This window comes from Ancylobacter sp. TW_SC_1 (assembly GCF_056836805.1).
In genome coordinates, this window is sequence record NZ_CM166365.1 from 2,428,344 (window position 1) to 2,539,542 (window position 111,199).

General features: G+C 67.8%; 105 protein-coding genes and 2 tRNA genes (2 of these 107 only partly in view). 55 read left to right on the forward strand and 52 right to left on the reverse strand.

What is annotated here, in order from left to right; genetic code table 11:
* The 3 genes from cckA to AC1PZ7_RS11190 form a co-directional block, all read left to right on the forward strand.
* Nucleotides 1–1,185, forward strand: the 3' end of a protein-coding gene (gene cckA, locus AC1PZ7_RS11180; RefSeq protein WP_482355309.1) for a cell cycle histidine kinase CckA. 1,329 nt of this gene lie to the left of the window's left edge; only the last 1,185 of its 2,514 coding nucleotides appear in the window; the start codon falls outside the window, past its left edge; it ends in the stop codon at nucleotides 1,183–1,185.
* Nucleotides 1,186–1,232: 47 nt separating this feature from the next.
* A complete protein-coding gene (gene pgi, locus AC1PZ7_RS11185; RefSeq protein WP_482355310.1) occupies nucleotides 1,233–2,876 on the forward strand; it encodes a glucose-6-phosphate isomerase in 1,644 nt (547 codons plus the stop codon).
* A gap of 120 nt (nucleotides 2,877–2,996) precedes the next feature.
* On the forward strand, nucleotides 2,997–4,625 hold the full coding sequence (locus AC1PZ7_RS11190) for an alpha-D-glucose phosphate-specific phosphoglucomutase (RefSeq protein ID WP_482359620.1): 1,629 nt from the start codon (nucleotides 2,997–2,999) through the stop codon (nucleotides 4,623–4,625).
* A 54-nt stretch (nucleotides 4,626–4,679) separates the two neighbouring features.
* Here AC1PZ7_RS11190 and AC1PZ7_RS11195 read toward each other — a convergent pair whose 3' ends face one another.
* From AC1PZ7_RS11195 to AC1PZ7_RS11225, 7 genes are all read right to left on the reverse strand, one after another.
* Nucleotides 4,680–5,165 (reverse strand): MarR family winged helix-turn-helix transcriptional regulator, encoded by a 486-nt coding sequence (locus tag AC1PZ7_RS11195; RefSeq protein ID WP_482355311.1) that lies wholly within the window; start codon nucleotides 5,163–5,165, stop codon nucleotides 4,680–4,682.
* Between the two features lie 332 nt (nucleotides 5,166–5,497).
* Nucleotides 5,498–5,986: a DNA starvation/stationary phase protection protein Dps gene (gene dps / locus AC1PZ7_RS11200; RefSeq protein ID WP_482355312.1), complete on the reverse strand. Its 489-nt coding sequence runs from the start codon at nucleotides 5,984–5,986 to the stop codon at nucleotides 5,498–5,500.
* Between the two features lie 104 nt (nucleotides 5,987–6,090).
* Nucleotides 6,091–7,047: an agmatinase gene (gene speB, locus AC1PZ7_RS11205; RefSeq protein ID WP_482355313.1), complete on the reverse strand. Its 957-nt coding sequence runs from the start codon at nucleotides 7,045–7,047 to the stop codon at nucleotides 6,091–6,093.
* Nucleotides 7,047–8,006 (reverse strand): agmatinase, encoded by a 960-nt coding sequence (gene speB / locus AC1PZ7_RS11210; RefSeq protein ID WP_482355314.1) that lies wholly within the window; start codon nucleotides 8,004–8,006, stop codon nucleotides 7,047–7,049. Before speB (AC1PZ7_RS11210) ends, speB (AC1PZ7_RS11205) begins: the two co-directional genes overlap by 1 nt.
* A 203-nt stretch (nucleotides 8,007–8,209) precedes the next feature.
* Nucleotides 8,210–8,986, reverse strand: coding sequence for a creatininase (locus AC1PZ7_RS11215; protein WP_482355315.1), 777 nt, complete (start codon nucleotides 8,984–8,986; stop codon nucleotides 8,210–8,212).
* 32 nt (nucleotides 8,987–9,018) lie between these two features.
* Nucleotides 9,019–9,759, reverse strand: a complete 741-nt coding sequence (locus tag AC1PZ7_RS11220; RefSeq protein ID WP_482355316.1) for an SDR family NAD(P)-dependent oxidoreductase — start codon at nucleotides 9,757–9,759, stop codon at nucleotides 9,019–9,021.
* On the reverse strand, nucleotides 9,753–10,571 hold the full coding sequence (locus AC1PZ7_RS11225) for an SDR family NAD(P)-dependent oxidoreductase (protein WP_482355317.1): 819 nt from the start codon (nucleotides 10,569–10,571) through the stop codon (nucleotides 9,753–9,755). Before AC1PZ7_RS11225 ends, AC1PZ7_RS11220 begins: the two co-directional genes overlap by 7 nt.
* A gap of 241 nt (nucleotides 10,572–10,812) precedes the next feature.
* On the opposite strand from AC1PZ7_RS11225, the gene AC1PZ7_RS11230 reads away from it, so the two are divergent.
* Nucleotides 10,813–11,751: a LysR family transcriptional regulator gene (locus tag AC1PZ7_RS11230; RefSeq protein WP_482355318.1), complete on the forward strand. Its 939-nt coding sequence runs from the start codon at nucleotides 10,813–10,815 to the stop codon at nucleotides 11,749–11,751.
* Here AC1PZ7_RS11230 and AC1PZ7_RS11235 read toward each other — a convergent pair.
* Nucleotides 11,736–13,859, reverse strand: coding sequence for an exopolysaccharide transport family protein (locus AC1PZ7_RS11235; protein ID WP_482355319.1), 2,124 nt, complete (start codon nucleotides 13,857–13,859; stop codon nucleotides 11,736–11,738). The genes AC1PZ7_RS11230 and AC1PZ7_RS11235 overlap by 16 nt on opposite strands.
* Before the next feature lie 136 nt (nucleotides 13,860–13,995).
* On the reverse strand, nucleotides 13,996–15,291 hold the full coding sequence (locus AC1PZ7_RS11240) for a lipopolysaccharide biosynthesis protein (protein WP_482355320.1): 1,296 nt from the start codon (nucleotides 15,289–15,291) through the stop codon (nucleotides 13,996–13,998).
* A 102-nt stretch (nucleotides 15,292–15,393) separates the two neighbouring features.
* Between AC1PZ7_RS11240 and AC1PZ7_RS11245 the strand changes: the two genes are divergently transcribed.
* The 5 genes from AC1PZ7_RS11245 (at nucleotide 15,394) to AC1PZ7_RS11265 (ending at nucleotide 19,945) form a co-directional block, all read left to right on the forward strand.
* Nucleotides 15,394–15,846 carry a hypothetical protein gene (locus AC1PZ7_RS11245; RefSeq protein WP_482355321.1) on the forward strand — a complete coding sequence of 151 codons (453 nt, stop codon included), beginning with the start codon at nucleotides 15,394–15,396 and terminating at the stop codon, nucleotides 15,844–15,846.
* A 194-nt stretch (nucleotides 15,847–16,040) separates the two neighbouring features.
* On the forward strand, nucleotides 16,041–16,883 hold the full coding sequence (locus AC1PZ7_RS11250; RefSeq protein WP_482355322.1) for a polysaccharide biosynthesis/export family protein: 843 nt from the start codon (nucleotides 16,041–16,043) through the stop codon (nucleotides 16,881–16,883).
* Between the two features lie 23 nt (nucleotides 16,884–16,906).
* Nucleotides 16,907–17,743 (forward strand): WecB/TagA/CpsF family glycosyltransferase, encoded by an 837-nt coding sequence (locus tag AC1PZ7_RS11255; protein ID WP_482355323.1) that lies wholly within the window; start codon nucleotides 16,907–16,909, stop codon nucleotides 17,741–17,743.
* The gene (locus AC1PZ7_RS11260) at nucleotides 17,740–19,095 is read left to right on the forward strand and encodes a hypothetical protein (RefSeq protein ID WP_482355324.1); all 1,356 of its coding nucleotides are present in this window, start codon (nucleotides 17,740–17,742) and stop codon (nucleotides 19,093–19,095) included. The genes AC1PZ7_RS11255 and AC1PZ7_RS11260 overlap by 4 nt, the downstream gene beginning before the upstream one ends.
* Before the next feature lies 1 nt (nucleotide 19,096).
* A complete protein-coding gene (locus AC1PZ7_RS11265) occupies nucleotides 19,097–19,945 on the forward strand; it encodes an FkbM family methyltransferase (protein WP_482355325.1) in 849 nt (282 codons plus the stop codon).
* 6 nt (nucleotides 19,946–19,951) lie between these two features.
* Here AC1PZ7_RS11265 and AC1PZ7_RS11270 read toward each other — a convergent pair whose 3' ends face one another.
* The 6 genes from AC1PZ7_RS11270 to AC1PZ7_RS11295 form a co-directional block, all read right to left on the reverse strand.
* Nucleotides 19,952–20,881, reverse strand: a complete 930-nt coding sequence (locus tag AC1PZ7_RS11270; protein WP_482355326.1) for a glycoside hydrolase family 18 protein — start codon at nucleotides 20,879–20,881, stop codon at nucleotides 19,952–19,954.
* A 47-nt stretch (nucleotides 20,882–20,928) separates the two neighbouring features.
* Nucleotides 20,929–22,344, reverse strand: a complete 1,416-nt coding sequence (locus tag AC1PZ7_RS11275) for an exopolysaccharide biosynthesis polyprenyl glycosylphosphotransferase (RefSeq protein WP_482355327.1) — start codon at nucleotides 22,342–22,344, stop codon at nucleotides 20,929–20,931.
* Nucleotides 22,345–22,683: 339 nt separating this feature from the next.
* On the reverse strand, nucleotides 22,684–23,760 hold the full coding sequence (locus tag AC1PZ7_RS11280) for a serine/threonine protein kinase (RefSeq protein WP_482355328.1): 1,077 nt from the start codon (nucleotides 23,758–23,760) through the stop codon (nucleotides 22,684–22,686).
* On the reverse strand, nucleotides 23,757–25,190 hold the full coding sequence (gene trmFO / locus AC1PZ7_RS11285; protein ID WP_482355329.1) for a methylenetetrahydrofolate--tRNA-(uracil(54)-C(5))-methyltransferase (FADH(2)-oxidizing) TrmFO: 1,434 nt from the start codon (nucleotides 25,188–25,190) through the stop codon (nucleotides 23,757–23,759). Before trmFO ends, AC1PZ7_RS11280 begins: the two co-directional genes overlap by 4 nt.
* Nucleotides 25,191–25,315: 125 nt before the next feature.
* Entirely contained in the window at nucleotides 25,316–25,477 is a 162-nt protein-coding gene (locus AC1PZ7_RS11290; RefSeq protein ID WP_213371981.1) for a DUF1127 domain-containing protein, read from the reverse strand.
* Nucleotides 25,478–25,678: 201 nt separating this feature from the next.
* The gene (locus AC1PZ7_RS11295; protein WP_482355330.1) at nucleotides 25,679–26,971 is read right to left on the reverse strand and encodes an O-acetylhomoserine aminocarboxypropyltransferase; all 1,293 of its coding nucleotides are present in this window, start codon (nucleotides 26,969–26,971) and stop codon (nucleotides 25,679–25,681) included.
* Nucleotides 26,972–27,191: 220 nt separating this feature from the next.
* Between AC1PZ7_RS11295 and AC1PZ7_RS11300 the strand changes: the two genes are divergently transcribed.
* Nucleotides 27,192–27,776 carry a tyrosine-protein phosphatase gene (locus AC1PZ7_RS11300; protein WP_482355331.1) on the forward strand — a complete coding sequence of 195 codons (585 nt, stop codon included), beginning with the start codon at nucleotides 27,192–27,194 and terminating at the stop codon, nucleotides 27,774–27,776.
* A gap of 11 nt (nucleotides 27,777–27,787) precedes the next feature.
* Here the strand turns inward: AC1PZ7_RS11300 and AC1PZ7_RS11305 are convergent, their stop codons facing one another.
* Nucleotides 27,788–28,228: a CoA-binding protein gene (locus AC1PZ7_RS11305; RefSeq protein WP_482355332.1), complete on the reverse strand. Its 441-nt coding sequence runs from the start codon at nucleotides 28,226–28,228 to the stop codon at nucleotides 27,788–27,790.
* Between the two features lie 272 nt (nucleotides 28,229–28,500).
* Here AC1PZ7_RS11305 and rplM point away from each other — a divergent pair, with 272 nt between their 5' ends.
* The 4 genes from rplM to AC1PZ7_RS11325 all read left to right on the forward strand — a co-directional run bounded on the left by rplM (nucleotide 28,501) and on the right by AC1PZ7_RS11325 (nucleotide 32,093).
* Complete coding sequence (gene rplM / locus AC1PZ7_RS11310; protein WP_482355333.1) at nucleotides 28,501–28,962, forward strand: 50S ribosomal protein L13; 462 nt, start codon at nucleotides 28,501–28,503, stop codon at nucleotides 28,960–28,962.
* 2 nt (nucleotides 28,963–28,964) lie between these two features.
* The gene (rpsI, locus tag AC1PZ7_RS11315; RefSeq protein ID WP_482355334.1) at nucleotides 28,965–29,441 is read left to right on the forward strand and encodes a 30S ribosomal protein S9; all 477 of its coding nucleotides are present in this window, start codon (nucleotides 28,965–28,967) and stop codon (nucleotides 29,439–29,441) included.
* Between the two features lie 150 nt (nucleotides 29,442–29,591).
* Complete coding sequence (locus AC1PZ7_RS11320) at nucleotides 29,592–30,812, forward strand: GGDEF domain-containing protein (RefSeq protein ID WP_482355335.1); 1,221 nt, start codon at nucleotides 29,592–29,594, stop codon at nucleotides 30,810–30,812.
* A gap of 84 nt (nucleotides 30,813–30,896) precedes the next feature.
* A complete protein-coding gene (locus tag AC1PZ7_RS11325) occupies nucleotides 30,897–32,093 on the forward strand; it encodes a GGDEF domain-containing protein (RefSeq protein WP_482355336.1) in 1,197 nt (398 codons plus the stop codon).
* Nucleotides 32,094–32,163: 70 nt separating this feature from the next.
* On the opposite strand, the gene glnA is transcribed toward AC1PZ7_RS11325, so the two are convergent.
* A complete protein-coding gene (gene glnA, locus AC1PZ7_RS11330) occupies nucleotides 32,164–33,573 on the reverse strand; it encodes a type I glutamate--ammonia ligase (RefSeq protein WP_482355337.1) in 1,410 nt (469 codons plus the stop codon).
* A gap of 133 nt (nucleotides 33,574–33,706) precedes the next feature.
* Nucleotides 33,707–34,045 carry a P-II family nitrogen regulator gene (locus tag AC1PZ7_RS11335; protein ID WP_213372002.1) on the reverse strand — a complete coding sequence of 113 codons (339 nt, stop codon included), beginning with the start codon at nucleotides 34,043–34,045 and terminating at the stop codon, nucleotides 33,707–33,709.
* Nucleotides 34,046–34,410: 365 nt separating this feature from the next.
* Here AC1PZ7_RS11335 and AC1PZ7_RS11340 point away from each other — a divergent pair, with 365 nt between their 5' ends.
* The 8 genes from AC1PZ7_RS11340 to AC1PZ7_RS11375 all read left to right on the forward strand — a co-directional run bounded on the left by AC1PZ7_RS11340 (nucleotide 34,411) and on the right by AC1PZ7_RS11375 (nucleotide 43,824).
* Complete coding sequence (locus AC1PZ7_RS11340) at nucleotides 34,411–35,901, forward strand: NAD(P)H-hydrate dehydratase (RefSeq protein WP_482359621.1); 1,491 nt, start codon at nucleotides 34,411–34,413, stop codon at nucleotides 35,899–35,901.
* A gap of 198 nt (nucleotides 35,902–36,099) precedes the next feature.
* Nucleotides 36,100–36,184: transfer RNA gene (locus tag AC1PZ7_RS11345), tRNA-Leu, on the forward strand.
* A gap of 133 nt (nucleotides 36,185–36,317) precedes the next feature.
* On the forward strand, nucleotides 36,318–37,673 hold the full coding sequence (tig, locus tag AC1PZ7_RS11350; RefSeq protein WP_482355338.1) for a trigger factor: 1,356 nt from the start codon (nucleotides 36,318–36,320) through the stop codon (nucleotides 37,671–37,673).
* A gap of 153 nt (nucleotides 37,674–37,826) precedes the next feature.
* Complete coding sequence (locus tag AC1PZ7_RS11355; protein ID WP_482355339.1) at nucleotides 37,827–38,459, forward strand: ATP-dependent Clp protease proteolytic subunit; 633 nt, start codon at nucleotides 37,827–37,829, stop codon at nucleotides 38,457–38,459.
* Nucleotides 38,460–38,835: 376 nt separating this feature from the next.
* Nucleotides 38,836–40,107, forward strand: coding sequence for an ATP-dependent Clp protease ATP-binding subunit ClpX (gene clpX, locus AC1PZ7_RS11360; protein ID WP_482355340.1), 1,272 nt, complete (start codon nucleotides 38,836–38,838; stop codon nucleotides 40,105–40,107).
* Nucleotides 40,108–40,359: 252 nt separating this feature from the next.
* Entirely contained in the window at nucleotides 40,360–42,801 is a 2,442-nt protein-coding gene (gene lon / locus AC1PZ7_RS11365) for an endopeptidase La (RefSeq protein WP_482355341.1), read from the forward strand.
* A gap of 334 nt (nucleotides 42,802–43,135) precedes the next feature.
* Nucleotides 43,136–43,414, forward strand: coding sequence for an HU family DNA-binding protein (locus AC1PZ7_RS11370; RefSeq protein WP_018386927.1), 279 nt, complete (start codon nucleotides 43,136–43,138; stop codon nucleotides 43,412–43,414).
* 334 nt (nucleotides 43,415–43,748) lie between these two features.
* A tRNA-Val gene (locus tag AC1PZ7_RS11375) sits at nucleotides 43,749–43,824 on the forward strand.
* 39 nt (nucleotides 43,825–43,863) lie between these two features.
* Here the strand turns inward: AC1PZ7_RS11375 and AC1PZ7_RS11380 are convergent.
* On the reverse strand, nucleotides 43,864–45,237 hold the full coding sequence (locus tag AC1PZ7_RS11380) for a GGDEF domain-containing protein (protein ID WP_482355342.1): 1,374 nt from the start codon (nucleotides 45,235–45,237) through the stop codon (nucleotides 43,864–43,866).
* 366 nt (nucleotides 45,238–45,603) lie between these two features.
* Between AC1PZ7_RS11380 and AC1PZ7_RS11385 the strand changes: the two genes are divergently transcribed.
* Together AC1PZ7_RS11385 and AC1PZ7_RS11390 are read left to right on the forward strand one after the other, a co-directional pair.
* Nucleotides 45,604–46,275 carry an HAD-IA family hydrolase gene (locus AC1PZ7_RS11385; protein ID WP_482355343.1) on the forward strand — a complete coding sequence of 224 codons (672 nt, stop codon included), beginning with the start codon at nucleotides 45,604–45,606 and terminating at the stop codon, nucleotides 46,273–46,275.
* A complete protein-coding gene (locus AC1PZ7_RS11390) occupies nucleotides 46,272–47,036 on the forward strand; it encodes an ATP12 family chaperone protein (RefSeq protein ID WP_482355344.1) in 765 nt (254 codons plus the stop codon). Before AC1PZ7_RS11385 ends, AC1PZ7_RS11390 begins: the two co-directional genes overlap by 4 nt.
* A 9-nt stretch (nucleotides 47,037–47,045) precedes the next feature.
* On the opposite strand, the gene AC1PZ7_RS11395 is transcribed toward AC1PZ7_RS11390, so the two are convergent.
* Nucleotides 47,046–48,233, reverse strand: a complete 1,188-nt coding sequence (locus tag AC1PZ7_RS11395; RefSeq protein WP_482355345.1) for an acetate/propionate family kinase — start codon at nucleotides 48,231–48,233, stop codon at nucleotides 47,046–47,048.
* A 3-nt stretch (nucleotides 48,234–48,236) separates the two neighbouring features.
* A complete protein-coding gene (locus tag AC1PZ7_RS11400) occupies nucleotides 48,237–49,193 on the reverse strand; it encodes a phosphate acetyltransferase (protein ID WP_482355346.1) in 957 nt (318 codons plus the stop codon).
* A gap of 506 nt (nucleotides 49,194–49,699) precedes the next feature.
* On the opposite strand from AC1PZ7_RS11400, the gene AC1PZ7_RS11405 reads away from it, so the two are divergent.
* The 6 genes from AC1PZ7_RS11405 to AC1PZ7_RS11430 all read left to right on the forward strand — a co-directional run bounded on the left by AC1PZ7_RS11405 (nucleotide 49,700) and on the right by AC1PZ7_RS11430 (nucleotide 56,722).
* Nucleotides 49,700–49,990: a hypothetical protein gene (locus AC1PZ7_RS11405; RefSeq protein WP_482355347.1), complete on the forward strand. Its 291-nt coding sequence runs from the start codon at nucleotides 49,700–49,702 to the stop codon at nucleotides 49,988–49,990.
* The gene (locus AC1PZ7_RS11410) at nucleotides 49,983–50,657 is read left to right on the forward strand and encodes a metal ABC transporter substrate-binding protein (protein WP_482355348.1); all 675 of its coding nucleotides are present in this window, start codon (nucleotides 49,983–49,985) and stop codon (nucleotides 50,655–50,657) included. The genes AC1PZ7_RS11405 and AC1PZ7_RS11410 overlap by 8 nt, the downstream gene beginning before the upstream one ends.
* Entirely contained in the window at nucleotides 50,644–51,468 is an 825-nt protein-coding gene (locus AC1PZ7_RS11415; RefSeq protein WP_482355349.1) for a metal ABC transporter permease, read from the forward strand. Before AC1PZ7_RS11410 ends, AC1PZ7_RS11415 begins: the two co-directional genes overlap by 14 nt.
* A 22-nt stretch (nucleotides 51,469–51,490) precedes the next feature.
* Nucleotides 51,491–54,598, forward strand: a complete 3,108-nt coding sequence (locus AC1PZ7_RS11420; RefSeq protein ID WP_482355350.1) for an efflux RND transporter permease subunit — start codon at nucleotides 51,491–51,493, stop codon at nucleotides 54,596–54,598.
* Nucleotides 54,599–54,662: 64 nt separating this feature from the next.
* Nucleotides 54,663–55,292 (forward strand): ParA family partition ATPase, encoded by a 630-nt coding sequence (gene parA, locus AC1PZ7_RS11425; protein WP_482355351.1) that lies wholly within the window; start codon nucleotides 54,663–54,665, stop codon nucleotides 55,290–55,292.
* A 2-nt stretch (nucleotides 55,293–55,294) separates the two neighbouring features.
* Nucleotides 55,295–56,722, forward strand: a complete 1,428-nt coding sequence (locus AC1PZ7_RS11430; RefSeq protein ID WP_482355352.1) for a COG4223 family protein — start codon at nucleotides 55,295–55,297, stop codon at nucleotides 56,720–56,722.
* A 10-nt stretch (nucleotides 56,723–56,732) separates the two neighbouring features.
* On the opposite strand, the gene AC1PZ7_RS11435 is transcribed toward AC1PZ7_RS11430, so the two are convergent.
* A complete protein-coding gene (locus AC1PZ7_RS11435; protein ID WP_482355353.1) occupies nucleotides 56,733–56,927 on the reverse strand; it encodes a hypothetical protein in 195 nt (64 codons plus the stop codon).
* 186 nt (nucleotides 56,928–57,113) lie between these two features.
* Here AC1PZ7_RS11435 and AC1PZ7_RS11440 point away from each other — a divergent pair, with 186 nt between their 5' ends.
* Complete coding sequence (locus AC1PZ7_RS11440; RefSeq protein ID WP_482355354.1) at nucleotides 57,114–57,473, forward strand: hypothetical protein; 360 nt, start codon at nucleotides 57,114–57,116, stop codon at nucleotides 57,471–57,473.
* 11 nt (nucleotides 57,474–57,484) lie between these two features.
* Entirely contained in the window at nucleotides 57,485–58,093 is a 609-nt protein-coding gene (locus AC1PZ7_RS11445; protein ID WP_482355355.1) for a hypothetical protein, read from the forward strand.
* Between the two features lie 5 nt (nucleotides 58,094–58,098).
* Here AC1PZ7_RS11445 and AC1PZ7_RS11450 read toward each other — a convergent pair whose 3' ends face one another.
* The gene (locus AC1PZ7_RS11450) at nucleotides 58,099–58,533 is read right to left on the reverse strand and encodes a DUF6524 family protein (RefSeq protein ID WP_482355356.1); all 435 of its coding nucleotides are present in this window, start codon (nucleotides 58,531–58,533) and stop codon (nucleotides 58,099–58,101) included.
* Between the two features lie 95 nt (nucleotides 58,534–58,628).
* On the opposite strand from AC1PZ7_RS11450, the gene AC1PZ7_RS11455 reads away from it, so the two are divergent.
* From AC1PZ7_RS11455 to AC1PZ7_RS11470, 4 genes are all read left to right on the forward strand, one after another.
* On the forward strand, nucleotides 58,629–59,816 hold the full coding sequence (locus AC1PZ7_RS11455) for a hypothetical protein (RefSeq protein WP_482355357.1): 1,188 nt from the start codon (nucleotides 58,629–58,631) through the stop codon (nucleotides 59,814–59,816).
* A gap of 8 nt (nucleotides 59,817–59,824) precedes the next feature.
* Entirely contained in the window at nucleotides 59,825–61,333 is a 1,509-nt protein-coding gene (locus tag AC1PZ7_RS11460; protein WP_482355358.1) for an ABC transporter ATP-binding protein, read from the forward strand.
* Between the two features lie 132 nt (nucleotides 61,334–61,465).
* Complete coding sequence (locus AC1PZ7_RS11465; RefSeq protein WP_482355359.1) at nucleotides 61,466–61,903, forward strand: hypothetical protein; 438 nt, start codon at nucleotides 61,466–61,468, stop codon at nucleotides 61,901–61,903.
* An 85-nt stretch (nucleotides 61,904–61,988) separates the two neighbouring features.
* Complete coding sequence (locus AC1PZ7_RS11470) at nucleotides 61,989–62,390, forward strand: hypothetical protein (RefSeq protein WP_482355360.1); 402 nt, start codon at nucleotides 61,989–61,991, stop codon at nucleotides 62,388–62,390.
* Nucleotides 62,391–62,459: 69 nt separating this feature from the next.
* On the opposite strand, the gene AC1PZ7_RS11475 is transcribed toward AC1PZ7_RS11470, so the two are convergent.
* A complete protein-coding gene (locus tag AC1PZ7_RS11475; protein ID WP_482355361.1) occupies nucleotides 62,460–63,032 on the reverse strand; it encodes a hypothetical protein in 573 nt (190 codons plus the stop codon).
* Nucleotides 63,033–63,302: 270 nt separating this feature from the next.
* Between AC1PZ7_RS11475 and AC1PZ7_RS11480 the strand changes: the two genes are divergently transcribed.
* The 4 genes from AC1PZ7_RS11480 to AC1PZ7_RS11495 all read left to right on the forward strand — a co-directional run bounded on the left by AC1PZ7_RS11480 (nucleotide 63,303) and on the right by AC1PZ7_RS11495 (nucleotide 67,207).
* The gene (locus AC1PZ7_RS11480; RefSeq protein ID WP_482355362.1) at nucleotides 63,303–64,817 is read left to right on the forward strand and encodes an efflux RND transporter periplasmic adaptor subunit; all 1,515 of its coding nucleotides are present in this window, start codon (nucleotides 63,303–63,305) and stop codon (nucleotides 64,815–64,817) included.
* A gap of 59 nt (nucleotides 64,818–64,876) precedes the next feature.
* Nucleotides 64,877–65,170: a hypothetical protein gene (locus AC1PZ7_RS11485; RefSeq protein ID WP_482355363.1), complete on the forward strand. Its 294-nt coding sequence runs from the start codon at nucleotides 64,877–64,879 to the stop codon at nucleotides 65,168–65,170.
* A gap of 67 nt (nucleotides 65,171–65,237) precedes the next feature.
* Entirely contained in the window at nucleotides 65,238–66,047 is an 810-nt protein-coding gene (locus AC1PZ7_RS11490) for an MlaA family lipoprotein (protein WP_482355364.1), read from the forward strand.
* A gap of 137 nt (nucleotides 66,048–66,184) precedes the next feature.
* Nucleotides 66,185–67,207, forward strand: a complete 1,023-nt coding sequence (locus AC1PZ7_RS11495; protein ID WP_482355365.1) for a cation diffusion facilitator family transporter — start codon at nucleotides 66,185–66,187, stop codon at nucleotides 67,205–67,207.
* 20 nt (nucleotides 67,208–67,227) lie between these two features.
* Here AC1PZ7_RS11495 and AC1PZ7_RS11500 read toward each other — a convergent pair whose 3' ends face one another.
* Entirely contained in the window at nucleotides 67,228–67,659 is a 432-nt protein-coding gene (locus AC1PZ7_RS11500; protein WP_482355366.1) for a DUF6524 family protein, read from the reverse strand.
* Between the two features lies 1 nt (nucleotide 67,660).
* Nucleotides 67,661–68,083, reverse strand: a complete 423-nt coding sequence (locus AC1PZ7_RS11505) for a DUF6524 family protein (protein ID WP_482355367.1) — start codon at nucleotides 68,081–68,083, stop codon at nucleotides 67,661–67,663.
* A 172-nt stretch (nucleotides 68,084–68,255) separates the two neighbouring features.
* On the opposite strand from AC1PZ7_RS11505, the gene AC1PZ7_RS11510 reads away from it, so the two are divergent.
* From AC1PZ7_RS11510 to AC1PZ7_RS11545, 8 genes are all read left to right on the forward strand, one after another.
* Nucleotides 68,256–69,116, forward strand: a complete 861-nt coding sequence (locus tag AC1PZ7_RS11510; protein ID WP_482355368.1) for a hypothetical protein — start codon at nucleotides 68,256–68,258, stop codon at nucleotides 69,114–69,116.
* Nucleotides 69,113–71,221, forward strand: coding sequence for an MFS transporter (locus AC1PZ7_RS11515; RefSeq protein WP_482355369.1), 2,109 nt, complete (start codon nucleotides 69,113–69,115; stop codon nucleotides 71,219–71,221). The genes AC1PZ7_RS11510 and AC1PZ7_RS11515 overlap by 4 nt, the downstream gene beginning before the upstream one ends.
* The gene (locus tag AC1PZ7_RS11520) at nucleotides 71,218–72,318 is read left to right on the forward strand and encodes an ABC transporter substrate-binding protein (protein WP_482355370.1); all 1,101 of its coding nucleotides are present in this window, start codon (nucleotides 71,218–71,220) and stop codon (nucleotides 72,316–72,318) included. Before AC1PZ7_RS11515 ends, AC1PZ7_RS11520 begins: the two co-directional genes overlap by 4 nt.
* A complete protein-coding gene (locus AC1PZ7_RS11525) occupies nucleotides 72,315–73,163 on the forward strand; it encodes a formyltransferase family protein (protein ID WP_482355371.1) in 849 nt (282 codons plus the stop codon). Before AC1PZ7_RS11520 ends, AC1PZ7_RS11525 begins: the two co-directional genes overlap by 4 nt.
* A gap of 55 nt (nucleotides 73,164–73,218) precedes the next feature.
* Nucleotides 73,219–74,331 carry a tetratricopeptide repeat protein gene (locus AC1PZ7_RS11530; RefSeq protein ID WP_482355372.1) on the forward strand — a complete coding sequence of 371 codons (1,113 nt, stop codon included), beginning with the start codon at nucleotides 73,219–73,221 and terminating at the stop codon, nucleotides 74,329–74,331.
* Nucleotides 74,332–74,430: 99 nt separating this feature from the next.
* On the forward strand, nucleotides 74,431–74,682 hold the full coding sequence (locus tag AC1PZ7_RS11535) for a hypothetical protein (protein WP_482355373.1): 252 nt from the start codon (nucleotides 74,431–74,433) through the stop codon (nucleotides 74,680–74,682).
* Nucleotides 74,683–74,775: 93 nt separating this feature from the next.
* Nucleotides 74,776–75,387 carry a hypothetical protein gene (locus AC1PZ7_RS11540; RefSeq protein WP_482355374.1) on the forward strand — a complete coding sequence of 204 codons (612 nt, stop codon included), beginning with the start codon at nucleotides 74,776–74,778 and terminating at the stop codon, nucleotides 75,385–75,387.
* 35 nt (nucleotides 75,388–75,422) lie between these two features.
* Nucleotides 75,423–75,842, forward strand: a complete 420-nt coding sequence (locus AC1PZ7_RS11545) for a hypothetical protein (RefSeq protein ID WP_482355375.1) — start codon at nucleotides 75,423–75,425, stop codon at nucleotides 75,840–75,842.
* 13 nt (nucleotides 75,843–75,855) lie between these two features.
* Here AC1PZ7_RS11545 and AC1PZ7_RS11550 read toward each other — a convergent pair whose 3' ends face one another.
* The 20 genes from AC1PZ7_RS11550 to AC1PZ7_RS11645 all read right to left on the reverse strand — a co-directional run bounded on the left by AC1PZ7_RS11550 (nucleotide 75,856) and on the right by AC1PZ7_RS11645 (nucleotide 95,897).
* The gene (locus AC1PZ7_RS11550) at nucleotides 75,856–76,233 is read right to left on the reverse strand and encodes a RidA family protein (protein WP_482359622.1); all 378 of its coding nucleotides are present in this window, start codon (nucleotides 76,231–76,233) and stop codon (nucleotides 75,856–75,858) included.
* A gap of 132 nt (nucleotides 76,234–76,365) precedes the next feature.
* Entirely contained in the window at nucleotides 76,366–77,043 is a 678-nt protein-coding gene (gene mdcG, locus AC1PZ7_RS11555) for a malonate decarboxylase holo-[acyl-carrier-protein] synthase (RefSeq protein ID WP_482355376.1), read from the reverse strand.
* Entirely contained in the window at nucleotides 77,033–77,764 is a 732-nt protein-coding gene (gene mdcE / locus AC1PZ7_RS11560) for a biotin-independent malonate decarboxylase subunit gamma (RefSeq protein WP_482355377.1), read from the reverse strand. The genes mdcG and mdcE overlap by 11 nt, the downstream gene beginning before the upstream one ends.
* Nucleotides 77,751–78,683, reverse strand: a complete 933-nt coding sequence (locus AC1PZ7_RS11565; protein ID WP_482355378.1) for a biotin-independent malonate decarboxylase subunit beta — start codon at nucleotides 78,681–78,683, stop codon at nucleotides 77,751–77,753. The genes mdcE and AC1PZ7_RS11565 overlap by 14 nt, the downstream gene beginning before the upstream one ends.
* Nucleotides 78,680–78,994: a malonate decarboxylase acyl carrier protein gene (mdcC, locus tag AC1PZ7_RS11570; RefSeq protein WP_482355379.1), complete on the reverse strand. Its 315-nt coding sequence runs from the start codon at nucleotides 78,992–78,994 to the stop codon at nucleotides 78,680–78,682. The genes AC1PZ7_RS11565 and mdcC overlap by 4 nt, the downstream gene beginning before the upstream one ends.
* Before the next feature lie 10 nt (nucleotides 78,995–79,004).
* Nucleotides 79,005–80,672, reverse strand: coding sequence for a malonate decarboxylase subunit alpha (gene mdcA / locus AC1PZ7_RS11575; protein ID WP_482355380.1), 1,668 nt, complete (start codon nucleotides 80,670–80,672; stop codon nucleotides 79,005–79,007).
* A 178-nt stretch (nucleotides 80,673–80,850) separates the two neighbouring features.
* Complete coding sequence (locus AC1PZ7_RS11580) at nucleotides 80,851–81,864, reverse strand: ABC transporter substrate-binding protein (protein WP_482355381.1); 1,014 nt, start codon at nucleotides 81,862–81,864, stop codon at nucleotides 80,851–80,853.
* A gap of 27 nt (nucleotides 81,865–81,891) precedes the next feature.
* On the reverse strand, nucleotides 81,892–82,686 hold the full coding sequence (locus AC1PZ7_RS11585) for an ABC transporter permease (RefSeq protein WP_482355382.1): 795 nt from the start codon (nucleotides 82,684–82,686) through the stop codon (nucleotides 81,892–81,894).
* Entirely contained in the window at nucleotides 82,683–83,522 is an 840-nt protein-coding gene (locus tag AC1PZ7_RS11590; protein WP_482359623.1) for an ABC transporter ATP-binding protein, read from the reverse strand. The genes AC1PZ7_RS11585 and AC1PZ7_RS11590 overlap by 4 nt, the downstream gene beginning before the upstream one ends.
* Before the next feature lie 42 nt (nucleotides 83,523–83,564).
* On the reverse strand, nucleotides 83,565–84,512 hold the full coding sequence (locus AC1PZ7_RS11595; protein WP_482355383.1) for a hydroxymethylglutaryl-CoA lyase: 948 nt from the start codon (nucleotides 84,510–84,512) through the stop codon (nucleotides 83,565–83,567).
* Nucleotides 84,509–85,741 carry a CaiB/BaiF CoA transferase family protein gene (locus tag AC1PZ7_RS11600; protein WP_482355384.1) on the reverse strand — a complete coding sequence of 411 codons (1,233 nt, stop codon included), beginning with the start codon at nucleotides 85,739–85,741 and terminating at the stop codon, nucleotides 84,509–84,511. The genes AC1PZ7_RS11595 and AC1PZ7_RS11600 overlap by 4 nt, the downstream gene beginning before the upstream one ends.
* Nucleotides 85,742–86,126: 385 nt before the next feature.
* The gene (locus tag AC1PZ7_RS11605; RefSeq protein WP_482355385.1) at nucleotides 86,127–87,848 is read right to left on the reverse strand and encodes a nitrilase-related carbon-nitrogen hydrolase; all 1,722 of its coding nucleotides are present in this window, start codon (nucleotides 87,846–87,848) and stop codon (nucleotides 86,127–86,129) included.
* 211 nt (nucleotides 87,849–88,059) lie between these two features.
* Complete coding sequence (locus AC1PZ7_RS11610) at nucleotides 88,060–89,049, reverse strand: acetamidase/formamidase family protein (RefSeq protein ID WP_482355386.1); 990 nt, start codon at nucleotides 89,047–89,049, stop codon at nucleotides 88,060–88,062.
* 24 nt (nucleotides 89,050–89,073) lie between these two features.
* The gene (locus AC1PZ7_RS11615) at nucleotides 89,074–89,787 is read right to left on the reverse strand and encodes an ABC transporter ATP-binding protein (RefSeq protein WP_482355387.1); all 714 of its coding nucleotides are present in this window, start codon (nucleotides 89,785–89,787) and stop codon (nucleotides 89,074–89,076) included.
* Entirely contained in the window at nucleotides 89,780–90,523 is a 744-nt protein-coding gene (locus AC1PZ7_RS11620) for an ABC transporter ATP-binding protein (protein ID WP_482355388.1), read from the reverse strand. The genes AC1PZ7_RS11615 and AC1PZ7_RS11620 overlap by 8 nt, the downstream gene beginning before the upstream one ends.
* Nucleotides 90,523–91,587 carry a branched-chain amino acid ABC transporter permease gene (locus AC1PZ7_RS11625; RefSeq protein WP_482355389.1) on the reverse strand — a complete coding sequence of 355 codons (1,065 nt, stop codon included), beginning with the start codon at nucleotides 91,585–91,587 and terminating at the stop codon, nucleotides 90,523–90,525. The genes AC1PZ7_RS11620 and AC1PZ7_RS11625 overlap by 1 nt, the downstream gene beginning before the upstream one ends.
* Nucleotides 91,588–91,609: 22 nt before the next feature.
* Nucleotides 91,610–92,482 (reverse strand): ABC transporter permease subunit, encoded by an 873-nt coding sequence (locus tag AC1PZ7_RS11630; protein WP_482355390.1) that lies wholly within the window; start codon nucleotides 92,480–92,482, stop codon nucleotides 91,610–91,612.
* Nucleotides 92,483–92,861: 379 nt separating this feature from the next.
* A complete protein-coding gene (locus AC1PZ7_RS11635; protein ID WP_482355391.1) occupies nucleotides 92,862–94,100 on the reverse strand; it encodes an urea ABC transporter substrate-binding protein in 1,239 nt (412 codons plus the stop codon).
* Nucleotides 94,101–94,119: 19 nt separating this feature from the next.
* The gene (locus AC1PZ7_RS11640) at nucleotides 94,120–94,776 is read right to left on the reverse strand and encodes an ANTAR domain-containing response regulator (RefSeq protein ID WP_482355392.1); all 657 of its coding nucleotides are present in this window, start codon (nucleotides 94,774–94,776) and stop codon (nucleotides 94,120–94,122) included.
* Nucleotides 94,776–95,897, reverse strand: coding sequence for a transporter substrate-binding domain-containing protein (locus AC1PZ7_RS11645; RefSeq protein WP_482359624.1), 1,122 nt, complete (start codon nucleotides 95,895–95,897; stop codon nucleotides 94,776–94,778). The genes AC1PZ7_RS11640 and AC1PZ7_RS11645 overlap by 1 nt, the downstream gene beginning before the upstream one ends.
* Nucleotides 95,898–96,451: 554 nt before the next feature.
* Here AC1PZ7_RS11645 and recA point away from each other — a divergent pair.
* The 3 genes from recA (at nucleotide 96,452) to AC1PZ7_RS11660 (ending at nucleotide 101,731) form a co-directional block, all read left to right on the forward strand.
* Nucleotides 96,452–97,537, forward strand: a complete 1,086-nt coding sequence (gene recA, locus AC1PZ7_RS11650) for a recombinase RecA (protein WP_482355393.1) — start codon at nucleotides 96,452–96,454, stop codon at nucleotides 97,535–97,537.
* 249 nt (nucleotides 97,538–97,786) lie between these two features.
* Nucleotides 97,787–100,438, forward strand: coding sequence for an alanine--tRNA ligase (alaS, locus tag AC1PZ7_RS11655; protein ID WP_482355394.1), 2,652 nt, complete (start codon nucleotides 97,787–97,789; stop codon nucleotides 100,436–100,438).
* A gap of 36 nt (nucleotides 100,439–100,474) precedes the next feature.
* On the forward strand, nucleotides 100,475–101,731 hold the full coding sequence (locus AC1PZ7_RS11660) for a cyclic nucleotide-gated ion channel (RefSeq protein WP_482355395.1): 1,257 nt from the start codon (nucleotides 100,475–100,477) through the stop codon (nucleotides 101,729–101,731).
* Nucleotides 101,732–101,779: 48 nt separating this feature from the next.
* Here the strand turns inward: AC1PZ7_RS11660 and AC1PZ7_RS11665 are convergent, their stop codons facing one another.
* The gene (locus tag AC1PZ7_RS11665; RefSeq protein WP_482355396.1) at nucleotides 101,780–102,991 is read right to left on the reverse strand and encodes an NADP-dependent isocitrate dehydrogenase; all 1,212 of its coding nucleotides are present in this window, start codon (nucleotides 102,989–102,991) and stop codon (nucleotides 101,780–101,782) included.
* Nucleotides 102,992–103,279: 288 nt separating this feature from the next.
* On the opposite strand from AC1PZ7_RS11665, the gene AC1PZ7_RS11670 reads away from it, so the two are divergent.
* The 4 genes from AC1PZ7_RS11670 to rpsD all read left to right on the forward strand — a co-directional run bounded on the left by AC1PZ7_RS11670 (nucleotide 103,280) and on the right by rpsD (nucleotide 107,283).
* Entirely contained in the window at nucleotides 103,280–104,137 is an 858-nt protein-coding gene (locus AC1PZ7_RS11670) for an RNA methyltransferase (RefSeq protein WP_482355397.1), read from the forward strand.
* Between the two features lie 147 nt (nucleotides 104,138–104,284).
* Nucleotides 104,285–105,133, forward strand: coding sequence for a glutamate racemase (murI, locus tag AC1PZ7_RS11675; protein ID WP_482359625.1), 849 nt, complete (start codon nucleotides 104,285–104,287; stop codon nucleotides 105,131–105,133).
* Between the two features lie 73 nt (nucleotides 105,134–105,206).
* The gene (locus tag AC1PZ7_RS11680) at nucleotides 105,207–106,475 is read left to right on the forward strand and encodes a lytic murein transglycosylase (protein WP_482355398.1); all 1,269 of its coding nucleotides are present in this window, start codon (nucleotides 105,207–105,209) and stop codon (nucleotides 106,473–106,475) included.
* Nucleotides 106,476–106,665: 190 nt separating this feature from the next.
* A complete protein-coding gene (gene rpsD, locus AC1PZ7_RS11685; protein WP_482355399.1) occupies nucleotides 106,666–107,283 on the forward strand; it encodes a 30S ribosomal protein S4 in 618 nt (205 codons plus the stop codon).
* 145 nt (nucleotides 107,284–107,428) lie between these two features.
* Here rpsD and grxD read toward each other — a convergent pair whose 3' ends face one another.
* The 5 genes from grxD to purS form a co-directional block, all read right to left on the reverse strand.
* Entirely contained in the window at nucleotides 107,429–107,767 is a 339-nt protein-coding gene (gene grxD, locus AC1PZ7_RS11690) for a Grx4 family monothiol glutaredoxin (protein WP_482355400.1), read from the reverse strand.
* A 63-nt stretch (nucleotides 107,768–107,830) separates the two neighbouring features.
* Entirely contained in the window at nucleotides 107,831–108,064 is a 234-nt protein-coding gene (locus AC1PZ7_RS11695) for a BolA family protein (RefSeq protein ID WP_482355401.1), read from the reverse strand.
* Nucleotides 108,065–108,077: 13 nt separating this feature from the next.
* On the reverse strand, nucleotides 108,078–110,291 hold the full coding sequence (purL, locus tag AC1PZ7_RS11700; protein WP_482355402.1) for a phosphoribosylformylglycinamidine synthase subunit PurL: 2,214 nt from the start codon (nucleotides 110,289–110,291) through the stop codon (nucleotides 108,078–108,080).
* Nucleotides 110,292–110,342: 51 nt separating this feature from the next.
* Complete coding sequence (gene purQ, locus AC1PZ7_RS11705) at nucleotides 110,343–111,041, reverse strand: phosphoribosylformylglycinamidine synthase subunit PurQ (RefSeq protein ID WP_482355403.1); 699 nt, start codon at nucleotides 111,039–111,041, stop codon at nucleotides 110,343–110,345.
* Between the two features lie 4 nt (nucleotides 111,042–111,045).
* Nucleotides 111,046–111,199, reverse strand: the 3' portion of a protein-coding gene (purS, locus tag AC1PZ7_RS11710; protein ID WP_482355404.1) for a phosphoribosylformylglycinamidine synthase subunit PurS. It continues 89 nt past the right edge of the window; 154 of the gene's 243 nt are visible here — the last part of the coding sequence; its start codon lies beyond the right edge, outside the window; the stop codon is at nucleotides 111,046–111,048.

The window sequence follows — 111,199 nt, forward strand, 5'->3', positions numbered from 1 at the left end:
GAGCAGCGGGCGCTGGAGGCGCAGTTCGCCCAGTCGCAGAAGATGCAGGCGGTCGGCCAGCTCGCCGGCGGCGTGGCGCACGACTTCAACAACGTGCTGACCGCCATCATCGGCTATTCCGACCTTCTGCTGGCCAATGCGCGCCCCACCGACCCGTCCTTCCAGGACGTGATGCAGATCAAGCAGAACGCCAACCGCGCGGCCGGCCTCGTGCGCCAGCTTCTCGCCTTCTCGCGCCGGCAGACGCTGCGCCCGCAGGTGCTCCGGCTCGGCGACGTGATGAGCGACCTCACCATGCTGCTGCGCCGCCTGCTCGGCGAGACCATCAAGCTGGAAGTGAAGGAAGAGCGCGACCTCTGGCCGGTCAAGGCGGACCTCAACCAGTTCGAGCAGGTGATCGTCAATCTCGCGGTCAACGCCCGCGACGCCATGCCCGAGGGCGGCACGCTCACCATCCGCACCGCCAATGTCAACGCCGCGCAGGCCGCGCATTACGCCGAGGCGGGGCTGCCGCCGGCCGACCATGTGCTGGTCGAGGTGGCGGACACCGGCACCGGCATTCCGCCGGCGATCCTCGACAAGATCTTCGAGCCCTTCTTCTCCACCAAGGAGGTCGGCAAGGGCACCGGCCTCGGCCTTTCCACGGTCTACGGCATCGTCAAGCAGACCGGCGGCACGCTGCAGGTGGAGAGCGAGATCGGCAGCGGCTCGGTCTTCCGGGTGTTCCTGCCGCGCCATGTGCCCGACGCGGTCGAGCTGGCGCCCAAGGCGCCCGAGCCGGAGGCCGCGCCCAAGGCAACCGACCTCACCGGGCGCGGGACGCTGCTGCTGGTCGAGGACGAGGAGGCGGTGCGCGCCTTCGCCGCCCGCGCCCTCGTCTCGCGCGGCTACCAGGTGCTGGAGGCCGGCTCGGGCGTCGAGGCGCTGGAGGTGATGGCCGAGCACCCCGGCGAGGTCGATCTCATCCTGTCGGACGTGGTGATGCCGGAAATGGACGGGCCGACGCTGCTCAGGGAGTTGCGCGCCACCCATCCCGACATCAAGGTGATATTCATGTCGGGCTATGCCGAGGAAGCCTTCGCCAAGAACCTGCCGGCGGGTGCGGATTTCGGCTTCCTGCCGAAGCCCTTCACCCTCAAGCAGCTGATCGAGGCGGTGAAGAAGAGCATGGGCCGAAGCGAGTAGGGCCGCAGTGAGTAACGTCCCGCGAGGGGACACGTCTGGAGGAACCGATGAACGCAGCGACCGAGGACGTCTTCAAGGCTCTGGCCGCCGACCGCGCGTCGCGCGCCGATGAGAAGGTGGCGAGCCTGTTCGCGGCCGATCCCGACCGTTTCGGCACCTTCTCCGCCTCCTTCGAGGACATGTTGCTCGACATCTCCAAATGCGCGCTGACCCCGCGCACGCTGGGCCTGCTGGTCGACCTCGCCCGGGCGGCGGGCGTCGAGGCCAAGCGCACGGCGATGTTCGAGGGCGTGCACATCAACCTCACCGAGGACCGCGCCGTGCTGCACACGGCGCTGCGCGATCCCGGCGACACGCCGCTCACGGTCGACGGGCAGGACGTGCGCGCCGACGTCGCCTCGGTGCTCGCCGCCATGGCGGCCTTCGCCGAGGGCATCCGCTCGGGCGCGCTGAAGGGCTGGACCGGCAAGCCGATCACCGATGTGGTGAATATCGGCATCGGCGGCTCCGATCTCGGCCCGGTGATGGCGACCATCGCGCTCTCGCCCTATCACGACGGCCCGCGCGCGCATTACGTCTCCAATGTCGACGGCGCGCATCTCTACGACACGGTGAAGGATCTCGACCCGGCGTCCACCCTGTTCATCGTCGCCTCAAAGACCTTCACCACCCAGGAGACGATGTCGAACGCCGCCAGTGCCCGGCACTGGATCGTCGAGGCGCTGGGCGAGTCGGCGGTGGCCAACCATTTCGCCGCCGTCTCCACCGCGCTCGACAAGGTGGCGGCCTTCGGTATCGCGCCGGACCGGGTGTTCGGCTTCTGGGACTGGGTCGGCGGACGCTATTCGGTATGGTCGGCCATCGGCCTGCCGGTGATGATCGCGGTGGGCGAGGCGCATTTCCGCCGCTTCCTCGCCGGCGGCCATGCCATGGACGCGCATTTCCGCACGGCGCCGCTGGAGAAGAACCTGCCCGTGCTGCTCGGCCTCGTCGGCATCTGGCACCGCGACGTGTGCGGCTACGCCACCCGCGCGGTCATCCCCTACGACCAGCATCTGGCGCGCCTGCCGGCCTATCTCCAGCAGCTCGACATGGAGAGCAACGGCAAGCATGTCACGCTCGACGGCGAGCTCGTGGCGCACGATACCGGCCCCGTGGTCTGGGGCGAGCCGGGCACCAACGGGCAGCATGCCTTCTTCCAGCTCATCCATCAGGGCACCAGCCCGATCCCGGTCGAGTTCCTGATCGCCGCCAGGGGGCATGCGGAAGAGAAGGAGCCGGGTCTGAAGCGCCAGCACGCCATGCTGATCGCCAACTGCCTCGCCCAGTCCGAGGCGCTGATGCGCGGGCGTACGCTGGAGGAGGCGAAGGCGCAGCTTCTCGCTGCCGGCCGCGACGAGGCCAGCGCGGCGAAGATCGCGCCGCATCGGGTCTTCACCGGCAGCCGGCCCTCCGTGACCCTCGCCTATGAGACGCTCGATCCCTACACGCTCGGGCGCATCATCGCGCTCTACGAGCACCGCGTGTTCGTCGAGGGGGCGATCTGGAACATCAACAGCTTCGACCAGTGGGGCGTCGAGCTCGGCAAGGAGCTTGCCAGCACGCTGCTGCCGGCGGTGGAAAGCGGTGTCGCGCCCGACACCGTCTCGGCCTCGGCCGCCGGTCTCCTGCATCATCTGGTGGGGAAATAGTCCGACGGCGTCATCCCGGCCGAAGCGCCGCTTCGAGCCGGGATCGCTCGCCATCCTGCACGCGATCCCGGATCGGCCCGCGGCCGTCCGGAAAGACGATCCATGAAGTTCGGGGGAAACATGATCCGCGTCGTCGCCACCACGCCCTTTGATGGCCAGAAGCCGGGTACCTCCGGGCTGCGCAAGAAGGTCTCGGTCTTCCAGCAGCCGCATTACATCGAGAATTTCGTCCAGGCGCTGTTCGACAGCCTGTCCGATTTCGAGGGCGAGACGCTGGTGATCGGCGGCGACGGGCGCTTCTACAATCGCGAGGCGATCCAGATCGTCATCAAGATGGCCGCCGCCGCCGGTTTCGGCCGGCTGATGGTCGGCAAGGGCGGCATCCTCTCGACCCCCGCTGCCTCCTGCGTGATCCGCAAGCATGGGGCGTTCGGCGGCATCATCCTCTCAGCGAGCCACAATCCCGGCGGCGAGCACGGCGATTTCGGCATCAAGTACAATATCGGCAATGGCGGGCCGGCGCCCGAGCCGGTCACCGAGGCGATCTTCGAGCGGTCGAAGACGATCAGCGAGTACCGCATCTGCGACGCGCCCGACGTCGATCTCGACGTGCTCGGCATCACCCGGGTCGAGGACATGGTGGTCGACGTGGTCGATCCGGTCGAGGACTATGCCGAGCTGATGGGCGCGCTGTTCGATTTCGACGCGATCCGCGACCTGTTCAGCTCCGGCTTCACCATGCGCTTCGACGCGATGAGCGCGGTGACGGGGCCCTATGCGACCGCGATCCTGGAAGAGACGCTCGGCGCGCGGCCCGGCACGGTGAAGCATGGCGAGCCGCTGCCCGATTTCGGCGGGCACCATCCCGACCCGAACCTCGTGCACGCCAAGGAACTCTACGACCTCCTGATGTCGGAGGAGGCGCCCGACCTCGGCGCGGCCTCGGACGGCGACGGCGACCGCAACATGATCATCGGCCGCGGGCGCTTCGTGACGCCCTCGGACTCGCTCGCCATCATCGCCGCCAACGCGCATTTGACGCCGGGCTACAAGGACGGCATCACGGGCATCGCCCGCTCCATGCCGACCAGTGGCGCGGCCGACCGGGTCGCGGCCAAGCTCGGCGTGACCTGCTACGAGACGCCGACCGGCTGGAAGTTCTTCGGCAACCTGCTCGATGCCGGCCTCGCCACGGTGTGCGGCGAGGAGAGCTTCGGCACCGGCTCCAACCATGTGCGCGAGAAGGACGGCCTGTGGGCGGTGCTGATGTGGCTGAACATCCTCGCCGTGCGCCGCCAGAGCGTGGCGGAGATCGTCGCCGAGCACTGGGAGACCTTCGGGCGCAACTACTACACCCGCCACGATTACGAGGAAGTCGACAGCGCCGCCGCCGACGCGCTGGTGGCCGGGCTGCGCGGCCAGCTCGACACGCTGCCGGGCACCGTCATCAACGGCCTCACCGTGGTGAAGGCGGACGACTTCGCCTACCACGACCCGGTCGACGGGTCGGTGACGACGAAGCAGGGCATCCGGGTGTTCTTCATCGACGGCTCGCGCATCATCTACCGGCTGTCGGGCACCGGCACGGCCGGGGCGACGCTGCGCGTCTATCTCGAACGCTTCGAGCCGGACCCGGCGCGCCACGACCTCGACACGCAGGACGCGCTGGCCGACCTGATCGAGATCGCCCGCACCCTGCCGGACATCGAGGGTTGCACCGGCCGCAGCGCGCCGACCGTCATCACCTGAAAAGGAAAGGGCGGTCCCGGGACCGCCCTTTCGTCATTCAGGGGAGCCCGCGCCTCAGCGCAGCGATCCGGTCCAGAGCATTTCCAGCCGGCGCAGCACGCCATAGGCGATGCCGAGTTCATAGGCCTCGTTCTCGTCGCGCCCGCTCTGGTGGTTGTCGTGCATGGAGCGGACGGCGTCGCACAGGCTCTGCGCCTTGGCGGTCAGCCGCAGGCGCGCGGAGCGGCGGTCGCGCTGCGAGGCGGAGCGGTGCACATAGTCCGCGTCGACGAGCTGCTTGAGATTATAGGAGGCGTTGGAGCCGAGATAATGCCCGCGCTCGAGCAGGTCGCGCACGGAAAGCTCGTCATTTCCGATGGTGAAGAGCAGCATCACCTGGGACGGGCTGATGTCGTCGGTGCCGAGCCGGGTCAGCTCGACGCGCAGCAGGTCGAGAAAGCGGCGATGCGCCCGCTCGATCAGACGGGCGATTTCGAGGTGCGTGACCGGAATCTCGGCGCCCGCGGAGTCGACGAAGGTAGACTGTGTCGAAAAGACCATGCGATCCGGGCTCGTTCCTTCCGAGGTGCCGCCCCCCCGGGCTGCCTTGCCTACCATCCAATTCGTCCCTGCAATTCAAGCCCGAAGCCGATGTGCAGGTGCAGCAGCGGCGGGCCGATTCTGTGGCGATGCAGTATGCCATAGGCCATCAGGTTTCCCCGTGGCACGCCGCGAGATTACAATAAAACCCACAGACTACTTACAAATTCCTGACGAACGAACCGGCGGTCACAAAATGACTGCCCCGGCGGCAGCCGTTTCAGGCCAACGCCGGGGCGATACGCGACAGGAGCGGGGGCGATGCCTTCGCTGCGGCTGCTCAGGTGCGGTCTTCAGTGCGATTCCTGCAGATGCGCCTCGAGGAACCACAGCGCCTTGTCGAGTGAGCGCGAGGCGGCGGTGAAGATGTCGGCAGTGGTGGCGTCGCCGGCGTCGCCGGATTCGTCGATCGCCTTGCGGACATTGTTGGCGACGGCGCCGAAACGCACGACGAGCGCCTTCAGATGGTCGTGCACGGCGTAGATGTCGGTCGGGTAGGGCGTGAGGGGCGTCGCGTCGGCGACGACCTGCGTCGTGCCGAGAGCCGTGCCGCCGAGCTGGACGACGCGCTCGGCCATGGTGTCGGTGTGGTCGTCGAGCTCGGTGCGGAAACCGTCGAGCATCTCGTGCACCGCGATGAACTGCGGTCCCTTCAGGTTCCAGTGCGCCTGCTTGGTCGCCAGCGCCAGATCGATCCCGGCCGCGAGGTTGGCGTTGAGCAGTTCGATGGCGACCTTCTTCGCGTTGGAAGGAAGGTCGTTGACGGTCTTGTGGTCGCGCATGGCGGGTCCTCTGCTTGTTTCCGGCCCCAACATTATGCACCCGGTCGGGCCGCGCGATGCGGATTCGCACCGACGCTCCACAAATTGGCCGTTACGAACGGCGTTCAAGCCCCGCGGCGGTGCAGGATGCGGCCGATGAAGTTGAGCAGCACCTGCGCGGCGAGGATCGCGGTGACGCCGCCGGGATCGTATTCGCGGGCGACTTCGACGAGGTCGACGCCGACCACCTTGCCGCGCTTCGTCAACCCGTCGAGCAGCTCCAGCACCTCGTAATAGGCGAAGCCGCCATGGCTCGGCGTGCCGGTGCCGGGCGCGATCGAGGGATCGAAGCCGTCAATGTCGAGGGTGACGTAGTAGCGTTTGCCGGCGGGAATGCGCGCCAGCACCGCCTCGACGCCGAGCTTGCGGATCTGCCGGACCGACAGGATGTCCGACCCCATGGCGCGCGCGGCTTCATAGCCCTCGCGGGCGGTGGAGGAGACGTTGCGGATGCCGAGCTGGGTCAGGCCGGTGACATAGGGCTTTTCCGCCGCGCGGCGCAGCGGGTTGCCGTGCCCGCGCCGCACGCCGTGGCGCTCGTCGACGAAGTCGAGATGGGCGTCGAACTGGACGATATGGATCGGCTCCTGATCGGAGAACGCCTCGATGCAGGGGATGTTGATCGAATGGTCGCCGCCCAGCACCACCGGCAGCGCCCCGGCCGCCAGAATCTTGCGCACGGCATATTCGATATTGGCGTGGCTGCCCTCGGTGTCGGTGTGGATCATGTCGGCGTCGCCGATATCGACGATGCGGGTGGTTTCCGCCGCCAGATAGGTGACGTCGTCCTCGTGGTCATAGGCCCCCGCATGGCCGAAGGCGAACAGCGTCGAGGCCTCGCGGATGGCGCGCGGGCCGGAGCGGGCGCCCGAGCGCCATTGCGTGCCGAGATCGAACGGCGCGCCGAGGATGGCGACGTCGGCGTCGATCCTGTCCCAGTCGAGCTGCAGCGGGTATTTGCCGAAGGTGCAGATGCCGACGAAAGGCAGGTCGAGCCGGCCGCCCTCATAGCCATGGGCCATCAGCGGGCTTCCTTCTTCTTCTCGACGACGCCCGCCAGCACGCAGAGCAGCTCGAACATGATGGTGGCGCCGGTGAGTGCGGTGAGGCCGGAGGGGTCGAAGGGCGGGGCGACCTCGACGAGGTCGGCGCCGATGATGTCGAGCCCGTCGAGCAGGCGCACCATCTGTTGCGCCTCGCGGGTGGAGAAGCCGCCGATTTCCGGCGTGCCGGTGCCCGGCGCCTGCGAGGGGTCGATGCCGTCAATGTCGAAGGTGACGTAGGTCGGCGCCTCGCCGACGATGGCGCGGATCTCCGCCATCACGTCCGCGACGCCGCGCTCCATGAACTCCTCGATGAAGATGATGCGCACGCCGACGTCGCGGGCGTAGTCGTAGTTCCCGGCGTCCGAGATCGCGCCGCGCAGCCCCACCTGCACGAAGCGCTTCGGGTCGACCAGCCCTTCCTCGATGGCGCGGCGGAACGGCGTGCCATGGGTGTATTTCGCGCCGTTGAAGAAGGTGTCGTAGGTGTCCGAATGGGCGTCGAACTGGATCAGCCCGACCGGGCCGTCCTTGGCCAGTCCACGCAGGATCGGCAGGCTGATGAGATGGTCGCCGCCGGCGGTCAGCGGCAGCGCGCCGGCCGCGCGCACGCCCGCGTAATGGGCGGTGATGAGATCGAGCGAGCGCATCAGGTCGAACGGATCGGTGATCACGTCGCCGCAATCGGCGACGCGGGCGCGGTCATAGGGCGACAGGCCGGTGACGTGATGCACGCGGCGCATCAGGCTCGACTGGTTGCGCAGCTCGCGCGGGCCGTGGCGGGTGCCGGCGCGGTTGGTGGTGCCGAGGTCGAAGGGCAGGCCGAGGATGGCGATGTCCACCTGCGAAGGTTCGGCCACCGGCAGCCGCATGAAGGTGGGAAGCCCGGCATAGCGGGGGATGGTGCCGGAATCGAGCGGCTCGAAGGTGTCTGTCATGGTCTGACCTTGGTGGGCCTTGCGCCCGTCATGAGAACGAAGTTTGTATCCCGGCCCAGCGAAGCCGCAGGCGGAGCGCCGAGCCGGGATCCAGCGCAAGACGCCGCCGAAGGCGCTTCAAGAATAGATTCCGCGGCTGAGCGGATTTTCTCCTGGGTCCCGGATCGGCGCCGCGCTTCGCGCCGCTTGTCCGGGAAACCGGCTCACATCGCGAATTCCTTGCGGATGGCGGCGGAGATGTGGGTGACGTAGTCGGCCATCAGCACTTCGCCCTTTTCCACCGTCGAGCCGGTGGCGACCGCCAGCACGCCGGAGGGCGGCAGGCCGAAATCGTCCGGCACCGGGAAGCGGTCATAGGTCGGAAAATGCGCCGGCCCGTCGGTGGGCGCCTTGTCCATCTCGACGAGGTCGGGCCGCAGCACCAGCATCAGCGAGGTTTCCAGCAGGCTCGCATGTTCGAGGTCGATGCCGGGGAAGCCGTCCGGGAACACCGCGTCGAGCGTCGCGCGCTGGGCGAAGTCCCAGTATTCGAGACGCATGACGGTGAAATCGGTGATGCCGTCGCGGGCGATCTCGCGCCGGGCGAGGTCGAGCCCCTCGACCGAGGGCCAGCAATTCTCGTAATGGCCGTTCACCACCACCAGGCGGCGCACGCCCTGCCGGGCGAGGTTGCGGATGACGTCGCGCAGCACCAGCGCGAAAGTGTGCGCATCGACGCTGAGCGTGCCGGGAAACTGCTCGCCGCCGCCCGAGCGCGGCATCGACTTGCAGCCATAGGCCACCGTCGGCGCGACGATCCCGCCGACCTCGCGGGCGATGCGCTCGCACACGCCGGTGGGCAGCACCACGTCGACATTGAGCGGCAGATGCGGGCCGTGCTGTTCGGTCGAGCCGAGCGGCAGCAGCACCGGCGTGCCGGCGGCGATCTTCGCCGAGAATTCCGGCCAGCTGAGTTCGTCGAGACGTACGCTGTCGACCATTCTGTCCCCCTGAGTGCTGATCGCTGATCGGTTCAGTGCATCGCCGCGCCGCCATCGACGCTGATGCACTGGCCGGTGATGAATCCCGTGGCGCGGCTGGCCAGGAACAGCACGGCCTGCGCCACTTCCTCCGGGCGGCCGACGCGGCCGAACGGGTTGCCGGTCTCCAGCCGCTTCAGCTCGTCGCTGAGGTTGTCGAAATCGAGCAGCGGCGTGTCGACCGGGCCGGGCGCGACGGCGTTGACCAGCACATGCGGGGCGAGTTCGCGCGCCCAGGAGCGGGTGAGGGTGAGGATGGCGCCCTTGGTGCCGGCATAGCCGGAGAAGCCGGCGCGGCCGAGATAGGCCAGCTCCGAGGCGATGTTGATGATGCGCCCGCGCACCGCACCCTCGCCGCTGAAATGGCGCAGCGCCTCGCGCGCCATCAGGATGGGCCCGCGCATGTTCACCGCGGCCATGCGCTCGAAGGTGGCGATGTCGAAGCTCGCCAGCGGCGTCTCCACGCAGATGCCGGCGCAGTTCACGACGACGTCGAGGCCGCGCAGCTCGGCCGTCGCCGCCTCCATGCCGGCGACGACGGAAGCCTCGTCGGCGACATTGACGAGAATGGTCGGCCAGCGCGTCTCGTCCGGCGGCGGGTGGAGGTCGAAGCCGACGACCCTGGCACCCGCCGCGCTGAGCGCGTCGGCGCTGGCCCGGCCGATGCCGCTCGCCGCGCCGGTGACGACGACGCGCAGATCGGCGTGCGGGGCGTCCTTGTGCGGCGCTACCATGGGAACTCTCCGCGATCGACGCCCACGCTCTGGCCGGTGATGTTGGCGGCGAGGTCGGAGGCCAGGAACAGATAGGTGCCGGCGATGTCGTCCGGGTCCATGAAGCCGGGCAGGATCTGCGCCGCGACGATCTCCTCCAGCAGCACCTCGGGCGCGATGCCGGTGCGCGCCGCCATGGCGTGCAGCGAGCGCAGCGAGGCCTCGGTGCGCACCCAGCCGGGGCAGACGGCGTTGACGGTGATGCCGCGCGGCCCGAGCTCCTTGGCCCAGGTCTTGGTGAGGCCGATCACCGCGTGCTTGGAGGCGACATAGGCGCCGAACAGCGCCTCCGCGCTGCGCGACCAGATCGAGGCGGTGTTGATGATGCGCCCGCCATGGCCGTTCGCGCCGAGCCGGGGCAGCAGCGCGCGTGTGACGAGGAAGGTGCCGACGACGTTGATCTCCACCACCCGGCGGAACGTCGCCTCGTTGGCCGCGTCGGCGTCGTCCAGCGGGGTGACGAGTTCGAGCCCGGCATTGTTCACCAGCACGTCGAGACGGGGGATGGCATCGGCGACAGCGCCCACCGCCTCGGCCGAGGTGATGTCGGCGCGGTGGCCGCGCGCGCCCAGCCGCTCGGCGGCCTCGAATATCGCCTCGTCCTCGGCCAGCATGTGCAGCTCCGCCCCGGCCGCCGCGAAGGCGCGGGCGATGCCGAGGCCGATGCCGCGGCTCGACCCGGTGACCAGCACGGCGCGGCCGGAAATGCCGTCGAGCGTCATGGGCGGCGTCGAACAATAGGGGAGCAGGCGCGCGGCACGGGGCGTCTCCATCAGGATGCACCATCGTCCCCCATATTCACTTCGGGAAGAATAGGATTTAGTGGAACATTGTATCGACAAATGCCGATGTGAATCGGAGCGGGCGGCGTGCCGCGCCGGGCCTGCACCCACAAACGTCATCCCGGACGGTCCGTAAGGACCGATCCGGGATCGTCTGCGGGAGGTGGGGCCGACGTCACGCGATCCCGGCTCCCGCTTCGCTCGGCCGGGATGACGACGACAGGGAGCGTGCATGCGCCGTCTCGACAATATCGACCTCCGGCTGCTCCGCGTCTTCGTGGTGCTGGCGGAGGAGGGCGGCTTCCACGATGCGCAGATCGCGCTCAACCTGTCGCAGTCGACGCTCTCCACCCATCTGGCGGCGCTGGAGCGCAAGCTCGGCGGCCAGCTCTGCGAGCGTGGCCGGGCCGGCTTCCGGCTGACGCCCTTCGGGGAATCGACGCTCGCCGCCGCCAAGCGGCTGTTCGAGGACATCGACGCCTTCCACGGCCGCATCGGCCGCGACCAGCAGCGTCTCGTCGGGCGGCTCAGGGTCGGCATCGTCGACGGCGTCGTCACCAATCCGCAGCTCGGCCTGCAGAGCGTGCTGTCGCGCTACATGGCCTATGCCTCCGAGGTGTTCGTCGATCTGGAACTGGGCACGCCGCTGGTGCTGGAGCGCGCGCTGATGGACGGCGCGCGCGACATCGTGGTCGGGCCGTTCTCGCAGAAGGTGCCGGGCATCACCTACCTCCCGCTCAACCGCGAGGCGCAGGCGCTCTATTGCGGGCCGGAGCACCCGCTGTTCGCGGTCCCTGCCGCCGCCATCACCCATGCAAGCATCGAGGAGGCGCTGTTCTCCGTGCGGCGCTATCGCCATCTGGAGGACCTCTACCGGGTCAACCATCCGCGCGCGAGCGGTGCCATCGTGCAGATGGAGGCGCAGGTGATGATGATCCTGTCGGGGCGGTTCATCGGCTACCTGCCGCGCCATATCGGCGAGGACTGGGTCGGGCGCGGGCAGATGCGGGTGCTGCGGCCCGAGAGCTACGGCTTCGAGACCACCCATTTCGCCGCCACCCGCCGGCGCGCCGGCGAGCAGCCGCTGGTCGACGCCTTCATCCGCGAATTGAAGGCGCAGGCGCGCCCCGTGCCGGAGGCGGCCGGCGCCGGCGCTCAGGCCAGCCGGTAGATCCAGTCCGGCAGGATGTAGCGCCGGCCGACGAAGACGAAGCCGAGCGGCACGCCGCCATTCTCGATGACGCTGGTGCGCAGCGCCACGGCGGGCGCCTTGCGGGTCTTCTCGGCCCGCACCACCAGCACGTTGCCGTCGACCAGTTCCTCGAAGCGGTGTCCGATGGCGGCCGAATCCTGCGCGGTGGCGCACACCACCACCGCCTCGAAGGTGGTGCCGAGTTCTTCCATCAGGCGTCGCGCCTCGGCGGAGGGGCGGCGTATGTCGAGCAGCGGCGAGCGGGCGCGGTCGCGCAGCACCCACAGCAGCGGTGTCTCGCTCGGCGCCACGTAGAGCCCGCCATTCTCGCGCGCCGTGAGGTCGCCGGTGGCGTCGGTGGGCGGGGCGGTGAGGTCGACCAGCAGGGTGCGCAGGCCGCGCTGCTGGGTGATCTCGGCGGCGATGCCGCGCGCCAGCGGCGCCAGCGCCTCGTCCGGCTCGGCAGCGAGGAACTGCACGGTGCGCAGCGGCCGCCCGTCCACCTCGGTGTCGAGCAGGAAGGCGGCGAGGCCGCTGATCTCGCGCTCCGTTGCCGCGGGGTCGTCGGCATGCTCCTTGTTGGCGTATTCGCCGAGCATCGGCAGTTCCAGCGCCCGCTCGGTCTCGTGCGGCATGATGAAGTTGGAGCGCAGCGCCGAGGCGACGGCGCCGGCGGCGACGCCGAACAGCAGGCCGCCGAGGATGCCGGCGCCGAGATAGGGCAGGCGCATGTTGCGGCTGACGACGGCGTCGCCGGCATTCTGCACGATGCGCACGCTGGATTCGCGCTCGGCCGAGGCGGCCTCCTCGATCTGCGCGGCGGTGGCCCGGCGCAGATATTCGCGATAGCTGTCGTTCTGCGTGTCGCGCTGGCGGTGCAGCTCGATGAGCTCGGTCTCGGCCGAGCGCAGTTCGGTCAGGCGCTTTTCGGCGGTCTGCTGCTGCTCTCCCAGCTCCTTTTCCTGCTGGCCGAGGGCGTCCGCCTCGATGCGCAGCGCCAGGATCATGTTGTTGAGATAGCCGATGGACGGGTTCCGCACGTCGCGGCTGGTCAGGTAGGCGCGCTGGTCGCGGGTGGCGATCTGCTGGCGGATGGTATCGATCTTGCGGTTGATCTCGCGCATCATCGAGCCGTTCGGCGCATATTGCATCGAGATGCGGTCGCGCTCGACCAGCAGCCGGCTCAGCACGTTGTTGTCTTCGTCGTTGCCGGAGGAATCGCTCCGCTGGTCGAAGTCGAGAACGGTCGCCGGCAACCCCTTGAGCTGGGCCTCCGCCTCCGTGATCTGGCTGGCGACGGCGACGCGCCGCTCGGCGACCTGACGGCGGCGCTGCACGACGGCGTCGACCTGGTTGGCGGCGAGCACGGCGTCCTGGCTGAAATCGATGATGCCGGCGCGGGTCTTCAGCGCCTCGATGGCCAGATCGGTCTCGCCCAGCTCGCGCTTGAAGCGCTGCACCTCGACCGCGAGGAACTTGGCGGTGGGGTTCTGCATGATGGCGCGGCGGCGCGCCAGATAGACCTCGACCAGCTTGTCCGTGGTCTCGACGGCGAGCGTCCGGCTGCCATGGGTGAAGGATATCTCGATGACGTTGGAGCCGTCGCGCACCGAGACCCGGAGGTCGCTGCGGAAGCGCGCGATCGCCCGGTCCATCACGCTGGCGCTGCCGAGAAGGTTGCGCAGATAGCCGAGGGGCGAGGGCGGATAGAGCCGGTCGAGCCCGATATCCTCGATCACGGTGCGGATGACATCCGCGCTCTCGATGATCTGGACCTCGGATTCGACCTGCTTGAGCCCTTCGATGGACAGCACGGCCGGGCCGCTGTCGGTCACGCTCTGCTGGTTGGTGACCTCGCGGCTGACGATCACCATCACCAGGCTGGAGGCGGTGTACTCGGTCTTGGTCATCGTCGCGGCGGCGACGCCGAGGGCGAGCGGAACCAGCGCCACCAGCACGACGATGCGGATGTGGAAGAAGGCGGCGATCAGGAAGTCGCGGATGGTGAAGGTGGCGGGCCAAGCCGGGGCTGGCGTGCCGGGTGCCGGCCCGTCAATCTCGGCGGCGTGCGCGCCCGTCATAGACATTACGTGTTCCTGTTGACCGCCGCCGGCGGTGAGAACGCCGCGGCGAAGCCCTCTGGCTCGCCTGGCGGACAAGCCGAATTTGCCCTGTTAGCCCTAATGAGCGGTAAATGCGGCGTTCGATAGCGCCGTCGCGGCGTCAGAAAGCGCGCGGCAGCAGCCGGCGCACGACATAGGCGGTGCCGATGGCGCCCTGCGCGATGACCAGCGCGCTCAGCATCGCCGCGCCGTTCATGCCGAAGAGCGGGACGAGGATCGCGCCGGCCACGGCGCAGACGGCGAGTTGCGCCGCGTTCAGCCAGCGCAGCACGCCGCCATAGCCGGTCATCGCCAGCATGATGTCCTGGCAGGGCAGTAGGCAGTTCACCAGCTGGCCGACGCTCATGATCACCAGCGCCGTCGCCGCGATCTCGAAACCGGGGCCGACGAGGGCGAGCAGCGGCTCGGGAAACAGCATCATCAGCGCGATGGGCGGCAGGCCGCACAGCGCCACCAGGAGCCGGGCGCGGCGGTTCTGCGCGCGCAGCGCCTCCCACTCGCCGCGCCGGTGCAGCGAGGCGAAGCGCGGGGCGGCGATCGAGCCGATCGAGATGATCACCACCCAGATCAGCATGGACAGCCGGCTCGCCACGCTGAAGGCGCCGACATCCGCCGCCGTGGCGAAGGCGGCGAGCAGCAGCAGCGGCACCGAATTGAGCGAGACCTGCACCACCTCCACCACGCCGAGCGGCAGCGCGGTGCGCCACAGGGCGGGCAGGGCCACGCTCTTGTCCGGCGCGGCGCCGGGCGTGGGAGGCGCGGGCCGCGTGTGCCAGATCAGCACGATGCCGAGCAGCGCCGAGGCGAGGTTCGAGGCGGTGAGCGCGTAGAGCATGCCGTCGAGCGAGTGCACGCCGGCCAGCATGGCGAGCAGCGCGAAGGCCGGCCAGGCGGCATTCTGCACCCATTGGCCGGCCACGCTGCGGTCATGGCCGAGCAGCACATGCGCCGCGTAGTAGCACACCGCCTGCGGCAGGATCGCCGATGCCGCGATCAGCAGCGGCCGCGTCAGGTCGGGGTCGTCGAAGACGTGCAGCGCCGAGGGGCCGGCGAGCAGGAGGGTGGCGAGCGTGGCGAGGATGCCGCCCAGGGCGGTGGCGCCGAAGCCGATGAACATCGCCGCCCGCGCCTGCGAGCGGCGGCCTATGGCGAGGTCGCCGGCCATGTGGCGGACCACCGCCTTCTCGAAGCCGGCCCGTGCGATGGTCGCCGCGAGGCCGACCCAGGTCATGCACAGGAAGTAGAGTCCCGCCTCATGCGCGCCGAGGATGCGGGCGGCCAGCATGTAGAGGCCGAGCTTGGCCACCAGTTCGACGCCGCGGGCCAGCAGCCCGCCGGCATAGGGGCCATAGGTGGCGACGAGCCGGCGCAGATCGGGCAGGGCCATCCGTGTCATGCCGGGCGGCCCGATGGCCGCGCCGCGCGCGACAGGCGCGGCCCGCCATGGCATATGCGGCACCGGCGGCGCCGTGGGAGTCGCGCAGGGGACATTACCGGCATGAACCATGGACGCAGCGAGCCCGCAAGGGGCTGTCGGGCCGGCACCGCGCCGGGTTCCGGCCGGGCCCGTCGCCGCGCTGCGGCGGCTCTCGCCCTCGCGGCGCTGCTCGCTGCCGGCCCCGCCTGCGGGCAGGCGGGAATCAGCGATCTGCCGGCTTCCCAGGTCGATCCCGAGATCGATCCCGCGCCGTTCGACGGCCGGCTCGCCATCCGCGACTATCTCAAGGCCGTGCTGCCGACGCGCTGGTGGGCGAACGAGCCGGAATTCTCGCTCGGCGCCTTCGCGGTGATGATCCATGTGCCGGACGACTGGCAGGGCAACCCGACCTCGGCGGTGATGCGGTTCTGCCCGCCGACCTACAGCGTGCTGTGGACCAAGCTGGAGCGGATCGAGCTGGTGCCGTTCTACCGCAAGGCGCGGCGCGCCGGAGTGACCTGCCGGAAGGGGTGAGCCGCGCGGGAAAAGTGCCGGGATATCAATCCATTAACCATTAAACCTCCATTAACCGCGTTCGTTTAGGTTTCGCTGGCCACGTTGATCCGCCCAGCCATGCCGAGCTGCCGCCATGCCCTGCCGAAACCGGTTCGGAGGGGCGGCGCGTCCCGGTCCGGTGCCGGCGCGGGCCACGATCAGGAGCCGAAGTGATGCGCGTACGCCTGCGCGGTGATGTTGTCGCCGCTTCCACAACGCCGCCAACAGCGCGCGGCGTGTGGGGCGGGCGCGTCGCGGGCGCGCTGCTGGGCGCGCTCCTCCTTGCCGGCTGCCAGACCAACCGCGACCAGACGGGTTCGATCGGCAGGCCGGAATCGCCGAACGACACCTTCACCACCGGCCAGGAACTGCGCTTCACCGAGGTGAACCCGACCGGCTTCCGGCCCTGGTCGAGCCAGATGCCGGCCTACCGGCTGGGGGCCGGCGACAAGCTGAAGATCAAGTACTTCCTGACCCGCGAGATGGACGAGGAACTCGTCGTCGCGCCCGATGGCACCATCGCGCCGCGCGCGGTGGGCCAGCTCAAGGTCGAGGGACTGACGCTGGCCGGCGCGCAGGAGGTGGTGCGCCGTGCCTCCAAGGTCGAGCTGGCGGACCAGAAGGTGGTCATCTCGCTCGACGAGGCGGTCTCCGCCAAGGTCTACATCGGCGGCATGGTCGAGAAGCCCGGCCCGTACAATCTGGCCGACATGCGCAACGGCACGCTGCAGAGCATCCTGATGGCCGGCGGCTTCACCGACGAGGCCCGCACCGGCCAGGTGGCGATCATCCGGCGCGGGCCGGACAACCTGCCGATGCTGCGGCTGATCAATGTGAAGGAGATCATCCAGACCGGCTTCACGCTCGACGACGTGCAGCTCGCGTCCGGCGACATCATCTACGTGCCGCGCAGCTCGGTCTCCGAACTCAATGTCTGGATCGACCAGTTCATCAACAAGGTGGTGCCCTTCCAGCGCACCTTCAACTATACGCTGGGCACCCAGGGGGTCATCTAGCCCCGGGCGCGTGCGAGGAACCGATGGTGGACGCAGCGAGCCAGACGGCAGCCTCTCCGGCTCCCGCGCCGGTGGGCGATATCGCGCAGGCGATGTTCCTCGGCGTTCCGGTCGCGCGGCTCGACGCCGCCGAGGCGGCGCAGCGGATCGCCGCCCGCCCGGCCGAGGCGCCCTTCGCCTATGTGGTCACGCCCAATGCGGCGCATTTCACCCTGCTGGAGGTGAGCCGGGACGCGCGCTTCCGCGACGTCTACGACCATGCCTGGATGCGGCTGCTCGACGGGCAGGTGCCGCGCCTGCTGGCCAAGCATGTGTTCGGCCTCGACATTCCGCTGGCGGCCGGCAGCGACCTGACGGTGATGATGCTGAAGCGTCACATCCGTCCCGACGATGCGGTCACGGTGATCGGCGGCAGCGACGAGGTGCCAAGGCGTCTCGCCAGCCTCTACGGCCTCGGCCGCGTCGCGCATTTCAACCCGTCCATGGGCTTCATCAACCGGCCCGACGAGGTCGCGGCCTGCGTCGATTTCGTGCTGGCCCATCGCGCGCGCTACGTCTTCTTTTGCGTCGGCACGCCGCAGGGCGAGTATCTCGCGCGGGAAGTGCACCGGCGCGGAGGGGCGACCGGTGTCGGCCTGTGCGTCGGCGGTTCGCTGAACTTCGCCACCGGGCTGACGAAGCGGGCGCCCGAATTCTACCGCAAGGCCGGGCTGGAATGGGCGCACCGGCTGGCGCTCAATCCCGTGGGCCATGCGCGGCGCGTCTTCGTCGATTCCCTGCCGGTGCTGTGGGTCGCGCTCAAGGCGTGGCTCAAGCCGGCGGCCTATGGCATGGACGGCGGCAGGAAGGACAAGGCATGAGCCGTGTCGGCCGGCAGGGGGGAGACAAGCGCGCCGCCGTGGTGACGCTGCCGCGCGCCTTCGCTCCCGCCGGCGCGCCGCCCTCCAGCGAGCGGTTTTCCGGGCCGGTCACGACCGCCCTACTGCTCGGCACGCTGCCGCTGTTCGGGCAGAGCTTCTACTACCTGCACGAACTGACCGCGCCCTACCTGCTGTCGAAGGCCTGGCCGCTCATCACCCTGCCGCTGAGCCTCTACGCGATATTGCAGCTGCAGCTGCCGGCCAAGCGCGTCTACCTCATCTTCTTCGCCTACACGCTCGGCTTCACGCCGTTCATTTCCATGCTGCAGCTCGGCAACGGGCTGGTCGACGCGCTGACCACCACGGTGAAGATCTGGCCGCTGGCCTATTATTTCGCGCTGTCGGCGCTGCTGGTCTGGCTGTCGCCGAGCTATGGCCGCACCAGGGCGATGCTGATCGTGCTGGGCGGGGGCACCTTCGTGCTCATGCTGCTGCTCTGGCTCGTCGTGCCGTTGAGCTCCTATGTGAACAATCCCGAGCTCGGCAAGCTGTTCATGGTGGAGAACGAGCGCGGCTACCGCATCTACATGCCGATGTTCTTCGGCGCGCTGTTCCTGTTCTACCTCACGCGGCTGTTCATGCAGCGGCCGAACGTGCTGCTGCCGGTGGCGATCGTGATCGGCTTCGTGCTGCTGTTCACCATCTACAAGCAGCGCGCGGCGATCGGCGGCATGATGCTGGTCTGCGCCTATGGCGTGGTGATCTCGCTGGCGCCGCGGCTGCGGCTGCTGGTGGCCGGCCTGTTCCTGGCGACGGCGCCGATCGCCATCGCCTATTACGTGCTGCGCGACGTCGAGGGGCTGGCGCAGTCGCTGGGCGGCTCGCTCACCGTGCGCCAGACCTCGCTGGCGCTGGCCGCGAATTTCCTCGGCGAGGATCCGTGGCGCTGGCTGTTCGGCGTCGGCGCCACCACCCGCTTCGGCAGCGTCACGCTGGCCGACATCTTCGGCAACAGCAATTTCTACGTCGCCGATCTCGGCTGGTTCGGCACCGTGTTCGAATACGGGCTGCTCGGCGCGCTGCTGCTCGCCGGGCTGTATGTCTGGGGCTACTTCACGCTGCTGCGCGCCACGCGGGGGGTGGAGGACCCGATGGTGCTCGCGCTGTCGGACTACATCCTCTACATGCTCGCCACCTCGGCGGTGTATTCGCTCGTCTTCACGCCGGGCGAGCTGGGCGTGGTGATGGCGCTGGCCGTCTATCTCAGCCGCGAGCGCCACCGAACGCCCTCGACACCGGCACCCGCGCACCGCATAAGCTTCACCGTCAACCACCATCATGTCAGGATTTGAAATGCTGCGTCGCGTCGCCAAGCTGATGCACGAACCGGCCTTTCGCCGTGCGCCGTTGACGGTGATCGGGCGAGGCATCGCGTGGACGCTGAACGTCGCGCTCGGCCGCAGTCCGGCATTCGAGCTGGTGCCCGGCGCCCGGCTGCGCGTGCCGCCGGACATGCGCTTCACCTCGGTGACGGCCTATCTGCTGCGCGACGCGGTGGAGCCGGAGCTGGACTACCTGCAGAAATTCGTCGGCAAGGGCGACGTCTTCATCGATGTCGGCGCCAATATCGGCCTGTTCACGCTGAAGGCGGCGCCGCGGGCGGCCCGCGTCGTCGCGGTGGAGCCCGGCAAGGAGGCCGGCGCCCAGCTCGACGCCAATATCGCGCTCAACGGCTTCGCCAATGTCGCGCGGGTGCACAAGGCGCTGTCGGACAAGCCCGGCCGGGCGGCGCTGTTCCACAATCCGCTCGGCAACGACCCGCAGGCCTTCTCGCTCATCAGCGACGGCTCGGCGTCCGAGACCGAGACGGTGGAGCTGACCACGCTCGACCTTCTGGTGCGCGAGCTCGGCCTGCCGCGCGTCGACTGCATCAAGATCGACGTCGAGGGCGCCGAGGGCATGGTCATCGCCGGCGCCGGCGAAACCCTGGCGGCCTATCATCCCACGGTGATCTTCGAGATGAACTGCCCGACGCTGGTCAAGGCGGGCGGCGACACGGCGGTGGCGTGGAACGCGCTGGCCGGGCTCGGCTACCAGTTCCACGCGCTCAGCGACGACGGCGTGCTGGAGCCGCTCGCCAGCCGGCCGGCGGCCTTCATGAACGTCGTCGCGCGCCATCCGGCCGGTCCGGCGCTGCGCTGACGCGCCTCACGGCATCGGCGCGTCGCAGCCGGGCTTTTCCAGCACGAGGCAGATCAGCGCCGAGAGGGTACGGTAGTCGGGATTGTCCGGCCCCGGAGGGCCGGGCGGTACCTCGCGCAGGGCGTAGAGCATCGCCCCGCCCTGGCGGTCGCGCAGAATCTCCGTCAGCATCGCCCCGGTATAGTCCACGGTGAAGCGCGGCCCGCCATTGCTGGCCGGCATCACCGAGACGCCGAGGGCGAGCGGCCCCTTCCACACCGCGCGATAGGCGCGGAACGCCTGCGCCGGGTGGAAGGCGGGGCCGGCGTCGTAGCTCATGATCGACACCAGATCGAGATCTTCTGCAGCTTGAGATTGCAGCAGCGCCAGCAGCGCGCCGCGCCAGGGGCTGGCCGGCGGCGCATCGGCGAAGGCGCCCTCGCCATAGGCCCCCACGCTCCACCCGGCGACGCTGAGCACGGAGGGGCGCGGCAATGCCGCCCGCAACCGCCGGACGATGTCGATGGAGAGGGCATCATCGGCGCAGCGCATGCGGCCGGAAACCCTTGTGCATTCAGGGTTTGTCGGCTCGAAATCGATGTCGACGCCGTCGGCGCCGAGGTCGCGCACCAGCCGCGCCAGCGCCGCCTCGTCGAGCCTGTCCCAGCCATGATAGGTGGCCCCGCCGACCGACAGCAGCACGCGTATTTCCGGCTGGCGCTGCTTGAGGAGAGCGATGGCTTCCTTCAGCACCGCACCGCCATAGGGATATTGCAGCCCGGTCCCCTCAAGCTGCAACCCGCCGGGATAGGCAAGATCGGGCTTCACGAAGCTCAGCGCGACATGGGTGAGGTAGCCCGGCAGCCGGGCGAGGGTGGTTTCCGAGGCCCGCGTCGCCGCCACCTCGTACCAGCTCGCGTGATAGGCGAGGAACGGGCGCGGCGGCCCAGCCTGCACCCGGCCGCCGGCGAGCAGCAGGAATGCCAGGGCGAGAACGCTGCAGCTCAGAAGACCGAGGTGTCGGCGAGACCCTTGGTCATGGTGAGCAGGATGATCCTGATGTCGAACCATATCGACCAGTTCTCGATGTAATAGAGGTCGAGCTCGACGCCGCGCGCCGCCTTCTCCATGGTGTAGATGCCGCCGCGCATGCCGTTGATCTGCGCCCAGCCGGTGATGCCGGGCTTCATGCGCGAACGTGCAACATAGTCCTGGACCGCCTCGTAGCGCAGCTCCTCATTGATGAGCATGTTCGGCACATGCGGGCGCGGCCCGACCACCGACATCTCGCCGCGCATCACGTTGAGCAGCTGGGGAATCTCGTCGATCGACAGGCTGCGCAAAATCGCGCCGATGCGGGTGACGCGAGGGTCGGCGCGCACCGCGCCGATGGTGCCGTCATCGGCCGGATCGAAACGCATGGTGCGCAGCTTGTAGACCATGAACTCGCGCCGGTTCAGGCCGATGCGGGCCTGGCGGAACAGCACCGGGCCGGGCGAATCCAGCTTGATCGCCACCGCCGCGATCAGCAGCACGGGCGCCAGGACGATGAGGCCGACGGTCGCGACGGTGTAGTCCTCAAGCGCCTTGAGGACGCCGAGGGACCCCTTGAGCGGGCGCTGCTGCACCTGGAGGGTCGGCAGGTCGGCGATGCGGGTGATGCGCGCCGCGGTGGTGTTGAGGATGTCCGGCTCCATCTCCACCATGACGTCGGTCGCGACGCGATGGAGCTGGCGGGCGATGGCGCCGATGCGGCGGATGTCGTCCCATTGCTTGGTGATGACCACGAGATCGAACACGCCGGCCTTGGCGAGTTCCAGCAGGTCGTCGATGTTGCCGAGGACCGGGGGGACGCCGTCGCCGGCATGCTCCGCATTGGTCGGTTCGCGCCCGCCGTCGCGGAACACGCCGACGAAGGACAGCAGGCCGCCGGACCGGGCCTGTTCCTGATAGCGACGCACCAGCGCATAGGCCCGGTCGAGATCGCCGATGACGACCGTGCTGCGGACGAGGAGCTTCCTGCGCTCCACCCGGTCCATGCCCAGCCGCACCAGCACGAGACGGCCGACCAGCAGCGCCAGCAGCGTCAGCGCGGCCCACGGGCCGAACGTCTCCGGATCGCCCGGCTGCGGCGGAACGAGGGCGTAATAGACGACGAAGACGGCGAAGAAGGCCGGGGTCAGGCCGATGAAGACATGGACGATCTGGCGCCGCCGGCGGGTGTAGTGCTCGACGCGGTAGGCCTGCCCGAGCATCAGCACGCCGCAGTAGATCATGGCGCCGATGGTGCCGAGCACGGCCATCTGGCTGAGCGCCAATATGTGCCAGACGGAATAGTAGATCAGCGCCGCCAGGACGATCATGGCGAGATCGCCTAGGATGACGAGGCGGTTGATGAGGCCGTGCGTCCAGCCGGTCATCGCGCGACGCCTCGCGGCGGCCTACGCAGCGGAACGCGCGAGGGCGCGCGGAGCGCTCCCGGGCGCGGGACAGGTCGCAGGTCGGTGTGGGACAGGAAACGCATCAGCACCATGACGAGGAAACGCCGGCCAGGGGGTGCCGCGCGGTCTCAAACTACCGCGTCGACACTTACCATTTGGTCTAGGGTATTGGTTTATCGAATGTTTAGCCGATGCCGGCTCAGTGATCCGACCGCGACATCCGGATCCCGAATGTCGCGACCCGGTCGGCTCACAACGCACTGATCGGGTGGACCAGATTTTCGACACGGATGGGTACCATCCGTGTCGGTCGATCCACTAGATGCCGCCGCGTACCCGGTCGCTCAGGTTGCGCCGGTCGCGGACGATCGCGGCAAGCGCTTCCTCCTCCCGCGGCCCGCGCGGCAGCAGGGAGAGCTGGTCGATCTGGTTGAGCGCGACGAGGCGCAGCAGATCGTCGCGCACGCCGCCGGTCACCTCGCGCGGCAGCGCGGCGACGATCTGGATATGCTCGGGCGGCAGGATGTCCGGCAGGCGGGCGGCCAGCAGCGCGCGCAGCGCCGGCTCGTCGGCCTCGCCCGTCGCCTCGACGAAGGCGTAGAGGCCGAAGCTGTGGCCGGCGGTGGGAAAGTCGCAGATGTGGACCGCGCGCACGCCCGGCGCCTCGGCAAGCGCGGCGGCGATGCGCGGTCCCTGCTCCATGGCGCGCGGGCCGCGCCCTTCCGTGTCGTGGTAGTTGAGCAGGCGGCGGGTGACGAAATTGTAGACCTGCTTGCCGGTGCGCATCCAGATGCGGGTGAACAGGCTCTTGCGGGCGAGGATCTTCTTCTCGCGCGCGGTCAGCGCCTCCGGGCAGTAGCTGCGCTTCTGCTTGAGGAGATGGCGGATGTCCTCATAGGCGGCCAGCCGGAACGTCTTGCTGCGCCGCGTGAAGCACATGGCGAGCTGGAAATCCATCAGCACCGCCCGGCCGTCGGCGGCGTAGAGCCAGTTCTGCGGCTTGGCGAGGTCGTTATGGGCGATGCCGCGCCGGTGCACCTCGCGCAGGCCCTTGCGGGCGGAGGCGAAGAAGGCGAGATCGCCGCGCGGCTTGGCGATCTGCAGCGGGATGCCATCGACGAAGCCGCGCACCAGATAGCCTTCCTCCAGCGCATAGACCGGCACGGTGTGGCCGCTGCCTTCCGCCCGGACGAGAGCGCGCGCCTCGCGCTTGGCAAAATGGCGGGCGATCGGCTTCACCCACCATTTCACCTCGGCATAGTTGCGCCGCACGGCGGGGAAGGCGTTGCCGGCGGCGTCGCGCCAGATGCCGCGCTCGATGGTCGAGAAGGTGTCGCGCTTGAGCACGGTGTCGAGCTCGAAGACGCCACCGCGGGAAGGGATGTCGAGGCTCACGCGGCCGCCTCGCTCGGCTCGTCGGCATGGGTCTTCGCCCACGCGTCCAACTCGGCGAGGGCGCGGGCGGCGAGGACCTGCTTCTTGGCGACGGTCTTCTGGGTGCCGCGCAGCCGGTTGCCGTCCGCGTCGCGGGTGGGGGCAGCATCGAGCGGCGGGAACAGGCCGAAATTGACGTTCATCGGCTGGAACGAGCGCGGACCGGCCTCCACCGTCTCGATATGGCCGCCGGTGATGTGGTTCAGCAGCGCGCCGTGCGCGGTGGTGGCGGGCGGCCCGGCCGGCATCTCGCCACGGCGCTCGGCGGCGGCGAACAGGCCGGCGATCAGCCCCATGGCGGCGCTCTCCACATAGCCCTCGCAGCCGGTGATCTGGCCGGCGAAGCGCAGACGCGGCTCGGCCTTGAGCCGCAGCGTCGGGTCCAGCAGCTTGGGCGAGTTGAGATAGGTGTTGCGGTGCAGGCCGCCGAGACGGGCGAACTCGGCCTTCTCCAGCCCGGGGATCATGCGGAACAGGCGCACCTGCTCGGAATGGCGCGTCTTCGTCTGGAAGCCGACCATGTTGTAGAGCGTGCCGAGCGCATTGTCCTGGCGGAGCTGGACCACGGCATAGGGCTTCACGGTCGGGTTGTGGGCGTTGGTCAGGCCCATCGGCTTCATCGGGCCGTGGCGCAGCGTCTCCGGTCCGCGCGTCGCCATGACCTCGATGGGCAGGCAGCCGTCGAAATAGGGCGTGTTCGCCTCGAACTCCCGGAACGGCACAGTGTCGCTCGCGGCCAGCGCGGCGACGAAGGCGTCGTACTGTTCCTTGTCCATCGGGCAGTTGACGTAGTCGGCCCCGGTGCCGCCCGGTCCCACCTTGTCGTAGCGCGACTGGAACCAGCACACGTCCATGTCGATGGAGTCGAAATGAACGATCGGCGCGATGGCGTCGAAGAAGGCCAGCGCGCTCACGTCGGTGCGGGCGCGGATGGCCTCGGCGAGCGCCGGCGAGGTGAGGGGGCCGGTGGCGATGATGACGCTGTCCCAGTCCTCCGGCGGCAGTCCGGCGATCTCGCCGCGCTCGATGGTGATCTCGGGACGAGCGGCGATGGCGGCGGTGACGGCTTCGGCGAAGCCCTCGCGATCGACCGCCAGCGCGCCGCCGGCGGGGATCTGGTGGCTGTCGGCGCAGGCCATGATCAGCGAGCCGAGCCGGCGCATCTCCGCGTGCAGCACGCCGACCGCATTGTTCTGGGCGTCGTCCGAGCGGAAGGAGTTGGAACAGACGAGTTCGGCGAGACTGTCCGTCTTGTGCGCTTCCGTGCCCCGCGTCGGGCGCATCTCATGCAGGACCACCGGCACGCCGCGCCGCGCGAGTTGCCAGGCGGCTTCGCAGCCGGCGAGGCCGCCGCCGATGACGTGAACCGGGCGCGTGTCAGTGATGCTCATGACCTGTCGTTGCGTTGCCGTCGTGCCAGATGCGCGCCTTAGCACGGATCGGGGGTAAAAAAGAAACGGCCCCGGAAAAATCCGGGGCCGTTTCTTCAATCGCCAATAGGATGCGATCCGCCCGCTCAGGCGGCGGCAGCAGCCCGGCGCGCGACGCTCGTGATCTCGCCACGCGAGACGTTGATGTCGGCGAGGGTGCGGTCGTCGAGCTGGGAGAGCTCAACGAGAGTACGACGATACGCCTGCCAGCGGCGGATCTGCTTGGCAACGAGGCCCCAAAGCAGCATGTCAGTCTCCATCGGTTAGGATCCGGATCGCGGCCGCCGGGCACCCCGGGTAGCTGCACGTCCGTTAATCATTCCGATGCCTAGATATGCGACATCCTGCTCATTTGGTAGGAAATATACCGCATCCCAGCTTTGCGCGCCGCGCATGACGCGCTCACAATTCATTCACGATCCGCAAGGCTGGCGGAAATGTGGGCAGAATCAGGCGCCTTTGAGCGCCTGATCGAGGTCGGCGATGATGTCCGCCGCGTCCTCTATGCCGACCGACAGGCGCACCACGTCCGGGCCGGCGCCGGCGAGCGTCTTCTGCTCGTCGGCGAGCTGGCGGTGGGTGGTGGAGGCGGGGTGGATGATGAGCGAGCGGGTGTCGCCGATATTGGCGAGGTGTGAGAACAGCTTCACCCCGGAGACCAGTGCCACGCCGGCCTCGTAGCCGCCCTTGAGGCCGAAGGTGAACACCGCGCCGGCGCCCTTGGGCGTGTACTGCTTGGCGAGATTGTAATAGCGGTCGCCCGGCAGGCCGGGATAGCTGACCCACGACACCTTGGGATGCTCGGCGAGGAATTGCGCCACGGCGAGCGCGTTGTCGCAATGGCGCTGGATGCGCAGCGGCAGCGTCTCGATGCCGGTCAGGATCAGGAAGGCGTTGAAGGGCGAAAGCGCCGGGCCGAGATCGCGCAGGCCGAGCACGCGGGCGGCGATGGCGAAGGCGAAATTGCCGAAGGCCTCGCCGATGACGGTGCCCTCATATTCCGGGCGCGGCTGCGACAGGAAGGGGTAGCGCCCCTCGCGCAGCCAGTCGAACGAGCCGCCGTCGACGATGACGCCGCCGATCGAGTTGCCGTGGCCGCCGAGGAACTTGGTCGCCGAATGCACGATGATGTCGGCGCCATGCTCGAAGGGGCGGATGAGATAGGGGGTCGCCAGCGTGTTGTCGACGATGAGCGGCACGCCGGCGCGCTTGGCGATCCTGGCGATGGCGGCGATGTCGGTGATGACGCCGCCCGGATTGGCGATCGATTCGACGAAGATCGCCTTGGTGCGCGGCGACACGGCGCGCTCGAAGGAGGCAATGTCGTCGGAATCCGCCCAGACGACGTTCCAGCCGAAGCTCTTGAAGGCATGGTTGAACTGGTTGATCGAACCGCCATAGAGCCTGCGCGCGGCGATGAACTCGTCACCCGGCGACAGCAGGGTCTGGAAGGTGAGCAACTGCGCGGCATGGCCCGAGGCCACGGCGAGGGCGGCGGTGCCGCCTTCCAGCGCCGCGACACGCTCCTCCAGCACGGCGTTGGTCGGGTTGCCGATGCGGGTATAGATGTTGCCGAACGCCTTGAGCCCGAACAGCGCCGCCGCGTGGTCGACATCGTCGAACACGAAGGCGGTGGTCTGGTAGATCGGCGTGGCGCGCGCCTTGGTGGTGGGGTCCGGCTGGGCACCGGCATGGACGGCGAGGGTGGCGAAGCCGGGCGTGGGCTGCGGGGCGTCGGTCATGGCGTTCTCCTGTCGGCGCGCATGTGCGTCATTCTTGAGCGTGTTCGGCATGGGCGCCGTTGCCCCGCAGTTTCGCGGCTTCGCTAAAAAACGCAACAGGATTGGCAAAAGAAATAAACAGCAGATTTGTTTTGTTATTCCAGTGCTTCCCGATGTCAGCGGCCTGTCAGCTTCGCCGTCCTAACCTGCCGTCCGTCGACAGGACGGGGACGGATCGGGCATGCGGGACAAGGGGCGGCGACGGGGCAGCTGGAGGCGCTGGGTCCTGGGGCTCGGCGGCGGCGTTCTGCTGACGGTCGGCCTCTATGCCGGCTGGGCCTATGCGACCGGCAATGTGCACACCGTCGTCGCCGGCGAACTCTACCGCTCGGCCACGCTTTCTCCCTCCCGGCTGAGAGACGTGATCGAGAGCCGGGGCATCCGCACCATCGTCAATCTGCGCGGGCGGGCCGAGCGCAGCGACTGGTATCGCGAGGAGGCCCGCATCGCCAGCGGGGCAGGCGTCCGGCTGATCGACCTGCGTTGGTCGGCACGCCGCGAGCTGACCGATGAAGAGGTGGCGACCTTCTTCGAGGTGCTGGCGGATGCGCCGCGCCCGATCCTGATCCATTGCCTCTCGGGTGCCGACCGTACCGGCCTCGCCGCCGCGCTCTATCTCGCGCAGATCAAGAAGGCGAGCGAGATGAGTGCCGAAATGCAGCTTTCGCCGCTGTTCGGCCATATCGGGCTGCCCTTCGCGCCGTTCTACGCGATGGACACCACGTTCGAGCGGCTGGAACCGAGCCTGGGTTATCCCGACAGCTGACCGCGATCCGCTCAGCTCACCCGTGGCAGGCGCAGCCGCGGAATCTCGATGGCGGGGCAGCGGTTCATGATGACCGCGATGCCGGCGGCCTCGGCGCGAGCCGCCGCTGCATCATCACGCACGCCGAGCTGGCCCCAGATCAGCCCGGGTCGGGGCGAGAGAGCGAGGATCTCCCCGACCACGGAATCGAGATGTTCGGGCGCACGGAACACGTCGACCATGTCGACGGGCTCCGGCACGTCCGCGAGGCTCGCATAGGTCGGCAGGCCGGCGATGTCGCGCCCGGCCTGGCCGGGATTGATGGCGAACACCCGGTAGCCGTGCAAGGCGAGGAAGCGGGCGACGCCATGGCTGGGCCGCTCGGGCTTCGGGCTGGCGCCGACCACGGCGATGGTGCGGACCTTGCCGAGCCAGTCGGCGATGAAGGCGTCGTCATAATGGTCGTGGTTCATCTCGGCTCCCTGCGCTGGCGCGCGCCGCGTGGCGGCGCCTTGTCATATGGTGTCCGGCAGGGCGCAGCGAAGACCGGCGCTGCGGCCGGTTTGGCTTGCGGGATGCCGATTTCAAGGGGTTAGAATGGGGTATTAAAATACCGATTTTCTAAATCATTGATTTGTCGATGGAATTTGGCCTATTGCAACATTGACGTTGCGCGGGGTCTCGGCTAGAAGCCCCGTCACGAGAGACGTGCGGGTACTCCGCACCCTTGCATATGGAAATCCTCATGAAGACCTTCTCGGCAAAACCCGCCGACATCGTAAAGAAGTGGGTCGTGATCGACGCTTCCGGCCTCGTGGTCGGTCGTCTTGCGACCATCATCGCTACCCGCCTCAAGGGCAAGCACAAGCCGATCTACACCCCGCACGTCGATTGCGGCGACAACGTCGTCGTCATCAATGCCGAGAAGGTCGTGCTGACCGGTCGCAAGCGCGACGACAAGGTCTACTACCACCACACCGGCTTCCCGGGCGGCATCAAGGAGCGGACGGCCAAGTTCGTCCTCGAGGGCCGGTTCCCCGAGCGCGTGGTAGAGAAGGCCGTCGAGCGCATGCTGGCGCGTGGCCCGCTCGGCCGCAAGCTGATGGGCAATCTGCGCGTCTACAAGGGTGCCAGCCACCCGCACGAGGCTCAGCAGCCGGAAGCGCTCGACGTCGCCGCGCTCAACCGCAAGAATGTGGGGATCTGATCATGGCTGAGCTCATCCAGTCGCTCGACGGGCTCGAGGCCCTGAAGACCCAGGCCGCCGACGCGCCCAAGCACGTCCAGAAGCTCGACAAGTTCGGCCGCGCCTATGCCACCGGCAAGCGCAAGAACGCGGTTGCCCGCGTGTGGGTGCGTCCCGGCACCGGCAAGATCCTGGTCAACGAGCGCGATATCGAGACCTACTTCGCCCGTCCGGTGCTGCGCCTCATCATCCAGCAGCCCTTCACCACGGCGGCCCGTACCGGCCAGTATGACGTGGTGTGCACGGTCTCCGGCGGCGGTCTCTCCGGCCAGGCCGGCGCGCTGCGCCATGGCATCTCCCGCGCGCTCACCTATTACGAGCCCGAGCTGCGCGGCCCGCTGAAGAAGGGCGGCTTCCTGACCCGCGACTCGCGCGTGGTCGAGCGCAAGAAGTACGGCAAGGCCAAGGCCCGCCGCAGCTTCCAGTTCTCGAAGCGCTGATCGTTTTTCGACGTCGACGTTGCGAAGGGCGGGCCTCGGGCCCGCCCTTTTCGTTTGTGTGCCCCTTTTTACTTGGGGACGGGCGCAGTTTGGCCGATAGTCGCTGCGACGATTTTTTCGGCAGCAGACAACGGTTCGCTCGAACTTCTCATGTTGCTTGATCCCTGGACACTGTGGCTGGTGGTTCTGTTCGTCGGCTTCCTGCTGGCCGGGTCGATGTTCTTCGCCTGGGTGCTGACGCCCGATGAAAAGGCGCTCGGCTACTGGGGAGCATTTGCCGGCCTGCTGGTGGGGGGCGTTTCCGGCGGCATGGCACGCGGCCATATTCCAGACGTCGTCTCCATCGAGCTGGCCAATGGCGCGGTGCTGGTCGCCTATGGCGCGTTGTGGGTTGGCCTGCGCTGCTTCGACCGGCGCCGCGCGCGCGTCGTCTATCTGCTCGCCGCACCCGCATTGTGGGTGCTGCTGTGCCAGTTGCCGCTGTTCCGCGACTCGGTCGGCAACCGGGTGGTGCTGGTCTCGCTGCTCATCAGCGTGCTGGTCGCGCTGGCGCTGTACCAGGCATGGCGGGGCTGGGTCGTGCCCTCGCGCCCGCGCCTTGCCGTGTTCGTGCTGCTGCTTCTGGTGCTGGTGCTGAATCTGGCGCGCATCCCGCTGGCGCCGACCCAGGTGTCCGGCAATCAGCTGGTCACCTTTACCGACCCGAGCACCGCCGTCACGGGCATCGTGGCGCTCGGCGTCGCCATGTTCATGAACTTCGCGTTCGTCCTTCTGGTACGCGAGCGCACCGAGCAGCTGCACCGCAGTGCCGCGCGTTCGGACGAGCTGACGGGGCTGCTCAACCGGCGCGGCTTTGTCGAGCTTGCGATGCGGCATTGCCGGGACGCGGGACCGATCGCTCTGATGATCCTCGATCTCGATCACTTCAAGCAGGTGAACGACCATTTCGGTCACGCCGCCGGTGACCGCGTGCTGCAGATCTTCGCCGAGGTGCTGCGGGTTAATCTGCGGCAGGCCGATATCGTCGCGCGCATCGGCGGCGAGGAGTTCGCCGTGCTGCTGCCCGGAGCGGCCGAGCCGACGGCGCGGCAGGCGGCGGAGCGCGTCCGGGAGGCCTTCCGCACGGTGATCGGACAGGTGAGATTCGACGACCGGCCGATGACGTGCTCGTCCAGTATCGGCATGGTCTGCGGCTCCTTCGCCGATGCCGATGGCGGAACGCCGCGCGCCCGGCTCGACGCGCTGATGACGCAGGCGGATGCGGCGCTGTACGCGGCGAAGGCCATGGGCCGCAACCGCTTGGAGGTCACGGCACTCCCCGCGGCCGCGGAGCAGCGTGCCGTGGCCTCGGGCGGGCGGCGTGAGGGATAGCGCGCAACGTGCATCTTTTCCTTTGCCTCGCCGTCGGTAATAGTGAACTCCCTTGGCGCATCGTTGCAGCACCCTTGCCCCCGCATGAGCCTTGATCCGTTGACCCTGTGGTCGGTCGTCCTGCTGGTCGGGCTGATGCTGTCGGCTGCCATGATTCTGGTCTGGCTGATGACGCCGGAAGAGCCGGCCTTGGTGTATTGGGCGAGCTTCCCCGCGCTTCTCGCGACTGGCATCGCCGGTGCCATGGCGCGCGGACTGGTGCCAGATTTCGTGTCGGTGGAACTCGCCAACACGGTGATTCTGCTGGGCTATGGGCTGGTCTGGACGGGCCTGCGCGTCTTCGACCGGCGCCGCGCGCAGCTCGGCTATGTGGTGATTGTTCCGCTGGTGTGGATCCTGCTCTGCCAGTTCCCGATGTTCCGGGATTCCATCTTCAACCGGATCATCCTGCTCTCGCTCACCGCCTGCGGGCTCATGATCCTGTGCCTCTCCGAGCTCTGGCGCGGCTGGGCGGAGCCCTCGCGCATGCGCGGCGTCGTGATCGGGCTGATGACGGCGTCAATGGGAATGTCCCTGCTGCGCATTCCGTTCGCCGGCGGGCTCGCCGACGGCAACAGGCTGGCACTGTTCACCAACCCGCATTTCGTCTGGATCGGCCTCGTGGCGATGCTGATCATGATCCTGGTGGCCTTCGCGCTGGTGCTGATGGTGCGCGAGCGGGTCGAGATGGCCTATCGCAGCGCTGCCGAGCGCGATGTTCTGACAGGGATCCTCAATCGCCGCGGCTTCATGAAGCAGGCCACGCCGGTCTGCCAGAAGGGCGGGACGGTGGGGCTGATGATCTTCGATCTCGACCGCTTCAAGCTGATCAACGACCGGTTCGGCCATGCCGCCGGCGATCGCGTGCTCGTGGTGTTCGCCGAGGCGCTGCGCCTCGATCTCGCGCCGGGCGACGTGGCCGGCCGGATCGGCGGCGAGGAGTTCGTGGCGCTGCTGCCGGGCGTTCGGCCCAATGTGGCGCGGCAGGCGGCCGAGCGCATACAGCGCAGCTTCCGCGACGGGCTCGAGCGGCTGGAACTGGGGGGCGGCTCGGCGGAGTGCTCCGTGAGCATCGGGCTGGCGATCGGCGACCTCGCCGCCTCGCGCACGCCGGAGGAAGCCGAAGCGGAGCTGGTGCGCGTGATGGCGAAGGCGGACGGGGTGCTCTACGAGGCGAAGTTCAAGGGGCGCAACCGCATCGAGACGGTCTGGTTCGGCGCCGGTGCTGCCCCGGCGGCCTGAAGGGCAGGGAGCGGCAACGAAAAAGGGGCGCCGGTGAGGCGCCCCTTTCCGTCTGTCGCTGACGGGTCGGTCAGATCGAGTAGTACATCTCGAACTCGACCGGGTGCGGGGTCATTTCGAAACGCATCACCTCGGCCATCTTCAGTTCGATATAGGCGTTGATGAAGTCGTCCTCGAACACGCCGCCCTTCTTGAGGAACTCGCGATCCTTGTCGAGCGACGCCAGCGCCTCGCGCAGCGAGCCGCAGACGGTCGGGATCTTCTTGAGCTCCTTGGGCGGGAGATCGTAAAGGTCCTTGTCCATCGCCGGGCCGGGATCGATCTTGTTCAGGATGCCGTCGAGGCCGGCCATGAGCAGCGCGGCGAAGGCGAGATAGGGGTTCGCGCCGGGGTCCGGGAAGCGGGTCTCGACGCGCTTCGCCTTGGGCGAGGTGGTGTAGGGGATGCGGCAAGACGCCGAGCGGTTGCGCGCCGAATAGGCGAGCAGGACCGGCGCCTCATAGCCCGGGACCAGACGCTTATAGGAGTTGGTCAGCGGGTTGGTGAAGGCGTTCAGCGCCTTGGCGTGCTTGATGATGCCGCCGATGTACCACAGGCATTCCTGGCTGAGGTCGGCATACTTGTTGCCGGCGAACAGCGGCTTGCCGCCCTTCCAGATCGACTGGTGCACATGCATGCCCGAACCATTGTCGCCGAAGACCGGCTTGGGCATGAAGGTGGCGGTCTTGCCGTAGACGTTGGCGACCTGGTGGATGCAGTACTTGTAGACCTGCAGGTGGTCGGCCATCGTCACCAGCGTGTCGAACTTCAGGCCGAGCTCGTGCTGGGCCGAAGCGACCTCGTGGTGATGCTTCTCGACCTTGGCGCCCATGCGGGCCATGGCCGCGAGCATTTCGCCGCGCAGATCCTGACAGCTGTCGACCGGGGGAACCGGGAAATAACCGCCCTTGGTGCGCACGCGGTGGCCGAGGTTGCCGCCTTCATATTCGGTATCGCCATTGGTCGGCAGTTCGACCGAATCGAGCTTGAAGCCGGTGTTGTAGGGCTCTGCCGAGAAGCGCACGTCGTCGAAGATGAAGAACTCGGCCTCGGGGCCGATATAGACCGTGTCGCCGATGCCGGTGGACTTCAGATAGGCCTCGGCCTTCTTGGCCATGCCGCGCGGGTCGCGGCCATAGGGCTCGCCCGTGGTCGGCTCCAGCACGTCGCACACCACGACGAGCGTGGTCTCGGCGAAGAACGGGTCGATGCAGACGGAATCGAGGTCGGGCTGCAGGTGCATGTCGGATTCGTTGATGGCCTTCCATCCCGCGATGGAAGAACCGTCGAACGCCTGCCCTTCGGCGAAGAAGTCCTCGTCGACCATCGAAATGTCGAAGGTCACATGCTGCCACTTGCCGCGGGGATCGGTGAAGCGCAGGTCGACGTATTTGACGTCGTTGTCCTTTATTAGCTTCAGTACATCCTTGGCCGTCGTCATATTGTTCGTACCTCTTCTGATACTGCCGTCTTTTGCAGGGCAGATGAATCCCAAGCGGGTGGTCAACGACGATACGCGCCGCACCCGTCAGGGTGCGGCGCGCTCGGTATGCGCGACCATACTACGCTGGCTATCAGATGGCGTCGACGCCCGACTCGCCGGTACGAATGCGGATGGCCTCTTCGATGTTGGACACGAAGATCTTGCCGTCGCCGATCCGGCCCGTCTGGGCGGCGCGGCGGATGGCGTCGATCGCCGTTTCCACCGTTTCGTCGGCGACCACGATCTCGATCTTCACCTTGGGCAGGAAATCGACGACGTATTCCGCGCCGCGATACAGTTCCGTGTGACCCTTCTGCCGGCCGAAGCCCTTGGCTTCCGTGACGGTGATGCCCTGCAGGCCGACTTCCTGCAGCGCCTCCTTCACCTCGTCCAGCTTGAAGGGCTTAATGATGGCCTCAATCTTCTTCATCTGATCTCGTCTCCCTGACTCGACGATCCGCGACGCCCGGCCGAGTCGGGTCGCGAAGAAGCAGAACCCATGCCAAGCACTTCACCGTCTCCAAAACGCGTGGATATCACAACATCGCACGGGCGAAAGAGCGAGGCCAAACGTCATTATCCCGGACAATGAACAAGAATTAATCTCTGTGATGATTATTTGATCAGGTATTATGAGAGGGTGTGCCGGATGGCTGCATCAAAAATAGGCAGATGCCGCCGAATTCTGCGTCGACCTCGTGATTCTCGCGCTCTCGCGCCGATTCCGCCTAAGCTGGCCGGAGATCGTTCTTGCCCCGCTGCGACCGCGGCGAGGGCCTGTGCAGGGTGCATCGCATGGAGCTTCTGACCCCCGACGAGATGGGCCGCGCCGACGCGTTCACGATCGCCGCCGGTGTCCCCGGCACAGTGCTCATGGAACGGGCGGGATGCGCGGTCGCGCGGGTGGCGGCCGAGGCGGCGCCGGTCGGCTCGCGTGTCCTCGTGCTGTGCGGGCCGGGTAATAATGGCGGCGACGGCTTCGTCGCCGCGCGGCTGCTGGCCGGCGCCGGCTACCGGGTGCGGCTGGCGCTGCTCGGCGCGCGCGAGCGGCTGCGGGGTGATGCCGCGATCATGGCCGGGCGCTGGCGGGGGCCGGTGGAGGCCGCTGCAGGGGCGGAGCTGGAGCGGGTCGACCTGATCGTCGACGCGCTGTTCGGCGCCGGCCTTGCGCGCGACCTCGACGGCGAGGCCCGCGCGCTGGTCGAACGCGTCAATGCCAGCGGTCTGCCGGTGGTGGCGGTGGACCTGCCGTCCGGCATCGACGGGGCGACCGGCGCGGTCCGTGGCGCCGCCATCCGGGCGCGCTGGAGCGTCACTTTCTTCCGGCCGAAGCCGGGGCATCTGCTGCTGCCCGGCCGGCTGCATGGCGGGCGGCTGAGCGTCGCCGCGATCGGCATCCTTCCAGAGGCGCTGGGCGCCATAGCGCCGCGGGCCTTCGAGAACCTGCCGGATCTCTGGAGTGGTCACTTTCCCGTGCCCCGGCCGGAAGGCCACAAATATACGCGCGGCCATCTCGTCGCCGTTTCCGGCCCGGTGCAGGCCACGGGTGCCACCCGGCTCGCGGCGCGCGCGGCGCTCAGGGCCGGGGCGGGGCTGGTGACGGTCGCCTGCCCGGCGCTGGCGCTGCCGATCCACGCCGCGAATCTCTCGGCCGTCATGGTCCGGCCGGTGGAGGACGCGGCCGGTCTGGCGCGTCTGCTGGCCGACCGGCGCTTGTCGACGCTCGTGCTCGGTCCCGGCCTTGGGGTTGGGCAGGGCGCCCGCGACCGGCTGGTCGCCTGCCACGACCGGCGGCTGGTGCTCGACGCCGACCTGCTCACCTCCTTCAAGGGCGACGTCGACATGCTGGCCGGTCTCATCAAGGCGTCGCCGGCCGTCGTTGCGACGCCGCATGACGGCGAGTTCGCGCGGCTGTTCGAGGGCTGCCCACAGGTGCTGGAGGCGCCCTCCAAGCTGGAGCGGGCGCGCGCGGGCGCCGCCCGGCTGGGCGCGACGCTGCTGCTCAAGGGGCCGGATACCGTGGTCGCTAGCCCCGATGGGCGCGCGGCGGTCGCGGCGAACGCGCCGCCCTGGCTGGCGACGGCGGGGGCGGGAGACGTGCTGTCGGGAATCACCGGCGGGCTGCTCGCCCAGGGCATGCCACCCTTCGAGGCCGCCGCCGCCGCCGTCTGGCTGCACGGCGAGGCGGCGCGGGAGGCCGGGCCGGGACTTGTCGCCGACGATCTCGTCGACGCTCTGCGCCCGGTCTATCGGCGGCTCTACACCGCTCTCGGTGCCCCCGTCTAACCGCCCCGGACGCGCCGGGCGACACGCATGGAGGTGTCGGGCGGAGCCGGGAAGGGCGCGTGCGCGGGCGTATTTAAGGGCTGGCGCAGCGGCATGACCGTGCTATAAGCCCGCACCCGGCTGGCGGCACCTTCTCGGGTGTGCGTCCGTGTGCCATCGCGACGTCGAGAATGTGACATCGCAGGCGGCAGGCGCGTCGCGGGCGTGGCGGAACTGGTAGACGCGCTGGATTTAGGTTCCAGTGGCGAGAGTCGTGGGGGTTCGAGTCCCTCCGCCCGCACCAGGCCTTCCCTTGTCCGGTGCCGCCTTCCGACCCATTTGCACCGAGCGAGGCTCACGGCGCTCACGCGTCGTGCTCGCACACAGATAATTCGAGAGCTCGCGCAAGCGGCAAACAAGACGAAGGCCGATTGAAAATGCAGGTCACCGAACTCCTCGCCGAAGGTCTCAAGCGCGAATATCGCGTGGTGCTGCCGGCCGCCGAACTGGACGCCAAGGCCAATGCCCGCCTGAGCGAGCTCAAGGACAAGGTCCGTCTCAACGGCTTCCGCCCCGGCAAGGTGCCCGTCGCGCACCTCAAGCGCATGTACGGCAAGTCGGTGCTGGCCGAGGTGATCGACCAGGCGGTGAACGAGGCGAACAGCAAGATCGTCGAGGATAACGGCTTCAAGCTGGCCATGCAGCCGAAGGTCGATCTGCCGCAGGACGAAGCGGCGGTGAACGAGGTCATCGAGGGCAAGGCCGACCTGTCCTACACCGTGAACCTCGAAGTGCTGCCGGCGATCGAACTCGGCGACTTCAAGAGCATCAGCCTCGACAAGCCGGTCCTCGCCGTCGCCGAGGCCGAGGTCGAGGAGACCGTCAAGCGGATCGCCGACGCCAACCGCCCCTACGCCGCCAAGCCGGAAGGCACCGCCGAGAACGGCGACCGCGTCACCATCTCCTTCGTCGGCTCGATCGACGGCGAGAAGTTCGAGGGCGGTTCGGGCGAGGACATTCCGCTCGTGCTCGGCTCCAACAGCTTCATCCCCGGCTTCGAGGACCAGCTCGTCGGCATCAAGGAAGACGAGACCCGCACGGTCACCGTCACCTTCCCCGAGGCCTATCAGGCCGCGCATCTGGCCGGCAAGGAAGCCTCGTTCGAGGTGACGGCGAAGATGATCGAGGCGCCGACCGAGATGGAAGTCGGCGACGAGTTCGCCAAGACGCTTGGCATGGACAGCCTCGAGGCGCTGAAGGAGCAGGTGAAGGGCCGCATCGCCCAGGAGCACAACGCGCAGAGCCGCAACAAGGCCAAGCGCCGCCTGCTCGACGCACTCGACAAGATGCACCAGTTCGATGTGCCCCCGACCCTCGCCCAGCAGGAATTCGACGGCATCTGGGGTTCCGTGACCTCCGAGATGGAGACGCAGAAGCGCAGCTTCGCCGACGAGGGCACCACCGAGGAGGAGGCCCGCGCCGACTACCAGAAGATCGCCGCGCGCCGCGTGCGCCTCGGCCTGGTCCTTGCGGAAATCGGTGAGAAGAACAACATCCAGGTGACCGACGACGAAGTCACCCGCGCCGTCGTCGAGCGTGCCCGCCAGTTCCCCGGGCAGGAACAGCAGGTCTGGGAATTCTACCGCAAGAACGCCCAGGCGCTCGCGAGCCTTCGCGCGCCGATCTTCGAGGAGAAGGTCGTCGACTTCCTGCTCGAACTCGCCAAGGTGAACGAAGTCCCCGTCTCGCGCGAGGAACTCTACGCCGAGGACGAGGAAGACAAGGCCGCCTGAGGCCAACGGTCGTCGCGGGGCCGCGCGTAAGCGCGGCTCCGCTGTCCGCGGCTTAATGGCCTTGCGGGCTGGTAGGGACGCGCTTTCCCTTTATTGTGGGGTTGGATGGATTCGCGGGCGGCGCAGGTGGGCCGGACCGCTGAGGACAAGAATATGCGTGACCCGATTGATACTTACATGAATTACCTGGTCCCGATGGTGGTCGAACAGACCAACCGGGGCGAGCGGTCCTACGACATTTATTCGCGGCTCCTGAAGGAGCGCATCATTTTCCTGACCGGGCCGGTCGAGGACGGCATGGCGACCCTCATGGTCGCGCAGCTCCTGTTCCTCGAAGCGGAGAACCCGAAGAAGGAAATCTCGATGTACATCAACTCCCCGGGCGGAGTGGTGACGTCGGGCCTCGCCATCTACGACACCATGCAGTTCATCAAGCCGGCGGTGTCGACGCTGTGCATCGGCCAGGCGGCCTCGATGGGCTCGCTGCTGCTGACGGCCGGCGAGAAGGGCATGCGCTTCGCCCTGCCGAACGCGCGAATCATGGTGCACCAGCCCTCGGGCGGCTATCAGGGCCAGGTGACGGACATCCTCATTCACGCCAAGGAGGTCGAGAGCCTCAAGCGGCGGCTGAACGAGATTTACGTCAAGCACACCGGCCAGCCGCTGCAGGCGGTGGAAGACGCGCTGGAGCGCGACAACTTCCTGACCGCCGATACGGCCAAGTCCTTTGGACTTATCGACAATGTGATCGACAAGCGCCCCGATGAGGCTCCGGCCAAGGCCTGACGGGCCTTGCAGCCGTGTTTCCGAAGCCACGCCGGCTTCCTATATTGAGGCGCAGGTCCGCGGTGAAATGAAGCGCGGACTTGCATGCATCGCGGTATCGCGCTTGCATGACATCAGGATGAAGTGTCGCCTGGAGGTGTGACGGGGCATGAGGGGGCAGGGCCCCATCCGCGCTAAGTCGGGGATGGTTCGATTGCCTTCTTGATCGTGTCGCTTCTAGCGTGTTGGCTAGATCGAACGGTTGGACCCTTAAGTCGCTTCCTTTTGACGGCCTTTTTGAGCCGTCGCGTTTCTCCCCCCTTGGAGGCCCGCGGCGGCCTGCGGGACTGGGGCGGTTCCGGGCGATGCCTGGACCGCCGAGCGGACGGAGAGACGCATGAGCAAGGTTGGCGGCGGCGACAGCAAGAATACTCTTTATTGCTCGTTCTGCGGCAAGAGCCAGCACGAGGTCCGCAAGCTGATTGCGGGACCTACCGTGTTCATCTGCGATGAATGCGTCGAGCTGTGCATGGACATCATCCGCGAGGAGAATAAATCCTCGCTGGTGAAGTCGCGCGACGGCATTCCGACCCCGAAGGAGATCTGCAAGGTCCTGGACGATTATGTGATCGGCCAGTTCCATGCCAAGCGCGTCCTCTCGGTGGCGGTGCACAATCACTACAAGCGCCTGAACCACGCGACGAAGCATGCCGGCGATGTCGAGCTGGCCAAGTCCAACATCATGCTGATCGGGCCGACGGGCTCGGGCAAGACGCTGCTCGCGCAGACGCTCGCCCGCATCCTCGACGTGCCCTTCACCATGGCGGACGCGACCACGCTGACCGAAGCGGGCTATGTCGGCGAGGATGTGGAGAACATCATCCTCAAGCTGCTGCAGTCGGCCGACTACAATGTCGAGCGGGCGCAGCGCGGCATCGTCTACATCGACGAGATCGACAAGATCAGCCGCAAATCCGACAACCCCTCCATCACGCGCGACGTGTCGGGCGAGGGCGTGCAGCAGGCGCTGCTGAAGATCATGGAAGGCACGGTCGCCTCCGTGCCGCCGCAGGGCGGGCGCAAGCATCCCCAGCAGGAGTTCCTGCAGGTGGACACGACCAACATCCTGTTCATCTGCGGCGGCGCCTTCGCCGGCCTCGACAAGATCATCTCCTCGCGCGGCAAGGGCACCTCGATCGGCTTCGGCGCCGTCGTCTCGGCGCCCGAGGACCGCAAGCCGGGCGAGGTGTTCCGCGAGGTCGAGCCGGAAGATCTGCTGAAGTACGGGCTGATCCCGGAGTTCATCGGCCGTCTGCCGGTCATCGCCACCCTCGGCGATCTCGACGAGGCCGCGCTGAAGCAGATCCTCTCCGAGCCGAAGAACGCGCTGGTGAAGCAGTATCAGCGCCTGTTCGAGATGGAGAATGTCGAGCTGACCATCCATGAGGAGGCGCTGGGCGCCATCGCCCGCAAGGCCATCGAGCGCAAGACGGGCGCGCGCGGCCTGCGCTCGATCATGGAAGGCATCCTGCTCGATACGATGTTCGATCTGCCCGGCCTCGAAGGGGTCGAGGAGGTCGTCATCAGCAAGGAGGTCGTCGAGCAGAATGCGCGCCCGCTCTACATCTACGCGGACCGCGCGGCTGGCGATGCGGGCGCGAGTGCCTGAGGAACCGGCGGTGGGCAGGGCCGGGCCTGTGTGCCCGGCCAGTGGGGCGGCAGGCTCCCTTGACGGGGGCGTGCGGCGTCGCCATCTCAGCCTCAACCACCGGTCCTCGACCGCATCGACGTGCCTAGCGCGCCTCACGCGGCCTCCGCACAGAGATCAACGTTCGCGTTCCGGCCGCATTGCGGCACGGTTCCGCTCCGCGACGCATGTCGCCGGGGAACGGCGCCTGCCGTCAACAGAAAGGAAAGAGCCATGACGAGCCCCAAGCCTCGCACCGCGCTCACCCCGGGGGTCGCGCAGACCTTCCCGGTTCTTCCGTTGCGCGACATCGTCGTCTTCCCGCACATGATCGTGCCCCTGTTCGTCGGCCGTGAGAAATCCATCCGCGCCCTCGAAGAGGTGATGCGGAACGACACCTACATCCTGCTGGCGACCCAGGAGAACGCGTCCGACGACGATCCGGCGACCAGCTCGATCTACAAGATCGGCACGCTCGCCTCGGTGCTGCAGCTCCTCAAGCTGCCGGACGGCACGGTGAAGGTGCTGGTCGAGGGCATCTCGCGCGCCAAGGTCAGCCACTACACCGACCGCGCCGACCTCTATGAGGCCGAGGCGTCGGCGCTGGAGGAGGAACTGGGCTCGAAGGTCGAGGCCGAGGCCCTCGGCCGTTCGGTGCTGGCCGAGTTCGACAGCTATGTGAAGCTGAACAAGAAGGTCTCGCCGGAAGTCGTCGGCGTCGTGACCCAGATCGAGGACCACTCGAAGCTGGCCGACACGGTAGCTTCGCATCTCGCGGTCAAGATCCCCGAGAAGCAGGCGGTGCTGGAAATCCTCAAGGTCACCACGCGCCTTGAGAAGGTCCTCTCGCTGATGGAAAGCGAAATCTCGGTCCTTCAGGTCGAGAAGCGCATCCGCACGCGCGTCAAGCGCCAGATGGAGAAGACCCAGCGCGAGTACTATCTCAACGAGCAGATGAAGGCGATCCAGAAGGAGCTGGGCGACGGCGAGGACGGCCGCGACGAGCTGGCCGAGCTGGAAGAGCGCATCAAGACCGTCAAGCTGAGCAAGGAAGCCCGCGAGAAGGCGACGCACGAGCTGAAGAAGCTCCGCCAGATGTCGCCGATGTCGGCCGAGGCGACCGTGGTCCGCAACTATCTCGACTGGCTGCTGTCGATCCCGTGGAGCAACCGGAGCAAGGTCAAGAAGGACCTTCCCTACGCCCAGAACGTGCTCGACACGGATCATTTCGGTCTCGACAAGGTCAAGGACCGCATCGTCGAATATCTCGCGGTGCAGAGCCGGCAGAACAAGCTGACGGGTCCGATCCTGTGCCTCGTCGGGCCGCCGGGTGTCGGCAAGACCTCGCTCGCCAAGTCGATCGCCAAGGCGACCGGGCGCGAATATGTGCGCGTCGCCCTCGGCGGCGTGCGCGACGAGGCCGAGATCCGCGGCCATCGCCGCACCTATATCGGCTCGATGCCCGGCAAGGTCATCCAGTCGATGCGCAAGGCGAAGAAGTCCAACCCGCTCTTCCTGCTCGACGAGATCGACAAGATGGGCGCGGACTTCCGTGGCGACCCGTCCTCGGCGCTGCTCGAGGTTCTCGATCCCGAGCAGAACCACACCTTCAACGATCACTATCTGGAGGTCGATTACGACCTCTCGAGCGTGATGTTCGTGACGACGGCGAACACGCTGAACATCCCGCCGGCCCTTCTGGACCGCATGGAGGTGATCCGCATCGCCGGCTACACGGAGGACGAGAAGGTCGAGATCGCGCGCAAGCATCTGATCCCGGCCACGCTGGCCAAGCACGGCCTGCAGCCGAAGGAATGGTCGATCGACAATGAGGCGCTGCTCACCCTGGTCCGCCGCTATACGCGGGAAGCGGGCGTGCGCAACCTCGAGCGTGAGATTTCCAACCTCGCCCGTAAGGCGGTGAAGGACCTCATGCTGACCAAGAAGAAGTCGATCAAGGTGACGGTCAAGCAGCTCGAGGAGTATCTCGGGGCGCCGCGGTTCCGCTACGGCGAAGCCGAGAGCGAGGACCAGGTCGGCGTCGTCACCGGCCTCGCCTGGACCGAGGTCGGCGGCGAGATCCTGACGATCGAAGGCGTCATGATGCCCGGCAAGGGCAAAATGACGGTCACCGGCAATCTGCGTGACGTGATGAAGGAATCGATCTCGGCGGCGGCCTCCTATGTCCGCTCGCGCGCGCTCGATTTCGGCATCGAGCCGCCGCTGTTCGACCGCCGCGACATCCACGTCCACGTTCCCGAGGGGGCGACCCCGAAGGACGGTCCGTCGGCCGGCGTGGCCATGGCGACGGTGCTCACCTCGGTGCTGACCGGCATTCCGATCCGCCGCGACGTCGCCATGACCGGCGAGATCACGCTGCGCGGCCGGGTGCTGCCGATCGGCGGCCTCAAGGAGAAGCTGCTGGCGGCCCTGCGGGCCGGCATCAAGAAGGTGCTGATCCCCGACGAGAACGCCAAGGATCTCGCCGAGATCCCGGACAATGTGAAGAACGCGCTGGAGATCGTGCCGGTCTCGCGGATGGACGAGGTGCTGCACCACGCCCTGACGCGCCAGCCGGAGCCCATCGTCTGGGAGGAGAAGATCCCCGCGGCCACCGGGGTCGAACCGGTGATCGCCCGCGACGAGGTCGAGGTCGGCGGGCTCGCCGCGCACTGAGCCGCCCGCTTTCGCGAGCCTTGAACGAAATGGAGCGGCGGTGTCCTTCGGGGCGCCGCCGCTTTCTTTTTCCCTTGTGCCGGCCCCACCGGAAGGCGTCGTCGCGAACGGGCCGTCGGGTGGAACGAAGGGTCGTATCCGCCCAAATTGCAGGCGGCATTATTTCTGTCATTATTGCGGTTAACAGATACCTCTGAACGCATCGAAGTCGTGTATTTGTACGGGTTTCTCGATGGGGGCGCTTGCAATCGCCGCAATTTGGAGAAAGGGTGCCCGCCCGTCGTCGGTGCATGCGATCGACGATTCTTGTGCAATCAAGGGAAGGACCGGTCAGATGACCACGAAGAACGAACTCGTCGCCGCCGTGGCCGAACAGGCCAAGCTGACGAAGGCCGCTGCCGCGGCTGCGGTCGACGCGACCTTCGACGCTATTGCCGCCTCTCTGAAGGCTGGCGAGGAAGTGAAGCTCATCGGCTTCGGCAGCTTCTCCGTCGTGACGCGCGCCGCGCGCGAAGGCCGCAATCCGCGCACTGGCAATCCGGTCAAGATTGAAGCCTCGAAGGCTCCGAAGTTCACGCCCGGCAAGGGCCTGAAGGAAACCGTCAACGGTTGATCCTTCCGCGCTGGATGGGGCGCGCCCCCCGGATCAGAAGGTCCGGGGCGTGGCGTGGCACCAGCGGCGCATCTCCGCCGGCGAGTGCCGGAGGATGGCTGCCCGGCTCGCAAGGCCGGGCTGCCACCGGCTCCGCAACATGTCGTGCGGGGAGTTCGCTGCATCGCCGGAGCTTCCCCCATGCGGGGACTTGCCGCGTCGCCCGGCGAATGCTTAAAGGCCGCCAGCCGGATCTGACCGGGGCGGGCCGCGACAGGCGAGAGCGCGCCGGTCACATCAGTCTGGCCATACATCGGATGGGTTCGCCTCGCTGCGAGGAGCGGCGGATTTGGGCGGGCGGTTAGCTCAGTTGGTAGAGCATCTCGTTTACACCGAGAGGGTCGGCGGTTCGAGCCCGTCACCGCCCACCACCCGATGATGCCCGCCAGGTTCAGCGCTTGGCGGCGCCGTCAGTCTTGCGCCACCACGATCCGATCCCGGCCCTGCTTCTTGGCCTGATAGAGTGCGCGGTCGGCGGCGTCGATCAGGTACTGGTAGTCGGGATGGCCGTCATAGCTCGCCAGTCCGATCGAGGCGGTGACGGCCAGCGGCCGGGTGTCCGGCAGCTCGATCCTGTGCGCCGCGAGCTGGCGCCGGATGCGCTCGGCGACTACCAGCGCCTCGTCCCCGGGCGTCTCGCACAACAGGACAAGGAACTCCTCACCACCGTAGCGGAACACGAAGTCGCTGGCGCGCACCGCGCTCATCAGCAATTCGGCCACGTTGCCGAGCACGATGTCGCCGATGGAATGGCCGAATTCGTCGTTCACCTGCTTGAAGTGGTCGACGTCGATCATCATCAGCGTGAGCGGCGACTGCGAGGCCTTGGCGATGTTGATCTCGCGCCCGAGCACCGACGGCAGGAACCGCCGGTTGAGCGTGCGGGTGAGGCTGTCGCGCCCGCCCTCGCTTCCCGCCGCGGCCTGGAACAGCTCGTTCAGCAGGAACTTGATCTCGTCGATCCTCTGCTGGAACCCGGCGATGGCTTGCGACATCTGGGCCGGCCCCTGCGCCTGCGCGAGGCGGATGCGCGGCAGGATCGTCCCGTCCATCGTGCCGACCAGCAATTCAAGGCTCGCAAGCGCCGGCGCGCCCTGGAAGACGACGCCTGCGCGGTGCCGCAGCCACAGCCCGAAGGTGGAGCCCGACAGCGTGTCGAGCGGCGCGTCGGCACTGCCGAAGAGCCCGAAGAGCACGGACTGGCTCCATTCCATCAGCGCGGCGCGCTGGCTCTCGCGTTCGAGGCTGACGTCCTGGCCGAGCCAGAACTGGCGGAACGCCTCGTCGATCTGCGCGCGCTTCGCCATGCCGGCGACATAGGCCTGGCTCATGCGACGCATCGCGTAGTCGATCATCTCGTCGAACAGGATGATCGCCGAAGCGACCTCATGGACGTCGAGCCCACGTTCGGGGATCTTCGCGGCGACACCGCATTTCAGCAGGCTCGCGCCCTCCAGGACGAGATAGATGGGTATCTTGAGGCGGGCATGGATCTCGCCGATGCGGGTCTGGCGCGCGTCGAAGGCGGCCACGTCTTCCGCGAAGCTGAAACGGCTCAGGTCGTCCAACCAGTCGCGTAGCGAGTGGCTCAGGCGCTCATGCACCACCGAATGGCTGAGAAAGCTGGAAGCCTCGGGATGCTTCAGCAGGGTACTGTAGAAATGACCGACGAGTGTGTCGATATTCTCCAGCACGACGGTGCGTATCGTATCGCGCGCACGCTCCCTCATGTCGCTTGGTAGCGCCGTCCAATAGGGGAGGTTCGAGGCGTCCGGGGTGGTCAATTGTCTTCTCGCGCGTTTCCATAGGCTCTCGGGCCGGTCGCTGATGGCCATGCACGGCCGCCCGAGGTCGTCTGCCGGCTATCGGCCCAACTGGCGGGTCCGCCGCAACTTCCGCTCCCGCCCCGCGATCGGTCGCGGCCGGTCGCCTCGGGCGACGCCCTTTTAGCCGAAATGCCCGACGAAAGGGTAACTCTCTACGCTCCGTGGATAACGGGGCTGCCATGCGGGGCAGCCATGCGCGGCGGCCCTCGGGAGATATCCCTGTTGGCCGCGGGCGTTCGGGCGGCTAGAAGACGCGCGGCGGAGGCGCAGGCGTTTCGCGCCGCCGGATTCACCCGCCACCTCGCCTTGCCGGATGCTGATGCCGTGAAACTTGTCCTGTTCGATTGCGACGGAACGCTGGTGGACAGCCAGCATGTGATCGTCGCCGCCATGAGCCGGGCGTTCGACCGCGCCGGCATCGCCCTGCCGCCGCGCCAGGCGGTGCTCGGCATTGTCGGCCTGTCTCTGGTCGAGGCGATGCGGACACTCGGCGACGACGACCCTCTTTTCCCGGCGGAGCGGCTGGCCGATCTCTACCGCGAGGCGTTCCGCGAGCTGCGCATGGAGCCGGGCTTCGTGGAGCCGATGTTCCCCGGCATGCGCGGCCTTCTGGACGGTCTTGCCGCCCGCGAGGACGTTCTGCTTGGCATCGCCACCGGCAAGTCGCAGCGCGGGGTGGCCGCGGTCCTCGGCCATCACGGTCTCGAGGGCCGCTTCGTCACCATCCAGACGGCCGACGACGCACCGTCCAAGCCGCACCCGGCGATGGTGCTGCAGGCCATGGAGGCGACCGGCGTCGAGCCGATCGACACGGTGCTGATCGGCGACACCAGCTTCGACATGGTGATGGCGCGCGCCGCCGGCGCCCGCGCCATCGGCGTCACCTGGGGCTATCACCACAGCGATGTGCTCCGGCAGTCCGGCGCGGAGCGTCTGGTATCGGATGCCGACGATCTGCTTAGGGCGATCGACGAGGTGTGGGAGCGGGTGCCATGAGCGAGGCGGAAAAGGATGCGCCGCTGCAGCCGGGCCTCCCTCCGGGGGGCGGTGAACGCAAGCTGCCCAAGCGCTTCTACAAGGCCGCCGAGGCCAATGTCGCCGAGGAGGGCCTGTTCCGCATCGAGCTCGACGGGCGTCCGGTGCGAACACCCGGCCGCAACCTCGTCGCCGTGCCCAGCCGGCTCCTCGCCGAGGCGCTGGCCGAGGAGTGGCGCGGGCAGGGCACGTTGATCGACCCGACGAGCATGCCGATGACCCGGCTGGTAAATTCCGCGCTCGACGGCGTCGCCGCCGCGATGGACGACGTGGGCGGGGAGATCGTGCGTTACGCCGGCAGCGATTTGCTCTGCTACCGCGCTGACGCGCCCGACAGGCTTGTCGCCCTGCAGGGTGAATTGTGGGACCCGCTGCTCGACTGGGCGCGCGCGACCTTCGGAACCGTGTTCATGCTGAGCGAGGGCGTGCGCTATGTCGACCAGCCGCCGCGCACGCTGGAGAGCATCGCGGCGGCGCTTCCGTCCGATCCGCTGCGGCTTGCCGCGCTCAACCTGATGACGACGCTGAGCGGCTCTGCGGTGATCGCGCTTGCGGTCGCGCGGGGCCGCCTCACGGCGGAGGAGGGCTGGCGCGCCGCCCATGCCGACGAAGAGGTGCAGGAGCAGCTCTGGGGCACCGACGCCGAGGCGCTGGCGCGGCGGGCGACGCGGTTCCGCGACTTCGCCGCCGCTGCCCGGTTCTTCACCCTGCTGAGCGACTGACCGGCGGCCTCACGCCGCCGGCCGCAGCAGGTGCAGCGTTGCCAGCGCGATCATCCGCTCCTCGTCGGTCGGTATGATGAGGACATGCGGACTGGTCTCGTCGGCATCGATCCAGGTCTCGCCGGCGGCGTTCGCCGCCTCGTCGAGCGCGACGCCGAGCAGGCCGAGCCGCGCGCAGACGCGGGCGCGCACCTCGGGCGCGTGCTCGCCGATGCCGGCGGTGAAGACCAGCGCGTCCAGCCCGCCCAGCGACACGGCGAGCTGCGCCACCGCCTGCGCGACATGCAGCGTGAAATAGTCCACCGCCATCACGGCGGCGGGCTCCCGGCTGGCGAGAAGCTCGCGCATGTCGTTGCTGATGCCGGAAAGGCCGCGCAGGCCGCTGTCGTGATAGAGCATGTGGCCGACCTCCGCCGCGCTCATGCCCTTCTGCTCGATGAGGTGCAGCACCACGCCGGGGTCGAGCGCGCCGCAGCGCGTGCCCATCGGCAGGCCGTCCAGCGCGGTGAAGCCCATGGTGCTTTCCATGCTGCGCCCGTCGAGGAGGCCGCAGGCCGAGGCGCCCGAACCCAGATGCGCGATGACCACCCGCCCGCGCGCCAGTTCCGGCGCCAGCTCGCGCAGCGCGCCCGAGACATACTCGTAGGACAGGCCGTGGAAGCCGTAGCGGCGGACGCCGTCCTCGTAGAGGTCGTTCGGCAGGGCGAAGCGGTCGGCGATTTCCGGGTGGCCGCGGTGGAAGGCGGTGTCGAAGCAGGCCACCTGCGGCAGGTCCGGCCGGCGCTCGCGGATGACGCGGATCGGATCGAGATTGGTGAGTTGGTGCAGCGGAGCGAGCGGGATGAAGCTCTCCAGCGTGCGCAGCACCTCATCGTTCACGAGTTCCGGGTGCGAATAATGCGGGCCGCCATGCACGACGCGGTGGCCGACGCCGATCAACCCGAATTCCGCGAGATGGGGCATCACCCATTCGCTGATCGCGTGCTGGGCCTGAGAGGCTTGGGCGATCGCCTCCGGTGCAAAGTTCTGGTCGACGAGGACCCTGCCGGTGTCGTCCTTCGCGTGAAGGCGCGGCCGGGTGGCGATGCCGTCGAGGGCGCCGCCGAGCACCAGCGCCACGTCGCGGCCGACAACGCGGTAGAGCTTGAACTTGATGCTGGACGAACCGGCGTTGACGACGAAGATGGCTTCGTTCACCGCTCAGCCCCCAAGGCCAGGCTGGCGCATCCGCGCCTGCGCGTAGAGCACCGCCACCGCGCAGGAGGCGAGACGGGTCTTGAGCGTGTCGGCCCGGCTGGTGAGGATCACCGGCACGCGGGCGCCGAGCACGATGCCGGCCGCGTCGGCGCCGGCCATGAAGGTGAGATTCTTGGCTAGCATGTTGCCGGCTTCGAGATCGGGCGCGACGAGAATCTGCGCCCGGCCGGCGACCGGCGAGACGATGCCCTTGATGCGCGCGGCTTCCGGCGAGATGGCGTTGTCGAGCGCCAGCGGTCCGTCGAGATCGCCGCCGGTGATCTGGCCGCGATCAGCCATCTTGCACAAAGCGGCAGCTTCGATGGTGCTGGGAATCGAGGTGGTGACGGTCTCCACCGCCGAGAGGATGGCGACGCGCGGCCGCCCGAGCCCGAGCCCGATATGCAGGTCGATGGCGTTCTGCACGATGTCGCGCTTGGCGTCGAGGTCGGGAAAGATGTTGACCGCGGCGTCGGTAATGAACAGCGGTTCGGCATAGCTCGGCACGTCCATGACGAAGACGTGGCTGACACGCCGCCCGGTGCGCAGGCCGGTGTCGCGGGCGGTGACGGCGCCGAGCAGTTCGTCGCTGTGCAGGCTGCCCTTCATCAGCAGGGCGGCGCGCCCCTCGCGCACCAGTTCGACGGCCTTGGCGGCGGAGGCGACGCTGTGCGGCGTGTCGATGATCTCGATGCCGGTCAGGTCCAGCCCTTCGGCGTCGGCCACCGCGCGGATGCGGGCAATGGGGCCGACGAGGATCGGGATGATGAACCCGGCCTTCGCCGCATCGAGCGCCCCCTCCAGCGCGGAGGCATCGCAGGGATGCGCCACGGCGGTCGCGAGCGGCTCGACCTCGCCGGCGCGCGCCATGAGGTGCTCGTAATTGCCGTGGCCGCGCACGGGCCCGGTGGCGGTGTCCATGTCCTCGTCTCCGCGTTCTCGTCTTCTCGCCGCCATCGACGGCGCCGCAGTCTCGCAGGCGCTGTTGGCGACAGCACGACACAGATCGCCGTCCGGCGCCAGCGTCCTTGACTTCGCGCAAGGAGGCGGAAACCGGCATCGGGGCGAGCTTTGTGGAGGGGGCGGAGGAAACAAGACCGTCTGAGCGGCCCGCTGCGTCGGCAAGATGTTACCAGAAAATCCAGGTGCTGAAATATCGGCGGCGAGGCGACGGGTCTCGTCCGATTCCGCAGGTGCGAAACGTCTCTGGAGGCACGCAGTCCACAGGGGCGTCTTTCTTTGATCTAAACGCGGGTTACCTCATTAAACTGTTTTGCCGTTGGGGCATTCCAACTAATGTCATAGGGACTCGCGGCCTCGGTTGACGACTGAGGTGCCAGGGTCTTTTGCGGATAGGCAGCCGAACACTGGAGGCGTCGCGGAGGCGCGGCGTCGCGGCAGATGGCGGGATGTGACGGGGGACGAGCATGAGAACATTCGGTACGGCGCTGGCGGGCGCCGCGCTTTTACTATCGGTTGCCGCAACGTCGGCAAAGGCGGAGTCGCTTGAGGTCTTCGCCTGCGTGCCGGAATGGGCGTCGCTGGTGAAGGCGATCGGCGGCGACAGGCTCGCCAACGTCACGCTCGCCACCTCGGCGCTCGACAACCCCGAGAGCATGAAGCCGACCCCCGGCCTCATCGCCTCGCTCGGCAAGGCGCGACCTCATCGTCTGCACCGGCGCCGGGCTCGAGGACACCTGGCTTCCGGCCATGCTTGAGCGCGCCGGCTACACCAAGGTCGCCAAGGGCAAGCCCGGCTACTTCATGGCCAGCGACTACGTGAAGCTGATCGAGGACGAAGCGGACGAGCACGACCACGGCCATGGCGAGAAGAAGGGCGGCGACGGCCACATGCACGAGGCCGGAAACCCGCATATTCAGGGCGACCCGAACAATGTCCGCCTCGTCGCCGGCCAGCTTGCCAAGCGCCTGATCGCGCTCGATCCGGAGGGCAAGGATGGCTACACCGAGCGCGCCAAGGCCTTCATCAACCAGCTCACCGCCCTGACCAAGGAACTGCAGGCCAAGGCCAAGCCGCTGAAGGGCATCGACATCGCCGTCCAGCACGGTCATTCGGTCTATCTGCTCAAGTGGCTCGGCGTGCACACAGAGGCGACCATCGAGCCCGAGCCGGGCGTCGCCCCGGGGCCGGCGCATCTGACCGAGATCATCGAGAACGTGCCGAAGCACAAGATCCGCTTCATCGTCTACGCGCCGTATGAAGATCCGGGCCCGTCGCGCTACGTCTCCGAAAGGGCGAAGATTCCGCTGGTGAAGCTGCCCTTCACCGTCGGCGGCACGCCGGAGGCGAACGACCTGTTCGGCCTGTACAAGGACTCCGTTGATCGGCTGCTGGACGGATTGGCGGGTCGTGAGCGCACTTAGCCTCGATATTCTCGGCCCCGCCCTCGTGGCGGGGCTGCTCATTCTTGCCACGCACGTGCCGCTAGGCACGATCGTCCTCAACCGCGGCATCATCTTCATCGACATCGCGCTGGCGCAGGTCGCCGCACTCGGCGTGGTGTTCGGTAATCTGGTGCTGGGCGCCACCACCGGCTGGGCGGTGCAGCTCAGCGCGGTCGGCGCGGCTGTGGGCTGCTCGCTGCTGCTGACCTGGACCGACAAGCGTTTCCCGGCGATCCAGGAGGCGATCATCGGCGTGCTCTACATTGTCGCCGCGGCGCTGCAGATCGTGCTGCTGTCCTACAGCCCCAACGGCTCCGAATATCTCAAGCAGCTGCTGGTCGGGCAGATCCTGTGGGTCTCCCAGACCCAGCTGGTCGTGCTGGGCCTGCTGTCGGTAGGGGCGCTGGCGCTGTGGACGCTGCGCGACCTGGTGAAGGAGCGGATCCTGTTCTACGGCGTCTTCGCGGTGATGATCACCGCCTCGGTGCAGATCGTCGGGGTGCTGCTGGTCTTCGCCTCGCTGATCGTGCCGGCGCTGGCGACGCTGCACGCGCCGCGCCGCTGGCGGCTGATGATCGCCTTCAACATCGGCACGGTGGGCTATGTGCTCGGGCTGGTCGGCTCGGCGGTACTCGACATCTCGACCGGCGCCGCCATCGTCTGCGCGCTGGTGTGCGTCGCGATCGCCGCCGCCATGGTGATCTCGCGGCTGTCCGACGAACCGCTGGCGATCCCGTCGCATCACGCCGGCCACGGCGGCACGGCGCCCGCCAGCGACGGCGCGGGCTAAGGGAAAGCGGGGCGGGGGCCACATGTTCGCTTTCCTGGTCAATATCAGCCTGCGGGCCCGGCTGCTGGTGATCGTGCTGTTCGCCGGCGGCATGGTCTATGGCGGCATCTCGCTGAGCAACCTGCCGATCGACGTGCTGCCCGACCTCAACAAGGGGCTGGTGACGATCGTCACCGAGGCGCCCGGCCTCGCGCCGGAAGAGGTCGAGGTGCAGGTCTCCGCCCGCATCGAGTCCGCCATGGCCGGCGCCAGCGGCGTCACCCGCGTGCGCTCCTCGTCGACGACCGGGCTTTCCATCGTCTTCGTCGAGTTCGGCTGGAACGGCGACATCTATATCGACCGGCAGATCGTGGCCGAGCGGCTCGGCCCGGTGCAGCTTGAGCTGCCGGTCGGCGTGCGGCCGATCATGGCGCCGATCTCGTCCTACATGGGCGAGATCATGCTGGTGGCGGTCTCCAGCACCACGATGTCGCCCATGGAGCTGCGCGAGCTCGCCGACTGGACCATCGGCCAGCGGCTGAAATCGGTGCCCGGCGTCAGCCGCATCGTGCCCATCGGTGGTCTGGTGAAAGAGTACCGCGTCACCCTCGACATGCTGCGCATGAGCCAGCTCGGGGTGTCGGTCGAGCAGTTGCGGCAGGCCCTGCAGGCGTTCGGTTCCAACACGGGCGGCGGCGTCGTCAATCAGGGCAACCAGGAATTCCTGATCCGCAACGTGTCGCGCACGCAGAACCTCGAGGATCTGCGCAACGTCGTGGTCGACCATCGCCTGGGCCAGCCGGTGCTGCTGCGCCAGTTCGCCGGCGTCTCCTTCGAGCCCAAGCAGCGGCGCGGCTCGGCCGGGCTGGAGGGCCGCGAGGCCGTCGTCATCTCGGTGCAGAAGCAGCCGCAGGCCGATACGGTGAAGCTGACCGCCGAGATCGAGCAGGTTCTCGCCGATCTCCAGCGCTCGATGCCGCCCGGCACGGTGGTGAACGAGTATCTGTTCCGCCAGTCGGACTTCATCCATGCGGCAGTGGGCAATCTGGAGCAGGTGCTCACCGAGGCCATCGTGGCGGTGGCGATCATCCTGTTCCTGTTCCTGTTCAACGTGCGCACCACCACCATCTCGCTGGTGGCGATCCCGGTGTCGGTGCTGACCACCTTCATCGTGTTGCGTTGGCTCGGCCTCACCATCAACACCATGACGCTCGGCGGCCTCGCCATCGCCATCGGCGAGTTGGTCGACGACGCGGTGGTGGACGTCGAGAACATCTACCGGCGCCTGCGCGAGAATGCGCAGAAGGCGGTGCCGCTGCCGGCCATCGAGATCATCGCCTCGGCCTCGCAGGAGGTGCGCTCCTCCATCGTCTATTCCACCGCCATCATCGTGCTGGTGTTCGTGCCGCTTTTCGCACTGCCGGGCATCGAGGGGCGGCTCTTCGTGCCGCTCGGCATCGCCTATATCGTCTCGATCCTGGCGAGCCTCGTGGTGTCGATCACGCTGACGCCGGTGCTGTGCTCCTTCCTGCTGCCCAACGCCAGGAGCATCGAGCACCGCGACAATGTGCTCGTGCGGACGATCAAGCGGGGCAATACGCGGCTGCTGCACTGGGTGCTGGGCCATCCGGTGCCGGTGCTCTCCTGCATCATCGCCGCCGTGGTGGTCGCCGCCGCCGTCGTGCCGACACTGCCGCGTTCCTTCCTGCCGCGCTTCAACGAGGGCGCGCTGGTCATCACCATGATGCTGGAGCCGGGCGTCTCGCTCGACGAATCGAGCCGCATCGCCGCCACCGCCGAGAAGCTGCTGCAGGCGATCCCCGAGGCGGTGAAAGTCGGCCGGCGCACGGGGCGCTCGGAGGCCGACGAACACGCGCTCGGCGTCAATGTGACCGAGCTGGAGCTGGAGCTGCGGCGCGACAAGCGCCCATTGGCGGCGGTGATGGCCGATGTGCGCGAGCGCCTCGGCGGGCTGCCGGGCTCGTTCAGCATCAGCCAGCCGATCGCGCTGCGCATCGACCACATCCTCACCGGCGTCTCGGCGCAGGTGGTGATGAAGATCTTCGGTCCCGACCTCGACACGCTGCGCACCATCGGACGCGACGTCGAGGCGTGGCTCAAGACCATTCCCGGTCTGACCGACGTGAACATCGAGCGCCAGGTGCCGGTGCCGCAGATCCAGGTGCATTTCGACCCGGACCGCGCGCTGCTCTATGGCGTGCAGCCCGGCGAATTGACCCAGCGCATCGCCCAGCTCACCAATGGCGAGGAGATCACCGAGGTCATCGACGGCATCAAGCATTTCGACCTCGTGGTGCGGCTCGGCGAGGCCGACCGCTCGACCGCCCAGCTCGGCGCGCTGCTGATCGACACGCCGGCCGGGCAGGTGCCGCTTTCCACCATCGCGCGCGTCTCCGAGACCTCCGGCCCCAACGAGATCCTGCGCGAGAACAACCAGCGCCGCATCCTCGTCACCGCCAATGGCGACGGCACCGCCGACAATCTCGTCGCCGGCGAGATCGGCGAGATGATGCGCAACCTCGCGCTGCCGCCGGGCTACTTCATCGTGTTCGAGGGCGTCTACGCCGAACAGGCGCGCTCGACGCTGCGCCTCGCCGGCCTCGCGACGATCTCCTTCCTGCTGGTGTTCTCGATCCTCTATGCCCGCTTCAAGTCGGTGCTGCTGGCCGGCATCATCATGGCCAACGTGCCGCTGGCGCTGATCGGCAGCGTGCTGGCGCTGAAGATCAGCGGCGTCGAGCTGTCGATCGCCTCCATCGTCGGCTTCGTGACGCTGGCCGGCATCTCGACGCGCAACGGCATCCTCAAGATCAACCACTACATCCACCTGATGAACCACGAGGGCGAGGTCTTCGGCGAGAAGCTGATCGTCCGCGGCGCCAATGAGCGCCTCGTGCCGGTGCTGATGACCGCCGCCTCGGCCATCGTCGCGCTGATCCCGCTGCTGATGGGTGCCGACGAGCCGGGCAAGGAGATCCTGCACCCGGTCGCGGTGGTGATCTTCGGTGGACTGATGAGCGCCACCCTGCTCGACACGGTACTCACGCCGCTGCTGTTCCAGCGCTTCGCGCCGCGTGCGCTGGACAAGCTGGCCGAGGCCTCCGAGACACAGCTGAAGGGAGCCTATTGATGCCAGCCTTGGCGGGCCGCGGGGCCGTCCTCATTCCTGTCCGGCCTCGTCATGGAGGCGCGGCATGATCATCGGCGTGCTCAACCAGAAGGGCGGCGTCGGCAAGACGACGCTCGCCACTCACATCGCCGGCGAGCTGGCGGCCAATGGCGCGCGCGTCGCGGTGGTCGACGCCGACCCGCAGGGCTCGGCGCTCGACTGGGCGCAGACCCGCTCGCAGAGCGGCCTGCCGCGGCTTTTCTCCGTGATGGGCCTCGCCCGCGAGGTGCTGCACCAGGAAGTGCCGGACATCGCGCGCGGCAATGACCACGTCGTCATCGACGGACCGCCGCGCGTCACCGCGCTGGCGCGCTCGACCATCCTCGCCTCCGACCTCGTGCTGATCCCGGTCCAGCCCTCGTCCTACGATCTGTGGGCGAGCATGGAGATCGTCCAGCTGGTGAACGAGGCGCGGATGTTCAAGCCGGCGCTGAAGGCCGTCTTCGTGGTCAATCGCTGCATCACCGGCACGGTGGTCGGGCGCGACGTGCGCAACGCCTTCGACGACGGAATTCCGGCACTCAACACCGTCATTGGCCAGCGGATTGCTTTCGTCGAAAGCGTGGCGACCGGGCGACTGGTGCGCGAACTTGACCGCCGGGGCGCGGCGGCAAGCGAGATAGCGGCTCTGACCGCCGAGATCATGGAGCAATGAGCATGACGGCGAAGCGCGTCACGATTGGAGCCAAGCCGATGCTGGTGCCCCGCGCCGAGACGGAGATCGCGAACGGCGCGGACGAGACCGCCGCGCTGGCCCCGACGCCCGCCTCGATCGAGGATTGGCTGCGCCAGGGCGAGACGCGCAAGGAGGAGGCGTCGGCGGAAGAGGCCGCGCCGGTCTCCGAGGCGTCCGACGCGAAGGTCGCGGAGGAACCTGTCGAGGCCCCCCCGGTAGTGCCGGCCGTCGTCCAGAGTTTGGCCGCCGCCGTGCCGCTCGCCGCCGCTGCCGCCGCGGGCGAAGCCACGGGGACCGCGCCGGAGCCCGCCGCTGTCGGAGCACACCCCGAAACCGGGAAGGTTCCCGACGCTTCCGCGCCGCGTTCGTCCGGTCCGGCCGTGCCGCCATGGGCGGGTCTCGCGGGAGGCGCCGCGGCTGGCGCCATCGCTGCTGCGCTCGTCGCCTGGCTGCTGCCGCAATGGGTGCCGTCGATCGACGCGCGCATCACACCTCTGTCCGAGCGCGTCGCCCATATCGAGACGGACCTGCGCGGCACCGGCACGCAGTTCGGCAAGCTGAACAACGAGATCGCGCAGATGCTCGACGAGCAGGGCGCGGCGGTTGCGCGGCTCGACCGGCAGTCCGAGGCGCTCGATGCACTCAGGCAGGCCGTGGCGGCCGAGGCACGCCGTGTCGATCCGTCCGTCGGCATCGGCTCGCCGGTCTTCGCCGTGGCGCTCGCCCAGCTGCGCTCGACCTTCTATTCCGGCCGGCCGTTCGAGGCCGAGCTGGTGAACGTCTATGCCATGGCGGGCGGCGACGACCTGTTCACCGGCTATCTCACCGAGCTGATGGGTCCCGCCCGCACCGGCGTGCCGAACGCGGCCGAGCTTCACCGCGTCTTCCCGTCCTATGTGGCGGCGGCGAAGCTGCACATTGGCGACCCGGCCGGCTACTACCAGTACGGCATGTCGCTGATGAACCGCTATGTCGGCCTGGCGACCGAATCGCACAAGGCCGAGATGGCCAATCTCGCCGTCACCCGCGCCAATGCGCTGCTGATCACCGGCGACGTCGCCGGCGCGGTGAGCGCGCTGCGCGATCTCGATCCGCCATCGGCGGTGACGATGGCGCCGTGGCTGGAGGCCGCGCGCACCTATCTGCGCAACGAGACCGCCATCGCCGAGATGACCCGCATCGTCGTCGACCGGCTGCGCGAGCGGGTGATCAAGGAAATGCCGGCGGCGGGAGGGCGCGATCCGCTGGCCACCGATCCGCTGACCACGCCGCCGCTGATCAACGAGCCCGCGACACTGGCACCGGCTGCGACGCCGGATCCGGTGAGCGCGACGGTGCCGGCGGATCCCCTATCGACGGATGCGTCGCCGGTTGACCCGGCGGCGCCGGCGCAGGCGACCATGCCATGAGGGCCGACGCTTACTTCGTCGCGCCGGGCAGGGAGGCTTCCGGCCGCATGTCGATGATGTTGCCGCCGACGATGCGGGCGCCCTGCGCGGACACGCCGGCATCGGCTTCCAGCAGCATCTCGCTCGACAGCTCGGCCGAGATTTCGACCAGCAGGTCGGCTGCGAGGCCGAGAACGATGACGGCGACGGGAACGAGGTAGAACATGCGCGACCTCCGGGCAGTCCCGACAATAGGAACGGCACCCGCCCGCGTAAAGGGAGGGTTCGCTGCTTCCGCCCGTCCCGTTGGCTCTTGCTCCCGTACGGGAAGGGCTCATGATGCCGGTCGTGCCGCCGCGCCGCCGTGCGCCTTCGCGCCGGCCGGTCCGACGGCCGAGCGAGGCCGTGGCCGATGACCGAGCCAACCCCAGACGCCGGCGCGCCCGGCGAGCGTGTTTCCGCCGCGCCGGCGCCCGGCCTCGGCGACGAACCGATTCGGCCCGATCCGCCGGCGGCGGAGCCACCGGTCGGCGAGGCGGAGGCGGCTTTGGAACGCGAGCGCTGGCTGCGCGCGCAGTTCGAGCGCGAGCATCAGGTGACGCTGTCGGTGATGCGCATCCTGCTCGGCAGTGCGCGCGACCAGAACCGGGGGATGCGCTTCTGGCGCTGGCTGATCGACGATCTGCGCTCGGAGGAGCGCCGGCAGCAGGCGCTCTATCGCACCGACGGCCAGATCGACGCCGCCTTCGGCCGGCGGCCCTGGACCTGGTAGGCGGTGACGTGGTGAACGACATTCTGGTGGACGATATCTCGGTGGACGACATGCGGAACGGGAAGCGGAATGGGCGCAAGGCGGCCGCGCTGGCGGCGGTGGCCTTCCTGTCGCTGGCGCAGGCACTGCCGCCGGTGGCCGGCAGTGCCCTCGCCGAGGAGGGGCACGACCACGGCCCGGCGCCGCGCACCATCTCGGTGGCCCCGCGCACGGAAGCCCGCATCGGCAACCAGGAGGCCGTGCTCGCCTATGATCGCGGCAAGCTGGTGCTGTTCCTCCAGCGCTATGCGGACGGCCAGCCGACGTCTGGCGCCCAGATCGAGATGACGATCGATTTCGTGCCCGTCAGCTTCGAGGAGGTGGCGCCCGGCACCTATGTCGCCACCGATGTCATGCTCGCCGCCGGCCGCAACGATCTGGAGCTGAGCTACAAGATCGGCGAGCGCGACGGCACCGATACGCTGACGCTGAACCTGCCGCAGGGTTCGACGGAAACGACGGCCACGCGCAAGATGAACGCGCCCGGCTCGGCCGTCTCCGGCCTGCTGCTGGCCGGTCTCGCCATCGCCATCTATGCCGGCATGACGGCCCTTCTCGCGCTGAGGTCGCGTACGGCGTGATTCACTCAGGCGTTCAGATTGTCGACGCTCACCTGACCCGTCAGCATCACCCAGGCCGAGGCCCAGCAGATGCCGATGGCGATCAGCCCGCCCAGCATGTAGAGCAGGATGGGCAGCAGGTCGCGCCCGTCCTCCAGCGGCACGATGCCTGCGTCGACCAGCACATAGGCCAGGGACCCGAGCAAGGCGACGGAAAGCGCGATGCCCGGCGGGCGCAACTGCCGCAGCACGACGCGCATCAGCAACGCATAGATGATCGCGTAGAGGCAGAGTATCGGAAGCTGCACCAGCCAGTCCTGCGACCAGCGCTCGCCGATCCAGTGCATCAGCGAATAGCCGCTCGCATTGTAGGTCGACATCACCAGGAACAGCGTGCCGAGCAGGCGCGTCGTGAACATGGTGAAGCCGAAATTGCGCGGGCGGGGGCGGCGGATGCGCAAGGGTCGCTTCTCCTGTCGGTATTGCCGGCAATTCTAGAGACTCGGCGGGGCGGCGCAAATCGCGACGTTTCCACCCGCGTGGCGGAGGCGGCGCGATGACGTTGCGCCGACCGTTCGCGCGCCTGTCCGCCATGCGCCTGTCTGCCATACGCCTGCCGTCGCTGAGCCCACGTCTGCAATATGCCGGCGGCATGCTGGTCTCCCTCGGGATCATCGCCGGCTTCGTCGGCGCGGCGTGGCGGGTGCTACCGCATGCGCCGAGCAATGAGCGCGTGCTCTATTTCCGCGAGGCGCCGCCGCTGACGATCACCTATTCCGGCACGGTGCCGGTCTTCGTCATGAAGCCGGACCACAGTGTCGTCCGGCACGGCGTGGCGACGATCGGGCCGGACGGACGCGTCCGCGTCGACCTGTTCCCCAGCACGATGGGCGCCTATGCCGAGGCGACCGAGGCGATCCTGGCCGATCCGAGCCTCGGCGTGCTGTGGGCGGCGGCGTCCGACAGCTCGCAGGCGCAGCTGCGTCACCGCATCACGCAGGTGCAGGACAACGCCGCGCAGGCGATTGAGCGCATCATCACCTCCGACGTGTTCACCAATGAGTATCGTCCGATGCTGCGGGCGATGCTGACCGACGCGATTTCCAGCGCCTGGCGCGACCAGCGCACCCAGAAGGCGGTGGAGGCGCTGCTGGCCAATGCCCAGCCGGCGATGCGCCGGGCGCTCGACGGGCAGGTCCGTGAGATTCTCGTCAGCCGTCTCTCCGCGGCGATCTGGCAGATGCTGCGCGCCAACTGGGCGAACGCGCTCGGCGTGCCCTTCGGCTACCAGCTCGATTACGAGCCGGCGATCCGCGCCATGACCGAGACCCTCGCCGATCCGCGCCTGCAGCAGGTGCTGCTGAATTTCGGCCGGTCGCAGCTTGAGACGGCAGAAGCCCGGCAGTTGACGGAGCGCATCGTCATCGGCTCGATCGACGCGCTGATGCGCGATCCGCGGGTGCCGACCGTGGTCACGCAGATGTTCTGGGACGTGCGTCTGCGGGCCATGCTGCGGCCCTTCACCGACTCGCTCTTCGCGCTCGCCGGCGCCTTGCCCCAGCATCTGGGCGGCCTCGGTTCGGAGAGCACGCTCAATCCCCTGGCCGCCCATGTCTTCAAGGCGTTCGCCGTGGCCTCGCGCACGCCGCTCATCATGCTGGTGACGCCGGACGACATGCGGCGCCTGAAGGCGATGGACAGCGATACGGCAGTGATGCTCGAACCACTGAGGGCGGGGAAGTGAGCGGGCTCATGCTGTCCATCCGCGACCTGACCATCACGACCCCGAACGGGGTGGATCTGGTGCGCGACGCGCATTTCGAGGTCGGCGCGCATGAGCTGGTGCTCATCATCGGCCCGAGCGGAAGCGGCAAGACCAGCGTGATCAACACGCTGTGCGGCCTGCTCGACGAGCGCAACGGCGAATGGCGCATCTCTGGACGCCTCAGCTATGGCGAGCGCGAGATCGACCTGTCGACCAGCCGCAGCGACATGTGCGGCCTCGTCTTCCAGGGCAATGCGCTGTTCGACGACCTCAGCGCCGGCGAGAATGTGCGGATCGCCGCCGATCATGCGCCCGAGTCGGCCCGCGGTTACGACGCCACGCCGATCATGTCGCTGCTGTCGGATATCGGACCGGAGCAGACCATCGCCTCGTGCAGCGGCGGGCAGAAGCAGCGCGTCGCCATCGCCCGCACGCTGATCGCCGGCCACCCGATCCTGATCCTCGACGAGCCAAATTCCGGCCTCGACATCATCTCCTCGCGGCGGCTCGCCGGCATCATCAAGGACATCTGCATAGAGCGCGGCACGCCGGTGCTGATCGCCGCGCATCATGTGGACGACCTGCTGCCGCTTGCCGACCGGGTGCTTCTACTCGACACTCGCAGCCGTTCCATCCGGGCCGTGGCACCGGACATGACCGCCATCGAGCGGGCGATGCGGGGGCTCGACATCGAGGGCGAGAGCGCGCTCGCCGCCGCCGAGAAGGGCACGCCGGCGCCGGCGGCCTCGGCCTGGCGCGGCATTGCCCGTCGCGGCCATCCGTGGCGCTGGTTCGCGCGCTATTTCGCCGAGTATTTCTGGGTGCTCTGCGCCTCGCCCTTCATGCTCGCCTATCTCGGGCTGGGCGGCGCCATACTGGGCTTCGTGTCGATCTGGTTCGGCTTCAACTACCATGCGTTCGGCGGCTATCTGAAGTCGATCCTGCATGACGAGACGCTGGCGGGCATCGGCTTCGTGCAGACCACGATCTCGGTGCCGCTCATCGCCTCGATCCTGGTGGTGGCGCGCAACAGCGCGGTGATCTGCGCCGATCTCGGCAACCGCACGCTGTCGGCGCAGCTTCCGGCGATGCGCAACCTCGCCATTCCGGGGCTACGCTATCTCATCGTGTCGATCCTCGTCGCCAACACGCTGTCGCTGGCCCTGCTCACCGTGGCGGCACTCGCGACCGCCTCCTGGTCGGCGTTGCAGACCTGGCTGCTGTTCTTTCCCGACCAGCCGCCGGAGTTCTGGCAGGAGAACTATTTCCGGCGGCTCATCGAGGCCGGTCCGACGCTCTACCGGCAGCTGGGCTGGGTGGGAGCCAAGATTGTGTTGAGTTCGCTACTCGGCAGTGGCGCGGCGATATACATTGGCTTGCGCCCGAAATTGTTCGTGGTATCGATCAACAACGCCATCGCCAAGGCGATCGTGATCGGCGTATCTTTGACGCTGCTTTCGCACGCGTTCTTCGCGATATTGCAGTTCTGGCGATGACGCCGGTGGGGTTCGGTCGCGTCGGCGTCGTGCGGCGGGGCGGTAAAGGGGTGGGAGCGGCGCCGGCGTCGGCGCGGTTCTTCGGAAGCGGGACGAGTGATGCCTAGGCAAGACACGGCAGGCGATCGGTTCATGGGCTATGTGGAGCTGGCGGCGCTGGACCGTCCGTTCCTCTCCAAGTCCGAAGAACGCCGATTGCTCGAGCAGGGCATATCGCAGTTCGGGCTCGATCCCTACGAGGCACGCGGCATCGTGCTCTATGTCGCCCAGCAGAAGGCCATCCGCCTCGAACGCGAGGTCGACAGCCGCATTCTGCCGATCCTGTCGCGCTATGGCGGCAAGGGAAAGAAGATCAACAAGAAGAAGTTCCGCGAGGCGACGGCGCTCTACAACGAGCTCGCCGGCGGTGTGCTGAGCGAGGAAGAGGCGCGGCTCTACGTCAAGCAGGTGATGGAGCAGAACCAGTTCCGTCCGAAGCGGACCATGGTGATGTCGCGCGGGTGGTATGATAAGATTGGCAAGGAAAAGAAGCCGGCTTCGGGCTTTTCGCTTCCTTTCCGTACGGTTTAGGCGTTGCCGGGCGGTACCCGGCGCCGGATTCCAAGCTTTGCCCTGCGCATATGGCGCGGCGGCGCATTCTGGGGGATAGCGGACCATGCGAAAGTCGATCCTCGTCCTGACCCTTGCCGCATTTGGCACGATGAGCGTGCTGGTCGCTCCGGTCGCCGCGCAGAGCGCGCCGCCGGCGACCCTTCCGGCGCCTACGGTCGAAGCCGCCCCGGTGCCTTCTCTGTCGAGCACCGTGCCGGTGCCGACGGATCCGGACGCCATAGATCCCTATCGGGTGATGGCCATAACGGTCGGTGCCGTCGGTGGCATCGTCGTCGCCAACATGCTGACCGCCGGCGTCGCCGGCTCGGCCATGGCGGCGGCGGGCACCGGCGCGGGCACGCTGAGCGCGGGCGCCGGCTATGCGGCCGGTGTAGGGCAGGTGGCGGTTTCCGCCGTCGGCGCCGTCATCGGTGGCTATGTTGGCGGCTGGATGTACGGCCGGTAATCCCGCACGCTTACGTGCCGGGGCGGCCGGAACGCCGATGGCGGGCGAGCCCGTCGTGACGGCCACATCTTACTGGCTGACGGCCGATGTGGCGGGGCGATTGGCGGTGAGCCAGTCGCCGAGCAGCGCGTCGCCGAGCCGCGTCAGCGCATCGCGCACCTGCACGGCGTGCGATTCTGCCGGAGAGGCGACCAGCACGGCGCTCTGCCAGACCACTACGTAGCCGCTGCGGATCCAGCCCACATCCTTGTCGAAGAACGACGCCTTCTTGTAGGCGCCGAGCATGATCGTCGAGTTGCACAGTCCACGGTCGCTGTCGCGCGCCGAGAGGATGGTGATGACCCCCAGCGCGGCGTCGGAATCGGTCGGCTTCATGCCGCCCGATTCAAACTGGCGCTGAAGCTCACGTACCAGCCCGGTGGATTCGAGGCCGCAGTCGAGCGATTCCACCGTGGTCGGGCTGGCGGTGATCCGCAGCGAGGTCATGCCGCGAAAATCCATGTCGCTGGCGATCCCCTGAGCGGCGGCCGGCCCGGACGACACCGCAGCCAGCCCGAGCAGCAGGGCACCGCCGACAAGCAAGGCGGCCGCACATTGTCGTAGGGGGCGGCGATGGAGCCGGTTCGCGAAGGGCCTGATCATTGCGTGGTCCACCGAGGAAGATGCTCCGACAATATGCGGCGCCGGCTTCATATCAAGCGCATTCGCGTCGGTAAGGGGGTGTGCGGGCGGTCGCCCGAAGCGTTGAGGGGTATCTGGATATGGATCCGACCCTATTCGCCGAAACCCTACGTCATCTCCGCTGTCAAATCCCCAAATCTGTTCGCCTCGCAAGATGAACGTGGTAGTGTCGTGGCACAGGCCTGAGATGTGCGCTACGGCACTGGCGGATTGTGCGGCCGCGGGACGATCATGCTCTACTACGTTGTGACCACGCTCGTTTTCGCCGCAACGATTGCCGCGACCGGAATCGTCACCGAGGTCGGTACGAAATATGTCGCCCGCTATTTCGTCGAGAACGAGAGCGGTGATTTCGGCATCAATCCGCCGGCTCAGGATCCCACTTCTTCCCCGGTGAGCACCCCGGCCGGCGAAACGCTGATGCGCGATGCGTCCGTTCCGGGCGGCACGTCGCGGGGCGTGACGGTCAGTCCGGTGGTGCCGATTCTCGCCAGCAACGCCGAAACGACGACGGCCGCCTTTCCCGCCCCGACCGGCAAGAGCCGGGGGACGCGGGCGGCGGATGGCAGCTACCGCGTCGCCTCGCTTTCCGACAGCGTGCCTGCCGGCGGCGGGACGCTCAAGGACGTGTCCCCGGCGGCCGGTGCCAAGGCCGCATCGGCGCCCTCGGCGCCTGACACGGCGGCCTTGGACTCCGCGATCGTCCCGCCGCAGGCCCAGCCGCGCGCGGCGCTCGACCTTCTGCGCGACACGCCGCACCGCCGGCCCGACGGTTCGGCCTTCCTGCCGATGTCGACCCAGCGCGTGTTTTCCGTGCGCTGGGCCGTCAGCCACAGCGCCGACGTCGCCATGGCCTACGAGATTCCCGGCCATGTGATCACCGACCCGTCCACCGGCACCTCGGTGAACGCCTCGCTCGCCGGCATCATCGAAGCGCATGCCGGCTCCTTCCCCTATCTCGGCATGCGGGTGCGGCGCGGCGACCTGCTGGCCTATCTGCAGCCGACCGTGACCGTGTCGGAGCGGGCGCAGATCGAGGCGCGGATCCAGCAGCTCTCCAACCAGATATCGCTCGCCGAGAAGCAGATGGAGCGGCTCGGCGACGTGCTGTTCGTGCGCTACCGCACCAACAAGATCGAAGCGATGAAGGTGCAGATCGACGGCTACCGGCGCGAACTGGTGTCGCTGCAGGGCGCTTTGGAGCGCCGCGAGAGCCTGCGCTCCACGGCGGACGGCGTCATCTCCAAGGTCTCGGCCGTCGTCGGCGGCACGGTGAGCCAAGGCCAGATCGTGTTCGAGATCGTCGATCCGGATTCGCTGTGGGTCGAGGCGGCGGCCTACGATCCGGCGATCGCCCAGAACGTGCGTTCGGCGACGGCGGTGACGAGCGACGGGCGCGCCTTTGCGCTCGAATTCATCGGCGGCGGCATGACGCTGAGCAATCAGGCAATTCCGCTGCGTTTCCGCGTCGTCGGTGCGCATGAGGGGCTGTCGGTCGGCAAGCCGGTGACGGTGATCGTGCAGCAGAACCGCACCATCGCCGGCATCCCGGTTCCCGCGTCGAGCGTGATCCGCGACGCCGACGGCCGCTCCATCGTCTGGGAGCGCACGGGGGCGGAGACCTTCATGCCGCGGCAGGTGCGCGCCACGCGCATCGCCGGCAACCAGATGGTCGTCGAATCGGGGCTTTCGGACGGCGCGCGCGTGGTCACCGAAGGCGCCAGCCTACTCAACCAGATCCGATAGGAGGCGCGCGGGTGACGAGGCTGGCGACGCTCCTGACGGTTGCCGCTCTGGCGTCGGCGATGCTCGCGGTTGCGCCGGGCAGGCTCGCCGCCGAGCCGGTCAGCCGCGTCGCCGCCTTGCCGCCTTCCGTGGCCTTCGGTCAGCCGGCGCGCCTGCCCACCGCCGACGAACACGCGGCGCGGACGGGAACGAACGATACCGCCTCCGCATTGGATGTGTCGGCGCAGCAGGTTCTCTTCGGCGCGGCGCTGCTTGGCGGCGCCTTCGCGCTCGGCCTTGCCGCCACCGGCTCCCTGTCGACGGCGATGGGGGCCGCCGGTGCGGTCGTGATTTCCTATGCGGTGCTGCCGTGAGCCGGCGGCGCCGTTCCATTTCCTAGCCGTGCGGCGGATGCCGGTCGGATCCTGAAGGAGGGGCAACATGATTCGGGCTTGCAAGACCTATCTGCCGCTCGCGCTGGCGGGCGCCTTTCTCGCATCGGCCGTGCCGGCTTCGGCGCAGACGGCGGCCAACGCCGCCGTGTGGGACCCGCTGGAGCAGGTGAACCGCGCGACCTATGCCTTCAACACCGCCTTCGTCGCGGTGGTGGCGCACCCGGTGATCAGCGCCTATCGCGCGAGCGTGCCGACCTCCGTCCAGACCGGCATCGACAATGTCTTCACCAATCTGCGTGAGCCGCTGACCGCCATTTCCAGTGGCGTGCAGGGCGACTTCAACAATATGGGCGTCTCGGTCGGCCGCTTCGCCATCAACAGCGTCGCCGGCATCGGCGGCGTGTTCGATGTCGCCACCCGCATGGGCTGGGTGGCGCGGCCGGAGGATCTGGGCGGCGCGATGTGCAGCTACGGCGTGCCCTCCGGCCCGTTCCTGATGCTGCCCTTTGTCGGCCCGACCAATGCGCGCGAGGCGGCGGGCACCGTCGTGACCTACGGCATCACCTATTCGGTCGCGCATGACTTCACGCTCGGCTACGTGGTCGCCGACCGCGTCGTCGCCGCGGCTTCCGACATGCCGCTGCCGGCCGCCGAGGCGGTGGTGGTGGTGACGCCGTCGCTCGACAACGCGACCGCCGCCACGCCCGAGACGCCGAGCGTCACCACTGTCGGCGCGCCGAGCTACGAGGATGTGCGGGCCGAATATGCGAGCTTCCGCGAGCAGCTCTGCGCCGACTCGATCCCTGCGGCCGAGCTGAAATCGAGCCCGCTCGGCGGCGTCATCCGCATCAACTGATCGCGCATGCGGCCCGGTGCCGGGCCGTCTGTCGCCCATCTGTGCAAATCCCGCAGGGGGCACTCCCTGCGGGACTGTACTTCAGCCGTCGGCATTCATGCCGTCCGGCTTTCTCCCAGTCCTGACAGGATGTCTCGATGACCGCCTCCCCGGAGAACGATCATCCGTCGCAAGATCATGCACCTCACGATCATGCCCCGCATGATCACCCGCCCGGCCGCCACGCCTCGGGCGCGCACAAGGCCGGCGACGGGCACGATCACGGGCTGAGCGTCACCGACGACAGCCAGCGCCGCGTCTTCTGGGTCATGCTGTTGACCGGCGCCTACATGATCGCGCAGGCGACGGGCGGCTGGCTGTCGGGCTCGCTGGCGCTCATCGCCGATGCCGGCCACATGCTGTCCGACACGGTGGCGCTGTTCCTCTCCTGGACGGCCTTCCGCCTGAGCCGGCGGCCGAGCGACGAGCGCCGGACGTTCGGCTATCACCGCTTCCAGGTGCTGGCGGCGCTGGCCAATGGCGCGACGCTGTTCCTCATCGCCCTCTGGGTCGTCTATGAGGCGATCGAACGCTTCGCCCAGCCGGTGGAGGTGCTGGCCGGGCCGATGCTGGTCGTCGCCGTGATCGGCCTTCTGGTGAATGTCGGCGGCGTGCTGGTGCTGCGCGCGGGCGACAGCCGCAACGTCAACATGCGCGGCGCGCTGCTGCACGTCATCGGCGACCTGCTGGGCTCGGTGGCGGCGATCGCGGCGGCGCTCGTCATCCTCGCGACCGGCTGGATGCCGATCGACCCGATCCTGTCGGTGTTCGTGAGCGTGCTGATCCTGCGCAGCGCCTGGTCGCTGATCCGCAGCGCGCTGAACATCCTGATGGAAGGCGTGCCGGAGGAACTGCAGGGACCGGTGGTGGCCGACGAACTGCTCGGCGTCGAAGGCGTGGCGAACGTCCACCACATCCATATCTGGGGCCTGACCGGCGAGCGCCTGATGGCGTCGCTGCACCTCATCGTCAAGGAAGGCGCCCGGCCTCGCGAGGTGAAAGCGGCGGTGCGTTCGCGGCTCGCCGAGCGCTTCGGCATCGACCATGTGACGATCGAGGTCGACGACGCCGACGAGCACCCCGAAGGCACGCCGCCCGTCTTCGTCACGGCGGGGCACTGAGGCAGGCTCGCAAGTGCCGGTCAGGGCGGCGTGCGCAGCACGTCGCGCTCGCCCGAAATGCGCTTCTGCACGAAGGACCAACTCGTGCCGACCCCGAGCACCAGCGAAATCCAGAATAGCGTGAAATAGACCGTGATGTGGACGTCGTCGAAGGCGAAGAAGCCGAGGCCTACGCCCGCCAGCAGCGACATGATGACCAGCAGCGACAGCGCCGTTATGCCGAAATAGCCAATGCTGAGAAATGCCATGCGGCCGAGCGCCACCAGCCCTGAGAACAGCAGGACGCCGACGAAGAACTGCAGCGTCGACAACTGCTCGCCCTGCGTGACCCAGTGATAATAGGAATAGCCGCTCGGATTGTAGGTTCCGAAGACCAGCGTCGCCGCCAGACAGCCGCGCCGCGCGAACAGCCGGGGAAAGTCGACCGGCGGGTTGATGTCGAGGCGCGCCATCTCACACCGGCGAGTTGAAAGTCACATCCGTCGAATCGACCTGGCCGCTGAGCCGGTTCCGCAGATGCGACCACGACAGGCCCGAGGCATAGAGCGTGGCGAGAATCACCAGGAGGGTGAGGGTGAAGACCCGCGGGTCCTCGACATAGAGCAGTTCGTTGTCGATGAGCACCCACGCCGCCGAGGCGAAGGTCGCCGTCAGCAAGCCGATGCCGATGAGACCCAGCGAGCGCATGCTGGAGAGAATCGCCACGACGTGGAGGATCAGCAGCAACACGCCGACGAGGATCTTCGCCGAGACGTGGCCGGAATAGTCCGTGACCCAATGATAATAGGACATGGCGTAGGGATTATAGGTTCCGAGCACCAGCGCCAGGCCGGTCAGCCAGCGTATCAGTAGGTCGACCGGTCCGAACTCGTGCATGGCTCAGGTTGTTCTCCCCGATCCGAAAATTCCCGCCGCGTTTGCGCGAAACCCCGGAGCCGCTGGCATTTCGATAGAGTTCGGCTATTCATTGCATGACGCAATATCCGCCGACGACGCCAGTATAGGCGGTCGTGGGCCAGCGTCCAACTCGGGGCAGACGGCAGACAGCATGCACATCCGTTCGAGGTCTCCGGGAGCGTATCTGCGCTCGCTGCGCGCCTCGCTGCACGCGACGACCTTCGTGACGCTCGCGCTGCTGGTCTCGCTCGCCTTCGTGCTGTCGCTGGCGACGCTGCTGAACTATTCGAAGTTCCTGACCACCTTCTCCGAGCTGTCCGACCGGCGTGTGGCGCTGGTGACGACGTGGACGCGCGATTCCATCGAGGTGCTGCTCAATCTCGGCCTGGAACTGAAAGGGCTGCACGCGGCGCCCGGCATTCTGGAGAAGGCGAAGGCGCACTATCCCTACATCGAGAGCGTCTCGCTGTTCGATACCGCCTCCGACCGCATCCTCTATTCGACCGTGCCCGAACTTGTCGGCAAGCCGACGCCGCCGGCCTGGGTCGACGCCCAGGCGAAGACGGTCCGGCCCGACTGGCACCTCGACGGCGAGAACTCGTCGACGGTCGGGGTCCGGCTCGATTCGAGCTTTCTGAAAGGTCTTGGCGGCGTCGCGGTGGTCTATTCGACGGCCGAGGCGGGGGAGAAGATCGCGACGATGCGCAACCGGCTGGTGGCGTCGGCGCTGGCGGTCTTCGCCGGTTTCGCGCTTCTCGCGGTCGTGCTGGCGCTGCTGGCGACGCGCGGCATGCGGCGCACCCTGCGGGGGCTGACCGATGCGTTCGAACTGGAGGACAGCCGCCCGGTCGACGCCCGGCTGCCTCAGGCGCTGCGCGATCCGGTCCGCGCCTTCCGGCAGGCCGTCGAGGAGGCGGAGAGCGAGCTTGCGCGGGCCGAGCGCGAGCTGAGGGAGCAGGAAGCGGCATCGTCGCCGCATTCCGCGCCGGCCGTCGTGGAGGAGCGCCGATGAGCGCGGCCCCGGACATGGCGTCCGGCGACGCGCCCTCCGAGACGGCCGGCCTGGCCGTGGCCGGGGATGACATTGCGCGACTGCGCACGCGCATCCTGATCATCACCTTCGCCCTGGTCATCGCCGCCGCGACGCTGCTGTCGCTGCGCACGCACGGACTGTTCGAGGCGACGCTCTCGCCGGAGATCACCCAGAAGGCCGACACGGTGGCGGAACTGGCGACGCTCGATGTCGAGCGGGCACTCGGCTACGGCATACCGCTCGAACGGATGGTCGGCGTCCCGGCCTATCTCGAACAGCTGCTGTCGAGCCATCACGAGATTGCCTATGCTGCCGTGATGGATCCTGCGGGCCGGGTGCTGTTCGCCGCCGGCGAGAAAGATGCCGAGATCGCCGCCGACCTCTCGCAGCCGGCCGGCATCTTCGCGCTCGGCAGCATCGACCGCGAGATCGTGTGGAGCGGCGAGCGCCGGAGCGTGCTCAGCCGCGCGGAAGGACCGGATGGGGCGACGGCCGCCGTGATCGGCGTGGGGCTGGATTCGCGCTTCATCGACCGGCAGTTCGAGGATCTGGCGCAGGATATCTTCATCGTGCTGCTGGTGGCGCTGTTCCTCGCCTTCGAAATGGCGGTGGTCCTGCTGACGGGGCGCACGGTGCGCCCCCTCAACCAGCTCATCGCGGCGGTGGAGGAGGGGGGCAGGGGCAATCTGCACCGCCACATCGCCTATCGCGCCAATGACGGCATCGGCCGGGCGGTGCGCCACTTCAACAGGCTGGTGCGGGGGCTGAACGAGCGCTATCGCCGGCTCGTCGAGGACGCCGGGCAGAGCCCGACGCTGCGCGCCCGCGTCGCCGCCATCGGCGCGCGCTTCGGCCTGACCGACGGTCCCGTCGACCATTTCCATATCCGGGCGGCGATCACCGACGTCCGGCTGCCGCTGTTCGTCTTCGTCATGGCGGAAGAACTGCAGAAATCCTTCCTGCCGCTCTATATCGCCTCGCTCGACGCCAATGTGCCGTGGCTGTCGCCGCAGCTGATGATCAGCATTCCGATCTCGGTCTACATGGCGACGCTGGCGCTGGCGACGCCGATCTCCGGCTCGTGGTCGGATCATTACGGCCCGCGCCGCATCTTCCTCGCAGGGCTGCTCGTCGCCATCGTCGGCTTCCTCGCCGCCGCCGCGGCACAGAGCGTGCTGCAGCTCATCGTCGCCCGTGCGCTCGGAGCGGTCGGCTACGGCATGTGCACCATCGCCGCGCAGGGCTTCATCGTCCAGGTGACCAGCCGGGGCGAGCGCACACGCGGCATCTCGGTCTTCGTGACGGTGCTCATGTCGGCGAGCATCTGCGGCACCGCCATCGGCGGCATCCTGGCCGACCGGGCGGGCTATCGCGCGGTGTTCGTCTGCGCCGCCGCGCTGTCGCTCGTCGCCGGCCTGCTGGCATTGCGCATGATGGGGCGCGCCGAGGCGCCGGCGGAGGAGCGCCGCCGCCTCCGGCTCGCCGATCTACGCATCGCGCTGGCCAATCCACGCTTCCTCGCGCTCGTCCTGTTCGCGGCGATCCCGAACAAGATCGTCCTCACCGGCTTCCTGTTCTACGCGGTGCCGCTCTATCTCGCCGGTCTCGACGTCTCCGAGGCCGAGACGGCCCGGGTGATGATCCTGTACTCGCTGGTCATCGTGCTGCTCGGCCCCTGGGTGAGCCGCATGGCGGACGAGCGCGGCTATAGCTGGTCGCTGGTGGTCGTCGGCACGCTGCTGTCCGGCCTCGCCATGTTCCTGCTGGCGGTGCGCTCCGATATTTACGGCGTGGCCGGCGCGGTGCTGGCGGTCGCGGTCGCGCACGCCATCTCGATCTCGCCGCAGATCGCGCTGGTGCCGGAAATCTGCGCCGCCGAGATCGACAAGGTCGGCCAGACCACGGTGCTCGGCGTGCTGCGCATGCTGGAGCGCGTCGGCAGCGTGATTGGCCCGATGCTGGTGGCCGCCGTCGCCCTGCGCTACGGCTACACGGCGAGCCTCATGTTCGTTGGCGCCATGATCGCGCTCTGCGCGCCGGTCCTGCTGCTCGCGCAGCGCAGCGGCAAGGGGAGGGCGGTGTGACCCTGCGAGCGATCCGCCGCCTCGCCGCCGCCAGCCGGCATTCGGCTGCGGTGCTGCTGCTGTTACTTCCGATGCTGGCGGGCCTTGCCGGTGCCGCGCCGGCGCAGCAGGCGGAGCGCCCGCCCTTCAAGGTCATGATGGTGCTGTGGCGCGGCTGCGAGGATGCCTGCCGCGGCTTCCAGGACTACCTCGCCTTCCGCAAGGTGCCGGTGCAGTACCTCATCCGCCATGCCGGGACGCTGAACCTGAAGTTTCCCGATCTCGTCGCCGAGGCGCGGTCCCGCAAGGTCGATCTGGTGGTGACGTGGGGAACGACCGCGACGCTCGGCATGGTCGGCACGCACGACAACCCCGATCCGGCCCGCTACCTCACCGATATCCCGACCCTGTTCATGATCGTTACCGATCCCGTCGCCGCCCGCGTGGTGGCCGACCTCGAACATCCCGGGCGCAACGTCACCGGCACGCTGGTGATCGTGCCGGAGGAGACGCAGCTGCGGGCGATCCGCTCCTATCTGCCGTTCCGCCGCGTCGGCGTCGCCTATAACGAGGACGAGGTGAACGCGGTCAGTTCGGTCGAGAAGCTCCGCTCCCTCGCTGCGGGGATGGATTTCGAGGTGGTGGCGAAGGCCGTGCCGAGGGATGACGCGGGCAAGCCCGTCGCTGCAAGCCTGCCCGACGTCGTCGCCGCGCTCGCCGATGAGAAGGTCGACCTGATCTATATCGGCTCCAGCTCGTTCATCCTCAACAACCGCGCCGCCTTCACCCGTGCCGCGGTGGCGCACGGTATTCCGGTGGCGGCGGCCGGCGAGGTGCCGGTGGTCGAGGCGGATGCGCTGCTCGGGCTGGTCAGCCGCTACTACACGGTCGGCCAGCTCACGGGCACGCGCGCCGAGCAGATACTCGTCGAGGGGCGCCGGCCCGAGGACATCCCGGTGGAGGCGCTGAGCCGCTTCTCGCTGATCGTCAACATGGAAGTGGCGCACAAGCTGCACCTCTATCCGCCGCTGCTGCTGATGAACGCCATCGAGGTCATCAAGAGGGGCGAGGAGGCGGCGCCGGCGGCCGGTCAGCCGGCAGGCGGGGGCGGGCCATGAGGATCCTCATCCTCAGCAAGCGCGACCTCACCGCGACGGTGCTGCTCAACGACCTCATGGCTCGCCTCGCACCGCTCGAAGGCTGCCGGTTGCGGGTGGTGCTCGCCGAGCGTACCCGCCCGGTCGAGCTGACCGTGCCGGACCTCCGGCGCATGAAGTATTTCGAGCGCGACCTGCCCTTCGGCACGCTGTTCCCGCAGATCGACGATGCCCCCGGCCTCGGCGAGGGCGACGCGCTGATGACGCCGGTGCAGCTCGCGCGGCATTACGACGTCGACATGGCTGTGGCGCGCGGTCTCGACGATCCCGTCTTCAATGCCGCTCTCGTGCGGTTCCAGCCCGAGTTGGTTGTTTCCGCGCGCTTCAGCTTCCTGATCCCGACGCGCCTGTTCGGCGCGGCGCGGCATGGCGTGGTCAACGTCCATCCCGGCCGTCTGCCGGACTATGCCGGGCTCTATCCGCACTTCTTCTCGATGCTGGCCGGCGAGGAGACGCTCGGCTGTTCGCTCCATCTCGTCGATGACGGCATCGACAGCGGCCCGATGATCGCGCAGGGGAATGTGCCGATCCTGCCGGGCCGCTCGGCGTTCGCGCATAATCTCGACAGCCACCTGCTCGGCAACCGGCTGATTAACGAAACGGTTGAAAAGCTGCTTGCCGGCGCTCCGATCGCGACTGTTCCGCAGGGGAGTTCCAAGGTAAAGTGCAATAGTTATCCGACACCGGCTGAGTTCGATCGCTTTCATTCGGCCGGCCTGTCGCTGATCGACGTGCAGGAGTATCGCGATATTCTCGGACGCTTTGGATTGTCCGTAGATTTTCCTTGCGATACCAATCGGTTTTGAAAGACGTCGCGTCGGTCTCGGCGCAGAGGCGCGCGGCAGGTAGGCGGGGGCTTGGATGCTGGATTTCGGTATTTTCACATTGCCGGCCGTCGCGGCGGCGATGGTGTTCGTCGCCGCGCTGTTCGTCGGCGAGGATATCGTCATCGAGAAGGTCTACGTGCCGCAGGTGCGCGAGTGGAGCGGCTACACCTCGACCATCGCCACCCGCGTGCTGACGGATGAACTGCGTGAGCTCAGCGTCGCGGCGGCCTCCGAGCTTCAGGCGATCAATATTGACGAGGGCGGAGTCGAGAAGGGCATCAGCGCCTTCGAGGATTATTTCGAGGTCGGCCTGCTCATCAACGGCACCCGCAACGTGCTCGGCCTGATCAAATACTACATCAACGGCGAGATCACCGAGCAGCGCGACGAGACGCAGCTCGTCATCCGCGTCTACACGAAGAAGGAGGATCAGCCGGTCAAGCTGATCGTCGTGCGCGGCAAGCCCGACGACATGGACGGCCTGCTCCATGAGGGCGCGATCCAGATCCTCGAATTCATCAACCCCTACGTCATCGCGCTCTATCATCGCCGCGAGGAACTGGCTGCGAAGCAGTTCGACTTTCCCAAGACCCGCGCGACGATCGACCGTTTCCTCGCGGAGCAGCCGTCGGAGCAGCATTTCCTGGCCTTCGGCCTGCTCGGGCGCATGCACATGCTGAAGGCCGAGCGCGACCCGAATCTCACGCCCGAGGAGCGCGAGGCCCAGTATGCCAAGGCGGTCGAGATGCTCGACGCGTCGCTCTACCAGCAGCCGGACTTTCTCTATCCGCTGATCAATCTCGGCATCATCTATGCCGGCAAGAAGGACTATGCCCGCGCCGACGGCTTTTTCGCCCGTGCCGTGCGCCAGCATCCGAACTATCTGGTCACCCGTACCGCCTGGGGCGACATGCTGGTCGAGCAGGGCCTGTTCGACGACGCCATCGTCCAGTACGAGGCGGCGGTCGTGATCACGCCGAACGAGCCGGCGCTGCATGCCAAGCTGGCCGATCTCTATCAGCGCACAGGCAACACCGACAAGGCCGCCGAGGAGCTGGAAAAGGCGCTGAAGCTCGACCCTGTGTCGCAGGCCTATCTCGACAAGGCCAGGGAATTGCTGGGACAACCCGCCACCGCCGTTCAGTGAGGCAGGAGCGCGCGGCGGGCTTCCTTTCGCCGGGCTGGCGCTTTAAGGAGGAAACGACCGGCCGCGCCGGATCGAGCCGGATGTTGGGATCTCGTCAGGATGCTTGAGACGCTGTTCGTCATCGGCTTCGTCCTGCTTCCTCTGGCCATTGCCGTGGTGTTGATCCTCTACCGTGCCCGTTTCCTCGTGATCGGACTGGCCGGCATCATCGCCTTTCTGGCGGTGACCTGGATGGTGCTGAAGGCCAGCGACATTGTCGGGCGCTCCTTCGATGCGGAGCAGCCGGCGCTGTCGATGCCGGGCAACTGTACGGTGCCGGGGGACCGTGCGCCGGAGGATTGCCGGCTCTGAAGATCCGCCATCGCCGATGTGGCGGAATGGCGGGACGATGGTGGAACGGGCGTGCCGCGGCATGCCGCCGACAGGGGACGCTACGAGCAGACGATGGGAAGCGAACTGGCGTTCACGGCGATCGCCCTTCTGGTCCAGGCCGCTGCACTGGGCCTGTTCCCGTTCGCGCTGCTTGCCGCCTCCTGCCGTGCGATCAACGCGGCGCAGGACTGCCAGCTTCCCGCCACGCCCTATATCGAGCTGTTCTCCCTCGCCATCGGCGTGCTCGCCGGCGGCATCATTCTGTGCACCAACGTGCATTGGGGGCTTCTGGACCCGGGCGAGGTGTTTCGTCGCGGCGGGCCGTGGGACATGAGCTTCGGCCAGTTCCTCTCGGGCCCGGCCAATCCGCTCGCCTACGATCTTTCCGCCATCCTGGTCTGGCCGTTCTCCGGCCGGCTGCCGAGCCTCGTGGGCTTCGCGGTACTGCTGCTGGGCGGGCTCGTCTTCTATGGCCCGCTGCTGATCCATCGCTCGCGCCGCGCCTTTGCGCACGGCATCCGCAACGTGGTGATCCTCGTCTGGGGCGCCTATGCGACGGTCTATCTGTTCTTCTATGCCGGCTGGCTCGCCAACCGGCTGAACTTCTGGATATTCCTGCTGCTGCTGCTAGCCGTTGGCTTCCTGCGGCGGCGTTCCGAGCGCGTGGTGCTCAAGATCAACTGAGGCGGAGCAGTTCCGTCGTCGTAAGGAGACTGGTCATGAACATCGTCCGTCATCTGAAGGTGCTCGGCCTTGCCGGATCGGTGCTGATGGCAGCGGCGCCGTGCGCCTTTGCGCAGCAACTGGGCCAGTCGACCGAGCCGCCCAGCACCTTCGACCGCATCGAGAAGTCGCTCTCGGATGCCGCCAGCGAGGCGCTGGACTACATCAAGAGCGTCATCCCTTATACGATGCCGGAAGTGCAGCCGAACGGCGACATCGTCATCCGCCGCCAGAAGCCCGATGCCGGCACCTCGACCGACGCGCCGGGCGCGACCACGCCCGCGCCGGCCGAGCCGGACAGCGGCACTTCGACCACCGCGCCGGGCGCGGCCACGCCTGCACCGGCCACGCCCGCTCCGGCCACGTCCGCTCCCGTCACGCCGGACAGCTCGACCAGCCCCGACAAGAAGATCTGACAGGACTCTTCCGTCATCCCGGCCGGTGCGCGACGAGGTCGATCTCGACCAGCGCATCGCGGGCAAGACCGGTGACGCCGACGCAGGTTCGCGCCGGCCGCCGCTCGGCCGGGAAATAGGAGGCGTAGACCGCGTTCATGGCAGGGTAGTCGCGCTTGAATTCGGTCAGATAGACCCGCGCCTGCACGACATGCGACAGGTCGAGGCCGATTCCCGCCAGCACGAGCACGAGATTGTCCATCACGCGGCGGGTCTGCGCCTCGACGCCTTCGGGCAGGGCCCGGGAGTCGTCGTCCGGCCAGGTCGGCATCTGCCCGGTGATGAACACCCAGCCATCCGCCTCGACCGCATGGCTGAACGGGGCGACCGGACGTGGGGCGCCGGGGATCATGTGAAACTGCGACATCGAGGTTTCCTGGGCACGGGGAGGGGGCGGACATTCCGCCCCGGTGGGCAGGCGGCGTCAATGCCTGTGCCGGTTATCCCCGGCGATGATCGGCCCGCGCAGCGGCTTGCCCGACGCTCATGCGAGGAGCGTGTGCGCGCATCTGAGCGTCGCGTCGTCCATGGATTTGACGAGCACGCGGCTGTCGCCGCCCGCGAGGCCGCCGCGCAGTTCGCGCCAGTTCACGCCGTCGCCGCCGAACAGAATCTCGCCGTCGATGCGCGCCGGACCGGCCAGGTCGAGCTCCGCGAGGCCGTCCAGCAGAACCGGCACGTCGGCGCTCGCGGGAGCCGGCCAGATGAGATCGATGTCCGATCCGGCATGGAGATAGGCGAGCCCCGTCAGATGCTGCCAGAGTAGCGCCCCGAACACGGCCGGGCGCAAGCGCAGCCGCTCGCCGAGCGCATCGAGGGCGTCGAGCTGCGGCCGCAGATGTGCGGGAGCCGATCCGACGGCCTCGCCAAGGGGAACGGCAGAGAGGCGCTCGGCCACCATTTCGGGCGGCAGCCGAAAGCCGAGCCTCAGCTTGCCGAGTGACGGGGGCAGCGGCAGGCTGACGGCGATGGTCCACCGGTCGTCACCTTCGGCGCGGCGGCGCACGATGACCGGCCAGCCGCGCCCGGCCCAGCCTTCGACCAGCCGCCGGGCGTCGTCGGCGAGATGGTTGAACCCACCGTCGGCGCCGAGCAGTGCATCCCAGCCCTCCGACCGGACGCGCAGCAGGTCGTGCCGGCGCTCCGTTCGCTCAATCGTCATGGCTGCTTGAGGCCTGCTCCGCCACGCGGCGGGCGATGTCGGCCGCGACGCGCCTTCCGCCCCTCTCGGCGCCGAGGGCGTCCCGTGTGTCATGCGCGGGAAGGCTGGCCAAGGTCGCCTCGAACTGCGGCGCGAGCGGCCTGGCCGGATCCCAGACCTCCGCCACCGCGCCCACCGCGCTCATCGAGGCGAGGCCCGGCGCGAAGACCGGCGTCGTCTTCGACAGCTCCGTCAGCTTCTCGATCGGCAGCTTGGTGACGCGCGCCATCGAGGGCAGGTCCATCACCGCCGGCTCGGCGCCGGGAAGGGCGACGAGAATGTCGGTCGCGCCGGCCGTCGCCAGGAAGGCGCCGGCGGCGGCCTTGCCGTAGTTCAGGCCGACGGTCGGATGCCCCGCACGGCTGGCCAGCAACAGGCATTTGGCGAGATGGGCGAGATACTCGTTCAGCCCCAGCATCTCGTCATGGCGGGACATGAGCTGGCCCTGGGTGTCGACGAGAACGAGGATCGGCGCGGAGCCGCCCCTACCGATCACGTCCAGCACCCGCTCTGCGAGCGGCAGCAGGCCGTCTATGCCGAGCGGTGCGCCGCCGGCGATGCCGATGACCTCGACGCTCGCGCCGTCGCCATGCCGGCCGGTGCCGAGGATCAGCCCGTCAGGGCGCGTGACGACATCGTGCCCGGAGGGAAACAGGCCCGCCAATATCTCATCGAGCGTCATGGTCCGCTCCTTTCGCCGCAGCGGCGGCAGCGGTGAAGGCCTCGTCGTCCATGTCGCGGACCGCCTCCGGATCGTCGAGGCCGACCGCCGTCCATATCTCGGCGGCGGTGGTGCAGGCGCCGAGCACCGTCCGCCGCGCCGCCAGCCGCGCCTGCTCGGCGCGCAATGTCGCGAGCTCGAAGGGCGGCGCCCGATCCATGAGCGAAAGCGCGGCGGCGCGGAAGCCGTCCATCGTGTCGTCAACATAGGCGTCGGCGCCGCCGATCAGGCGGCGGGTGCGTCCCCCGGTGACGCTCCAGACCAGCGCCTTGTCGCGGGAATCGAATTCCTCGACGCCCTTGTTGGTCTCGATCACCTCGGGGCCGGTCACGCCGGTCCGTCCCTGCTCGGAAATGGCGATCGCCGAGCAGGTCGCGGCGGTGAGCCCGGCGCCGCCGAACGCGCCGGCGCGCCCGCCGACCAGCGCGATTACCGCAACTCCCGCCGCGCGGGCTTCGACGATGGCCCGCATCACTTCCGCGACGGCGAGTTCGCCGGCGTTGGCTTCCTGCAGCCGCACCCCACCGCTGTCGAGCAGCAGCAGGATGGTGCGGGGCAGCCGGGCGTCGTCGCGGGCCGCGCGAAGCAGCCCGACCAGCTTTGCCCCGCTGACCTCGGCGAAGGTGCCGCCCATGAACTGGCCTTCCTGCGCGGCGACGAGCACGTCGCGGTCATCGAGCCTGCCGCGCCCGACGATCATGCCGTCGTCGAAGGCGGCGGGCAGGTCGAACAAGGCGAGATGCGGGCTTTGCACCCGCTCGGTCGGGTCCATGAATTCCGCGAAGCTGCCCGGATCGAGCAGGCCGGCGAGGCGCTCGCGGGCCGTGGAGAGGAACCAGCTCGCCGCGCCCGCGCGTGCGATATCGCTCGTGTCGCTCATCGGTCGATCTCCAGCGCACGCGCGCCCTGCATCAGCCGCAGGGCGACCGTGTCGGGCCGGGCGCCGCCATCGTTGATCGAGATGCGCAGGCCGCCCGGGCTGGCCCGCTCGACGAAGTCGGCGACGACCGCCTTCCATACCTCGTCATACCCGCCGATGGGGGTGGCGATCTCCACGGTGCATTCGGTGTCGGGGAGTGTGCGTTCCAGCAGCACCTCCAGATTGCCCGAGGCGACGACGCCGACGAGGACGCTACGGGCCGTGCCGGCGGCACCTCCCCGGGTCGTGTAGCGAAGCTTGAGGATATCCATCGCGGCCTCCTCACCAGTTGCGAAACTTGCGCGGCGGGTCGTAGAGGTTGCCCGACCAGTGCATCAGCTCCTTGATGGAGCGCGCGGCGAGCAGGCTTTTATTGGCGTCGAGCGGGTCGATGCCGAGATCCTCGGGCCGCTGGATCACCTTGCGCGCGCGCAATTCCTCCACCGCCTTGCGGTCGCGCGCGCGCCCGACATCGGTGTAGCCGGCGACGCCGCGGATCGCCTGCTCGCGCTCACCGGGCGTGCGGCAGAGCAGGAGATTGGCGATGCCTTCCTCGGTGACGATATGCGAGACGTCGTCGCCATAGATCATCACCGGCGGCAGAGCGAGGTCGAGCGATTTGGCCAGTTCGATGCTGTCGAGCGTCTCGACGAAGGTCGGCACCAGCTTCTCGCCGAAGGTCTCGACGATCTGCACCACCAGCTTGCGCCCGCGCGGCAACTGCGCCGAGCCGGCCGACGCCTCGCGTCCCGCCTGCAGCCAGGCGTCGCTGGCGTGCCGGCGCCCATGCGGATCGGAACCCATGTTCGGCGCGCCGCCAAAGCCGGCAATGCGATCGCGCGTGACGGTGGACGAATTGCCCTGGAGGTCGATCTGCAACGTCGAGCCGATGAAGAGGTCCGTCGCATAGAGCCCGGCGGACTGGCAGTACATGCGGTTCGAGGCCATCGAGCCGTCGCGGCCGGTGAAGAAGATGTCCGGCCGGGCGCGCATATAGGCGTCCATGCCGACTTCCGAGCCGAAGCTATGAATCTGCTCCACCCAGCCGCTCTCGATGGCCGGAATCAGCGTCGGGTGCGGGTTCAGCGCGAAATGGGTGGCGATCTTGCCCTTCAGCCCCAGCCGCTCGGCATAGGTCGGCAGGATCAGCTCGATGGCGGCGGTGTTGAAGCCGATGCCGTGATTGAGCCGCTTGACCCCGTAGGGCTCGTAGATGCCGCGGAGCGCCAGCATGGCGGTGAGGATCTGCGTCTCGGTGATCTGTGCCGGGTCGCGGGTGAACAGCGGTTCGACATAGAAGCTGGACGGCGCGACGACGACGAAGTCGACGCGGTCGCCCGGCACGTCGACGCGCGGCACCTTGTCGACCAGTTCGTTCACCTGGGCGATGACGATGCCCTGCTTGAAGGCGGTGGCCTCGATCACCACCGGGGAATCCTCGGTGTTAGGCCCCATGTAGAGATTGCCGTCGCGGTCGGCGCAGCGCGCCACGGTGAGGGCCACATGCGGGGTGAGATCGATGAAATAGCGCGAGAACAGCTCGATATAGGTGTGGATCGCACCGAGCTGGATCTTCCCCGCCTGAAGCGCCCGGGCGAGCGCGGCGCCTTGCGGGCCGGAATAGGAGAAGTCGAGCTTGCGGGCGATGCCTGTCTCGAACAGGTCGAGATGCTCGGCCAGCACGACGCCGGACTGCACGATGTGCAGGTCGCTGACCATGGCGGGGTTCACCGCCGCGAGGCAGGCGGCGAGGAAGTCCGCCTGCTTCTGGTTGTCGCCCTCCAGGCAGACCCGGTCGCCGGGCCGCAGCACGGCCTCAAGCAGCTTGGTCGCATCCTGATGCGCGACCAGCTTGCCCTTGGCATGGGGGCTGGCGGCCGACAGGCGCTGGTCGCGCGAGTGCCGGGCCGTGTCCCAGGAGCGCTGCGCCGGGTTGGATCGGACGGTCATCGCCGCACCTCATGCACCGGATCGGAAGCCGGCACGCCCGGACGCGGGCGCGACGGCATCGGGCGCAGCTTACCGAACCTTGCCCTCGTCTGTCGCCCCCCCCAATGCGGTCTCCTTGACGCGCGTGGGGGCCGTGCCGTCCGGAGGCGGGGACGGCACGGCGGTCAGGCGCGGCGGATCACTTGGCCTTCGCCTTGGCGAGGAACGACCCGTCGAAGGTCTTGCCGAGATCGATGCTCGCCCCGTCGAATTTCGGATCGGTGGTGGTGAGCAGGTTCAGCGCGCTCTTCATGCTTGCCTCGTCGATGTTGCCATCGGTCGAATAGGACTGTCGGGAGGCATTGAACGCCTTGATGTAGAGGTCCTTGTCGCCCAGCCAGTATTCCTCCGGCACCGCGGCGGCGACCTGCTCGGGCGTGGCCGTCTCCAGCCACTTCAGCGTCCTGTAGAAGGCGTTGGTGAGCGCCTGCACGGTGTTCGGGTTGGCCTTGATGAAGCTGTCCTTGAAGTAGAGCACGGCGGCCGGGTTCATGCCGCCGAACACCGCTTCGGTGCCGGCGGTGGTGCGGGTGTCGACCAGAACCGTCAGCTCGCCCATGTCCTGCAGCTTGGAGATGACCGGATCGAGATGCGAGATGGCGTCGATCTCGCCCTTCTGCATCGCCGCCACCGCCGAAGCGCCGCTGCCCACGCCGATGAAGGAAGCGTCGTCCGGCGACATGCCGTTCTTCGCCAGCAGATACTGCACGAGGATATAGGTGGAGGAGCCCGGCGCGGTGACGCCGATCTTGGCGCCCTTCAGGTCGGCCACCGACTTGATGGTGTCCGCCTTGCGCTTGCTCACGCCGACGACGATGCCGGGATAGCGGCCGAGGTCGATGACGGCGCGCACGTCCTGCTTTTTCTGCTGCATGCGGATCGTGTGCTCATAGGCGCCGGTCACGCCGTCGACGGAGCCGCCGATCAGCGCCTGCAGCGACTTCGAGCCGCCGCCGAAATCGTTGATCTCGACCGTCAGCCCCTCGTCCTTGAAGTAGCCGAGCCGCTCGGCCAGCGTCAGCGGGAGATAATAGAGCAGGGGCTTGCCGCCGACGCCGAGGGTGATGTTGGGCTTCTCGATCTCGCCGGCCTGTGCCGCACCGAGGGTGGGGAACAGCAGGCCCGCCGCCAGAAGCAAGGTACGCATCTTCATGTCATTTCCTCCCGTTTGTTGTCGTTGTCAGTTCTGTTCGCTGGCCGCCTGCGGGCGCCACACCAGCAGGCGCTTTTCGACCCGCGTCACGAACCAGTCGATGACGAGCACGAAGGCGGCCAGGATGAACATGCCGGCGAACACGCCGGTCACGTCGAACACGCCCTCTGCCTGGTGGATGAGATAACCGAGGCCTGCGGACGAGCCGAGATATTCGCCCACCACCGCGCCGACCAGCGCGAAGCCGACCGCCGTGTGCAGCGAGGAGAACATCCACGACATGGCGGAGGGCCAGTAGACGTTGCGGAACAGCTGGCGCTCGTTCATCCCCATCATGCGGGCATTGGCGAGCACGACGGGGCTCACCTCCTTCACGCCCTGATAGACGTTGAAGAACACGATGAAGAACACCAGCGTGACGCCGAGCGCCACCTTCGACCAGATGCCGAGGCCGAGCCAGAGCATGAAGATCGGCGCCAGCACCACGCGCGGCAGGGCGTTGACCATCTTCACATAGGGGTCGAACACCGCCGCCACCACGGGCTTGCGGGCGAACCAAAAGCCGATCACGACGCCGCCGACCGAGCCGATGATGAAGGCCAGCACGGTCTCGGTGAGCGTGATCCAGAGGTGCTTCCAGATGGTGCCGGTGACGAACAGTTCGACGACGCGCGCGAGCACGTCCCACGGCTTGGAGAAGAAGAATTCCGGCAGCAGATAGTCGCCGCCGATCGGCACGGTGGCGCCGACCTGCCAGATGGTGAGCGCGACCACGGCGACGAGGATCTGCAGGAACAGCAGCTTGGCGGGATGAAGCTTCATGGCTGCAGGTCTTCCCCATAGGTCTTGGCGACTTCGGCCTTGAGCTGGTCCCAGATTTGCCGGTGCAGTTCATGGAACCGCGGGTCGAGCCGGATCTCGGCGGTGTCGCGCGGGCGGGCGAGGTCGATCGGGAAATCGCCGATGATCTTCGCCTCCGGTCCGGCGGACATGATGACCACGCGGTCGGAGAGCGCGATGGCCTCCTCCAGATCATGGGTGACGAACATCACCGCCTTGCGGTCCTGCGCCCACAGATTGAGGAGCAGCGTGCCCATGATCTGCCGCGTCTGGGCGTCGAGCGGACCGAAGGGCTCGTCCATCAGCAGGATCTTCGGTTCGCGGATCAGCATCTGGGCGAGGGCGACGCGCTTCCTCTGGCCGCCGGAGAGCTGGTGCGGGTAGCGGTCGCCGAAGCGGGCGAGGCCGACCTTCTTCAGCCAGTCGCGCGCCTGCTCCAGCGCCTGCGTGCGGCGGGTGTCGGCGATCTCCAGCGCGATGGCGACGTTGTCGAGCGCCGACTTCCAGGGCATCAGCGCGTCCTGCTGGAAGAGATAGCCCGCCTTGCCGTTCAGCCCGTTCAGCGGCTCGCCGAAGATCGAGACCCGGCCACCGGCCGGGGCCAGCAGGCCGGCGGTGGCGTTGAGAAGGGTCGACTTGCCGCAGCCGGTCGGGCCGACGATGGCGACGAACTCGCCTTCGCCCACATGCAGCGAGGTCGGCGCGACGGCCTTGTAGACCGGCTGTCCCTTCATGGCGAAGCTGATGGCGATGTCGTCCAGCGCCACGGCGAGCGGGGCGTCGGGGTGCGCCGTGGCCTGCGGCGCCCGGGCGATCATCGCCCCTGCGTCGGCGTTCATGGGCTCTCCCATCCTGTCGTCCTATTGGGCCGCGCGAAGATGCGCGGGCGGGGGGTGAAGGTCGCCGCTGCGACCGGCCTTGGCAACCTGTCCGGGAATGTCATGGCCGATCAGCGCCGGTAGGCTGCGTGCCAGCGCCAGCAGGGCGGGAAGGTCGACGCCCGTCGCCACTCCCATCTCGTCCAGCATGTGGACGAGATCCTCGGTCGAGATGTTGCCGGTCGCCCCCGGCGCGAAGGGGCAGCCGCCGATGCCGCCGAGCGAGGCGTCGAAGCGGTCCGCCCCCGCCTCCAGCGCGGCCAGCGCATTGGCGAGCCCCATGCCGCGCGTATTGTGGAAGTGCAGGGTCAGCGGCACGCCGCCGAAGCGCTCCCGGAAGGTGGACACCAGGTCCGCCACCTGGCGCGGGTTCGCCATGCCGGTGGTGTCGGCCAGCGTCACCGAATTGAGACCGGCGGCGAGATAGGCCTCCGCCAGGTCCAGCACCTTGCCGGCCGGCTGCGCGCCCTCGAAGGGGCAGCCGAAGGCGGTGGCGATGGAGCCGTTGAGCGTGACGGTCGTGCCGCCAGCCGCCGCCACGATGGCGCGGAAACCGTCGAGCGACTGCGCCGGCGTCATCCGCATATTGGCGAGGTTGTGGGTCTCGCTGGCCGACATGACGAGGTTGAGCTCGTCCATCCCCGCCTCGAGCGCCTCCTGCGCGCCGCGCAGGTTCGGTACCAGCGCGACATAGGTCACGCCCGGCCGCCGGCGGATGGCGCGTGCCACCTCGCGCGCATCGGCGAGGTTCGGCACCGCCTTGGGCGAGACGAAGGACGTCACCTCGATCTTGGCGACGCCGGTCTGCGAGAGCGCGTCGATCAGCGCGATCTTCTCCGGTGTCGGCAGGAAGCGCGGCTCGATCTGCAGCCCGTCGCGCGTCACCACCTCCTGGATGAAAACGCGCGGGGGAACGCTTTCCCACGTCATGGCTCGTCTCCGGGTGCCTCGGAACGTGCCACCACGCCCCTGGCGGCGAGGGCGTCGATCTCCTCCACCGCGTAGCCGAGCCCGGCCATGATCGACGCCGTGTGCTCGCCGAGGCGCGGCCCCTGCCAGTTCACCGCGCCGGGGGTCTGCGAGAGCTTCGGGACGATGCCCGGCATCCTCACCTCGGTGCCGTCCGGTAGCGTCGCCGGCAGGATCATGTCGCGGCTGAGATATTGCGGGTCGGCGACGATGTCGGCGACCGAATAGATGCGCCCGTTCGGCACCTCGGCGCGGTCGAGCGCCGCCGTCACCTCGTCGAGCGAATGCCGGCTCGTCCAGTCGGTGATGGCGCCGTCGATCGCCTCGACATGCGCCACCCGCCCGTCATTGGAGGCGAGGCGCGGGTCGTTCGCGAGGTCCTCGCGCCCGATCGCGCCCATCAGGCGCTTGAAGATGCCGTCGCCATTGCCGGCGACGATCACATAGGTGCCCTCCCGGGTGGGGTAGGAGTTCGACGGTGCGATGCCCGGCAGCGCGCCGCCCGAGCGGGTGCGCACGAAGTCGAAGAGGTCGTATTCGGGGACGAGGCTCTCCATCATGTTGAAGACGCTCTCGAACAGCGACACGTCGACCACCTGCCCGGTGCCGCGCCCGGACTTGATGTGCAGGAGCGCCATCAGCGCGCCCATCACCGCGTGCAGCGCGGCGAGCGAATCGCCGATGCTGATGCCGGTGCGCGCCGGCGGCCGGTCGGGATCGCCCGTGGTGAAGCGCATGCCGCCCATCGCCTCGCCGACCGCGCCGAAGCCGGGCCGCTCGCGATAGGGGCCATCCTGGCCGAAGCCCGAAATGCGCACCATGACGAGGTTGGGGTTGATCGCCTTCAGCGCCTCCCAGCCGAGACCCCAGCGCTCCAGCGTGCCGGGGCGGAAATTCTCGATCAGCACATCCGCGTCGCGCACGAGGCGGCGGACGATCTCCTGGCCCTCGGGCTCGCGCATGTTGACGGCGATGGACTTCTTGTTGCGCGACTGCAGATACCACCAGAGCGAAGTGCCCTTGTGCAGCTTGCGCCATTTGCGCAGCGGGTCGCCTTCGCCGGGGGATTCGATCTTGACGACCTCGGCGCCGAACTCCGCCATCAGCCGCGCGGCGAAGGGCGCGGCGATCAGATTGCCGAGCTCGACAACGCGGATTCCCGCCAGCGGGCCCTCTTTGGGACCTTCCATGTGTGACGCTCCTCACCCGTTTTTCGTTCTATCGGTCGAATGCGGCCATAGGTCCAATAGTCTTTAGGCAAAGACCGCATGCGAAACGCGAGCGTCGCCATCCTGTGGCGCGTCACCTCCGAGCTGGTCGAAAAGGTCCGGACATCGCGCGCCGGGATCGTGCGATGTCGCATATAGGCCGGGCGGGAGTCAGCCGTTTTCCGCCCCACCCGTCAACCGGACGCGTGCATTTTCGCGCACAGCGCCGGCCTCCGCCGCGCGGCGCGGCAGATGGTGGACGGCACAAACGCGGCCGCGCCGGTGAGGAATGCAACCTCCCGGCGCGGCATATTCAACAGGAGGCGAGGGGGACGCCAACCCGACGAGCGGGCCGGCGTCCCGGTGGTCAGCGGATCAGCGGCTGGTAGTGGTGGGGCAGGCGCATCGTCACCAGATCCTTGCGCCGCACGACATTGGTCGGGTAGCGCGTGTCGAGGTTCGAGGTGTCGATCTCGCAGGCGATGACGCCTTCGCCCGCGCCGAGGATCGCCTCGCGGCGGGGGAACTCGAAGGTGTCCGGCCCGAACACGCCGCTCTTGCCGTGATAGCCGGCGGCTTCATCAATCACGTTGGCAAAGGCGAGATGCACGTTGTTCTCGCCGGCGCGGGCGCGCATCAGGTGCCAGTGATGCGGATCGGCGCCGGTCGGGATCGGGTAGTTCTGCGCCACCTTGCTGCCGGCATGCGGCGCCGTCAGTTGGCCACGCAGCGCCGCCGGGCAGACGACGAGATCGCAGCCGCGCAGCGCCAGCACGCGCCCCGCCTCCGGGAAGGCGGCGTCATGGCCGATCAGCATGCCGACCCGACCGAATTTGGTGTCGAACACGCCCCAAATGTCGCCGGGCTTGGCCCAATTGTGATCGGAGGCGTCGAGATGGGTCTTGCGATAGCTGCCGACCACGCCTTGCGGGCCCACCATCACGGCGCTGTTGTAGAGCATGCCGCCGTCGTCCTCGGCGAGGCCGGCGACGATGTGGAGGCCATGGCGCGCAGCGATGGCGACGAGGCGGGCGACCGCTTCCCCGTCGAGCGGCACGGCGGCCGGGGCGTCGAGCCCGGTGACGGCGCGTTCGGGGAACACGACGAGCTCGGCGCCGTCCTCGCGCGCCGCCTTCACGGCGAGTTCCTCGATGCGGTCGAGATTGGCGCGGACGTCTCCCGTCGGCGCGAATTGCGCGGCGGCGACGCGCGAGCGCCGGCCGGGCGGCAGCGGCCGGTGGCCGTAGAGGCTGAAGAAGTCGAGCGGGTTCCACAGGAAGGTGTTGGTCGGCAGCTCCATGTAGAGCTCCGGCCGACGCTGCTCGAACACCTTCTCGCCGAGCATGCGGCGGTCGCGGGCGCGCTCCAGGTCGATCTCGACGCAGGCGACGCCGTCGCCGGTGTCTATCACCGCCTCGATGGCGCCGTCCGGCCCGATGACGCAGCTGCCGCCAGAGAACTGTACGGTGCGCTCCAGCCCCCAGCGGTTGGACTCGATGAGGTAGCAGCTGTTCTCGACGGCGCGGGTGATCCAGTAGGGTGCCGGGGTGCGCTCGGCCAGCCAGTTGGAGATGTGGCAGATGACGTCGGCGCCGCCGAGTCCGACGAGGCGGGCGGTCTCGACGAAATGGATGTCCATGCAGACAAGCAGGGCGATGCGGCCGATGGGCGTGTCGAACACCTGATGGCCGAGATCGCCCGGCGCCGACCATTTCGGCTCCGCGATGTAGGGATGGGTCTTGCGGTGGGTGCCGACGACGCCCTCCGGCCCGATCAGCACGGCCGAGTTGAAGTAGAGATTGGTCGCGGGATCGACCTCGGGCATGCCGACGACGATGTAGCAGCCATGCTCGCGCGCGACTTCGCCGAACTGCTCGGTGGTCGGGCCGGGAATGGGTTCGACGAACGGCGCGACTTCGTCGCGGTCGAACCAGCAATAGCCGGTAGTGCCCATCTCCGGTGTCACGATGAGCCTGGCACCGTCCTGCGCCGCCTTGGTGACCAATCCGACGAGGCGCGCGATGTTGCGCTCCTTCTCGAACATGGTGGGCTCGAACTGGACGGTGGCGACCTTGAGCGGTTTCGTCATCGGCTCTCTCCGGGACGGCAAGGGGCGTTCGGCGCTCCGCATCGTCAGGCGGCCGCGCCGGGAATGGACGGATCAGGCGTTTCCTGGGGCGTGCGCCCAGTTCTCAAGCCGGTGGGCCGCGAAGCGGGTCGGGTGACGGGTGGCCGGCGCGGACCATGCCCCCCACCCATCCCTCTCCCCGCGCGGGGAGAGGGAGAAGCGCCGTCCCGGTTCAGCCGAGATAGGACTTCAGGATGGAAGCACCCAGCGTGTATTTGGGGTCCACCATGTTGCCGAGGCGCACGCGGCCGCACTGAGTGAGCAGCATGTAGGCCTCGATCTCGTCGAAGCCGTAATCGGCCGCCATCCAGCGGATGAGGTCGCGATAGGCCATGCGGGCGGCATCCTCCATCGGGCGGGTCGAGCCGATGGACATGATGAAGTCCTTGGTTTCCAGCCGCGGCGTGCGGATGGTCCAGCCCTTGATCAGGTCGATCTGCAGGGTGGTGACGGTCGGGTGTTCGAGCGCGACACCGCACAGTTCGCCGTCGCCCTGCGTGGCGTGGCAGTCGCCGAGATAGAGCAGGGCGCCCTTGGTGTTGACCGGCAGGTAGATCACCGCGCCGATGCCGACGTCGGGAAGGTCCATGTTGCCGCCGTAATAGTCCGGCTGCAGCGAGGTGATCGCCTCGATCTCCGGCGACGTGCCGATAGTGCCGATGAAGGGCACGTAGGGCAGGGTGATCTTGTCGTTCCACTTCGTGCCGGTCTCGGCATCGACATGGAGCTTCTTCACCCGGATCGGCAGCGGTGCGTTGAGCATGGCGGTGTCGGCGGTGGGCACCAGCCCGCCGAAATCGGGCATGATCAGCGTGGTGCCGCGCGGCTGCTCGCCACGCGGGACGATGTTCTTGATGTAGACCGCGAGCGTGTCGCCCTTTTCCGCGCCATTGACGTAGATCGGGCCGTTCTGCGGGTTGAGATAGGGGAAGTTCAGTATTTCGAGCGGGTTGTCGGTCTCGTTCTTGATGGCGCCCTCGAAGGCGTCATGCGTCTCCGCGGCGACCACCGCGCCGGGATCCACCTTGAGCACCGGGTCGACATAGGGGCCGTAGACGTAGTGATACGTGCCCTGTTCCGCCTCGGTGATGGTGTGGGAGGTGCCCGCCTGGCCTTTGGCGAGACCTTTGCGAGCCATGATGGAGTTCTCGAGCCAGGTCATGATGTTCTCCTTGGATGCTGGCTGTCAGACGGCGAGATGGCGGCGCATGGCTTCGCCGTCGGCGAGCGCCTCGCGCTCCAGTTCGGCGACGACGCGGCCCTTGTCCATGACGTAGCAGCGCTGGGCCATCGCCCGGATCATGTCGATGTTCTGCTCGACGAGGACGATGGTGACGCCGGTGTCGCGGTTGAGCTGGACCATGATGCGGGCAATGTCCTGCACGATGTTGGGCTGGATGCCCTCGGACGGCTCGTCGAGCAGGATGAGCTGCGGATTGGCGACCAGGACGCGGCCGATGGCGAGCTGCTGCTGCTGTCCGCCGGACATGGTGCCCGCGCGCTGCGACCAGCGCTCGCGCAGGATCGGGAAATAGCCCAGCACGCGCTCGCGATCGGCCTCGCTCACGCCGCCCTGACGCATGCCGCCCACTGCGAGGTTCTCGCCGACCGTGAGGCGCGGGAACACGTCGCGGCCCTGTGGCACATAGCCGATGCCCAGCCGCGCCCGCTTGAAGGCCGAGAGGTGCTCCACCGGCTTGTCGCGGTAGATGATGGAGCCGTCCATGGCCGGCACGAGGCCGATCAAGCTCTTCATCAGCGTCGACTTGCCGACGCCGTTGCGGCCGATGACTGCGACGATCTCGCCCTCGCGGACTTCGAGGTCGAGGCCCTGCAGCACGGGCTTGCCGCCATAGCCGGCGCGCAGGCCGAGGGTCGAGAGCATGACTTCCTTACGCATGGGCGCCACCCGACTGTTGATGGGCCGTGGACTGGCCGAGATAGATCGCGGCGACCTCCTCGTCGGCGACGATCTCGTCGATCGAGCCCTGGGCGAACACCTTGCCCAGATGCAGCACCGTCACCTTGTCGGCGACCTGCCGCACGAAGGCCATGTCGTGCTCGACCGCGAGCACGGTCATGCCCTCGGCATTGAGGCGCTTGACCATCTCGCCGGTGGCGTGGGTCTCTTCCGGCGACATGCCGGCGGTGGGCTCGTCGAGCAGCAGCAGGCGCGGCTTGAGGCTGATCGCCATGCCGATCTCCAGCCACTGCTTCTGGCCGTGGCTGAGATTGCCGGCGAGCCGCGTCGCGTCGGCGGTCAGGTTGAGGAAGTCGAGCAGCTTGTCGATCTCCTCGCCCAGCGTTGCCGGCTCGTAATGGTGCTGCATCGCGATTTCGAGGTTCTGGCGCACGCTCAGCGCCTTGAAGATGCCCGGCACCTGGAACTTCACGCTCATGCCCCGGCGGATGCGCTGGAAGGGCTTGAGGCTGGTGATCTCCTCGCCGCCGAACAGGATGGCGCCGCTGCTCGGCAGATGCTCGCCGAGGATCAGGCGGAACAGCGTCGACTTGCCGGCGCCGTTCGGCCCGATGAGGCAGTGAATCTCGCCGGTCTCAAGCACCAGGTCGACATTGTTGGTGACGTGCAGGCCGCCGAAGCGCTTGTTGAGGCCACGGGTTTCGAGTAGCGGCATCAGGCGTCTCCCGGCTGGCGCTTGGCGAACGGACGGGCGATGAGCTTGGCCAGCGCGAAGATGAGGCCGCTCGGCGCCAGCAGCACGGTGAGCACCAGCATCGCGCCCATCACGACCAGCGCGTATTGGCTGCCATGGATGGTGAGCGCCTGGAACACGGCGAGCACGGTCACGGTGCCGATCAGCGTGGTGGTGAGGTCCGAGCGCCCGCCCACCGCGACCCAGACGATGGGCAGCGCCGCGGCGGTCATGCCCATGGAGGAGGGCGTGATGTACTGGCCCCAGCTGGTGTAGAGCACGCCCGACAGGCCGGCGAGCGCCGCACCGATGACGAAGGTGCCGAGCTGGTATTTGCGGATGTCGTAGCCGAGCATCTCGGCGCGTTCGGGGTTCTCGCGGATGGCGACGAGTATGTTGCCGAAGGGCGAGTTCACCAGGATGCGCAGGCCGAGATAGACCAGCACCAGCATGCCGAGCACAACGTAATAGAGCTGTACGTCCGGGAACAGCACGATGTCGCCGCCGGGCCAGGGGAGGGTGAGCGGCGGCATGTTGCTCATGCCGTTGAAGCCGTTGAGCCGGGCAGCGCCGATTTTCCATTCCGGCCCGGCCGTCTGCGCCATGAAGCGCTCCAGCACCAGCGTCACCGACAGGGTGACGATGCCGAGGAAGACGCCGGAGATGCGGCCGAAGAACAGGAAGTAGCCGAGCAGCGCCGCGAACAGCGCGGCGACACCGATCGCCAGCACCAGCGCTACGAAGGTGAAGCCGTAGGCGGCGCCGAAATTGATGGTGAGGATGCCGTAGCTGTAGCCGGCGATGCCAAAGAACGCCGTCTGCCCGAAGCTCAGCGAGCCGCCATAGCCCCAGATGAGGCTCAGGCCCAGCGCCATGAAGATCCAGGTGAAGAAATAGACCGTGTTGCCGACCGTGTAGCCATCCGAGAACAGCGGGTAGGCGCAGGCGCCGGCCAGCACGACGAGGAAGCCGACCCAGAAGCCGGGCCCGCGGCCCAGCGTCTGTGGGCCTTCGAGGCGACGGAAAAACCGTGAGAGCGCGTTCATTGTTTGCTTTCTCGTGTCCGGGTCAGGCGCGCTCGCGCAGGAGGAAGCCGGAGAGGCCGCGCGGCAACACCCGGATGACGATGATGACGGCCATGAGCAGGCCGATCTGTCCGGCGAGCTGGCCGTACCAGGAGGTCATGGTGGCCTTGACCACGGCGAGCACCGCCGCCGCCGGGGCGGTTCCGAGGAACACGTCGGCGCCGCCGACCACGACGGTCACGAAGGCTTCCATGATGAAGGTTGTGCCCATGGTCGGCACCAGCGTCATGGTCGGCGCGTAGAGACCGCCGGCAAGCCCCGCAAGGCCCGCGCCCAGCGCGAAGGTCAGCATGTAGACGAAGCGTGTGTCGATGCCGAGCGCGGCGGCCATGTGCGGCACCTGGATCGTGGCGCGGGCCATGACGCCGAAGCGCGTCCAGTTGAACAGCGCGTACAGCGCCGCCAGGACCAGCACCGCCATGCCGCACAGCACGAGGCGGTAGAGCGAATAGGAATAGTCGCCGACCTGGAAGCTGCCGAAGGGCGTGCCCACGCCCGCCATGGTGGAGCCGAGCAGGATCAGCGTGCCCTGCGTGCCGATGAGGCTGAGGCCCCATGTGGCGACGATGGTGTCGAGCGGGCGGTCGTAGAGATGGCGGATCACCAGGATCTCGACCACGGCGCCGACGAGCCCCGAGACGAGCGCGCCGATCGCGATGGCGAGCGGCAGCGGCACGCCGGCATGGCTGGCGGAGACGGTGACATAGGCCCCGCACATGATGAATTCGCCGTGCGCTAGGTTGATCACGCCCATCATGCCGAAGATGACGGCGAGTCCGCAGGCGGACAGCACCAGAAAGGCGAAGGCATCGCCGAACTGGTAGAGCGCGGAGAAGACGAGAGTTCCGACATCCATGTGCGGTGGGGCCCTTGGGTTCAGGTATTCGCGTCGAGAAATGGAGCGGCGAAGAAAGCGGACGTCACGCCGAGGCGACGCTCTCTGGTTCCCTTCTCCGAAGGGGAGAGGGAGAAGATGGCCGCACCGGGTAGAAGGCATCGCCCCGGCTCAGGCTGGGGGGGCACAGCCGGGGCGATGTTTCCGGATGCCGCCGAAGGGAACAAGCGGCATCCGCCTTCGCTGAAGGGCGCGCAAAAAGCCCCTCAACGTCCGGCTGGGTCATCCCGGAACGGCCGGAGGCCGTGTCCGGGGTCGCGCGACCGTCTGGCCTGCGATCCCGGCTCTTCGGCTTCGTCTCCGGCCGGGATGACGGCCAGTACGCTCCGACGAATGCCGATCAGGGCTTCGGCGGCGGGTTCGAGGGCGTGTACTGCGCGCTCGGGTCGCTCTTGGTCAGGTCGCAGCCGGCTTCGCCCAGCCAGTAGGGCTTGATGTCTTCCCAGACCTTCGGGAAGGAGATCGAGTGATCCTCGCCCACCTTCGCGAGATAGATGGTGTGCGACATGTGCTGGCTCTTCGGGTCGAGGCAGACCTTGCCCTCGGGGGCGTCCATGCAGACATCGCCCTTGGCGATCTCCTTGCGCAGGTCGTCGCGCTTGGTCGACTTCGCGCGCTCGACCATCTGCTTGTAGAGGTAGACGGCGAGGTAGGAGTTCTCGGCTTCCTGGTTCACATAGGGCTCGTCCGGGAACTTGGCCTTGAACTTGGCGAAGAACTCCTTGGAGGCCGGCGTGTCGATTTCCTCGATGTAGTTGGTGGTGACGTACATGTCCTTGAGCGATGGCGGCTTGAAGCGCTTGTGCTCGTAGCCCTGGCCGACATTGACCGAGGAGGCCATCGGCAGGTTGACGTTGGCGGAGGCGGCCTGCTCGTAATAGGAGGCCTGCGCGGTGCCGACCAGCAGCGTCACCACGAAGTCGGGCTTGGCCTTCTGGATGTTCTGGATGTTCTGCGAGAACTGGGAGACGCCGAGCGGGATGAAGTCCTCGCCGACCATTTCGCCGCCGTGCTCCTTGACGATGTTGCGCACCCATTCGGCCGAGATCTGACCGAAATTGTAGTCGGCGGCGAGCGTGTAGACCTTCTTGCCGTACTTCTCCATCATCCACGGGATGAGGGTGGAGAACTGCTGCTCGGGCACCGCGCCGGTGACGATCATGTTGGCGTCGCAGACGCCGCCTTCATACTGGTTGTTGTAGAAGGCGAGGCCGTCGAACTGGTTGACGATCGGGCGGTAGGCCTCGCGCGAGGCGGAGGAGAAGCCGGCGAACACGGCGTCCACCTTGTCGCGCTGGAGCACGCGGCGCATGAACTCCTGGTAGCGCGTATTGTCGGACTGGGTGTCGTAGATCACCAGTTCGAGCGGACGGCCGTCGATGCCGCCGGCCTTGTTGATCTCCTCGGCGGCGAGCTGGATGGCATGCACCTTGCCGATGGTCGCGGCGGCGAAGTCGCCCGACTGGTCCTCGAGGACGCCGAGCTTGATCGGATCGGCGGCGAAAGCATGGGCGACGCTGAGCAAAAGCGTTCCCGTGAGGGCTGCAGCGCGCAGCCCCCGCATGGTCTTCCCAGTCATTTTCTTCTCCTGTGAAAGGTTATCTTATTCCCGCGCGGGGCTCCGGGGGGAGCTGTTGCGTGGGTTCTGCGGGGGCGCCCGCCCTCTTCTTCATGAAAGCCTCGCAGTAATCTTCGAGATTTTGCCGCGAGCGCATGCTTTCGCGCCGAAGCCATTCATAGGCCTCGTCGTCATCGACGCCCATGTCGTGCATACGGGCGATGATGGCCTTGACCACCGCGCGGCGTCCGCGCCGGCGGCGATCCATGTCGTCGAGCCGCGTCCGGAGATCGCCGCGCAACAGGAACTGGTTGATGCCGAGAAACAGGGCCGTGTAGACGGCGGCGCCCTGCACGGGTTTGCGCAGGAACGCCGACGCGCCGAGATTGATGAGATGCTTCAGCCGGCTCGGCGCTTCCACGCCGACGAGGCCGATCACCGGCACCGCGGGCTGGCGCGAGCCGGCGTCGATGTCGAGGGCGACCGGATTGTCGAGGTCGCCATCGATGAACAGGATGTCGCGCTCCGCCTGCAGTGCGCCGAGATCGAGATCGGCGCGACCGTCGACGAGGGCGGGGTAGGTGACGCCGACGCCGAGCTTGCCCAGCGTGGTCTCGAGCGCTTCGACGGCCGTGAGGCTGGACGTGACGATATACGCCCGGCCGCCGTTGAAGTTCTGTAGCAGTCGGGGTGCCATCACTTTACCACTCTCAATGACGAGTTGCGGGTAGCAACCGCATAGCGCGGCGACGACTGAACGAGATACGGATCCGGACGGACCGGGCCCGGCGCCTCGACGATGATATCAAAGCGCGACGCCGCGTTTGAAATCCCAATTCGTGGCGTCAGATAGGCGTGCAGAGTCTGAGGGTCGATGCGCACCTCGCCCTGCGGGGCGAGGAGATGCTGGCGCGTGGCGGCCTGCTTCACCGCCTCGACATCGTCCGTGCCGACTTCTGCCAGGGCGAGAATGAGCAGCTTCATCGCGATGTAGGAGGCTTCCGCGTCGGCCGAAGTGGGAGGACCCTCGGGAAACGTCTCGCGATAGGCGCGGGTGAAGGTGTCGTTGGCCGGCGAGGCGAGGGTGGAAAAATACACGCTGGAGCTCAGATGCCCGTCCACCGCATCCGTGCCGATCTCCTCGAGTTCCGGCTCGGAGAGCGTGCAGCTCACCACCGGGATGGCGCGCGGCTGGTCGATGCCGCGTGCCGCGCAGGCGGCACGGAAGGCGCGGAAGAAGGCGTAATTGCTGGTGCCGATGAGGTTGTTGAAGACGAAGTCCGGCCGCGCGTCGATGATCGCCTCGACGACCTGGTCGATTTCCGTGTCGCCCACCGGCACGTAGCGCTCGGCGAGCACCTGCGCGCCGCGCGCCGTCATGGCCTCGCGGAAGATGCGGGTGTTCTCCCACGCCCAGATGTAATTGGAGCCGACGCAGAAGGCGCTCGATCCGATCGTCGCGAGCACGTGGTCCACCAGGGGGAGGACGTGCTGGTTCGGCGAGGCGCCGGTGTAGATGACGTTGTTCGAGCTCTCGAAGCCCTCATAATGCGAGGGATACCAGAGCAGCGCGTCGTGCTTCTCGAAACAGGGGATCACCTCCTTGCGGCTGGAGGAGGTGTAGCAGCCGACCGTGTGCCGGATGCCCGAATGCAGCAGCTCGCGGCTGAAGGCGGCGTAATTGGCGAGATCCCCGCCCGGATTGACGATGACGGGCTCGATGGTAATGCCGGGAGCCGGCTGCTCGGCGACCGCCAGCAGCGCCCCGTTCAGCATGGAGCGGGCGACGACGCTATAGGGTCCCGTGGTCGAGAACATGACCCCTATGCGGAAGTGCTGCGACACGCTGTGCTCCGACCAAAACAAAAAACGCCCGCCGGTCTCTCGACCGTGGGCGTCGTTGCCACCAACCTGCAGCGCCGGGAAAAGCGCCGTCGTTGGAAATGTTCACCGAAATTGCCGCGACATTGAGCATCTTTGCCCGCCGCTTGTTTCTTAGGCTCGCGTGAAGCTGCGCCTTTGTCAAGCGCTTTTCGGCAAGGCGGCGCGTGGTGGATAACGGCCCCGCAAAGGCCGCAGGTACGCTCGTTCCGGCGTCACGGCACGCAGGAATCGCGGCCGACGGAGGTCGATGGGGGACGGCATGGATCACGCGCGCGAAACGCCTTGGAAAAAAAGGCGTCGGGTCGGCCGCGGGCGAGCGGCAGTCCCCGGCACGGCGGCCCGACAATCGGCCCGCGGGGATCGTGACGGCATGAGCGAGAAATTTACCGCCGCGATGAGAACATATTGCGAACATCGAACAAAAGCGGTACAAGGGCAGCAGATTTCCGCACCGCCCTTTTCTCTTGCGCACAGCCCGGAGCCCGGCGATGACTCAAGCGTCCCTGCGACTCGTTGAAGGATCTTCTATGGACAAGGCCAAGGCCCTGGATGCCGCGCTGACGCAGATCGAGCGCCATTTCGGCAAGGGCTCGATCATGCGCCTGGGCAAGAACGACAAGATCATGGAGATCGAGACGGTCTCCACGGGTTCGCTCGGGCTCGATATCGCGCTTGGCATCGGTGGTCTGCCGCGGGGGCGCGTCGTCGAGATTTTCGGGCCGGAATCCTCGGGCAAGACCACGCTCGCGCTGCACACCATCGCCGAAGCGCAGAAGAAGGGTGGGGTGTGCGCCTTTATCGACGCCGAACACGCGCTCGATCCGATCTATGCCCGCAAGCTGGGCGTCGACCTCGACAACCTCCTGATCTCGCAGCCCGATGCCGGCGAGCAGGCGCTGGAGATCGCCGACACGCTGGTGCGTTCCGGCGCGGTGGACGTGCTGGTGGTCGATTCGGTCGCCGCGCTGACGCCGCGCGCCGAGCTCGACGGCGAGATGGGCGACAACCAGCCCGGCATGCAGGCGCGCCTGATGAGCCAGGCGCTGCGCAAGCTCACCGCCTCGATCAACCGCTCCCACACCATGGTCATCTTCATCAACCAGATCCGCATGAAGATCGGTGTGATGTATGGTAGCCCGGAGACCACCACCGGCGGCAACGCGCTGAAGTTCTATTCCTCGGTCCGCCTCGACATTCGTCGCATCGGCGCGATCAAGGAGCGCGACGAGGTGGTCGGCAACCAGACGCGCGTGAAGGTGGTGAAGAACAAGCTGGCGCCGCCCTTCAAGCAGGTCGAGTTCGACATCATGTATGGCGAGGGCGTCTCCAAGATGGGCGAACTCATCGATCTCGGCATCAAGGCCGGCGTGGTGGAGAAGTCGGGGGCCTGGTTCTCCCATGACAGCCAGCGGCTCGGCCAGGGGCGCGAGAACGCCAAGAACTTCCTGAAGCAGAATCCGGATGTTGCTGGCCGCATCGAGGCGACGATCCGCCAGAATGCCGGTCTCATCGCCGATCAGATTCTCGCGGGCAAGGAGCCGGGCGACGACGACGAGGGCGACGCCGAAGAGTGAACGTCGAAGGGTGAACGCTGGAGAGTGATCGCGCCGCCGCCTTCGGGTGCGACGGCCCCGCGGTTCGGGAGTACGACCCGCGCCACGGGGAAGATCGAACGGTCCTTAGTCCGCCTGAGCGGCGGGGATGGCGCCGTCGCGCTTTCTGGACAAGGTGTTGATGCGTCGTTAGAACCGTGGCTCTCGCGCCGCGCGGCGCGGGCCGGCGCTGCTCTGGCGCCGGTACTTGTCATCGGCGGACCCGGGTACATGAGCGGCGTTAACGAGATACGGTCGACCTTCCTCGATTTTTTCGCGAAGAACGGGCATCAGGTGGTCGAATCCTCCCCGCTCGTGCCGCGCAACGACCCGACGTTGATGTTCACCAACGCTGGCATGGTCCAGTTCAAGAACGTCTTCACCGGCATCGAGAAGCGTCCCTATTCGCGCGCCGCCACCTCGCAGAAATGCGTCCGCGCCGGCGGCAAGCACAATGATCTCGACAATGTCGGCTATACCGCGCGGCATCACACCTTCTTCGAGATGCTCGGCAATTTTTCGTTCGGCGACTATTTCAAGGAAGACGCCATCGAGTTCGCGTGGAACCTGATCACCCGCGAATTCGAGCTGCCGGTCGAGAAGCTGCTGGTCACTGTCTACCATGAGGACGACGAGGCCTTCTCGCTGTGGAAGCGCATCGCCGGCCTGCCCGATTCCAAGATCGTGCGCATCGCCACCTCCGACAATTTCTGGCAGATGGGCGATACCGGCCCGTGCGGCCCCTGCTCGGAGATCTTCTACGACCACGGTCCGCACATCCAAGGGGGCCCGCCCGGCTCGCCCGACGAGGATGGCGACCGCTTCATCGAGATCTGGAATCTCGTCTTCATGCAGTTCGAGCAGATGCCGGGCGGCGAGCGCGTGCGCCTGCCGCGCCCCTCGATCGACACCGGCATGGGGCTCGAGCGCATCTCCGCCGTGCTGCAGGGCACGCACGACAATTACGAGATCGACCTGATGCGCGCCCTGACCGGCGCCGTCGAGGAGATGACCGACGTTCCGGCGGATGGTCCGCAGAAGGCGAGCCACCGCGTCATCGCCGACCATCTGCGCGCGGCCACCTTCCTCGTCGCCGACGGTGTGCTGCCCTCTAATGAGGGACGCGGTTACGTGCTGCGCCGCATCATGCGCCGCGCCATGCGCCACGCGCAGCTGCTCGGGGCGCGCGACCCGCTGATGCACCGCCTCGTGCCGGTGCTGGTGCGCGAGATGGGCCGCGCCTATCCGGAGATCGTGCGCGCCGAAGCACTGGTCGCCGAGACGCTGCGGCTGGAGGAGACCCGTTTCCGCAAGACGCTTGAGCGCGGCCTGTCGATCCTCGAGACGGAGAGCGACGGTCTTGGCGCCGGCGCCAAGTTCTCCGGTGAGACCGCCTTCAAGCTCTACGACACCTATGGCTTTCCGCTCGACCTCACCGAGGACGCGCTGCGGGCGCGGGGGGTCGGTGTCGATGTGGAGAGCTTCAATGCCGCGATGGAACGCCAGCGCGCCGAGGCGCGCGCCTCGTGGTCGGGCTCGGGGGAGGCGGCGACCGATGCGGTGTGGTTTTCGGTGCGCGAGGATGTCGGTGCGACCGAGTTCCTGGGCTATGGCACGGAGACCGCGGAAGGCACCGTGACGGCGCTCGTTGCCGAGGGGCAGCGCGTATCCAAACTGCCGGCCGGCGCGCGTGGCCTCGTCGTGCTGAACCAGACGCCGTTCTACGGCGAATCGGGCGGCCAGGTCGGCGACACCGGCGTGCTGACCGGTGAGGATGGCCTGCGCGCCCGCGTCATCGGCACGCAGAAGAAGCTCGGCGATATCTTCGCCCATGAGGTCGAGGTCGAGAACGGGACGCTGGCCGTCGGCACGCCACTCGCGCTGACGGTGGATTCGGAGCGTCGGCAGGCGATCCGCGCCAACCATTCGGCCACCCATCTGCTGCACGAGGCGCTGCGCCGGGTGCTCGGCGACCATGTCGCGCAGAAGGGCTCGCTCGTCGCTGCGGACCGCCTGCGCTTCGACTTCAGCCACCCCAAGCCGGTGGAGGAGGCGGAGCTGCGCGAGGTCGAGGAAATCGCCAACCGCATCGTGCTGCGCAACGAGCCGGTGGTCACGCGCCTGATGGCGGTCGACGACGCCATTGAATCGGGCGCGCGGGCGCTGTTCGGCGAGAAGTACGGCGAGGAGGTCCGCGTCGTCTCGATGGGCACGGATCCGGGCAACGGGGCGCCCTATTCGGTGGAACTGTGCGGCGGTACCCATGTGGCGCGCACCGGCGACATCGGCCTCATCAGCCTGGTCGGCGAGAGTGCGGTCGGCGCCGGCGTGCGCCGCCTCGAGGCCATGACCGGTGACACCGCCCGCCACCATCTCAATGCGCAGAGCCGGGCCCTGTACGGCGCGGCCGGCCTCCTCAAGGCGCCGGTCGGCGAGGTGGAGGCCCGCGTCGCCCAGCTTGTCGAGGAGCGCCGCAAGCTGGAGCGGGAACTCGGCGAGGCCCGTCGCAAGCTGGCCATGGGCGGGGGGGCGGACGGCGAGGAGCCGATGCGCACCGTCGGCTCCATCAAGCTGCTGGCGCGTCAGGTGACGGGCATTGATCCGAAGGATCTCAAGAGCCTGGTGGACGAGGGCAAGAAGCGCGTCGGCTCGGGCATCGTCGCCATCGTCGGCGTGACCGAGGAAGGGCGCGCGGGGCTCGTCGTGGGCGTTACCGAGGACCTCGTCGGTCGGTACGACGCCGTTGCGCTGGTGCGGCTCGGATCGGAGGCGCTCGGCGGCAAGGGCGGCGGCGGACGGCCCGACATGGCGCAGGCCGGCGGTCCCGACGGCGCCCGCGCGGCCGACGCGCTGGCGGCGATCGAGAGTGCGCTGGCCGGCTGACGCCGCAGGCCGCAATCCGGCGAGGAGTAGCCGTACATGACGGCCCGCAAGCGCGGCAGCGGTTGGTTCTCCGCCTCTTCGTGGCGCGGGCGGCGCCGTCGCTGTTACGAGGTCCTTGAGCGTGACGCCGCCCAAGATCGGCTGGCCGAGAGGGTCAATCTCGGCCTGATCGTGCTGATCGTGCTCAACGTGGTCGCAGCGGTGCTGGAAACCGTGCCGAGCCTGTTTCTGCGCGACTACGCCTTCTTCCTGGGCTTCGAGCGGTTCTCCCTGGTCGTTTTCGCGGTCGAATATCTGCTGCGGGTCTGGGTCTCGCCGGAGAATCCGCGCTATCGCGGTGTGCCGAAGATGCGTGCCCGGCTACGCTACATGCGCACCCCGGTGGCGATCATAGATCTGGTCGCCTGGCTTCCCTTCGTGCTGTCGGCGCTGCTCGGCGTGAATCTGGTCACGCTGGCGATCCTGCGGCTGCTGCGCTTCGTCAAGCTGGTGCGCTATTCGCCCGGGATGCAGTCGCTGCTGGAGGTGCTGCATCGCGAGCGGCAGTCGCTCATTGCGTGTTTCTGGCTGCTGGCGGCGGCGGTGCTCATCTCCGCTTCCGCCATGTATGTCGCCGAGGGCGACGTCCAGCCCGAGCATCTCGGCTCGATCCCGGCGGCAATGTGGTGGGCGATGGCGACGGTGACGACGGTCGGCTATGGCGACGTCTATCCCGTGACCCTGGCCGGGCGGATCATTGCCGGCCTCACCATGATCACCGGCATCGTGATGATCGCGCTACCGGTGGGCATCATAGCGACGGCCTTCGTCGACGTCATAAAGCGGCGCGACTTCATCATCACCTGGGGCATGGTGGCGCGCGTTCCGCTGTTCGCGGACCTGGACGCCGCCGGCATCGGTGAGATCCACAAGATGCTTTCCGCCCACACGGCCCAAGCCGGCGAGGTCGTCGCGCGGCGTGGCGAGGTGGCGCGGTCGATGTACTTCATCGCGTCGGGTGAGGTGGAGTTGGATTTCGCCGCCGAGACGCATGTGCTCGGCGAGGGCCAGTTCTTCGGGGAGATGGCGCTGCTGCATTCGGCCCGGCGGGCGGCGACGGCGCGGGCGCGCACGCGCTGCATGCTGCTGATGCTGGCGGCGGACGACCTCTCCGACGTGATCCGACGGCATCCCAATATCGGCGAGCGCATCCGGGCGATGGCCAAGGACGAGGAGGGCCCGCGCGCCCTGCGGCGCAGCGCCGACATCGCCGGCGACGAGATCAATGATGGAAGCGACGAACCGGCCGCGTGACGGCGGGCCGGAACCCGGGGCGCGCGTGGCGCCCCGGGAAGAGGCGGCTCAGGCGAGCGCCTTGGCGAGGTTCTCGGAAATCTTGTCGAGGAACCCGGTGGTGGAGAGCCATTTCTGGTCGGCGCCGACGAGCAAGGCGAGGTCCTTGGTCATGTAGCCGCTCTCGACGGTGTCGACGCAGACCTTCTCCAGCGTGCTGGCGAAGGCGGCGAGCTCGGCGTTGTCGTCCAGCTTGGCGCGATGGGCGAGGCCGCGCGTCCAGGCGAAGATCGAGGCGATGGAGTTGGTCGAGGTCTCCTTGCCCTTCTGGTGTTCGCGGTAATGGCGCGTCACCGTGCCGTGCGCCGCCTCGGCCTCGACGGTCCGGCCGTCCGGGCTGAGCAGCACCGAGGTCATCAGGCCGAGCGAGCCGAAGCCCTGCGCCACGATGTCGGACTGCACGTCGCCGTCATAGTTCTTGCAGGCCCAGACATAGCCGCCCGACCATTTCAGCGCCGAGGCCACCATGTCGTCGATCAGCCGGTGCTCGTACCAGATCTTGCGCTTCTCGAACTCGGCCTTGAACTCGGCGTCGTAGATTTCCTGGAAGATGTCCTTGAAGCGCCCGTCATAGACCTTGAGAATGGTGTTCTTGGTCGAGAGATAGACGGGGTAGTTGCGCATCAGGCCGTAATTGAGCGAGGCGCGGGCGAATTCGCGGATCGACTCGTCGAGATTGTACATGGCCATCGCCACGCCCGCGCCGGGCGCCCGGTAGACCTCGTGCTCGATCACCGCTCCGTCCTCGCCGACGAACTTGATGCTCAGCGTGCCCTTGCCGGGGAAGGTGAAGTCGGTGGCGCGGTACTGGTCGCCGAAGGCGTGGCGGCCGACGACGATGGGCTGCGTCCAGCCCGGCACCAGGCGCGGCACGTTCCGGCAGATGATCGGCTCGCGGAAGATCACCCCGCCGAGGATGTTGCGGATCGTGCCGTTGGGTGAACGCCACATCTTCTTGAGGTTGAACTCCTTCACCCGCGCTTCGTCGGGGGTGATGGTGGCGCATTTCACGCCGACGCCCACCCGCTTGATCGCCTCGGCGGCGTCGATCGTCACCTGGTCGCCGGTGGCGTCGCGGTTCTCGACGCTGAGGTCGTAATACTCCAGCGGCACGTCGAGATAGGGATGGATCAGCTTGTCCTTGATGTACTGCCAGATGATCCGGGTCATCTCGTCGCCGTCGAGCTCGACGACCGGATTCGCCACCTTGATCTTCGCCATGAAAAGTCACCTCGCACGGAAATCGTTGTCGGAGGGTCGCGGCGCGTGTCCGCGCGGGCAGACGCCGGATGCGCGGGTGATACCGCGCGGCGCGGCACAGGGAAAGCATGTCCCGGGCCAAATTTCGACCAAAGGACAAGCCGGGGCGCCTTCTCCACCAATGGCTTCTGGCATTTCGTATACTGTATGGCGCCACCGGCGTCTTTGCGAGCCGTGACGCTTCGCAAGCGCGCCCCACGCGGCTATATGAGCGACCTTTCCCGAATGACGACGAAGCGAGGAACAGCGATGTCCGGCGCCGGCACCGACAGCACCAAGCCCTGGCCGGAAGGCGGACCGGTGGTGATCCTCGTCGAGCCCCAGCTCGGCGAGAATATCGGCTCGGCCGTGCGGGCGATGGGCAATTTCGGCCTGTCGCGGCTGCGTCTGGTCAATCCGCGCGAGGGCTGGCCCAATCCGAAGGCGGTGACCTTCGCTTCCGGCGCCGACCGCATTCTCGAAGGCGCCGAGCTCTTTCCCGATCTGCGCTCGGCACTGGCAGACCTCAACTTCGTCGTGGCGGCAACCGCGCGCGAGCGTGGCATGCAGAAGCCGGTGATCGGCGCCGACGCGGCCGCCGCGGAGATGATCGCGCGCGCGGCCGGCGGCGAGACGGTGGGGCTGATGTTCGGGCGTGAGCGCACCGGGCTTTACACCGAGGAAGTGTCGCTCGCCGACGTCATCCTCACCCTGCCGGTCAATCCCGCCTTCGCCTCGCTCAATCTCGGCATGGCGGTCGCGGTCGTTGCCTATGAATGGTTCAAGCTGGCCTCCGGCGGGGCGCTGCCGTTCCAGCAGCCGGACCGCTATCCGATCGCCGACAAGGGCGATCTGCTCGCCTTCTTCGACCATATCGAGCGCGAGCTCGACGAGGCGCTGTTCTTCCGCTCGCCAGAGAAGCAGCCGGTGACGACGCGCAACATCCGCAACATCTTCCACCGCGTCGGCCTCACCCGGCAGGACATCGCCACGCTGCACGGCATGGTCGCCGCGCTTGTAGAGGGGCGCCGGACGCGCGAGGAGCGCACGGCGGCGCGTCTCGGCAAGGCGCGGACGGGCGAAGGCGCGGGCGATGAGGGCCTGCCCGCCGAGAAACCCGACGCCTGAGCGGGGTGCAACGAAGCGTTCACCAAGATGCGCCACAATGATGCCCGGGATGGAGGACATCAGATGCGTATCGAGGCTTCTCCCGTTTCCGGCCCGGCCGGCGCGCACGGCGTCTCGCACATCGCTTCGTCAACGGGGCCGTCCGTCGTGTCGTCGCTGCCGCTTCACCCGCCTGCCGCCGCGCTGCGCGCGCCGACCATCATCGTGTTCGATTCCGGTCTCGGTGGGCTTTCCGTCTTCCGCGAGTTGGCCCGCGCGCGGCCGGATGCGCGCTTCGTCTATGTGGCGGACGATGCCGGCTTTCCCTATGGCGCGCTGAGCGAGGGCGACCTCGTCGCCCGCGTCCTTGCCATCATGGACGCGCTGATCGCCCGGCTGGCGCCGGATGCGGTGGTGATCGCCTGCAACACCGCCTCCACGCTGGTGCTGCCGGCGCTGCGCGCGCGCTATCCCATCCCCTTCGTCGGCACGGTCCCGGCGATCAAGCCGGCCTGCGAGGGCTCGCTCACCCGTCAGGTGAGCGTACTGGCCACGCCCGGCACGGTGAAGCGCGACTATACCCAGGCACTGATCCGCGATTTCGCCGGCCACTGCCACGTCACTCTGGTCGGCAGCACGCATCTGGCCGGGCTGGCGGAAGCGGCGATGGCGGGGGGGGAGATCGCCGACGAGGCCTTCGCGGCGGAGATCGCACCGGCCTTCGTGCGCGAGGGCAAGGCTCGCACCGACACGGTGGTGCTGGCCTGCACCCATTACCCGCTGGTGCTCGACCGGTTGCAGAAGGTCGCGCCCTGGCCGGTGCGGTGGGTCGATCCGGCTGCCGCCATCGCCCGGCGCCTCGGCTCGCTGATCGGTCCGGTCGCCTTCGCCGCAAGTCCGGCACCGCTGCGCCTGTTCGCGACCGGCACGCCGCTCGACGCGGCGCTGGTGGAGCGCATCGTCGGTCGGCGCGCGCGGACATGCGAACTGGTGCCGCTGGCGGCAGCGCCCGTCTAGGGCCGTCTGTCTCCCGTTGCGCCTTGCCAGCGCCGCGATCCCTGCCCAGCATGCCGGAACGGCAGGAGATGTCATGACCCGCAATATTCTCGATGATGCCGACCGCGCGCCGCTTCAGACCCGGCGGACCTTCCTGCTGGGCGCGGGCGTCAGTTTCGGCGCGCTGGCGCTCTGGGGAGGGGCGGCGTCGGCGCAGGTGGCCAAGCAGCGATTCGAGGCCTGGATGGTCGAGTTTCGCGGCCGTGCCCGGGCGAAGGGCATCTCGGATGCGGTTTATGACCGCGTGACCGCCGGGCTCAAGCCCGACACCTCCGTCTACGCCAAAGACGGGGCCCAGCCCGAATTCCGCGAGCAGCTCTGGCAGTATCTGAACCGCCGCATCTCCGACTGGCGGCTGATGACCGGCGTGGCGGCGGCGAAGCAGAACGCCGCGCTGCTCCAGCGGCTGCAGAAGGATTTCGGCGTCGAGCCGGACGTGCTGCTCGGCCTGTGGGGCATGGAGAGCGCCTTTGGCGAACTGGTGACCGATCCCGACCACATGAAGCCGGTCTTCCCCTCGCTGGCGGCGCTGGCCTGGGGCGAGCCGCGCCGGCGCAAATATTGGGAGACCGAGTTCCTCAACGCTCTGGCGGTGGTCCAGCGCGGCTGGGGCGAACCGGACGGGATGCTGGGCTCCTGGGCCGGCGCGATGGGCCATACGCAATGGATGCCGGAAGTCTGGCTCAATCTCGGCATCGACTATGACGGCGACGGCCATCCCTCGCCCTACAGCGTGCCGGACGCGCTGGCAGGCTCCTCGCGCTACCTCATCAAGCGCGGCAGCTACCAGCGCGGCCTGCCCTGGGGCTTCGAGGTGACGATGGCCGGCGTGCCGGAAAAGTATGCCGACGCCAAGGCCTGGCGCACGGTCGAGGACTGGGCGAAGCTCGGCGTGAAGCCGGCGGGGGGAGGGCGCTTTGCGCTCCCCAAGGCGCGGACGCGGCTATGGGCGCCGGTCGGGCCGGATGGCCCGTGCTTCCTGCTGACGCAGAACTTCTACGCCGTGCGCAGCTACAACCCGTCGATGAACTATGCGCTCGCGGTCTGCCATCTCGGCGACCGGGTGCTGGGCGGCGATCCGTTCATCACGCCCTTCCCGGGCGGCGAGCGCCCGCTGACGCTGGCCGAGATCCAGGAGGTGCAGCGCCGCCTGACGCGCGCCGGATTCGACACGGGCGGCGTCGACGGCCGGGTCGGCAACATGACGATGCGCGCGGTCGCGAGTTTCCAACGCAGGATGGGTGTGGCGCCGGACGGCTATGCCAGCCTCGACGTGCTGGCGGCGCTGCGGCAGGGGCGGTAGTCTCCGCCCTTGACCTGCCGGCCTTTTCCGCCTATTCACCCGCCCACGCACGGGGTCGGCAACGGCCCCGTGTGACGTTTCACGCACCCGTGGACCTGTCCGGCGCGTTCGGTCAGGACCTGTCAGCTCCCGCAAGGGAGTAGAGGAGGGGGCGCGATCCAAACCGCAACCTTGCGAAGAGGACCAGCGCATGAGCAAGCGCGTTTCGGCCAAGCACAAGCTTGACCGCCGTATGGGCGAGAATATCTGGGGTCGCCCGAAGAGCCCCATCAACAAGCGTGAATACGGCCCCGGCCAGCACGGCCAGCGCCGCAAGGGCAAGGTTTCCGACTTCGGCGTGCAGCTGCGCGCCAAGCAGAAGCTCAAGGGCTACTACGCCTCGATCGGCGAAAAGCAGTTCCACGCCGTCTACGTTGAAGCCTCGCGCCTCAAGGGCGACACCGGCGCCAACCTGATCGGCCTGCTCGAGCGTCGTCTCGACGCGGTGATCTACCGCGCCAAGTTCGTCCCCACCGTGTTCGCCGCCCGCCAGTTTGTGAGCCACGGCCACATCAAGGTGAACGGCCGCCGCGTCAACATCCCGTCCTACCAGGTGAAGGTCGGCGATGTGATCGAGGTCAAGGAAGCCTCCCGCCAGCTCGTGCTGGTGCTGGAAGCCGTCGCCTCCGGCGAGCGCGACACCCCCGACTATCTCGAGGTCGATCACTCCAAGATGACGGCGAAGTTCGTCCGCATCCCGGAGCTCAACGAGGTGCCCTATCCGGTGGTGATGGAGCCCAACCTCGTGGTCGAGTTCTATTCGCGCTGATCCTTCACCGGATCACGAGAGACGAAAAGCCGCCCGGAAGGGCGGCTTTTTTGTTGGGCGGGCCAGCGGTCGGGGTACGGTGGCCGGCACATGAAAAAGCCGCCCCGGAGGGCGGCTCTGATCTCATGACGCGGGCGGTTCTCGTTCAGGCGGTCGCTTTGCCCATCACGACGACGCCCTTCTCTTCGAGAAGCGTCTGCAGCTCGCCGGACTGGTACATCTCACGCACGATGTCGCAGCCGCCGACGAACTCGCCCTTTACGAAGATCTGCGGGATGGTCGGCCAGGAGGTGTACTCCTTGATGCCGTTGCGCATCTCGTCGGAGTCGAGGACGTTGATGCCCTTATAGTCGACGCCGAGCAGGTTGAAGATGTGGGCGACCTGACCCGAGAAGCCGCACATCGGGAACTGCGGGGTGCCCTTCATGAAGACGACGACGTCGTTGCTCTTCACCTGGCTGTCGATGAAATCGTGAATGCTCATGGCATTGCCCTTTGGCATCGCCCTTGCGGGCATCGCGAATGGTGTGCGGCGCGCAGGCCGCGTTCAGTCCGGTACATTGGTCTGAAGTGCCAGGGCATGCAATATGCCGCCCATCTGGTCCTTCAGCGCCGCATAGACCATCTGATGCTGCTGCACCCGGCTCTTGCCGCGGAAGCTCGGCGAGATGACGGTCGCGGCATAGTGATTGCCGTCGCCCGCCAGATCGCGAATCTCCACCGCGGCGTCCGGCAGCCCTTCCTTGATCAGCCGCTCGATCTCGGCCGCTTCCATTGCCATCAGCTGGGCTCCCTCACATCAGGCCCGCACCCATATAGATGGGCAGCCAGGCCTCGTGCCGCTCACGCAGCGCGTCCACTACAATTGGGCGCTCGCCCGGGATATTCAATCGGTCGCCGCCCGTCGTGCCGAGCTTGGCGATGCTCACGCCGGCGAGTTCGGCGCGGCGCAGCACGAGCGCCTTTGAGCTGTTCTCCACCGTGACGACATAACGGGCCTGGTCCTCGCCGAACCAGAAGGCGAACGGGTTCATCTCGGGCGGCGAGGCGGTGAGGTTGGCGCCGATGCCGGAGGCCAGAGCCATCTCGGCCAGCGCCACCAGCAGTCCACCATCGGAAACGTCGTGCACCGCCGTGACCAGTTCGTCGGCGATCAGCGCACGGACGAGGTCTCCGGTCTTGCGCTCCAGCGCGAGGTCGACCGGCGGCGGGGCGCCGTCCTCACGGTCGAAGATCTCGGACAGGAAGGCCGACTGGCCGAGCCAGCCGGAGGTCGCGCCGATGACGAGGATGGTTTCGCCGCTCGCCTTGAAGTCGAGCGTCGCCATCTTCTGGACGTCCTTGAGAACGCCGACGCCGCCGATGGTCGGGGTCGGCAGGATGCCGCGCCCATTGGTCTCGTTGTAGAGGCTGACATTGCCGGAGACGACCGGGAAGTCGAGTTCCTTGGCCGCCGCGCCGATGCCGCGCAGGCAGCCGACGAGCTGGCCCATGATCTCGGGCTTCTCGGGATTGCCGAAATTGAGGTTGTCGGTCAGCGCCAGCGGGGTGCCGCCGACGGCGGTGATGTTGCGCCAGACTTCGGCCACCGCCTGCTTGCCGCCCTCGAACGGGTCCGCCTCGCAATAACGCGGGGTGACGTCGCAGGCGAGGGCGAGACCCTTGGGGCCGTCCTCGATCCGCACGACCGCCGCGTCGCCGCCGGGGCGCTGCACGGTGTTGTTGAGGATCAGGTGGTCGTACTGTTCCCAGATCCAGCGTTTGGAGGCGAAATCGGGCGAGCCGATCAGCCGCTCCAGCGCGCCGGGAATGGTGGCGGTGATGTCGAGCGAGGCGGGATCGATGCGCGGCTGCTTGGGCGTTTCGACCCACGGCCGGTCATAGAGCGGGGCCTCGTCGCCCAGTTCCTTGATCGGCAGGTCGGCCTTGATCTCGCCCTTGTGCTTCACGATGAAGCGCAGAGTGTCGGTGGTGTGGCCGACGATGGCGAAGTCGAGGCCCCATTTGCGGAAGATCGCCTCGGCCTGTTCTTCCTTGCCCGGCGCAATGACCATGAGCATGCGCTCCTGGCTCTCGGAGAGCATCATCTCGTAGGCGCTCATACCCGTCTCGCGGCAGGGCACGTTGTCGAGGTCGAGCTCGATGCCGAGGCCGCCCTTGGCGCCCATCTCCACCGCCGAGGAGGTGAGGCCGGCCGCGCCCATGTCCTGGATCGCGACGACACAGCCGGCTTCCATGATTTCCAGGCAGGCTTCCAGCAGAAGCTTCTCGGCGAACGGGTCGCCGACCTGCACGGTCGGGCGCTTCTCCTCCGCGTCCTCGCCGAACGAGGCCGAGGCCATGGTGGCGCCGTGGATGCCGTCGCGGCCGGTCTTGGAGCCGAGATAGACCACCGGCAGCCCGACTCCGGTCGCCTTGGCGTAGAAGATCTTGTCGGCTCTCGCGAGGCCGACCGCCATGGCATTGACGAGGCAATTGCCGTCATAGCGGGTGTGGAAGCCGACGAGGCCGCCCACCGTGGGAACGCCGAAGGAATTGCCGTAGCCGCCGATGCCGGCGACGACACCCGCCACCAGATGGCGCGTGCGCGGATGCTTGGGGTCGCCGAAGCGCAGCGCGTTCAGCGCCGCGATCGGACGCGCGCCCATGGTGAAAACGTCGCGCAGGATGCCGCCCACGCCCGTCCCCGCACCCTGATAGGGCTCGATATAGGAGGGGTGGTTGTGGCTCTCCATCTTGAAGACGGCCGCCTGGCCGTCGCCGATGTCGATCACGCCGGCATTCTCGCCCGGCCCCTGGATCACCCACGGCGCCTTGGTCGGCAGGCCGCGCAGGTGCAGGCGCGAGGACTTGTAGGAGCAGTGCTCGTTCCACATGGCGGAGAAGATGCCGAGCTCGGTGAAGGTCGGCTCGCGGCCGATCAGCTTCAGGATGCGCTCATACTCGTCCGGCTTGAGGCCGTGCTCGGCGATGAGTTCGGGAGTGATCTTCGGTTCGGAGGTGGTCATGCGCAGGCCGTCATTCCGTTTCGCGGTCGGGCAGGGCGGAGTAGGGCGAAGCTAGGCCCGCTCCAGCGTTCCGACGATGCTCTCGAACAGGGCGCGCCCGTCGGTCGGGCCGACCAGCGGGTCGACATGGTTCTCGGGGTGCGGCATCAGGCCGAGCACGTTGAGCTTCTCGGAGACGATGCCGGCGATGGAGTTGGCCGCGCCGTTGAGCACCTGCGCGTCGTCGCGCCGCCCGTCCGGCATCACGTAGCGGAACACCACGCGGCCTTCGTCCTCCAGCCGCTTCAGCGTCTCGGCGTCGGCGGTGTAGTTGCCTTCGCCATGCGCCACCGGATAGCGGACGATGGCGCCCTTGGCATAGCGGCGGGTGAAGGGGGTGTCGTTGCGCTCGACCTTGAGCAGCGCCTCGCGGCAGATGAAGCGCAGCCGTGCATTGCGCACCAGCACGCCGGGCAGCAGGCCGCTCTCGCACAGGATCTGGAAGCCGTTGCAGATGCCGAGCACGAGGCCGCCCCTCGCCGCGTGGTCTCGCACCGCGTCCATGATGGCGGCGCGGGCGGCGATGGCGCCGCAGCGCAGATAGTCGCCATAGGAGAAACCACCCGGCAGCACGACGAGATCGGTGCCGGCCGGCAGCGAGGTGTCGGCGTGCCAGACCAGGGCGGGCTTCACGCCAGAGACCTTTTCGAGCGCGCGCGCGACGTCGCCCTCGCGGTTGGAGCCGGGAAAGACAAGGACGGCGGATTTCATGGTCTCAGCCCACGAACTCGATGCGGTAGGTTTCGATCACCGTATTGGCGAGCAGCTTCTCGCAGGCATCCTTCAGCGTCGCCTCGGCCTTGGCCGGGTCGGCGGTTTCGAGCTCGACGTCGAACACCTTGCCCTGGCGCACGCTGCTGACGCCGGGA

Coding starts and splice junctions, on each gene's coding strand:
- AC1PZ7_RS11540 (WP_482355374.1), top strand. CDS start 74,776: ATGGGAAGCGAACTGGCGTTCACGGCGATCGCCCTTCTGGTCCAGGCC.
- AC1PZ7_RS11475 (WP_482355361.1), bottom strand. CDS start 63,032: ATGATCAGGCCCTTCGCGAACCGGCTCCATCGCCGCCCCCTACGACAA.
- mdcG (WP_482355376.1), bottom strand. CDS start 77,043: ATGACGATTGAGCGAACGGAGCGCCGGCACGACCTGCTGCGCGTCCGG.
- AC1PZ7_RS11695 (WP_482355401.1), bottom strand. CDS start 108,064: ATGGCAATGGAAGCGGCCGAGATCGAGCGGCTGATCAAGGAAGGGCTG.
- trmFO (WP_482355329.1), bottom strand. CDS start 25,190: ATGAGCATCACTGACACGCGCCCGGTTCACGTCATCGGCGGCGGCCTC.
- AC1PZ7_RS11265 (WP_482355325.1), top strand. CDS start 19,097: ATGCTGCGTCGCGTCGCCAAGCTGATGCACGAACCGGCCTTTCGCCGT.
- AC1PZ7_RS11630 (WP_482355390.1), bottom strand. CDS start 92,482: ATGGATGTCGGAACTCTCGTCTTCTCCGCGCTCTACCAGTTCGGCGAT.
- AC1PZ7_RS11240 (WP_482355320.1), bottom strand. CDS start 15,291: ATGACACGGATGGCCCTGCCCGATCTGCGCCGGCTCGTCGCCACCTAT.
- AC1PZ7_RS11585 (WP_482355382.1), bottom strand. CDS start 82,686: ATGAAGCTTCATCCCGCCAAGCTGCTGTTCCTGCAGATCCTCGTCGCC.
- AC1PZ7_RS11340 (WP_482359621.1), top strand. CDS start 34,411: ATGGAGCTTCTGACCCCCGACGAGATGGGCCGCGCCGACGCGTTCACG.
- glnA (WP_482355337.1), bottom strand. CDS start 33,573: ATGACGACGGCCAAGGATGTACTGAAGCTAATAAAGGACAACGACGTC.
- parA (WP_482355351.1), top strand. CDS start 54,663: ATGATCATCGGCGTGCTCAACCAGAAGGGCGGCGTCGGCAAGACGACG.
- clpX (WP_482355340.1), top strand. CDS start 38,836: ATGAGCAAGGTTGGCGGCGGCGACAGCAAGAATACTCTTTATTGCTCG.
- AC1PZ7_RS11485 (WP_482355363.1), top strand. CDS start 64,877: ATGCTCGCGGTTGCGCCGGGCAGGCTCGCCGCCGAGCCGGTCAGCCGC.
- rpsI (WP_482355334.1), top strand. CDS start 28,965: ATGGCTGAGCTCATCCAGTCGCTCGACGGGCTCGAGGCCCTGAAGACC.
- rpsD (WP_482355399.1), top strand. CDS start 106,666: ATGAGCAAGCGCGTTTCGGCCAAGCACAAGCTTGACCGCCGTATGGGC.
- AC1PZ7_RS11220 (WP_482355316.1), bottom strand. CDS start 9,759: ATGGTAGCGCCGCACAAGGACGCCCCGCACGCCGATCTGCGCGTCGTC.
- AC1PZ7_RS11590 (WP_482359623.1), bottom strand. CDS start 83,522: ATGATCGCCCGGGCGCCGCAGGCCACGGCGCACCCCGACGCCCCGCTC.
- AC1PZ7_RS11635 (WP_482355391.1), bottom strand. CDS start 94,100: ATGACTGGGAAGACCATGCGGGGGCTGCGCGCTGCAGCCCTCACGGGA.
- AC1PZ7_RS11260 (WP_482355324.1), top strand. CDS start 17,740: ATGAGCCGTGTCGGCCGGCAGGGGGGAGACAAGCGCGCCGCCGTGGTG.
- AC1PZ7_RS11600 (WP_482355384.1), bottom strand. CDS start 85,741: ATGGAAGGTCCCAAAGAGGGCCCGCTGGCGGGAATCCGCGTTGTCGAG.
- AC1PZ7_RS11215 (WP_482355315.1), bottom strand. CDS start 8,986: ATGGTCGACAGCGTACGTCTCGACGAACTCAGCTGGCCGGAATTCTCG.
- AC1PZ7_RS11325 (WP_482355336.1), top strand. CDS start 30,897: ATGAGCCTTGATCCGTTGACCCTGTGGTCGGTCGTCCTGCTGGTCGGG.
- AC1PZ7_RS11470 (WP_482355360.1), top strand. CDS start 61,989: ATGCGAAAGTCGATCCTCGTCCTGACCCTTGCCGCATTTGGCACGATG.
- AC1PZ7_RS11595 (WP_482355383.1), bottom strand. CDS start 84,512: ATGACGTGGGAAAGCGTTCCCCCGCGCGTTTTCATCCAGGAGGTGGTG.
- mdcC (WP_482355379.1), bottom strand. CDS start 78,994: ATGGATATCCTCAAGCTTCGCTACACGACCCGGGGAGGTGCCGCCGGC.
- purL (WP_482355402.1), bottom strand. CDS start 110,291: ATGACCACCTCCGAACCGAAGATCACTCCCGAACTCATCGCCGAGCAC.
- AC1PZ7_RS11460 (WP_482355358.1), top strand. CDS start 59,825: ATGCTGTCCATCCGCGACCTGACCATCACGACCCCGAACGGGGTGGAT.
- speB (WP_482355313.1), bottom strand. CDS start 7,047: ATGGCCCATGGCTATGAGGGCGGCCGGCTCGACCTGCCTTTCGTCGGC.
- AC1PZ7_RS11680 (WP_482355398.1), top strand. CDS start 105,207: ATGACCCGCAATATTCTCGATGATGCCGACCGCGCGCCGCTTCAGACC.
- AC1PZ7_RS11435 (WP_482355353.1), bottom strand. CDS start 56,927: ATGTTCTACCTCGTTCCCGTCGCCGTCATCGTTCTCGGCCTCGCAGCC.
- mdcE (WP_482355377.1), bottom strand. CDS start 77,764: ATGACGCTCGATGAGATATTGGCGGGCCTGTTTCCCTCCGGGCACGAT.
- pgi (WP_482355310.1), top strand. CDS start 1,233: ATGAACGCAGCGACCGAGGACGTCTTCAAGGCTCTGGCCGCCGACCGC.
- lon (WP_482355341.1), top strand. CDS start 40,360: ATGACGAGCCCCAAGCCTCGCACCGCGCTCACCCCGGGGGTCGCGCAG.
- AC1PZ7_RS11225 (WP_482355317.1), bottom strand. CDS start 10,571: ATGGAGACGCCCCGTGCCGCGCGCCTGCTCCCCTATTGTTCGACGCCG.
- AC1PZ7_RS11490 (WP_482355364.1), top strand. CDS start 65,238: ATGATTCGGGCTTGCAAGACCTATCTGCCGCTCGCGCTGGCGGGCGCC.
- AC1PZ7_RS11275 (WP_482355327.1), bottom strand. CDS start 22,344: ATGACCGGCTGGACGCACGGCCTCATCAACCGCCTCGTCATCCTAGGC.
- AC1PZ7_RS11625 (WP_482355389.1), bottom strand. CDS start 91,587: ATGAACGCGCTCTCACGGTTTTTCCGTCGCCTCGAAGGCCCACAGACG.
- AC1PZ7_RS11510 (WP_482355368.1), top strand. CDS start 68,256: ATGCACATCCGTTCGAGGTCTCCGGGAGCGTATCTGCGCTCGCTGCGC.
- AC1PZ7_RS11305 (WP_482355332.1), bottom strand. CDS start 28,228: ATGAACCACGACCATTATGACGACGCCTTCATCGCCGACTGGCTCGGC.
- AC1PZ7_RS11410 (WP_482355348.1), top strand. CDS start 49,983: ATGCTTGAGCGCGCCGGCTACACCAAGGTCGCCAAGGGCAAGCCCGGC.
- AC1PZ7_RS11640 (WP_482355392.1), bottom strand. CDS start 94,776: ATGGCACCCCGACTGCTACAGAACTTCAACGGCGGCCGGGCGTATATC.
- speB (WP_482355314.1), bottom strand. CDS start 8,006: ATGACAGACACCTTCGAGCCGCTCGATTCCGGCACCATCCCCCGCTAT.
- AC1PZ7_RS11190 (WP_482359620.1), top strand. CDS start 2,997: ATGATCCGCGTCGTCGCCACCACGCCCTTTGATGGCCAGAAGCCGGGT.
- AC1PZ7_RS11255 (WP_482355323.1), top strand. CDS start 16,907: ATGGTGGACGCAGCGAGCCAGACGGCAGCCTCTCCGGCTCCCGCGCCG.
- AC1PZ7_RS11500 (WP_482355366.1), bottom strand. CDS start 67,659: ATGGCGCGCCTCGACATCAACCCGCCGGTCGACTTTCCCCGGCTGTTC.
- AC1PZ7_RS11300 (WP_482355331.1), top strand. CDS start 27,192: ATGCGGGACAAGGGGCGGCGACGGGGCAGCTGGAGGCGCTGGGTCCTG.
- AC1PZ7_RS11195 (WP_482355311.1), bottom strand. CDS start 5,165: ATGGTCTTTTCGACACAGTCTACCTTCGTCGACTCCGCGGGCGCCGAG.
- AC1PZ7_RS11665 (WP_482355396.1), bottom strand. CDS start 102,991: ATGGCGAAGATCAAGGTGGCGAATCCGGTCGTCGAGCTCGACGGCGAC.
- AC1PZ7_RS11235 (WP_482355319.1), bottom strand. CDS start 13,859: ATGTCTATGACGGGCGCGCACGCCGCCGAGATTGACGGGCCGGCACCC.
- AC1PZ7_RS11320 (WP_482355335.1), top strand. CDS start 29,592: ATGTTGCTTGATCCCTGGACACTGTGGCTGGTGGTTCTGTTCGTCGGC.
- alaS (WP_482355394.1), top strand. CDS start 97,787: ATGAGCGGCGTTAACGAGATACGGTCGACCTTCCTCGATTTTTTCGCG.
- AC1PZ7_RS11545 (WP_482355375.1), top strand. CDS start 75,423: ATGAACATCGTCCGTCATCTGAAGGTGCTCGGCCTTGCCGGATCGGTG.
- AC1PZ7_RS11670 (WP_482355397.1), top strand. CDS start 103,280: ATGTCCGGCGCCGGCACCGACAGCACCAAGCCCTGGCCGGAAGGCGGA.
- AC1PZ7_RS11405 (WP_482355347.1), top strand. CDS start 49,700: ATGAGAACATTCGGTACGGCGCTGGCGGGCGCCGCGCTTTTACTATCG.
- AC1PZ7_RS11645 (WP_482359624.1), bottom strand. CDS start 95,897: ATGTTCTCGACCACGGGACCCTATAGCGTCGTCGCCCGCTCCATGCTG.
- grxD (WP_482355400.1), bottom strand. CDS start 107,767: ATGAGCATTCACGATTTCATCGACAGCCAGGTGAAGAGCAACGACGTC.
- AC1PZ7_RS11355 (WP_482355339.1), top strand. CDS start 37,827: ATGCGTGACCCGATTGATACTTACATGAATTACCTGGTCCCGATGGTG.
- AC1PZ7_RS11440 (WP_482355354.1), top strand. CDS start 57,114: ATGACCGAGCCAACCCCAGACGCCGGCGCGCCCGGCGAGCGTGTTTCC.
- AC1PZ7_RS11480 (WP_482355362.1), top strand. CDS start 63,303: ATGCTCTACTACGTTGTGACCACGCTCGTTTTCGCCGCAACGATTGCC.
- purQ (WP_482355403.1), bottom strand. CDS start 111,041: ATGAAATCCGCCGTCCTTGTCTTTCCCGGCTCCAACCGCGAGGGCGAC.
- rplM (WP_482355333.1), top strand. CDS start 28,501: ATGAAGACCTTCTCGGCAAAACCCGCCGACATCGTAAAGAAGTGGGTC.
- AC1PZ7_RS11660 (WP_482355395.1), top strand. CDS start 100,475: ATGACGGCCCGCAAGCGCGGCAGCGGTTGGTTCTCCGCCTCTTCGTGG.
- AC1PZ7_RS11290 (WP_213371981.1), bottom strand. CDS start 25,477: ATGCTGCTTTGGGGCCTCGTTGCCAAGCAGATCCGCCGCTGGCAGGCG.
- AC1PZ7_RS11525 (WP_482355371.1), top strand. CDS start 72,315: ATGAGGATCCTCATCCTCAGCAAGCGCGACCTCACCGCGACGGTGCTG.
- AC1PZ7_RS11430 (WP_482355352.1), top strand. CDS start 55,295: ATGACGGCGAAGCGCGTCACGATTGGAGCCAAGCCGATGCTGGTGCCC.
- AC1PZ7_RS11580 (WP_482355381.1), bottom strand. CDS start 81,864: ATGAAGATGCGTACCTTGCTTCTGGCGGCGGGCCTGCTGTTCCCCACC.
- AC1PZ7_RS11370 (WP_018386927.1), top strand. CDS start 43,136: ATGACCACGAAGAACGAACTCGTCGCCGCCGTGGCCGAACAGGCCAAG.
- AC1PZ7_RS11550 (WP_482359622.1), bottom strand. CDS start 76,233: ATGATCCCCGGCGCCCCACGTCCGGTCGCCCCGTTCAGCCATGCGGTC.
- mdcA (WP_482355380.1), bottom strand. CDS start 80,672: ATGACCGTCCGATCCAACCCGGCGCAGCGCTCCTGGGACACGGCCCGG.
- AC1PZ7_RS11390 (WP_482355344.1), top strand. CDS start 46,272: ATGAGCGAGGCGGAAAAGGATGCGCCGCTGCAGCCGGGCCTCCCTCCG.
- AC1PZ7_RS11245 (WP_482355321.1), top strand. CDS start 15,394: ATGAACCATGGACGCAGCGAGCCCGCAAGGGGCTGTCGGGCCGGCACC.
- AC1PZ7_RS11610 (WP_482355386.1), bottom strand. CDS start 89,049: ATGACCTGGCTCGAGAACTCCATCATGGCTCGCAAAGGTCTCGCCAAA.
- dps (WP_482355312.1), bottom strand. CDS start 5,986: ATGCGCGACCACAAGACCGTCAACGACCTTCCTTCCAACGCGAAGAAG.
- tig (WP_482355338.1), top strand. CDS start 36,318: ATGCAGGTCACCGAACTCCTCGCCGAAGGTCTCAAGCGCGAATATCGC.
- AC1PZ7_RS11295 (WP_482355330.1), bottom strand. CDS start 26,971: ATGACCGACGCCCCGCAGCCCACGCCCGGCTTCGCCACCCTCGCCGTC.
- AC1PZ7_RS11565 (WP_482355378.1), bottom strand. CDS start 78,683: ATGAGCGACACGAGCGATATCGCACGCGCGGGCGCGGCGAGCTGGTTC.
- AC1PZ7_RS11515 (WP_482355369.1), top strand. CDS start 69,113: ATGAGCGCGGCCCCGGACATGGCGTCCGGCGACGCGCCCTCCGAGACG.
- AC1PZ7_RS11505 (WP_482355367.1), bottom strand. CDS start 68,083: ATGCACGAGTTCGGACCGGTCGACCTACTGATACGCTGGCTGACCGGC.
- AC1PZ7_RS11455 (WP_482355357.1), top strand. CDS start 58,629: ATGACGTTGCGCCGACCGTTCGCGCGCCTGTCCGCCATGCGCCTGTCT.
- recA (WP_482355393.1), top strand. CDS start 96,452: ATGACTCAAGCGTCCCTGCGACTCGTTGAAGGATCTTCTATGGACAAG.
- AC1PZ7_RS11615 (WP_482355387.1), bottom strand. CDS start 89,787: ATGCGTAAGGAAGTCATGCTCTCGACCCTCGGCCTGCGCGCCGGCTAT.
- AC1PZ7_RS11420 (WP_482355350.1), top strand. CDS start 51,491: ATGTTCGCTTTCCTGGTCAATATCAGCCTGCGGGCCCGGCTGCTGGTG.
- AC1PZ7_RS11530 (WP_482355372.1), top strand. CDS start 73,219: ATGCTGGATTTCGGTATTTTCACATTGCCGGCCGTCGCGGCGGCGATG.
- AC1PZ7_RS11250 (WP_482355322.1), top strand. CDS start 16,041: ATGCGCGTACGCCTGCGCGGTGATGTTGTCGCCGCTTCCACAACGCCG.
- AC1PZ7_RS11495 (WP_482355365.1), top strand. CDS start 66,185: ATGACCGCCTCCCCGGAGAACGATCATCCGTCGCAAGATCATGCACCT.
- AC1PZ7_RS11400 (WP_482355346.1), bottom strand. CDS start 49,193: ATGGACACCGCCACCGGGCCCGTGCGCGGCCACGGCAATTACGAGCAC.
- AC1PZ7_RS11620 (WP_482355388.1), bottom strand. CDS start 90,523: ATGCCGCTACTCGAAACCCGTGGCCTCAACAAGCGCTTCGGCGGCCTG.
- AC1PZ7_RS11535 (WP_482355373.1), top strand. CDS start 74,431: ATGCTTGAGACGCTGTTCGTCATCGGCTTCGTCCTGCTTCCTCTGGCC.
- AC1PZ7_RS11605 (WP_482355385.1), bottom strand. CDS start 87,848: ATGACGAAACCGCTCAAGGTCGCCACCGTCCAGTTCGAGCCCACCATG.
- AC1PZ7_RS11465 (WP_482355359.1), top strand. CDS start 61,466: ATGGGCTATGTGGAGCTGGCGGCGCTGGACCGTCCGTTCCTCTCCAAG.
- AC1PZ7_RS11230 (WP_482355318.1), top strand. CDS start 10,813: ATGCGCCGTCTCGACAATATCGACCTCCGGCTGCTCCGCGTCTTCGTG.
- AC1PZ7_RS11335 (WP_213372002.1), bottom strand. CDS start 34,045: ATGAAGAAGATTGAGGCCATCATTAAGCCCTTCAAGCTGGACGAGGTG.